The 83,691-nt window shown below is 63.3% G+C and carries 80 protein-coding genes and 2 pseudogenes (1 of these 82 only partly in view); 29 read left to right on the forward strand and 53 right to left on the reverse strand.

Features of this window, described 5'->3' with window-relative positions:
- Positions 1–339 carry the 5' portion of a glutathione S-transferase gene (locus tag AU465_RS06695; protein WP_192245150.1) on the reverse strand. It extends 273 nt beyond the left edge of the window, so only the first 339 of its 612 coding nucleotides appear in the window; it begins with the start codon at positions 337–339; the stop codon falls past the left edge of the window.
- A gap of 38 nt (positions 340–377) precedes the next feature.
- Complete coding sequence (locus AU465_RS06700; RefSeq protein WP_246505900.1) at positions 378–1,076, reverse strand: thermonuclease family protein; 699 nt, start codon at positions 1,074–1,076, stop codon at positions 378–380.
- A 75-nt stretch (positions 1,077–1,151) separates the two neighbouring features.
- Here AU465_RS06700 and AU465_RS06705 point away from each other — a divergent pair, with 75 nt between their 5' ends.
- Positions 1,152–2,672 carry a sensor histidine kinase gene (locus AU465_RS06705; protein ID WP_192245152.1) on the forward strand — a complete coding sequence of 507 codons (1,521 nt, stop codon included), beginning with the start codon at positions 1,152–1,154 and terminating at the stop codon, positions 2,670–2,672.
- 30 nt (positions 2,673–2,702) lie between these two features.
- Here AU465_RS06705 and AU465_RS06710 read toward each other — a convergent pair whose 3' ends face one another.
- Positions 2,703–3,698: a nicotinate-nucleotide--dimethylbenzimidazole phosphoribosyltransferase gene (locus tag AU465_RS06710; protein WP_192245154.1), complete on the reverse strand. Its 996-nt coding sequence runs from the start codon at positions 3,696–3,698 to the stop codon at positions 2,703–2,705.
- Between the two features lie 162 nt (positions 3,699–3,860).
- Between AU465_RS06710 and AU465_RS06715 the strand changes: the two genes are divergently transcribed.
- The gene (locus tag AU465_RS06715) at positions 3,861–4,091 is read left to right on the forward strand and encodes a DUF1289 domain-containing protein (RefSeq protein ID WP_192245156.1); all 231 of its coding nucleotides are present in this window, start codon (positions 3,861–3,863) and stop codon (positions 4,089–4,091) included.
- A 30-nt stretch (positions 4,092–4,121) separates the two neighbouring features.
- A complete protein-coding gene (locus AU465_RS06720; RefSeq protein ID WP_192245158.1) occupies positions 4,122–4,826 on the forward strand; it encodes a TIGR02281 family clan AA aspartic protease in 705 nt (234 codons plus the stop codon).
- Between the two features lie 15 nt (positions 4,827–4,841).
- Here AU465_RS06720 and dusA read toward each other — a convergent pair whose 3' ends face one another.
- Positions 4,842–5,903 carry a tRNA dihydrouridine(20/20a) synthase DusA gene (gene dusA, locus AU465_RS06725; protein WP_192245160.1) on the reverse strand — a complete coding sequence of 354 codons (1,062 nt, stop codon included), beginning with the start codon at positions 5,901–5,903 and terminating at the stop codon, positions 4,842–4,844.
- A gap of 455 nt (positions 5,904–6,358) precedes the next feature.
- Here dusA and AU465_RS06730 point away from each other — a divergent pair, with 455 nt between their 5' ends.
- From AU465_RS06730 to AU465_RS06740, 3 genes are all read left to right on the forward strand, one after another.
- Positions 6,359–8,611, forward strand: coding sequence for an autotransporter outer membrane beta-barrel domain-containing protein (locus AU465_RS06730; RefSeq protein ID WP_192245162.1), 2,253 nt, complete (start codon positions 6,359–6,361; stop codon positions 8,609–8,611).
- A gap of 75 nt (positions 8,612–8,686) precedes the next feature.
- Entirely contained in the window at positions 8,687–10,450 is a 1,764-nt protein-coding gene (locus AU465_RS06735) for a type I secretion system permease/ATPase (RefSeq protein ID WP_192245165.1), read from the forward strand.
- 3 nt (positions 10,451–10,453) lie between these two features.
- Entirely contained in the window at positions 10,454–11,992 is a 1,539-nt protein-coding gene (locus AU465_RS06740) for an HlyD family type I secretion periplasmic adaptor subunit (protein ID WP_192245167.1), read from the forward strand.
- A gap of 185 nt (positions 11,993–12,177) precedes the next feature.
- Here AU465_RS06740 and AU465_RS06745 read toward each other — a convergent pair whose 3' ends face one another.
- Positions 12,178–12,480, reverse strand: a complete 303-nt coding sequence (locus AU465_RS06745) for a DUF982 domain-containing protein (protein ID WP_192245169.1) — start codon at positions 12,478–12,480, stop codon at positions 12,178–12,180.
- 308 nt (positions 12,481–12,788) lie between these two features.
- Between AU465_RS06745 and AU465_RS06750 the strand changes: the two genes are divergently transcribed.
- On the forward strand, positions 12,789–14,246 hold the full coding sequence (locus AU465_RS06750) for an NCS1 family nucleobase:cation symporter-1 (protein ID WP_192245171.1): 1,458 nt from the start codon (positions 12,789–12,791) through the stop codon (positions 14,244–14,246).
- A gap of 60 nt (positions 14,247–14,306) precedes the next feature.
- Here the strand turns inward: AU465_RS06750 and AU465_RS06755 are convergent, their stop codons facing one another.
- From AU465_RS06755 to tpiA, 5 genes are all read right to left on the reverse strand, one after another.
- Positions 14,307–14,852 (reverse strand): DUF1697 domain-containing protein, encoded by a 546-nt coding sequence (locus tag AU465_RS06755; RefSeq protein WP_192245173.1) that lies wholly within the window; start codon positions 14,850–14,852, stop codon positions 14,307–14,309.
- Between the two features lie 21 nt (positions 14,853–14,873).
- The gene (pyrG, locus tag AU465_RS06760; RefSeq protein WP_281396699.1) at positions 14,874–16,511 is read right to left on the reverse strand and encodes a CTP synthase; all 1,638 of its coding nucleotides are present in this window, start codon (positions 16,509–16,511) and stop codon (positions 14,874–14,876) included.
- 204 nt (positions 16,512–16,715) lie between these two features.
- Entirely contained in the window at positions 16,716–17,840 is a 1,125-nt protein-coding gene (locus tag AU465_RS06765) for a L,D-transpeptidase (RefSeq protein WP_192245297.1), read from the reverse strand.
- A gap of 213 nt (positions 17,841–18,053) precedes the next feature.
- Positions 18,054–18,551 (reverse strand): preprotein translocase subunit SecG, encoded by a 498-nt coding sequence (gene secG / locus AU465_RS06770; protein ID WP_192245175.1) that lies wholly within the window; start codon positions 18,549–18,551, stop codon positions 18,054–18,056.
- Between the two features lie 172 nt (positions 18,552–18,723).
- Positions 18,724–19,491 (reverse strand): triose-phosphate isomerase, encoded by a 768-nt coding sequence (tpiA, locus tag AU465_RS06775; protein ID WP_192245176.1) that lies wholly within the window; start codon positions 19,489–19,491, stop codon positions 18,724–18,726.
- Positions 19,492–19,635: 144 nt separating this feature from the next.
- Here tpiA and AU465_RS06780 point away from each other — a divergent pair, with 144 nt between their 5' ends.
- The 6 genes from AU465_RS06780 to lexA all read left to right on the forward strand — a co-directional run bounded on the left by AU465_RS06780 (position 19,636) and on the right by lexA (position 25,905).
- Positions 19,636–21,528 (forward strand): SurA N-terminal domain-containing protein, encoded by a 1,893-nt coding sequence (locus tag AU465_RS06780; RefSeq protein WP_192245177.1) that lies wholly within the window; start codon positions 19,636–19,638, stop codon positions 21,526–21,528.
- Complete coding sequence (gene trpD, locus AU465_RS06785) at positions 21,525–22,535, forward strand: anthranilate phosphoribosyltransferase (RefSeq protein ID WP_192245178.1); 1,011 nt, start codon at positions 21,525–21,527, stop codon at positions 22,533–22,535. Before AU465_RS06780 ends, trpD begins: the two co-directional genes overlap by 4 nt.
- A gap of 4 nt (positions 22,536–22,539) precedes the next feature.
- Positions 22,540–23,352 (forward strand): indole-3-glycerol phosphate synthase TrpC, encoded by an 813-nt coding sequence (gene trpC / locus AU465_RS06790; RefSeq protein WP_192245179.1) that lies wholly within the window; start codon positions 22,540–22,542, stop codon positions 23,350–23,352.
- Positions 23,353–23,354: 2 nt separating this feature from the next.
- The gene (moaC, locus tag AU465_RS06795; protein WP_192245181.1) at positions 23,355–23,849 is read left to right on the forward strand and encodes a cyclic pyranopterin monophosphate synthase MoaC; all 495 of its coding nucleotides are present in this window, start codon (positions 23,355–23,357) and stop codon (positions 23,847–23,849) included.
- 1 nt (position 23,850) lies between these two features.
- Positions 23,851–25,056 (forward strand): molybdopterin molybdotransferase MoeA, encoded by a 1,206-nt coding sequence (locus AU465_RS06800; protein WP_192245299.1) that lies wholly within the window; start codon positions 23,851–23,853, stop codon positions 25,054–25,056.
- Positions 25,057–25,170: 114 nt separating this feature from the next.
- Positions 25,171–25,905, forward strand: a complete 735-nt coding sequence (lexA, locus tag AU465_RS06805) for a transcriptional repressor LexA (protein WP_192245184.1) — start codon at positions 25,171–25,173, stop codon at positions 25,903–25,905.
- On the opposite strand, the pseudogene AU465_RS06810 reads toward lexA, so the two are convergent.
- Positions 25,899–28,353: pseudogene (locus AU465_RS06810) on the reverse strand (ComEC/Rec2 family competence protein). The gene lexA and the pseudogene AU465_RS06810 sit on opposite strands and share 7 nt — an antisense overlap.
- A 101-nt stretch (positions 28,354–28,454) precedes the next feature.
- Between AU465_RS06810 and gltX the strand changes: the two are divergent.
- Positions 28,455–29,879, forward strand: coding sequence for a glutamate--tRNA ligase (gltX, locus tag AU465_RS06815; protein WP_192245186.1), 1,425 nt, complete (start codon positions 28,455–28,457; stop codon positions 29,877–29,879).
- Between the two features lie 181 nt (positions 29,880–30,060).
- Positions 30,061–31,389 (forward strand): citrate synthase, encoded by a 1,329-nt coding sequence (gltA, locus tag AU465_RS06820; protein WP_095777720.1) that lies wholly within the window; start codon positions 30,061–30,063, stop codon positions 31,387–31,389.
- Between the two features lie 32 nt (positions 31,390–31,421).
- Here gltA and lpxB read toward each other — a convergent pair whose 3' ends face one another.
- The 13 genes and pseudogenes from lpxB to AU465_RS06885 form a co-directional block, all read right to left on the reverse strand.
- On the reverse strand, positions 31,422–32,609 hold the full coding sequence (gene lpxB, locus AU465_RS06825) for a lipid-A-disaccharide synthase (RefSeq protein WP_192245188.1): 1,188 nt from the start codon (positions 32,607–32,609) through the stop codon (positions 31,422–31,424).
- Positions 32,599–33,513, reverse strand: coding sequence for an LpxI family protein (locus AU465_RS06830; RefSeq protein WP_192245190.1), 915 nt, complete (start codon positions 33,511–33,513; stop codon positions 32,599–32,601). The genes lpxB and AU465_RS06830 overlap by 11 nt, the downstream gene beginning before the upstream one ends.
- Positions 33,488–34,324, reverse strand: coding sequence for an acyl-ACP--UDP-N-acetylglucosamine O-acyltransferase (gene lpxA, locus AU465_RS06835; protein ID WP_192245192.1), 837 nt, complete (start codon positions 34,322–34,324; stop codon positions 33,488–33,490). The genes AU465_RS06830 and lpxA overlap by 26 nt, the downstream gene beginning before the upstream one ends.
- A gap of 15 nt (positions 34,325–34,339) precedes the next feature.
- The gene (gene fabZ / locus AU465_RS06840) at positions 34,340–34,801 is read right to left on the reverse strand and encodes a 3-hydroxyacyl-ACP dehydratase FabZ (protein WP_192245194.1); all 462 of its coding nucleotides are present in this window, start codon (positions 34,799–34,801) and stop codon (positions 34,340–34,342) included.
- Positions 34,794–35,849, reverse strand: a complete 1,056-nt coding sequence (gene lpxD / locus AU465_RS06845; RefSeq protein ID WP_192245196.1) for a UDP-3-O-(3-hydroxymyristoyl)glucosamine N-acyltransferase — start codon at positions 35,847–35,849, stop codon at positions 34,794–34,796. The genes fabZ and lpxD overlap by 8 nt, the downstream gene beginning before the upstream one ends.
- Positions 35,850–35,927: 78 nt before the next feature.
- Complete coding sequence (bamA, locus tag AU465_RS06850; RefSeq protein WP_192245199.1) at positions 35,928–38,300, reverse strand: outer membrane protein assembly factor BamA; 2,373 nt, start codon at positions 38,298–38,300, stop codon at positions 35,928–35,930.
- A 218-nt stretch (positions 38,301–38,518) separates the two neighbouring features.
- Positions 38,519–39,661, reverse strand: coding sequence for an RIP metalloprotease RseP (gene rseP, locus AU465_RS06855; RefSeq protein ID WP_192245201.1), 1,143 nt, complete (start codon positions 39,659–39,661; stop codon positions 38,519–38,521).
- A gap of 103 nt (positions 39,662–39,764) precedes the next feature.
- Positions 39,765–40,580 (reverse strand): phosphatidate cytidylyltransferase, encoded by an 816-nt coding sequence (locus tag AU465_RS06860; RefSeq protein ID WP_192245203.1) that lies wholly within the window; start codon positions 40,578–40,580, stop codon positions 39,765–39,767.
- An 11-nt stretch (positions 40,581–40,591) separates the two neighbouring features.
- Positions 40,592–41,323 (reverse strand): annotated as a pseudogene (locus AU465_RS06865) (isoprenyl transferase); the annotation flags it as partial.
- Between the two features lie 20 nt (positions 41,324–41,343).
- The gene (gene frr, locus AU465_RS06870) at positions 41,344–41,898 is read right to left on the reverse strand and encodes a ribosome recycling factor (protein ID WP_192245207.1); all 555 of its coding nucleotides are present in this window, start codon (positions 41,896–41,898) and stop codon (positions 41,344–41,346) included.
- Between the two features lie 90 nt (positions 41,899–41,988).
- The gene (gene pyrH, locus AU465_RS06875; protein ID WP_059188649.1) at positions 41,989–42,711 is read right to left on the reverse strand and encodes a UMP kinase; all 723 of its coding nucleotides are present in this window, start codon (positions 42,709–42,711) and stop codon (positions 41,989–41,991) included.
- A 150-nt stretch (positions 42,712–42,861) separates the two neighbouring features.
- Positions 42,862–43,971 carry an aldo/keto reductase gene (locus AU465_RS06880; protein ID WP_192245209.1) on the reverse strand — a complete coding sequence of 370 codons (1,110 nt, stop codon included), beginning with the start codon at positions 43,969–43,971 and terminating at the stop codon, positions 42,862–42,864.
- A 29-nt stretch (positions 43,972–44,000) separates the two neighbouring features.
- On the reverse strand, positions 44,001–44,528 hold the full coding sequence (locus AU465_RS06885; protein WP_192245211.1) for a nuclear transport factor 2 family protein: 528 nt from the start codon (positions 44,526–44,528) through the stop codon (positions 44,001–44,003).
- 114 nt (positions 44,529–44,642) lie between these two features.
- Between AU465_RS06885 and AU465_RS06890 the strand changes: the two genes are divergently transcribed.
- Positions 44,643–45,569 carry a LysR family transcriptional regulator gene (locus tag AU465_RS06890; protein ID WP_192245213.1) on the forward strand — a complete coding sequence of 309 codons (927 nt, stop codon included), beginning with the start codon at positions 44,643–44,645 and terminating at the stop codon, positions 45,567–45,569.
- 27 nt (positions 45,570–45,596) lie between these two features.
- Here the strand turns inward: AU465_RS06890 and tsf are convergent, their stop codons facing one another.
- The 6 genes from tsf to AU465_RS06920 all read right to left on the reverse strand — a co-directional run bounded on the left by tsf (position 45,597) and on the right by AU465_RS06920 (position 50,757).
- Positions 45,597–46,517, reverse strand: a complete 921-nt coding sequence (gene tsf, locus AU465_RS06895; protein ID WP_127423994.1) for a translation elongation factor Ts — start codon at positions 46,515–46,517, stop codon at positions 45,597–45,599.
- Positions 46,518–46,636: 119 nt separating this feature from the next.
- On the reverse strand, positions 46,637–47,416 hold the full coding sequence (gene rpsB, locus AU465_RS06900) for a 30S ribosomal protein S2 (protein WP_192245215.1): 780 nt from the start codon (positions 47,414–47,416) through the stop codon (positions 46,637–46,639).
- A gap of 175 nt (positions 47,417–47,591) precedes the next feature.
- Positions 47,592–48,203 carry a LysE family translocator gene (locus AU465_RS06905; RefSeq protein ID WP_192245217.1) on the reverse strand — a complete coding sequence of 204 codons (612 nt, stop codon included), beginning with the start codon at positions 48,201–48,203 and terminating at the stop codon, positions 47,592–47,594.
- A complete protein-coding gene (locus AU465_RS06910) occupies positions 48,200–48,478 on the reverse strand; it encodes a DUF4031 domain-containing protein (protein ID WP_192245301.1) in 279 nt (92 codons plus the stop codon). Before AU465_RS06910 ends, AU465_RS06905 begins: the two co-directional genes overlap by 4 nt.
- Positions 48,479–48,534: 56 nt before the next feature.
- Positions 48,535–49,830: a hypothetical protein gene (locus AU465_RS06915; protein ID WP_192245219.1), complete on the reverse strand. Its 1,296-nt coding sequence runs from the start codon at positions 49,828–49,830 to the stop codon at positions 48,535–48,537.
- Between the two features lie 96 nt (positions 49,831–49,926).
- Positions 49,927–50,757 carry a cell envelope integrity EipB family protein gene (locus tag AU465_RS06920; protein WP_192245221.1) on the reverse strand — a complete coding sequence of 277 codons (831 nt, stop codon included), beginning with the start codon at positions 50,755–50,757 and terminating at the stop codon, positions 49,927–49,929.
- A gap of 138 nt (positions 50,758–50,895) precedes the next feature.
- Between AU465_RS06920 and AU465_RS06925 the strand changes: the two genes are divergently transcribed.
- From AU465_RS06925 to AU465_RS06935, 3 genes are read left to right on the forward strand one after another with little or no spacing between them, the layout of a single operon-like run.
- On the forward strand, positions 50,896–51,360 hold the full coding sequence (locus AU465_RS06925) for a RidA family protein (RefSeq protein WP_192245223.1): 465 nt from the start codon (positions 50,896–50,898) through the stop codon (positions 51,358–51,360).
- 12 nt (positions 51,361–51,372) lie between these two features.
- A complete protein-coding gene (locus AU465_RS06930) occupies positions 51,373–52,101 on the forward strand; it encodes a glycerophosphodiester phosphodiesterase (protein WP_192245225.1) in 729 nt (242 codons plus the stop codon).
- Positions 52,102–52,155: 54 nt separating this feature from the next.
- Positions 52,156–53,370 (forward strand): GNAT family N-acetyltransferase, encoded by a 1,215-nt coding sequence (locus tag AU465_RS06935; protein ID WP_192245227.1) that lies wholly within the window; start codon positions 52,156–52,158, stop codon positions 53,368–53,370.
- A gap of 24 nt (positions 53,371–53,394) precedes the next feature.
- On the opposite strand, the gene AU465_RS06940 is transcribed toward AU465_RS06935, so the two are convergent.
- Positions 53,395–53,559, reverse strand: a complete 165-nt coding sequence (locus AU465_RS06940; protein ID WP_095780537.1) for a cytochrome oxidase subunit III — start codon at positions 53,557–53,559, stop codon at positions 53,395–53,397.
- Between the two features lie 327 nt (positions 53,560–53,886).
- On the opposite strand from AU465_RS06940, the gene AU465_RS06945 reads away from it, so the two are divergent.
- Both AU465_RS06945 and AU465_RS06950 read left to right on the forward strand, forming a co-directional pair.
- Positions 53,887–54,309, forward strand: a complete 423-nt coding sequence (locus AU465_RS06945) for an HIT family protein (RefSeq protein ID WP_192245229.1) — start codon at positions 53,887–53,889, stop codon at positions 54,307–54,309.
- Positions 54,310–54,506: 197 nt separating this feature from the next.
- Positions 54,507–55,601 carry a phosphatase PAP2 family protein gene (locus AU465_RS06950; protein WP_246505902.1) on the forward strand — a complete coding sequence of 365 codons (1,095 nt, stop codon included), beginning with the start codon at positions 54,507–54,509 and terminating at the stop codon, positions 55,599–55,601.
- An 81-nt stretch (positions 55,602–55,682) separates the two neighbouring features.
- Here the strand turns inward: AU465_RS06950 and AU465_RS06955 are convergent, their stop codons facing one another.
- The 4 genes from AU465_RS06955 to AU465_RS06970 form a co-directional block, all read right to left on the reverse strand.
- A complete protein-coding gene (locus tag AU465_RS06955; RefSeq protein WP_192245231.1) occupies positions 55,683–56,357 on the reverse strand; it encodes a chloramphenicol phosphotransferase CPT family protein in 675 nt (224 codons plus the stop codon).
- 165 nt (positions 56,358–56,522) lie between these two features.
- Positions 56,523–58,988, reverse strand: coding sequence for an ATP-dependent Clp protease ATP-binding subunit ClpA (gene clpA / locus AU465_RS06960; protein WP_192245233.1), 2,466 nt, complete (start codon positions 58,986–58,988; stop codon positions 56,523–56,525).
- A gap of 6 nt (positions 58,989–58,994) precedes the next feature.
- Positions 58,995–59,321, reverse strand: coding sequence for an ATP-dependent Clp protease adapter ClpS (clpS, locus tag AU465_RS06965; RefSeq protein WP_192245305.1), 327 nt, complete (start codon positions 59,319–59,321; stop codon positions 58,995–58,997).
- Positions 59,322–59,598: 277 nt separating this feature from the next.
- Positions 59,599–59,928 carry a phasin family protein gene (locus AU465_RS06970; RefSeq protein WP_059185707.1) on the reverse strand — a complete coding sequence of 110 codons (330 nt, stop codon included), beginning with the start codon at positions 59,926–59,928 and terminating at the stop codon, positions 59,599–59,601.
- 287 nt (positions 59,929–60,215) lie between these two features.
- On the opposite strand from AU465_RS06970, the gene AU465_RS06975 reads away from it, so the two are divergent.
- The gene (locus AU465_RS06975) at positions 60,216–61,634 is read left to right on the forward strand and encodes a D-alanyl-D-alanine carboxypeptidase (RefSeq protein ID WP_192245235.1); all 1,419 of its coding nucleotides are present in this window, start codon (positions 60,216–60,218) and stop codon (positions 61,632–61,634) included.
- A 41-nt stretch (positions 61,635–61,675) separates the two neighbouring features.
- Here AU465_RS06975 and AU465_RS06980 read toward each other — a convergent pair whose 3' ends face one another.
- From AU465_RS06980 to AU465_RS07000, 5 genes are all read right to left on the reverse strand, one after another.
- Positions 61,676–62,374 (reverse strand): J domain-containing protein, encoded by a 699-nt coding sequence (locus tag AU465_RS06980; protein WP_192245236.1) that lies wholly within the window; start codon positions 62,372–62,374, stop codon positions 61,676–61,678.
- 120 nt (positions 62,375–62,494) lie between these two features.
- Complete coding sequence (locus AU465_RS06985; RefSeq protein ID WP_192245237.1) at positions 62,495–62,932, reverse strand: DUF1489 family protein; 438 nt, start codon at positions 62,930–62,932, stop codon at positions 62,495–62,497.
- Positions 62,933–63,005: 73 nt separating this feature from the next.
- Positions 63,006–63,344, reverse strand: a complete 339-nt coding sequence (locus AU465_RS36330; RefSeq protein ID WP_192245238.1) for a type II toxin-antitoxin system HicB family antitoxin — start codon at positions 63,342–63,344, stop codon at positions 63,006–63,008.
- Positions 63,341–63,517, reverse strand: a complete 177-nt coding sequence (locus AU465_RS06995; RefSeq protein WP_312891221.1) for a type II toxin-antitoxin system HicA family toxin — start codon at positions 63,515–63,517, stop codon at positions 63,341–63,343. The genes AU465_RS36330 and AU465_RS06995 overlap by 4 nt, the downstream gene beginning before the upstream one ends.
- A gap of 130 nt (positions 63,518–63,647) precedes the next feature.
- Positions 63,648–65,051 (reverse strand): L-serine ammonia-lyase, encoded by a 1,404-nt coding sequence (locus tag AU465_RS07000; RefSeq protein WP_192245239.1) that lies wholly within the window; start codon positions 65,049–65,051, stop codon positions 63,648–63,650.
- A 176-nt stretch (positions 65,052–65,227) separates the two neighbouring features.
- Here AU465_RS07000 and AU465_RS07005 point away from each other — a divergent pair, with 176 nt between their 5' ends.
- Positions 65,228–65,971 (forward strand): DUF599 domain-containing protein, encoded by a 744-nt coding sequence (locus AU465_RS07005; RefSeq protein ID WP_192245241.1) that lies wholly within the window; start codon positions 65,228–65,230, stop codon positions 65,969–65,971.
- Here the strand turns inward: AU465_RS07005 and AU465_RS07010 are convergent.
- The 5 genes from AU465_RS07010 to AU465_RS07030 all read right to left on the reverse strand — a co-directional run bounded on the left by AU465_RS07010 (position 65,920) and on the right by AU465_RS07030 (position 69,890).
- On the reverse strand, positions 65,920–66,717 hold the full coding sequence (locus AU465_RS07010) for a YdcF family protein (protein ID WP_192245243.1): 798 nt from the start codon (positions 66,715–66,717) through the stop codon (positions 65,920–65,922). The two genes, AU465_RS07005 and AU465_RS07010, sit on opposite strands and share 52 nt — an antisense overlap.
- 29 nt (positions 66,718–66,746) lie before the next feature.
- Positions 66,747–68,312 (reverse strand): amidase, encoded by a 1,566-nt coding sequence (locus AU465_RS07015; protein WP_192245245.1) that lies wholly within the window; start codon positions 68,310–68,312, stop codon positions 66,747–66,749.
- Positions 68,312–68,770: a GNAT family N-acetyltransferase gene (locus AU465_RS07020; RefSeq protein WP_192245247.1), complete on the reverse strand. Its 459-nt coding sequence runs from the start codon at positions 68,768–68,770 to the stop codon at positions 68,312–68,314. Before AU465_RS07020 ends, AU465_RS07015 begins: the two co-directional genes overlap by 1 nt.
- A 6-nt stretch (positions 68,771–68,776) precedes the next feature.
- Positions 68,777–69,064 carry an Asp-tRNA(Asn)/Glu-tRNA(Gln) amidotransferase subunit GatC gene (gene gatC / locus AU465_RS07025; protein WP_192245249.1) on the reverse strand — a complete coding sequence of 96 codons (288 nt, stop codon included), beginning with the start codon at positions 69,062–69,064 and terminating at the stop codon, positions 68,777–68,779.
- Positions 69,065–69,182: 118 nt separating this feature from the next.
- Entirely contained in the window at positions 69,183–69,890 is a 708-nt protein-coding gene (locus AU465_RS07030; protein WP_192245251.1) for a metal-dependent hydrolase, read from the reverse strand.
- A gap of 106 nt (positions 69,891–69,996) precedes the next feature.
- Between AU465_RS07030 and ruvX the strand changes: the two genes are divergently transcribed.
- Positions 69,997–70,479, forward strand: a complete 483-nt coding sequence (gene ruvX, locus AU465_RS07035; protein WP_192245253.1) for a Holliday junction resolvase RuvX — start codon at positions 69,997–69,999, stop codon at positions 70,477–70,479.
- Here ruvX and AU465_RS07040 read toward each other — a convergent pair.
- From AU465_RS07040 to AU465_RS07050, 3 genes are all read right to left on the reverse strand, one after another.
- Positions 70,421–70,762, reverse strand: a complete 342-nt coding sequence (locus tag AU465_RS07040; RefSeq protein WP_192245255.1) for a DUF6105 family protein — start codon at positions 70,760–70,762, stop codon at positions 70,421–70,423. The two genes, ruvX and AU465_RS07040, sit on opposite strands and share 59 nt — an antisense overlap.
- Positions 70,762–71,322 (reverse strand): hypothetical protein, encoded by a 561-nt coding sequence (locus tag AU465_RS07045; protein WP_192245257.1) that lies wholly within the window; start codon positions 71,320–71,322, stop codon positions 70,762–70,764. Before AU465_RS07045 ends, AU465_RS07040 begins: the two co-directional genes overlap by 1 nt.
- A 155-nt stretch (positions 71,323–71,477) precedes the next feature.
- Positions 71,478–73,106 carry a DNA alkylation response protein gene (locus AU465_RS07050; protein ID WP_192245259.1) on the reverse strand — a complete coding sequence of 543 codons (1,629 nt, stop codon included), beginning with the start codon at positions 73,104–73,106 and terminating at the stop codon, positions 71,478–71,480.
- Between the two features lie 182 nt (positions 73,107–73,288).
- Here AU465_RS07050 and AU465_RS07055 point away from each other — a divergent pair, with 182 nt between their 5' ends.
- The 4 genes from AU465_RS07055 to dprA are packed head-to-tail and all read left to right on the forward strand — an operon-like array spanning position 73,289 to position 77,325.
- Positions 73,289–74,269 (forward strand): aspartate carbamoyltransferase catalytic subunit, encoded by a 981-nt coding sequence (locus AU465_RS07055; RefSeq protein ID WP_192245261.1) that lies wholly within the window; start codon positions 73,289–73,291, stop codon positions 74,267–74,269.
- Complete coding sequence (locus AU465_RS07060; protein WP_192245263.1) at positions 74,266–75,552, forward strand: dihydroorotase; 1,287 nt, start codon at positions 74,266–74,268, stop codon at positions 75,550–75,552. The genes AU465_RS07055 and AU465_RS07060 overlap by 4 nt, the downstream gene beginning before the upstream one ends.
- A 58-nt stretch (positions 75,553–75,610) precedes the next feature.
- Entirely contained in the window at positions 75,611–76,192 is a 582-nt protein-coding gene (gene plsY, locus AU465_RS07065; RefSeq protein WP_192245265.1) for a glycerol-3-phosphate 1-O-acyltransferase PlsY, read from the forward strand.
- Positions 76,189–77,325: a DNA-processing protein DprA gene (dprA, locus tag AU465_RS07070; protein ID WP_192245267.1), complete on the forward strand. Its 1,137-nt coding sequence runs from the start codon at positions 76,189–76,191 to the stop codon at positions 77,323–77,325. Before plsY ends, dprA begins: the two co-directional genes overlap by 4 nt.
- 6 nt (positions 77,326–77,331) lie before the next feature.
- Here the strand turns inward: dprA and AU465_RS07075 are convergent, their stop codons facing one another.
- The 4 genes from AU465_RS07075 to AU465_RS07090 form a co-directional block, all read right to left on the reverse strand.
- The gene (locus tag AU465_RS07075) at positions 77,332–78,387 is read right to left on the reverse strand and encodes a hypothetical protein (RefSeq protein WP_246505903.1); all 1,056 of its coding nucleotides are present in this window, start codon (positions 78,385–78,387) and stop codon (positions 77,332–77,334) included.
- Positions 78,388–78,572: 185 nt separating this feature from the next.
- Positions 78,573–78,782, reverse strand: coding sequence for a hypothetical protein (locus tag AU465_RS07080; RefSeq protein ID WP_192245271.1), 210 nt, complete (start codon positions 78,780–78,782; stop codon positions 78,573–78,575).
- Positions 78,783–78,938: 156 nt separating this feature from the next.
- A complete protein-coding gene (locus tag AU465_RS07085) occupies positions 78,939–79,478 on the reverse strand; it encodes a DnaJ domain-containing protein (RefSeq protein WP_192245307.1) in 540 nt (179 codons plus the stop codon).
- A gap of 350 nt (positions 79,479–79,828) precedes the next feature.
- On the reverse strand, positions 79,829–80,041 hold the full coding sequence (locus AU465_RS07090; protein WP_192245273.1) for an ATP-binding protein: 213 nt from the start codon (positions 80,039–80,041) through the stop codon (positions 79,829–79,831).
- A 1,295-nt stretch (positions 80,042–81,336) separates the two neighbouring features.
- Between AU465_RS07090 and AU465_RS07100 the strand changes: the two genes are divergently transcribed.
- Entirely contained in the window at positions 81,337–81,618 is a 282-nt protein-coding gene (locus tag AU465_RS07100) for a hypothetical protein (protein ID WP_192245275.1), read from the forward strand.
- Positions 81,619–82,707: 1,089 nt separating this feature from the next.
- Here AU465_RS07100 and AU465_RS07105 read toward each other — a convergent pair.
- Positions 82,708–83,691, reverse strand: a 984-nt coding sequence (locus tag AU465_RS07105) for a tyrosine-type recombinase/integrase (protein ID WP_192245277.1), incomplete at its 5' end; no start/stop codon positions are given.

Below are 83,691 nucleotides of genomic sequence, written 5' to 3' on the forward strand. Positions count from 1 at the left end.
ACGGAAGGCAGCGGCCACGCAGCTTAGGAGATTGAACTCCATGCGTCTTTGCCACATCTCGACCATGGCCTTGCCGAGCGCGCCTTTTCCGAACAGGGCGGGCTCCGGATGCAACTCCTCGAAATAGCGGCAGATGGCGATGGATTCGGTGATGATGGTGCCGTCGTCGAGCTCCAGCACCGGCAGCCGGCGCAGCGGATTGCGCGTCGCCACCGGCTCCTCGCGATGCTCCAGCGCGCCCATGTCAACGGGCACCAAGGGAACGGTCAGTCCCTTTTCCGCCAGGAAAACCCGGACCCGCCTGGGGTTCGGCGCGCGCCCGCCATCGAACAGCTTCATTCCATTCTCCGATCTTTCACCCGATCTTAGGGCGCACTTCAATGCATGTCGCCCAAAAGTGCGCAGCGGTTTTGGGAACGACATGCATCAAACAGAGCATCGCCAGAAGCGACATCCTCAGAAGCGAAAGAACTCGCGCAGCGCATCGCCAAGCGAAGCCAACGTGCCGTGCTTCTCTCGACCGGCTGATCGTGATGGCTGTCGCGCCAGTCCTGCGGCTCGTCGAAGGAGCCGGCCCAGATGCCGGCCTTGGCGACCCGCGCAACAGTCTCCTCGGTTTCGAAGTCGCCGAAGGCGACCGCCCATCCGGCCTGAACTTGCGCACGGTTGAGGTCCGTGTCGCCCGCCTTGCAGTCGCAGAGCAGCCGGCCGTACCGGTCGCGCTGCCAGCCGCTGCAGGAAACCGGCCTGCTGGCGATCAGCCGCACCAGCGACTGCCGCGCGAGCTTGCCGCAAGGGTAGTCGGCCCCATCCTTGCGGCCTGTCTGCATGTATTCCGGAGCGTCGATGCCGCGCATGCGGATGCGTTCGGCGCCGAGCGTGATCGAATCGCCATCATTGACGATGGCCGTGCCTTGCTCGTTGCGCGTCTCGAACCGGTCGAGCCGCGCCGCCACCAGGATGAACAGCCCAAGCAGAACCGCGGTCAGCGCGTAGTCCAGCAGCCTGCGCCAAAGGCTTCGCGGAGGCCGCGGAACATATCGCCGGCGCGGTCCTCGCGGCCAGGAACGGCTCATATGGCAAACAGTCTCTTAATCATTCGAACGTAGCTTAACGAACTGAAATCGCTGCGCGCAGAAATTGAACTTGGCATGCCTTTGCTACGCTCGGACACAGCGGACAAATTCATTGTGGACCGCAGGAAACCGCATCGCAACAGCGATGTGGCGCGCGCAGTGCGCCGGACGCGCGACCGCCTCTCGCAGCAGGCCGGCAATCTTGATTTCGACCGCGAGCTGCTCAAGCTCCATGCGCGCGCCATGGTGGTCAGCGCTGCGGCGATTCCTCTGCTTGTGCTTGCGGTGGCAGCCGTCGGCCGCTTCGCGGGCCTGGGTAACCAGGTCGCCATCTGGGCTCTCTTCACGCTGCTTTGCTACACAATCGTCACCTTCATGGCGCGGCGTGTCGAGCGTACGGAAGCGGCCGAGCTCGACCCGGTGCAAACGCGCCGCGATTTCCTGATCGGCCATGCGCTTTGCGGCCTCGGCTGGGCCTGGTTCGCATGGCTGGGCTGCGAAACATGCCAGGTCGACCAGTTCCATGTCGTCAAGGCCATGGTGCTTCTGGTCGCCATGGCGACGACCGCGGTCATGGCATCGTCGCTGGGCGGCGCCCTGCTCGCGACCTTCGCCGTTCCGGTCGCGGTCTATGCCTGTGCCGTCGCACGTGTTTGGACGCCGATCGAAGGGATCATGGCTGCACTTCTGGTCGCCGCCCTGCCCTTTTTCGGCTACGTCGCGCGCCATCTCAACCAGGCTTCATGGATGATTCTCTCCTTCCGCTCCGAAAAGGACGCGCTGATCGCCGAGGTTGAGACGGCGAAATCGATGTCCGACGAGGCACGACGGCGCGCCGAGGACGCCAATCTGGCGAAGTCGCGCTTCCTCGCCTCAATGAGCCATGAGCTTCGGACGCCGCTCAACGCCATCCTCGGCTTCTCCGAAGTGATGGCCAACGAGGTGCTCGGGCCGATGAGCAACCCGACCTATCGCGACTATGCGCACGACGTGCACGAATCCGGCCAGCACCTGCTCGACCTGATCAACGAGATCCTCGACCTGTCGCGCATCGAGGCCGGCCGCTACCAGCTCAACGAGGAGCCGGTAGTGCTGCTGACAATCGTCGAGGACTGTTGCCACATGATGGAGCTGAGAGCCCGCAACAAGGACATCCGCGTCATTCAGGAGTTCGAGACCACCTTGCCGCGCCTGTTCGGCGACGAGCGCGCCATCCGGCAGATCACGCTCAACCTGTTGTCCAATGCGATCAAGTTCACGCCGTCGGGCGGCGAAGTGCGCGTGCGCGTCGGCTGGACGGCCGGCGGCGGCCAGTACATCTCCGTCAAGGACAACGGCCCCGGCATTCCAGACGACGAAATCCCGGTGGTGCTTTCCGCCTTCGGCCAGGGCTCGATCGCCATCAAGAGCGCTGAACAGGGAACCGGCCTCGGCCTGCCGATCGTGCAGGGCCTGCTCGATATGCATGGCGGCGAGTTCGAGCTTCACTCCAAGCTGCGCGAAGGCACCGAGGCGATCGCCATCTTCCCGTTGAGCCGGGTGATGGAAGAACTGCCCGCGCTGCCGACCAAGGCCGTCGCCGCGCGCCGGCGCTAGGGCAATTTCAGAACCAGCGTAGCGGTTCTCCTAAAGCCGAACGGCTGCCGCCATGCCCGAGCTGGTGAGCGCTGTCGCCTTGACGAGACCGGCGGCAAGCCCAGCCCCCACTCCTTCGCCCTGATTGAGGCCGAGATCGAGCAAGGGCCGCAGGCCGAGCCGTTCGGCAACCTTGGCGTGGCCGGGCTCCGGCGACAGGCTTGCAAGCAGGCAATGGTCGATCGCGGAAGGATTGGCTTTGTGCAGAACCGCGGCGGCAGCCGTCGCGACGAACCCGTCGAGAAGCACAGGAATCTTCTGCATGCGGGCGGCGAGAATGGCACCGCAGATCGCCGCGAACTCGCGGCCGCCGACCCGGCGCAACGCTTCGAGCGGATCGCCGAGGCTGGCGCCGTGGAAGGCCAGCGCCCGATCGACCGCTTCCGCCTTGCGCGCCGTCATCGCCGCATCGGCGCCCGATCCCGGCCCGACCCAGCCGGCGCCCTTGCCGCCGAACAGCGCCGCGCTGAGAACGGCCGCGATGGTCGAATTGCCGACACCGAGATCGCCCAGGCAAAGAAGGTCGGCGCCGCCCGCGACCGCTTCCATGCCGAAGGCCATCGTGGCGGCGCAGCCGCGCTCGTCGAGCGCCGCTTCTTCCGTGACGTCGCCGGTCGGAATGTCCAGCGCCAGGTCGAAGACCTTCAGGCCGAGATCGTTGGCGATGCAGATCTGGTTGATCGCCGCACCTCCGGCAGCGCAGAGTTCAACGGCATTGGCGGTCGCCGAAACCGGCCGCGGCGAGATGCCATGCCTCACAGCGCCGTGATTGCCGGCGAAGATCGCCACAAGCGGCCGGTTGACGGCCGGCGGCGCGCGCCCGCTCCAGGCGGCGAGCCAGGCCGCGATGTCCTCGATCCGGCCCAGCGAGGCTTTCGGCTTGTCGGCCCGCGCGAACAGCGCGCGGACGCGGGTTTCGGCGGTTGCGTCCGCCGGCGGCAGTGTGGCCAGCAGAGTGCGGAAATCATCGAAAGGCTTTGCGGTCATGTCGGATGCGGTCTCTTTGCAGGAATAGGCAGCGGCATAGCCGCCTTGACCGCCCGGCACAACCGCCCGGCAATGCCGCGAAAGCGCCGATCGGCGGCGCATTGCGAAGGGCTTGCATTGGCTTTGCGGTTGCACCATGTGGAGTGAAGGCAAGAGAACAGCATGACCGCCATCGAGTCTCCCTGCATACTCGTCTGCTCGATCGACATGAAAACCGGCTTCTGTTTCGGCTGCGGCCGCACGCGCGATGAGATCGCCGGCTGGATCGCGATGACGCCGGTAATCCGGCGTGCGGTCATGGCCGAATTGCCGGCGCGGCTGGAGACGGTCGAACGCCGGCCCCGCCGCGAGACGCGGCGCGCCCGCATGGCGCGCGAGCGCGATATACTGTGAGAAAGGGCTGGCCGTGAGAAAGGGTTGGCCATGAACCGCCTGTTCTGGATCGTCATGCTGGTGATCGGCGCCGGGCTGATCCTGCTGATGATGAACGATTCCGCCGGCCGCACCTTCGGCATCGAGAACCACGATTTCAGCCGGCTGATCTGGGTTGGTGTCCTGGTAGCGGTGATCGGCGCCAGCCTCGTCCGCTCGGGCCGGCCACTCGGAGACATGGCGCGCAATTTCGGCGTCTGGGCGGCAATAGTGCTGGCGCTGATCGCCGGCTACCAATATCGCTACGAGCTTCAGGACGTTGCCAGCCGCGTCACGGCCGGCCTTGTTCCGGGAAGTCCGCTGGCGCTCGGGGTGGACAATGGCCGCGCCACCGTGACGCTCGACAAGGCCGACAATGGCCATTTCGAGGCCCGAATTCTCGTCAACGGCAGGCCGGTGCGCACGGTGGTCGACACCGGCGCGACCAGCACGGTGCTGACGGCGGAGGACGCCCAGGCGGCCGGCTTCAACCCGGCGACGCTGAGCTACACCGTGGACGTTTCGACCGCCAACGGCATGGCGCGCGCCGCTACGGCCAGGACCAACGAGATGGCGATCGGCGGGATCGTGCGCAAGGATATGCCGGTGATGATCGCAGCGCCGGGCATGCTCGAGCAAAGCCTGCTCGGCATGAACTTCATCAGCTCGCTGTCGGGCTTCGACGTGCGCGGCGACCGCATGATCCTTAGGGACTAGCTGCTCGACAAGGCGTCAGGCTGCTTCGGCCTCCGCCGTGAAATCTATTGCCGCGAACGCCGTTTCCAGCACTTCCGGCCCGGCGCCGGGCTTGTTGGCATCGGTGGACAGAATCTGCCGGTATCGGCGCGCGCCGGGAAGGCCATGGAACAGCCCGACCATATGGCGCGTGACATGACCGAGCCGCCCGCCCTTGTCGATGTGACGCGCGGCATAGCCGGCCATTGCATCCATGAGCGCCGCGTAGTCGAAAGCGACCCGCGCCTCGCCGTAAAATGCGGCATCGATGCCGGTGAGAATGCCAGGCGTATGATAGGCAGCGCGGCCGAGCATGGCGCCGTCGACATGGCCGAGATGGTCCGAAGCCTCGTCGAGCGATTGAATGCCGCCATTGATGCCGATGAATTGGTTCGGCTCCCTGGCCTTGAGCCGGTAGACGCGCGGATAATCGAGCGGCGGGATTTCGCGATTTTCCTTGGGGCTCAGCCCCTCCAGCCACGCCTTGCGGGCGTGCACCCAGAGCGCGTCGGCGCCCGACGCCAATACTCCGTCGGCCATCGTGTCGAGCGCAGGCTCAGGGTCCTGGTCATCGACGCCGATACGGCATTTGACCGTGACGGGGATCTTCACCGCCGCTTTCATCGCCGCGACGCAGTCCGCGACCAGCATCGGCGCCTTCATCAGGCAGGCCCCGAACGTGCCCGACTGGACGCGGTCGGACGGGCAGCCGACATTGAGGTTGATCTCGTCGTAGCCGAACGCCTCGCCGATCACCGCCGCTTCGGCAAGCTTTCGCGGATCCGAGCCGCCAAGCTGTAGCGCAACCGGATGCTCGGCATCGTCGAATCCAAGCAGCCGATCGCGTGCGCCATGGATGACGGCGTCGGCCACAACCATCTCGGTGTAGAGCAGCGACCTACCTGTCAACTGACGGTGAAAGAACCGGCAATGCCGGTCCGTCCAATCCATCATTGGTGCTATAGCAAGCAGTGGTTGCATCGCCTTTTGAGTTCTTTCCGCCACACTATCATCCACATTTGGTAGATGCGGGACCGTAATATTCTCTTTTAGTTTCATATAGTTCGAATGAACAGGGACAAAGGTCCCAGGATCGATTGGACCATTTCCTCTTCACATTTTTTGCAATAAAGCAACGGTCCGATTTTAACTTTCCACAAATAAGAGTAAACTTTTCGTACTCATGTTCTGAGCGGGAGGCGTACAGGCAGTTATGCCTGTTGGGAAGAGGGGCGGGGTTGAGTATGCCCTCATCATTGATCCTTGGTGCCCGCCGTTGGTGGGTTACCGATGCGCGCAGGACGCATCCCCCTAGAAATGCCTGACGGGGCACGGAGCGGGGGAGCGGCGGCCCCTTCAACACCCTCTACCCCCTTAGCCAACTTACTCAAACTTTGTTTTAACGGAAATGCGTGGCGTTGACGCGAGTCAGCGGATGCGCGTTCGCGCGGCCAGGAACCTAGCAGCGTTGGGGCTGCATTGCGCCTGTCGCATTCAAGCGGAGGATAATTATCATGGCTGTCACTATCAACGTGGTCGGCACGACCTCAATCGACGAAACACCTGACTTGCAGCAGGACGATATCAGCCTCAGCTATTTCCAGACAAATCATGCCAGTGCTCTTGCGGCGATCAACGCGGCTCTGGCTGCCGACACTCTAACGGTAGCCGACGCGATCGAAATCGCCGGCGACGAGAATGTCGATATCACGCTGACCAATGCGACGAGTCCGGTTCAAGGTCTCGGCTTCGTCGCGCTCGATTCGAACGGCCAGAATCCGGCCCCAGTCGACGGGCTGGACAGCGGCCAGCAAACGCTCGACGGCAATGAGATCTTTCTCTACACCGACCCGAACAATGACAACGTGCTCCTCGGCCGCGAGGGCTCGGGGACGACGGCGGACTCCGGCGGCCAGATCGTTTTCGCGGTCTATCTCGAAGAAGTTACCGACCAGAACAACGTGATCACCGGCGGCCAGCTTTGGACCGTGCTGTTCGAGCCACTGGCGCATCCGGTCGACACCGATCCCGATGATGTCGTGACGCTACCTGACACTCTGGGCGTTGCCGCCACAGGCGAGCAGAGCTTCAGCTTTGCGGGCGCTCCGGCCGGCAACAACCTTTTCATGGCGTTCGGAAGCTCCGCCGACGCATTGCTGGTGAGCGGCACCTCAGCCAGCCACACCGTCAACAGCAGCAAGGGCGGCGGCGCCACGACGCTCGGCACCGACTCGCAGGACGTGCGCGCCGGCAAAGGTCTGTACTTCACCTACGTTACCGGCATGGACCCGAGTTTCATCGCTCCGAACCTGTCGCACCAGGAGGCGACCACTATCAATGACATCGCCTTCACGGGCCTGCAGGATTCGGATGCGGCATCGCTCACCATCGTCAAGCTGACCGGCGGCACCAGCGTCTCGGTGAAGCTGACGGCGCTTACAACGGATGTCGAAAGCAAGGGAGACTACTTCCCAGGGCTCGCCGACGACACGGCCGTCACGATCACCCATGTCTATATCAACGGCACCGAGGTTTCGTTCACGACCAGTGGCGACGGCGTGATCGTGTCGGGCGTGCATGACAAGGACGTGATCAAATTCGAGACCGATGGTGATCACAACCGCGTCCTGGTAGAGAATGCTGAGGCGGCCGGATCGAACATCCACTTCAGCATCGGCGGATTCACAGTCGACAATGCGGTAACGGCGGCGGTGCCAGTCGGCGACCACCTCGAGTTCTACGATGACGGGCCGGCGAACGCGATCGCGGACACAGACGGTGACTATACGAACGGCGCCCAGGGGGTTTGGACGACCCACGATCCAGGCGCCGACGGGTTCGGCTCGTTGAGCATGACCTTCGACAGCTTCCAGATCGATAGCCATGGTACCGTCCAGACTACGGACGCCAACAGCGATTTCACGCAGACGGGCGATTTTACCTTCGACGGTTCGATCACCGCAGATTTCAACGGCGACGGCACCAACGAAATTGTCGATTTTACACTCACGCTTGATCCGAACAACGACAGTTACGCCATCACCGTCACGACACCTCCAGAGACCGTGACCACCTTCTCGACGGACCAGGGAAGTCTCGATGCGGGCGGACCGGATCCGGTGCGGACCTTGACCATCGGCAGCGAGGACGTCGTGTTCTCGGCGGTCAAGGCCGGGACCGATCCAGCTGACATAAAGGTGTTCCTCAATGCCAGCGAGGCTACCATCCAAGGCACGGCAACCTACCTCAGCCCAAATCAGATGAACGTCAGTACCGCGGGCATCGGGCTTGGTGACAACCTGTTCGAAGGCAACTCCATCGCCGGGATCGATGGCGCCACGACCTCTGGGGGCAAGATCGACGAAAGCTTCGTGGTCGACCCGGAAGGCACGGTGAGCAGCATGACCGTGTCCATCAACAACAAGACGAACGGCGGCTACACACCGAGCAATGAAGATCTCTTCTATCGCATCTACTACAGTGACGGCACAGTGAGCGCGGATCACAAGGTTGTCGCGGGCGATCTCACCGTTACCAGCTCAACGGCCAGCTTCACGATCGGCGATCCCAGCGGGTCGAACGATATCGACGCGGTCCAGCTTATCATGGGCAGGGGCACCATCAAGGTTCCCACCATCACCTTCACCGTGTCGACCGAGTTCTCGCCGCAACCTCTCGACCTGAACTTCACGGCCGATCTCTTCGATGGCGATCATGACAGCAGCACGGATCCATTCTCCGTCCATCTGGATCCCGCCACTGTTTGAACGTCTGAGAGCCCGCCCCACCAGGGCGGGCTCTCGCCCTTCAGGATCAAGCTTCGGGGCCGGAGCCCATAGCCGATGCTCAAGCAAACCACCAACTCTCGCCTTGCGCAGGTGATGAAGGCCGTCCGCAGGGAGTTCCCGCTGCTGATAATCCTGAGCTGCCTACTCAACCTGCTGCTTCTTGTTTCGACCATATACATGCTCCAGGTTTATGACCGTGTGCTTTCGACCGGATCCCTGGACACACTGTTGTGGCTGACCGCGATCGCTCTGTTCGCCATTGCTATTTATGGCGTGCTCGAACAGTCGCGGCGCATGGTTCTGGGCCGCGTCGCGGCCTGGGTGGACTGCGAGTTGAACGCTCCCGTACTCAAGCGCGCGATGGAGGCCCGCCTTGAAGGCGAAAACCTGCAGGGCGGAATCCGGGACGTTGGCAATCTCCGGAACTTCTATGGAAGCGACGCCGCGCAGGCTTTTCTCGATATGCCCTGGAGCGTCATCTTCCTCGTTTTCATGTGGGCGCTGCATCCGGCGATTGGCATTGTCGGCACGCTCGGCGCGGCTCTGCTCTTCGGGCTGGCTATCACCAACGATCTGTTGACAAGGGAGCGCCAGAAACGCTCCGCGGCCGACGCGCGCGCCAGCCAGGACAACGCCATCAAGTTCGTCGACGCCGGCGAGACGATCGGCCCACTCGGCATGGCGCGGCAGGTATTCGAGAACTGGCGTCTCCGCCATGCCGAGATCGCCGCGGAGCAGCAGTCGCTCCAAGACAAGACGACCGTGATCCTTTCCCTTTCCCGCAGCGTCCGCATCGCGCTGCAGGTGGCGATCCTGGGCGTCGGCGCCTACTACGTTCTTGCCGGCGCGATCACCGCCGGCGCGATGATCGCGGGTTCGATCACCATGGGGCGTGCGCTCGCGCCGATCGAACGCGCCACCGCTGCCTGGCGCGCCTTTGTGGCCGCGAGAGGAGCGCATGCTAACTTGCTACAGCTGTTCGAGCGCGTCGATCGCGACAGCAGCGAGCGCGTTGCGCTTCCCCGGCCGAAGGCCAGACTGTCCTTCGATGATATTTTCTATGTGCCTCCGGGCAGCACGGAGCCGTTGCTGCACGGCATCCGCTTCGCCCTGGAGCCCGGCGAGAATTGCGCGGTGGTGGGACCGTCCGGTTCCGGCAAGTCGACACTATGCCGCCTGGCCGTCGGCGCCTGGAAACCGGCAAAGGGTCATGTCCGGCTCGATGGAGCGGACGTGTTCGACTGGCACCCCGAGGATCTTGGTCCGTATATAGGCTACCTGCCGCAGCAGGTTGAGTTCCTTCCGGGCACCGTTGCGCAAAACATTGCCCGTTTCCGTGAAATCGACAGCAGCGCGCTGGTCCGTGCGGCCCAGATGGCAGGCGTGCATGAATTGATTCTCGCTTTGCCTGCCGGCTACGAGACCGACATAGCGCTGCACTCGCGGCGCATCTCGCAGGGTCAGCGGCAGCGGCTGGGCCTTGCGCGCGCTTTGTATGGCGCTCCGGCGCTTGTGGTGTTGGACGAACCCAACGCGAATCTGGACGAGGCGGGCGATAGAGCGCTCATCGAGACCTTGGCAACTCTCAAGCAGCTCCAGGTTACGGTCCTGATCGTCACCCATCGCGCCTCCGTGTTGAAATCCGCCGACAAGATCGCGGCGCTGGACCACGGTGCACTGGCGGGGTTCGGTCCGCGCGATCAAATGATTAGGCCAGTGCCGTCTTTGGTGCCTGCAAAGTTGCCAGTGCAGGCGGTTCCGTCTCAGGGGCAGCCTTCGCCCGCTGCCTCGGAACATACAATCTCCGCAGCGGAGTGAACCATGCAGGACTACCATGAAGCCGTACGTGCGATGATCACCTGGTTGGAAACCCTGCTGTCCGACATAAGCAAAGTTCTTCAATCGGCGTTCACCTCGCTTATTGCTGTCGTACATCGCCAGTTGGCTGTCTACGGCATCGAACTGAGTGACACTGCCATTATGCTAGCGATCGGCGGCGCGATACTTTTGGCGATCGCGATGCTTATCCGGCTGTTTGGTTCGGGATCTGCATCCGGGAGAACAGGTCAAGCCAGGTCTCTTGGGGACATCACGCGTTTCCCACGCCGGCTTGGCGTCGTGGCGACTGCTCTCTTTGTGCTGGCCCTGGGAGGCTGGAGTGTTTTGGCCCCTCTGGCCAGCGCGGCGCTGGCTCCCGGCATCATTAGCCCCGACGGCCACCGACAAACCGTCCAGCATCTCGAGGGCGGGATCATACGAACCATTCACGTTCGAGAGGGTGACGTCGTCAAAGCCGGGACGCCGCTTATCACACTCGACGATACGAGGGCCAAAGCGCTCGATGCGGAGTTCCGCGAGAGATCCTTGTATCTGCTGGCAAGCCAAGCCCGACTTGAGGCGGAGCAAACCGGTGCGCTTGACATAAGCTTCCCGGAGCAACTTCTCCTGGACTCGAACGAAATGAGGAAGATCGTCGATGGGCAACGGCAGTTGTTTCTCAGCCGACGCGCCGCGCATCAGGGGCGGTTGCAGATACTCGACGCACGCATTCGACAGCTGCAGGAGCAGAACGTCGGACTTCGGGAGATGATTGCAGCGGAAGACGAGCAGATCGCCCTGATCGATGAAGAAATACAGGGTATCCAGACACTTATCGACAAGGGGCTCGAACGCAAGCCAAGAGTGCTGGCGCTCCAGCGCGGGAGCGCCGAGGTTGCTGCCACAAAGGCGTCAAATCATGCCAAGATCGCCGAGAATGAACAACAGATCGGAGAAACGCGTCTGCAATTGGTCACGGTTGGCGAGGAACGCCAAGAGAAGATCGGTTCGGAACTCGCCGAAGTTCGCCGGGTTTTGGCGGAAGTCAAAGGCCAGCTGCCATCGCGCGAGGACATGCTCGTTCGAACTGTCATTCGCGCGCCGATCGATGGCACGGTGATGAACCTGAGAATCAACACTGAGACGGGCGTCGTCGCACCCGGGCAGCCGCTGCTCGATATCGTTCCCGACGGCAACCATTTGGTGATCGACGCCCGGGTGCGCCCCACAGACATCGAGCGCATTAGACCCGGAATGTCGGCACGAGTTGTCCTGACCGCATACAGGCAACGGAGTCTGCCCCTAATTCATGGCAAGCTACGCTCTATTTCCGCCGACGCCATGTCGGATGAGCGAACGGGACAGCCATATTTTCTCGCGAAAGTAGATGTCGTTCCTGAAGACTTGGCAGCCTTGCAGCAGGTGAAGCTCATCCCCGGGATGCCTGCCGAAATAATGCTGATGGATGGCGAACAGAGCGTATTCGCCTATCTACTTGGCCCTATCCTCGACAGCGCGGGGCGGAGTCTTCGTGAGAATTGAGATGCTTTGCTTACCCAATGCTGGCCCCGGTGCAGGCCTCCCTCACGCGCTCTTTCAGGGAGAATTGAAACAACAGGGTGCCAATGAAGACAAAACGCTACGTGGCGTTGGCCTTTAAGCCAACGCCTCGCAACATCGTGCGACCAGCAGCCAGGAGCTGCCACCAGACCGGCGGTCCTATCGCCTCATCGCCTCAGGGCGTAGACATTCTCCATGGACGCACCGCCCAGAGGCAGCGCCATGTCGTCGTCGAGAATCCGGGTGATGCGGGCAAAGCCGACAAAGGCTTTTCTCGCTTCCTCGGCCGACATCTTGCCAGCCATCGCCGCCGAGCAGCAATTCACGGCGCACTGATAAACCGGGCCGCGTCTTCCCGTAGGCCACTTCCGCAGGAATACCATCGCTTCGGAGACGCTGTCGACTTCCTCCAAGGGGTATCCCTGCCCACGCGCGATCCGCACTGGGGTAAAGAAATGCAAGCGATCCATCGTTATCCTCCCGGTCGACCGCAACGCGGCCGAACCGCATTAAACGCATGTCCAGGGGTTTGGTTCCAAACGAATTTGGTTGCTGGTCGAAAAAGTCTGGAACCGACGGCCCGCTGTGCGGACTCTGCAGCAAAAGGTCCGCCGACTCAAGCTACGATGCCGACTCGGAGCCGGCGACAACGAGGATTCTCATTGAATGTCTTTAAGGCGAAAGCCGGCAAATGGGTTGCTTGCCGGTTCCCCTGCGTCAGGCTTAACCTCGACGGTTAACGCGTGAGGGCGCGTTTTGCAAAAGGGGAACACTTGCAATGATCATACAAGGCGCATCGCCCGGCCTCTACAACGAGGATCTGGCTCCGGCAACGGTCAGGAACTGGGGACCGTTTTCGATCTTCAACGTCTGGACCTCCGACGTCCACAGTCTCTGGGGCTATTATCTCGCCGCCAGTCTGTTCCTGTTCTGCGGCGGCTTCGTCAACTTCATCATCGCCATCGGCATCGGCTCGCTGATCATCTACGCGTTGATGAACCTGGTCGGCTATGCCGGCGTGAAGACCGGCGTGCCCTACCCCGTGCTTGCGCGCGCCTCCTTCGGCATCTGGGGCGCCAACATCCCGGCGCTGGTGCGCGCCGTCGTCGCCTGCTTCTGGTACGGCGCGCAGACAGCCGCCGCATCGGGCGCGATCGTGGCGCTGCTGACCCGGCTGCAGTGGTTCGACGAGTTCAACAAGAGCTCGCATCTTCTCGGCCATTCCACCCTGGAAGTGATCTGCTTCGTCGTCATCTGGGCGCTGCAGCTTTTGATCATCCAGAAAGGCATGGAAACGGTGCGCCGCTTCCAGGATTGGGCCGGCCCCGCCGTGTGGGTGATGATGCTCATCCTGGCGATCTATCTCTGCGTGAAGTCGGGCACCTTCGCCTTCACCAGCGACATCCCGATGGACGTGCTGCTCGACAAGACCAAGGATGCCGGCGTGCCGGGTCAACCGGGATCGTGGACGGCCCTGTTCGCGGTGGCGGCGATCTGGGTGACCTATTTCTCGGCTCTCTACCTCAACTTCTGCGACTTCGCCCGCTACGCGCCGGACAATGCGGCGCTGCGCAAGGGCAACATCTGGGGCCTGCCCGTCAACCTCATCCTGTTCTCGCTGGTCGCCGGCGTCACCACGATCGCCGCCTACGACGTCTATCACGAGGTGCTGCTGCATCCCGACCAGATCTCGGCCAAGTTCGACAGCTGGTTCCTGGCGGCTCTCGCAGCGCTGACCTTCGCTGTGGCGACGCTCGGCATCAACGTCGTGGCGAACTTCGTCTCGCCGGCCTTCGACTTCTCCAACGTCTTCCCGCGCCAGATCGACTTCAAGAAGGGCGGCTATATCGCAGCGTTGATTGCACTCGTGCTGTATCCCTTCGCGCCCTGGGAAGGCAGCGCAGCCTCCTTCGTCAACATCATCGGCGCGACGATGGGGCCGATCTTCGGCGTGATGATGGTCGACTACTATCTCATCCGGAAGGGCGAGGTCGACGTCAACGCGCTCTACCTTGAGGACGGCGAGTTCCGCTTCCAGGGCGGCTGGCACGTCAACGCCTTCATCGCCGCCGGCATCGGCGCGATCTTCTCCTCGATCCTGCCCAACTTCACCAACTGGCTGCCGTCCTGGTGGGGCGTCTATGGCTGGTTCTTCGGCGTAGCGATCGCGGGTGCCGTCTATTACGTGCTGCGCACCATGGCGCTGGGCGCAGACGTCCGGACGGCAAAGGCTTGAAAATGAGGCAGTAGGCGTTAGGCAATAGGGAACGCACCCCTACTGCCTACTGCCTACTGCCTACTGCCTACTGCCTACCATCTCGGCCAGGCGACGCACCGTGTTCCAGTTGCGCGACGTGCCGACGCCCAAGCGCTTGTGATTGGCGGCCGCAAGCAGCCGCGAACTTGGCCGCTCGCGCGAAAAGACAAGCCAGATATCGCCGTCGACCGAAGCCACCTTTTCATCCTCGGCGGCATAGGAATGCAGCGCCTCAACAGCCTCGACCGGCGCCGAGCGGCGCATGACACGTACTGCCACCTGATCGGCGGTGTCCACGGATTCGGCGGGGAACGGATTGCCGGCTGCGAGCTTCAGCCAGTCTTCGGCGCCGCGCACGATGATGTCGACATGACGGCCGAAAGTCTCTTCGAAGGCCATCTCCAGCCGTCGCTCGAGATCGGGAATTTTGACCGTCCGCGCCTCGAAGACCAGATTGCCCGTCGCCACCAGCGTGCGGACATTCTTGAGGCCGATGCCTTCGGCCATCGCCTTGAGGTCGGCCATGACGACCCGCCGCCGCTCGCCCAGGATGATGCTGTAGAGCAGCGCGACATAGGTTTTCATGACCGGCCCAAGCCCGATCGCTCACACAAGCCGCGACTGTTCCACCGCCGCCGAAATGAAGCTTGCGAACAGCGGATGCGGCTCGAGCGGCCGGCTCTTCAGTTCCGGGTGGTACTGCACGCCGATGAACCAGGGATGGTCGGGATATTCCACCGTCTCCGGCAGCACTCCGTCCGGCGACATGCCGGCAAACACCAGCCCGCAATCCTCCAGCCGCTGCTTGTAGTCGATATTGACCTCGTAGCGATGCCGGTGGCGCTCGGAGATCTGCGTATCGCCGTAGATCTCGGCGATCTTCGAACCCTTGGCGAGATCGGCCTGGTAGGCGCCGAGCCGCATCGTGCCGCCGAGGTCGCCGCTCGCTCTGCGCTTCTCCAGCATGTTGCCCTTCAGCCACTCGGTCATCAGGCCGACGACGGGCTCCTCGGTCGGGCCGAACTCGGTCGACGACGCATGCTCGACGCCGGCGAGCGACCGCGCCGCCTCGATGCAGGCCATCTGCATGCCGAAGCAGATGCCGAAATAAGGCACCTTGCGCTCGCGCGCGAATTTCGCGGCCAGGATCTTGCCTTCCGAACCGCGCTCGCCAAAACCGCCGGGAACGAGGATGCCGTGCACCTTTTCCAGCCAGGGTGCGGGATCTTCCTTCTCGAAGATCTCGCTCTCGATCCAGTCGAGCTTCACCTTGACGCGGTTGGCGAGGCCGCCATGCGAGAGCGCCTCGATCAACGATTTATAAGCATCCTTGAGGCCGGTGTATTTGCCCACGACGGCAATCGTCACCTCGCCTTCCGGATTGTGGATACGGCTGGAGAGCGCCTGCCAGGGCTCCATGCGCGGCTTCGGCGCCGGGTCGATGCCGAAGGCGGCGAGCACTTCCGAATCTAGCCCCTCCTTGTGGTAGGCCATCGGCACGTCATAGATGTGCGGCACGTCGAGTGCCTGGATGACAGCGCTTTCGCGCACGTTGCAGAACAGCGAGAGCTTTCGACGCTCTTCCTTGGGGATCGGCCGATCGGCGCGCACCAGAAGAATGTCGGGCGCAATGCCGATGCCGCGCAATTCCTTGACCGAATGCTGGGTCGGCTTGGTCTTCAACTCGCCGGCGGTCGGAATGTAGGGCATCAGCGTCAGATGCACATAGACGGCGTTGTTGCGCGGCAGGTCGTTGCCGAGCTGGCGAATCGCTTCCAGGAACGGCATCGCTTCGATGTCGCCGACCGTGCCGCCGATCTCGCACAGGACAAAATCGTAGTCGTCATTGCCGTCGAGGACGAAATGCTTGATCTCGTCGGTGACGTGCGGGATCACCTGCACGGTGGCGCCGAGGTAATCGCCGCGCCGCTCGCGCTCGATGATGTTCTTGTAGATGCGGCCGGTGGTGATGTTGTCCTGCTGGTTGGCCGAGCGGCCGGTGAAGCGCTCATAGTGGCCGAGATCGAGATCAGTCTCGGCCCCGTCATCGGTCACGAACACTTCGCCATGCTGGTAGGGCGACATCGTTCCGGGGTCGACATTGAGATAGGGATCGAGCTTTTTGATTCGCGCGCGATAGCCTCGCGCCTGCAGGAGAGCCCCAAGAGCTGCTGCGGCGATGCCTTTTCCGAGTGAGGAAACCACGCCGCCTGTGATGAATACATATCGCGCCATGGGAGTCATCGCTTAACGCGGCCTGATTGATTCCGCCAGAGAAAAAACCGCCGCGAAGGCTTTTTCCCAAAATGGCCTCGGTACCCGTGACGGGCATTTCACTGACGCAAGTCGCCCAAAATGCGCAGCGGTCTTGGGCGATAAGCTTCAAAACAAAGACTCAAAACAAAAGGGCCGGCGGTGCCGGCCCTTTCGGCAGTTTATCTCAACGCGTCAGATGATCACGACCTTGGTGCCGATCTTGACGCGGCTGTAGAGGTCCATGACGTGCTCGTTGATCATGCGGAAGCAGCCGTTGGAGGCGCTGGTTCCGATAGACTGCGGCGCGATCGTGCCGTGGATGCGCAGATGCGTGTCCTTCTTGCCGTCATAGAGGTAGATGGCGCGCGCACCGAGCGGGTTCTCGCCGCCGCCCGGCATGCCGTCCTTGTATTGGCCATAGTGCTTCGGCTCGCGCTTCTGCATGTCGAGCGTCGGGATCCAGCGCGGCCATTCCTGCTTGTCGCCGACGGCCACCGTGCCCTTGAACTGCAGGCCTTCGCGGCCGACCGCGATGGCATAGCGGCGTGCAGTGGAAAATGACTCGACGAGGTAGAGGCGGCGGGCACTGGTATCGATCACAATGGTGCCCGGCTCATAGCCGGTGAACGTGACGTCCTGCGGAACGAATTCCGGCTTCACCTTGAACGGCCGCTTGGCATCCTTCTTGGCGAGCGCCGAATCGAGCGCACGGGTCTCGGGAAGATAGCTGATCGAGGACACGGACTGCCCGCCGAACAGGCCAGCGAACAGGCCGCCGCTGCTCGTCTGCCTCTGGCCCGGCTGCTCGCTGCGCAGCTCACCATTGTTGCCCGTGGCCGTGACGTTCATCGCCTCGGCCGGGATCGGTTCGTCGGCTTGGATCGGTGCGATCGGCGCCAAGGGCTCGAGCGGTGCGATGATCCGCACGGTCTTCTTCACCGGCATGGCATCGGCCACTTCCATTGATGCTGCCGACCCTTTCTTGGCAAGCCATTCCTGACGCGCCGCATCCGCCTTGGCCTTGGCCGCCTCGCGCATCGCCAGCTTGCGGGCTTCGAGCGCCTTGGCCTTGGCGGCTTCCTTGTCGGCCGCGATCTTGGCCTCGAGCTTGCTGATCTGCGCGAGGTCCTCTGAAGTCGGGTTTTTCTTCTTCTTGAGAAGCCTTAGCTGCGATGCGTCGCTCTTGGCGGCGACGGGGATGGCGTCGGTCTTTTCTACCGACGGCGAAGCGGCCAGGTTTGCCGGCGAGGCAAGGGCCGCGGAACCCATGCCGAATACGGCACAGAATCCCAAAAGGATGAAGCTGCGAAGCTGCATGGCGAAGATCCGATCGTTCAATGCTTGTTGCCCACGGCGTCGCCCGGCGTCCCCCAAGGACGCCGAAAAGTGCCGCGCGCAATCTATAGTCGATTAGCCAGCGCGCCCTCAAGCTGAGCGACGCGCTACGCTTGGTTGAATCTTCGTGATCAAGCAGCATTTGCCGCGACTGTGTTCAAAGAACAACAGATCGCGGCAGCAATGCTTGCCCGGCTACTGGTTCGGAACCTGCGGAGTGACCGGCAAGGTAACGCCGTTCGTGGCCGGCGGCGTGGTCGGATTCGCCGGCGCCGGCGTGGCGGGAGCAGTGGCCGGAGCCGTAGTGGTGCCGCCATTCGACAGCGGCGTCGTGGTCGTCGTGCCGCCTGACGGGGCCGCCGGCTGCGAGCTGCCCACCGGACCGTTCGAGCCCGGCAGTTGGTTGAGCACACCCTTGCCGGCATTGTTGGTGGTCGAGGCCGGCGTGCGATCGAGAATGTCGATCGGCTTCTCGCCGTATCGGGCGATGATGGACAGGGCGAGCGAAGTCACGAAGAACGCCGCGGCCAGGATTGCCGTTGCGCGGGTAAGCGCATTGGCGGCACCCCGCGCCGTCATGAAACCGGAACCGCCGCCGATGCCGAGACCACCGCCTTCGGAGCGCTGCAGCAGCACCACGCCGACAAGGGCGAGCACGACCATGAGGTGAACGACGATCAGTACGGTTTCCATAATTTATCCTGGCGAGGCCGTGCTCGGCCGCGCATACGACCGGTGATTTGGAGGCGGCTCCTTACAATGCTTTGACGGCATTTCCAAGCCCGTGGCCGGGAATATGGGGAGCAATCCGGCCATTGCAACGATTTGGGCCCGCGTCCCCTGCCTCTCTGGCGCGTGCTTGCGGCTAGGAGATGTTCATATAGGCTTCCGCAATGGCGAGGAAGTCGGCCGCCTTCAGGCTTGCGCCGCCGACCAGCGCGCCGTCGACATTCTCGACGCCAAGCAGTTCCACCGCATTGGACGGCTTGACCGAACCGCCATAGAGAATGCGCATCTTGGCCGCGGCATCGCCGAGCAGCGCGATGAGCTTGCCGCGGATATGCGCGTGGGCCTCGGCGACGTCGGCGGCGGTCGGCGTCAGGCCGGTGCCGATCGCCCAGACGGGCTCATAGGCGATGATGGTGTTGGCGGCGGTGGCGCTCGGAGGCACGGAACCGTTGAGCTGGCGCGACAGGACATCGAGCGTCGCGCCCGCCTCGCGTTCGGCGCGCGTCTCGCCGATGCAGATGATCGCCACCAGCCCTGCCCGCCAGGCCGCCGACGCCTTGGCGTTGACGATCGCGTCGTCGTCGCCGCATTGCTCGCGGCGCTCGGAATGGCCGACGATGACGTGGCTGGCGCCGGCATCCTTCAGCATCTCGGCCGAAATCTCACCCGTATAGGCGCCGCTCTCCTTGGGATGGCAATCCTCGCCGCCGGCGCGAACCGGCGTGCGCGAAAGGATCTCGGCGGCTTGGTGAAGCAAGGTCGCGGGCACGCAGACCAATGCTTCCGTCTCCGCATCGAGCCCGCTCATGAAGCCGTTGCCGATCATCCTCAGCTCGTTGAGCGAGGCGCTGGTACCGTTCATTTTCCAGTTGCCGGCGACGAGCGGACGGATTCCAGGGGTCATGGGGTCGGTTTCTCCAGGCGACATAAGGCAGCGCCCTCACTACCAAAATCAGGCCACAAAGCAATCGACAGTGAGCCGGAAGGACGCTATTGCGCTTGTTTCAGACTCGGCGCATGCGAAAATGCGCAAAAATCGGAAGTTAGCATGCTTGGTTTATTGAGAAGCGCGGCGAGCACCTGGATCGCGAAGGCGTTGCTGTCGTTGCTGGTGGTGAGCTTTGCCGTCTGGGGTATTTCCGGGCGCCTGTCGGGAACCTTGGCCGGCCATCATTCCGTGATCACCGCCGGCGGCACAACGGTGTCGATCAATGAGTACCGCCTCGCCTACGATCGCCAGATCAATCTGTTGTCGCAGCAATACGGCCAGCGCATCACGCGGGAGCAGGCGAAGCTCCTCGGCATCGACAACCAGGTTCTGGCGCAACTCGTTTCGGGCGCCGTGCTTGACGAGCAGGCGCGCAAGCTGGGGCTTGGCCTTTCCAAGGATCGGCTGGCCGAGTTGACGCGCGAGGATCCGGCCTTCAAGGGCCCGAGCGGCCAGTTCGACCGCAGGACCTTCGAATATCTGCTTCGCCAGGTCGGCATGCGGCCCGAGGACTATCTGAAGAACCGCTCGCAGGTGGCAGTGCGCCAGCAGATCGTCGAGGCGATTTCCGACGGTCTCAAGGCGCCGCAGACCTTCCTGAAGGCTGTCGCGCTCTATCGCGGCGAGGACCGCACGATCGATTATCTCGTTTTGCCGAAGACGCTTGTGCAGCCGATCGAGGCGCCGGCTGACAGCGCGCTGAAAACCTATTTCGAAGCCAACAAGAAGAACTACGCCGCGCCGGAATACCGCAAGTTCTCCTATATCCGGCTGGAGCCGCAGGACATCATGGACCCCACGGCGGTGACCGACAGCCAAGTCGCCGACGACTACAACAAGAACAAAGCGCGATACACCACGCCTGAAATGCGCACCATCGAACAGCTGGTGTTCAAGACGCCGGATGCGGCCAAGGCGGCATATGACTCTCTGAAGACCGGCGCTACCTTCGACAAGATCGTCACCGCCGAAGGCAAGACCCAGGCCGACACGCTGCTCGGCATGCTGGCCAAGGATAAGATCGCCGACAAGGCGGTCGCCGACGCTGCCTTCTCGCTCAACGCCAACGAGGTCAGCCCCGTGGTCCAGGGCGCCTTCGGCCCGGTGCTGCTGCGCGTCACTGAGATCAAGCCGCAGGTGGTGAAGCCCCTCTCCGAAGTGTCCGACCAGATCCGCAAGGACCTGGCGCTCGGCGAGGCGAGCCGCATCCTGCTCGACGTCCACGACAGCTACGAGGACACCCGCGCCTCGGGCGCCTCGCTTGCCCAGGCGGCAGAAAAGCTGAAGCTCAAGGTCGTCACTATCGACGCCATCGACCGCACCGGCCAGCGGCCGGACGGCACGGTCGTCAACGACCTGCCGCAATCGGCGGATCTCATCAAGGCGGTCTTCGAGGCCGAGCCGAACACGGAGAATGAAGGCCTGACCACCGCCGACAACGGCTTCGTTTTCTACGAAGTCCAGTCGATCACGCCGGCGCGTGACCGCGCGCTGGACGAAGTCCGCCAGAAGGTGGCTGCCGACTGGACGGCCGCCGAGACCGACAAGCGGCTCGACGCGAAGGCTGAGGAGTTGGAAAAGCGCCTCAAGGCCGGTACGACGCTCGACGTGATCGCGGGCGAGCTGAAACTCGAGAAACAGACCAAGCGCGGCCTGAAGCGCGAAGCCGACGATGCCGATTTCGGCAAGGAAGGTGCTGCGGCCATGTTCGGCGTCGGCGAAGGCGGTACGGGTCTGATCCCCTCGCCCACGGGCGACGGCCAGATCCTGTTCAAGGTCGCCGAGGTCTTTGAACCGGCCGGCGCCGATGGCAGCTCCGTCCCGGACGATGCGCAGAAATCCTTCAGCGCCGGCATATCCGACGATCTGCTCGACCAGCTGGTGGCGCAGCTGCAGTCGCAGTATGACGTTCGCATCGATCCGGCCGCCGTTTCCCAAGCACAGACACGATGAGCGCTCTCAAGACACACATAGCCAAGGTCGCCACCGGCACCGCGCTCTCCTTCGAGGAGGCGCGCGAGGCCTTCGACATCATCATGTCTGGCGATGCGACGCCGGGCCAGATCGGCGGTTTCCTGATGGCGTTGCGCGTGCGCGGCGAAGCCGTAAGCGAGATTTCCGGCGCCGTGGCCACCATGCGCGCCAAGATGCTGCGCGTCGAAGCTCCGCATGGCGCCATCGACATCGTCGGCACCGGCGGTGACAATTCGCACAGCGTCAACATCTCGACCGCCTCGGCCTTCGTCATCGCGGCGGCGGGCGTTCCGGTCGCCAAGCACGGCAATCGCGGCCTGTCCTCACTGACCGGTTCCGCCGACGTGCTGACGGCGCTCGGCGTCAAGATCGACATTCCGCCGGAGACGATCAGCCGCTGCATCCACGAGGCCGGCGTCGGCTTCATGTTCGCGCCGGCGCATCATCCGGCAATGAAGCATGTAGGCCCGATCCGGGGTGAACTCGGCACTCGCACGATCTTCAACCTGCTTGGTCCGCTGTCCAATCCGGCCGGCGTCAGCCGCCAGATGGTCGGCGTCTTCCTGCCGGAATGGATCACGCCGGTGGCCGAGACGCTGAAGGCGCTTGGGGCCGATCACGCCTGGGTCGTGCACGGCGACGGCTACGACGAGATCACCACCACCGGCGAGACGCAGGTGGCCGAGCTCGCCGGCGGCGAAATCCGCGGCTTCACGCTCACCCCGGAAGCGGTGGGACTGAAGCGGCACAGCAAGGAAGAGCTGCGCGGTGGCGATGCGGCCTATAATGCCACGGCATTGCGCGATATGCTGGGCGGCGATCCCGGCGCCTATCGCGACACGGTGCTGATGAATGCCGGCGCCGGGCTGGTGGTGGCCGGCAAGGCGACGACGTTTGCCGACGGTATTGAGGCCGCCGCGCAAGCCATCGACAGCGGCCGGGCGCTCGCGGTGCTCGACAAGCTCATCGAGATTTCGAACGGTTAGAACCTTGTCCGACATACTGCGCAAGATCGAAGCCTATAAGCGTGAAGAGATCGCCGCGGCGAAGCTCAGCGCGCCGCTTGCCGGTATCAAGGCCAAGGCCAAGGATACGGAGCCGCCGCGCGGCTTCCTCGCGGCGCTCGAGACCAAGCGGAAGGCTGGCGGCTTCGCGCTGATCGCCGAGATCAAGAAGGCCAGTCCCTCCAAGGGCTTGATCCGCGCCGACTTCGATCCGCCGGCGCTCGCCAGGGCATATCAGCAGGGGGGTGCTGCCTGCCTTTCGGTCCTGACCGACGCTCCGTCCTTCCAGGGCGCGCCGGGCTTTCTGACCGCGGCGCGCGCCGCCGTCGGCCTGCCCGCCCTGCGGAAGGATTTCCTCTTCGATCCATACCAGGTCTATGAAGCCAGGGCCTGGGGCGCGGACGCGATCCTCATCATCATGGCAAGCGTCGACGACGCTTTGGCCAGCGAGCTCGAAGCGACGGCCTGCGAACTCGGCATGGACGCGCTGGTCGAGGTGCATGACGAGAAGGAAACGGAGCGCGCGCTTCGCCTCTCGTCACGGCTGATCGGCATCAACAATCGCGATTTGAGGACGTTCGAGACCAGCCTCGACGTTTCCGAGCGGCTTGCCGCCATGGTGCCGGCCGACCGGCTGCTGGTCAGCGAGAGCGGCATCTTCACCCATCAGGATTGCCGCCGGCTGGAAAAGAGCAAGATCGGCACCTTCCTCGTCGGCGAGAGCCTGATGCGGCAGGCCGACGTGGCAGCCGCGACCTCGCTTCTGCTGACGGGCAAGGCGCCGGCCGAGGCCGTTTGAGGATGCCTGAGCTTACCCATCTCGGCGCCAAGGGCGAAGCCAACATGGTCGATGTCGGCGACAAGGCCGAGACGACACGCACGGCAATTGCCGAAGGTTTTGTTTCCATGCGGCCGGAAACACTGGAGATGATCCTCGCAGGCGACGCCAAGAAAGGCGACGTTCTGGGCACGGCGCGCATCGCCGGCATCATGGCGGCCAAGAAGACGCATGAGCTGATCCCGCTCTGCCATCCATTGCTTCTGACCAAGGTCGCCGTCGATATCGAGCCCGACCGCACGCTCCCCGGCCTAAGGGTGACCGCGCTTGCCCGCGTCACCGCCAAGACTGGGGTGGAGATGGAGGCGCTGACCGCGGCGTCGGTCGCCTGCCTCACCATCTACGACATGGCCAAGGCGGTGGACCGCGCCATGGTGATTTCCGGCATCAGGCTGGTCGAGAAGACCGGCGGCAAGTCGGGCGACTACAAAGCCGCCAAACATGGGGCAGGTTCTTAAGATGGCGCTGGTTCCGGTCGCCGAGGCGCTCGAGCGCCTGTTGGACGGCGCAACCGCGTTGCCTGGCGAAAGCGTTCCAATCGCCGAGGCGGCCGGTCGGGTGCTGGCCGAACCGGTGGTGGCGCTGCGCACGCAGCCACCGTTCAATGCGTCAGCGATGGACGGTTATGCCGCACGCTTTGCGGACGTGGCCTCGGCTCCGGCGCGACTCTCCGTGATCGGCATGGCGCCCGCCGGAAGCGGCTTTGCCGGCTCCGTCGGCAAGGGCGAGGCCGTGCGCATCTTCACCGGCGCGCCGCTCCCCGAAGGCGCCGACACCGTCGTCATCCAGGAGAATATCCGCGACCTCGGCGGCGGCGGCATCGAAGTGACCGAGCCGACCGCGCAAGGACGCAATGTCCGTCGCCGTGGGCTCGACTTTGGCCAGGGCGACCTGCTGCTCGAAAAAGGTCGCCAGCTCGATCCCGCGGCGCTTTCGCTGGCGGCGTCCGCCAACCATCCAAGCCTCAATGTGGTGCGTCGGCCGCTGGTTGCCATCATCGCCACGGGCGACGAGTTGCTGCCTCCCGGCAGCGCGCTCGGCCCCGACCAGATCATCTCGTCCAATGCCTATGGCGTCACAGCCACGGCCCAGTCGGTTGGAGCGCGCGCGCTCGACCTCGGCATCGCCGCCGACCGGCAGCACGCGATCGCGGCTTTGGTCAAGAAAGCGGTCTCAGCAGGCGCCGATATCATCGTCACTCTCGGCGGCGCCTCGGTCGGCGACCACGACCTGATCCACGACGTGCTCACCGGCGAAGGCATGCAGCTCGATTTCTGGAAGATCGCCATGCGTCCCGGCAAACCGTTGATGTTTGGCCGGCTTGGTAACATCCGCTGCCTTGGCCTGCCTGGCAATCCGGTGGCGAGCCTTGTCTGCTCGCAATTGTTCCTGAAGCCGCTTCTGGCGCGGCTGGGCGGCCGCAATTACCGACAGGACATCCGCACCGCGCGGTTGGCTGCCGCGATGCACGCCAACGATCTCAGGCAGGACTATGTGCGGGCCGTCGTGCGCGAGGAGGCCGGACAGTTGGTCGCGACACCGTTTGGCATCCAGGATTCCTCGATGCTGAGAATGCTTGCCGAGGCTAATGGCCTGATCGTGCGTGAGCCCTTCGCCCCGGCGGCGGAAGCCGGCGCCGAATGCAGCGTTCTGATGTTACGCTGAACAAAACGTCAACACATTCACTAAACTTTAAACGGTTGCGGAACACAACTGGAACAGATAGTGTTTGTTCTGGGTTTGTTTTCTGATTCTGGTTTCAGAACCCATGGGGTCGCCATGCTGACGCGCAAACAACATGAACTGCTGATGTTCATCCATGAACGGCTCAAGGAAAGCGGCATTCCGCCGTCTTTCGACGAGATGAAGGAAGCGCTCGACCTTGCCTCGAAGTCCGGCATCCATCGCCTGATCACGGCGCTGGAAGAGCGCGGTTTCATTCGCCGGCTGCCGAACCGGGCGCGCGCTCTTGAAGTCCTGAGGCTGCCCGATTCGATCGCGCCCGGCCTCAATGCGGCGAAGAAATTCTCGCCGAGCGTCATCCAGGGCGGCCAAGGCAATCTCGGCCGGCAGATCAAGCCTGCGGCGCCCTCGCGCACGCCTACGCCCAGCAATGACGACGACGCCGTTTCGGCCGTGTCCATTCCGGTTATGGGCCGCATCGCAGCGGGTGTGCCGATCGATGCCATCCAGCACCAGACGCATTCGATCACGGTGCCGCCGGACATGATCGCGGGCGGCGAGCACTACGCCCTGGAGGTCAAGGGCGACTCGATGATCGAGGCGGGCATCTTCGACGGCGATACGGTGATCATCCGCAACGCCAACACGGCTAGCCCCGGCGAGATCGTGGTGGCCCTTGTCGACGACGAGGAAGCGACGCTGAAGCGCTTCCGCCGCAAGGGTGCCTCGATCGCGCTCGAGGCCGCCAACCCGGCCTATGAGACCCGCATCTTCGGTCCCGATCGCGTCAAGGTGCAGGGCAAGCTCGTCGGGCTCATCCGCCGCTACTGAGTGGCTGGCTGCGTGGTCTGTGGCTTCTCAGGCTTCTTGTAAGGCGCTAACCCTCTCGCCTCGCGCGAGTAGCGCCGCTGTTCGTGCCAGGGGCGGTACGGTTTTTCGACGGCATATTGAATAGTTGGTCGCGCCGTCGCCGATTGCGGGTCGAAGAAGACGGCAGCACTGCCGTCACGCGCAAGCTGGCGCTTGGTGACGACGAGAATGCGCGGATCGCGGCAAGGATTGTAGGCCGTTGCGTCATTGATGACGATGAGGTCGGCGAAGCCGCAGGCCGGGCGAGCGCTGTTGCGATTTTCCGCCAACGCGACGATCGCGCCGGATGGGTGCCGGCCAATGCAGAGATCGCTCGTGCAGTAAAAGGGCGATCCCGGCGGCAGGTCGACGGGGTCGGCAATATCCAGCGCGCCTTTCGCAAATGTCTCCGGCGGCACGATTGTTTCGGCCTTGAGCGCGCGTTTCCAGTTCTCGGTGGTGAACTCGTTGGAGCGGGCACGGTTGACGGCGAGCTCGCCGCCGCCGATCGGCATGGCCACCAGATGCGCATCCTCCGAGATCAGCAGGTCCGGCGTGCGCACCTGCGGGATGGTCAGCAAGGCCGCGACTGCGAAAGGAATTGCGGCCAGCCTGAGCCAGGTGGTCGCCATAGTGCCGATGACGAGCGCGATCGTCGCCAACAGCACCGAGTGGATCGAGATCAGCCCCACGGCATCGACCGGCGACCATTCCGAAATGCACGCCGAGATCGCGATCATCGCCGTCAGGCCCTTGCCCATCACGTAGAGGAAAGGCCCGTCGAAGCCGAAGGGCATCATGACCGCGCTGGCGACAGCGAGGAACATCACGACCGTGACGATCGGCATGATCGCCAGATTGGCCAATAGGCTGAGTGGCGAGACGCGCTGGAAGTGCCAGATGGCAAACAGCGCCGTGGCACTTCCGGCGATGATCGACGTCAAAGCAGCGCCACCCGCTCCGGCTGCGAGCTTTCTGGACAGGAAGCCGACGAACGAGCGCTTGATCGGCGGCGCTCTCACTTTGTCGGCGCGGTAGTCGGCCCAGCCGGCGTAAGCGCCGACAAGGGCGGCCGTGGCTGCAAACGACATCTGGAAGCTCGGCCCAACCACTTCATGCGGCGACACCAGGATGACGGCAATGGCCGAGATCGCCAGGTTGCGCATCGTCAGCGCCGCGCGGTCGAACAGCACGGCGACCAGCATCACCGCCAGCATGATGAAGCTTCGCTCGGCCGGCGACCACCACGCCGGAGATGACGAGATAAGCGGCGATCGACACCAGCGCGATTGCCGCTGCGTATTTCTTCACCGGGCGCCGTGACGAAAAATCCGGAAACAGCGCGAACGCACCGCGCAGCAGAAGCATGACCGTGCCGGCGACCAGCGCCATGTGCAGGCCGGAAATCGAGATGATGTGATAGATGCCCGTCCGCCGCATCGCTTCGTTGATGTCCTCGGGAATGCCGGCGCGAACGCCGACGATCAGCGCCGCGGCGATCTCGCCTTCAGGACCGCCGACGGTGCTTCTGATATGATCGGCAATGTTTTCGCGCGCGTTCTCAATCGTCGAGGCGATGTTCGTCTCGGCGGGCGGGTCGGTTGTCGGAACGACTTTGGGATCGTCGAGGAAAAACCCGCTGCCTCCGATGCCGGAAAAATAGCTGTCGAAGGAAAAGTCATAGCTTTCGGGGCGGACCGGTCCGGTCGGCGGCAAAAGCCGTGCATAGCCCGTCACCAGCGATCCTGCCTTCATGTCGGGCGGGATCCTGCGCGCCGAAAGCCTGACGCGGTCCGGAGCGTAGCGCAGCTTCGGGTGCGCGGTCGAGACGAGGTCGATCGTCAACCTGACGCGGCCATTGGCCATCTCCTCGGCAACGACGACGCGCCCCGTCAGCCGCGTCTGGATCTCGGAACCGAGCATCGGTGTTGCGACCCGCCATGTCTCGACCTTCGCGGCGACAAAGCCCAAGGCGCAAAACAGCGCCGCCATGAAGACGAGATGCGTCTTCTACCAGGAGCGGGATACCGCTGCGCAGACAGCCATCAGCGCCACCGCCGCCAGCGGCCTGTAGAGATCCGGCTCGGCATTCAGGGAAAAATAGAGGATCACGCCGGCGGCCAGGAACACCGGCACCAGCAGGAAGCCGACGCCGCGGTCGAGTTCGGTGGCGGCCGCGACGGCGGCGCTCCGGCGAAACGCGAAAAACGAGGCGCCGCGGAACTGCCGGCGGATCCGGTCGATGGCTGCCGGCGGAGACGTCGGGCGGGCGGGGGCGCCGTCGGGCGACGGAACCTCCGCAGGCGGGTGTCGCTCGGGGAGCAAAACCGGTGCTGCTTCAGCAGGCATTGTGCCGGCAAACAGCAGGCGCTCGCTGACGCCAGCCGTCGTCCCCTCGCCCTCCTCCGCACCCCGGCCACGTCCAGCCATCGGGTCTGCCCCTTGCGCCCCAGACCTCCTATGCTACATCAACGCCGACCGCGCGAAAGTCCGCGCAATCACGCCCGCTTCAGTGCTTCCTCGAGAGTTCCATGTCCGACAAGGTCGTCACCCGCTTTGCCCCCTCGCCAACTGGCTACCTGCATATCGGCGGGGCGCGCACGGCGCTGTTCAACTGGCTTTACTCCAAGCACACCGGCGGCACGATGCTGCTGCGCATCGAGGACACCGATCGCGAACGCTCCACCGACGCTGCGACGGCTGCCATCCTGGACGGACTGACCTGGCTCGGCCTCTCATGGGACGGCGAGGCCGTGTCGCAGTTCGAGCGCGCGCCACGCCACCGCGAGGTGGCCGAGGAGCTCGTGCGCCTGGGCAAGGCTTATTACAGCTATGAGACGCCCGCCGAGTTGGAGGCGATGCGCGAGGCGGCGCGGGCCAAGGGCCTGCCGCCGCGCTACAACGGCCAGTGGCGCGACCGCGACCCGTCCGAGGCGCCCCCCGGCGTCAAGGGCGCCATCCGCATCAAGGCCCCGAAAGAGGGCGAGACGATCGTGCACGACCGCGTGCAGGGCGAGGTGCGCTTTCCGAACAAGGACCTCGACGACTTCATCATCCTGCGTTCGGACGGCAATCCGACCTACATGCACGCCGTCGTCGTCGACGATCACGACATGGGCGTCACCCACATCATCCGCGGCGACGACCACCTGACCAATGCCGCGCGCCAGACCGTGATCTACAACGCCATGGGCTGGACCGTGCCGTCGATGTCGCACATCCCGCTGATCCACGGCGCTGACGGCGCCAAGCTGTCGAAGCGCCACGGCGCGCTCGGCGTCGAAGCCTATCGCGCGATGGGCTATCTGCCGGAGGCCCTGCTCAACTATCTGGCGAGGCTCGGCTGGAGCCACGGCGACGACGAGGTGATGTCGATCAAGGACATGATCTCCTGGTTCGATATCGGCGACGTCAACAAGGGCGCCGCACGCTTCGACTTCGCCAAGCTCGAGGCGCTGAACGGCGTGCATATGCGCAAGATGGACGACAGCGCTCTCTTCGACGTCTTCGTCGCCACCCTGCCCTATCTCGAAGGCGGCCCGGCGCTCGCGGCCAAGCTCGATGACAGGCGCAAGGCACAACTGCTTGCCGCCATGCCTGGTCTCAAGGAGCGCGCGAAGACGCTGGTCGAGCTCGTGGACGGAGCCGCCTTTCTGTTCGCCGAGCGGCCGCTGCAGCTTGAGGAGAAGGCCGCCGGATTGCTCGGCATTGATGCGCGAGCCATTCTGCGCGGCGCCTATGCCGCGCTCGCCGCGATCTCCGGCGAATGGAGCGCCGCAGCCGCGGAAGCCGCAATTCGCGACTTTGCCCAGGCCGGCGGCCACAAGCTCGGCGCCGTGGCCCAACCGCTGAGAGCCGCGCTCACCGGCCGCAGCACCTCGCCCGGCGTGTTCGACGTGCTTGCCGTGCTGGGGCGCGAGGAAAGCCTGGCGCGGATTGGAGATCAAATCGATTAGGAGCGAACTGGCCCAAAAAGATTGGCATTGAAAGGTGTGTTTCGCAGTGCAACATTAGGCCCTGGCCCAATCTGGCACGCACCTCCTAAAATGCGGTGGCAAGTTCGCGCATTCCGGTGATTTCGACGTGTCGTTTGCAGGAATTGCCTTGCCGGCATGAGGAAACATAAAGGAGTTTGCAATGAGCGAAGCTGCGACAAAACTGGAATCGGGCGGCAAGGCGCGTGAGTCGACCGCAAGGCTCGAACTCGCCGGCAAGACCCACGAATTCAAGGTGCGAAGCGGCTCTACCGGGCCTGACGTCATCGATATCGGCGCGCTCTACAGCACCACCGGCGCCTTCACCTACGATCCCGGTTTCACCTCCACGGCGAGCTGCGAGTCGGCGATCACTTTCATCGACGGCGATGCCGGCATTCTCTTGCATCGCGGCTATCCGATCGACCAGCTTGCCGAGCATGGCGACTTCCTCGAGGTCTGCTACCTCCTGCTTTATGGCGAATTGCCGACCAAGGCGCAGAAGGACGACTTCGACTACCGCGTGACGCGCCACACCATGGTGCATGAACAGATGTCGCGCTTCTTCACCGGCTTCCGCCGCGACGCGCATCCGATGGCGGTGATGTGCGGCGTGGTCGGCGCGCTGTCGGCCTTCTATCACGACTCCACCGATATCTCGGATCCGTATCAGCGCATGGTCGCCTCGATGCGGCTGATCGCCAAGATGCCGACGATCGCGGCGATGGCCTATAAATACCATATCGGCCAACCCTTTATTTACCCGAAGAACGAGCTGAACTTCGCCGCCAACTTCCTGCACATGTGCTTTGCCGTGCCGTGCGAGGAGTACAAGATCAATCCGGTGCTGGCGCGCGCCATGGAGCGCATCTTCATCCTGCACGCCGACCACGAGCAGAACGCCTCGACCTCGACGGTGCGCCTTGCCGGTTCTTCGGGCGCCAACCCGTTCGCCTGCATCGCCGCCGGCATCGCCTGCCTCTGGGGTCCGGCGCATGGCGGCGCCAACGAGGCTGCCCTCAACATGCTGGGCGAGATCGGCCATGTCGACCACATCCCCGAGTTCATTGCCCGCGCCAAGGACAAGAACGATCCGTTCCGCCTGATGGGCTTCGGCCATCGCGTCTATAAGAACTACGATCCGCGCGCCAAGATCATGCAGAAGACGGCGCATGAGGTGCTGGGCGAGCTCGGCATCAAGGACGATCCGCTGCTCGACATCGCGATGGAGCTGGAAAAGATCGCGCTCACCGACGAATATTTCATCGAGAAGAAGCTCTATCCCAACGTCGACTTCTACTCGGGCATCACGCTGAAGGCGCTGGGCTTCCCCACCACCATGTTCACCGTGCTGTTTGCGGTTGCCCGCACCGTCGGCTGGATCGCGCAGTGGAAGGAAATGATCGAAGACCCGCACCAGAAGATCGGCCGCCCGCGCCAGCTCTACACCGGCGCCACGGAACGCGACTACGTGCCGATTGCGAAGAGGTAGGAATAGGGAATGGGCAGTAGGGAATAAGATGCCTACTGCCCACTGCCTACTGCCTTCTTCATGCATCCCAACACCACCTCGGCCGCGATCTCCCCCGATGGCCTCTCCGTTGCCATGCGCCTGGCGATCTCGGCGAAACCTGCCTTCTGCCAGGCGCGCACGCCGGTATCGGCAAACAGGGCTTCCAGCTGACGCGCCAGGTTCTCCGGCCTGACATACTGATCGTAGAACTCCGGCACCAGCGCGCGATCGGCGATCAGATTGGGCAGCAGCGCCGACCACGTCGTCACCAGGTGCTGCAGCAATTGCCGCGCTATCGGGTCGAGCTTGTAGCTGGAGACCATCGGAACACCGGATAGCGCCAGCTCCAGCGAAACCGTTCCGGACGCGATCAGAGCCGCGTCGGCCTTGCCGAAAGCCTGCCATTTGCGCTCCGGGTCGGTGATGATCTCGGGCTTCTCGTCCCAACTCGCGACCGACGTTTTCACCAAGTCAGCGACATGCGGCACCGTCGGCAGCAGCAGGCGCAACCGGTGGCCGCGCTGGCGCAGGACCGACATTGCCTTGCCGAACGGCTCGATCAGCCGACGCACCTCGCCGCGGCGTGAGCCCGGCAGCACCAGCAGCGTCTTGACGCGATCCTCCGACAGGTCGCGCGGCAAGCTCTGCGCCTTGACGGCGCTGAGTACGCCAGGATCCTGCGTCAGCCGGTGGCCGACATAGGTGCCGGGTGGCCCGCCGAGCCGGGCAAGCCCCTTCACTTCGAAAGGCAGAATGCAAAGGATGTGATCGACATAGGGTTTCATTGCCGCCGCCCTGCCCGGTCGCCACGCCCAAACGCTCGGGCAGACATAGTGGACGATCGGGATAGTTGGCGCGGCGGCACGGACCTTTTTGGCGACGCGCAACGAAAAGTCAGGGCTGTCGATGGTGATCAGGCAATCCGGCCGCTCCGCCGCAATGGTGGCTGCCGTCTGGCTGATCCGGCGCATCAGCCGCGGCAGGTCGCGCAAGACGGCGCTGAAGCCCATCAGCGCGATCTCGCTGCCGTCGAAGAGCGGTGTCAGCCCCAGTTCCTGCAGATGCCGGCCGCCAATGCCGACGAGCTGGATCTTACGGCCGGTGGTCTTCTCGAGCGCGCGCACGATGTCAGCGCCGAGCAGGTCGCCGGATTCCTCGCCGGCGACGATGGCGATCCTGAGCGGCTTCTCACCTACCATCAGCCGGCTCCGTCGCGGGAAGCCCGACGATGAACAAGCCAAGCGCATTGGCTCGCGCCAATGTTGTCGGGCCTTCGAGAATGAGCGAGCGGCTCGCCTCGACTGCGATGCCGGCCAACCCGGCGGCATGTGCCGCCTCGACCGTCTGCGGGCCGATCGAGGGAAGGTCGGCGCGCAGTTCCTGACCCGGCTTGGCGCATTTGACGAGCACGCCGCGCGTCTTTCCGGCGAGCCGGCCGTGCCCGCGCAATTCGCGTGTCCTTTCGAGCAGGCCCTTGGTGCCCTCGATGCCTTCCAGCGCAATCACCCTTCCTCCGACCGCAACCGCCGCCTGGCCGATGTCCAGCGCGCCGATCGCCTTGGCCGCCGCACGGCCTGCCTCGATATCGCGCCAATCCGATTGCTTAGGTCCTGTGGCGGTGAGTGTGCCCTCGCCGGCGGTAAGCTCCGCGACGATCTCATGTGCGCCGACAACCGTGATGCCGCGCTTTTCCAGCCCGCGGGTAAGAACCTTCAAAAGTCCGTCGTCGCCGCGCGCCAGCGCAATGATCACCGAGGGAATTATCGCCAGCAGACCGGGAGTCGGGCGTATCTTGGTGAGCCGTGGCCTGCGCCTGATCTCGCCGGCCAGAACCAGGTGGCTGATGCCTTGGCGTTTCAGCAAGGGAAGCAAGGAGCCGATGTCTTCCAGCGCGAGCGTCGCCTGCTCATAGGCGGCGAAGTCCGCTTCGCGATCCACCTCGCCCTTGGCCAGGATGATGAAAGGCGGATGTCCTTGCTTGGCCAGGCCTTCCGCCACTTCGACCGGCAGGCTGCCGCCACCGGCAATGATGCCGACCCTGGAGCCCGGCGCGAGAGCAAGCCTTGCTTCGGCGGGCTCAGCCCTCGTCATCGCCGTCGTCATTGCCGCCGCCACCCTTGAGCGACGGGACGGCATAGTGCCGCTTGCCACGGCTGGTGATGAAGTCGATGATCTTCATGGCCGCTGGCGACGAGGCGAATTCGGCCTTGGCGATTTCCACATTCTCGCCAACGGTCCGGGAGCGGTCGAAAATCGTCCTATAGGCCTTGCGCAGCAGGTAGATCTCAGAGCGCGGCAGGCCGGAGCGCTTCAAGCCGATGATGTTGAGGCCACGCAGGCTGGCGCGATTGCCGACGGCAATGGCATAGGGGATGACGTCGCCGACAAAGGCCGAGCACCCACCGAGAAAGGCGTTGTCGCCGACACGCACGAATTGATGAACGGCGCTGAGGCCGCCGATATAGACGTTGTCGCCGATCTCGCAATGCCCGCCGAGCGTTGCCCCATTGGCGAAGGTGGCGTTCTTGCCGACGACGCAATCGTGGGCGATGTGGGCATAGGCCAGGAAATTGCCGTTGTCGCCCACGGTCGTCTCACCCCGGCTGGAATCCGTGCCGAGATGCATGGTGACGCCTTCGCGGATCGTGCAGTTCTCGCCGATGACCAGCGTGGTGCGGCCGCCCTTGTGCTTTGTGTTCTGCGGCGGGCCACCCAGGATCGCCATCGGATAGACCTTGGTCGCGGCGCCGATGGTGGTCGCGCCCATCACCGCGACGTGGCTGACCAGCTCGACACGGTCACCGATCACCGCGTCGGCGCTGACATGGCAGAATGGCCCGATGCGGACGCCCTCGCCGATCTGGGCCCCTTCTTCGACGACCGAGGAAGGATGGATTGATGTCGCAACTTTCATGAGCATTTCGAACCGTCAGCCGGTGACCATCATAGCCGAAACTTCGGCTTCGGCGGCTTTTGCGCCATCCACTATCGCCTCGCAGGCGAATTTCAGCAGGTTGCCGCGCTTCTTGATTTTCTTGACGTGAATCCTGAGCTGATCGCCCGGAACGACCGGCTTGCGGAACTTCGCGTTGTCGATGGTCATGAAATAAACCAGCGACGGCTTTTCCGTGTTGAGGCTGCGGATGCAGATCGCGCCCGCGGTCTGCGCCATAGCCTCGATGATGAGCACGCCCGGCATCACCGGCTGCTGCGGAAAATGACCCTGGAAATGCGGCTCGTTGATGGTCACGTTCTTGATGCCGACCGCGGACTCGTCGCCGTCGATATCGACGATGCGGTCGATCAGCAGGAACGGATAGCGGTGCGGCAGGAGCTTCATGAGCCCCATTATGTCGACCGCCTCGAGTGTCGTTGCCACCATGTCAGCCATTTCCGTCGCCCTGCTTGCGCGTCCTGGCCAGCCTGCGCAGCATCGCGATCTCGCGCATGGCTTCCGCCATCGGCTGCGCCGGATAGCCTCCCCAGACCTCGCCCGCCGGCACGTTGCTCATGAATCCACTTCTCGCAGCAAGCTTGGCTCCCGGACCGATGGTCAAATGGTCGGCAAGGCCGACACCGCCACCCATGGTGACGTTGTCGCCCACGACGACGGAACCGGAAATACCCGAAAGCCCGGCTATAATGCAATTGCGACCGATGCGAACATTGTGGGCGATCTGCACCAGATTGTCGATCTTGGTGCCTTGTCCGATGACGGTGTCGGACATCGCGCCGCGGTCGACGGTCGAGTTGGAGCCGATCTCGACGTCGTCCTGGATAATGACGCGACCGATCTGCGGCACGCGCTCAGGGCCCTTGGCACCGGCCACGAAGCCGAACCCGTCCTGGCCGATCCTTGCGCCGCCATGAATGATGACGCGGTTGCCGATCAGCGCATATTGGATGCTGGCGCCCGGGCCGACGTAACCGTCGCGCCCTATCTTGCAGGAGCGGCCAATGACGGCGTGGGGCGCGATGACCGTGCCGGCGCCAACGGAAGCGTCGGGACCGATCACGGCGCCTGCCTCTACGATCGCACCGGCTTCGACATGCGCGGACGGATCGATATGCGCCTGCGGCGAAATGCCGGTTTCGCCGGTCATCGGCCCTGGAGTGGCGGCTTGCGGAAAGAGGAGCCGCCCGACCATGGCGAAGGCCTGCTGCGGGCGCGGATGCACCAGCACCGCGATCCCTTGCGGGGCTCTGGTGGCGAAGTCGGCGGGACAGAGAACGGCAGCCGCCTTGAGCGCCTGCATCAAAGCGAAATTGCGCTTGCCGTCGACAAAGACGAGCGCACCATCGCCGCCCTCATTGGCGGGCGCCAGCGCTTCGATGGCGATATCGGCCTGCGAGGCATCAACGAGATTGGCGCCGGTCAGATTCGCGACCTCGCCAGCCGTATACCGGCGTGAAGGCGCGAAGAACACCGGATCGGTCATTCCACAAACATTATCCAGCTCGGTCGGATCAGTGTCTTCCGGGCCGTCAAGCGACCCGGAAACATCGTAACCCGCGGATTAGAAACGGGTCGCTATGCCGAAGTTGAATTCCTGCACGTCGTCGGTCGCTTCCTTCTTGACCGGGACCGCATAGTCGATGCGGATCGGGCCGAACGGCGAAGCCCACATCAGGCCGATACCGACCGAGGCACGCAACTTCATGCCGGTTGAGGAAGGATCAACCAACGCATCGCCCAGTTTGTTACCGTACAGGGTCGCCGCATCCGCGAACACAGCACCGCGCAGGCCGAAGCTTTCCGGGATGACTGGCAGCGGGAACTGGGCTTCCGCAGAGGCATTGAAGTAAGTCGTGCCGCCGAGATGGTCACCGCTCGTTCCAGCAGCTACCGGGCCAATACCGCCATATTCGAAACCGCGGATCATGCGGTCGTTGCTTTGGAAGTAGTCAAAGATACGCAGATCGTTGCTGCCATAGCCGGCGATATAGCCCGCGCCACCCGAAACCAAGCCGACAAGGTCTAGTTGCTCCGACAACGTCTGATACACGCTTGCGCGCCCGGTCAGCTTCACCCACTTCGCATCGCCGCCGAGACCGGCGAACTCGGTCGTGCCGGTGATGTAGAGACCCTCATGCGGGTTCTTCATGTCGTCGATGGTGTTGTAGACCATGCCCAAGCTGACCGAAGACTTCAGCCAAGGGCTCTCGTCAATACCGTTGAGAATGGCCTGCGAGATGTCACAGCCGGCGTCAGGAACGCCGTCACCATTGGCATCGCAGCCGTCGGAAAGCTTATATTTCTCTTGCGAGATATTGTACGCCAGTTGCGTCGAGATGCTGTCGGTGATCGGCAGGCCGAACCGTATGGTCGCGCCTGTAACGTCGGTGTCATAGTGGCTGTACTCGCGGGTCGACTTGTAGATATCGAAGCCCGCCGCAATGCGCCGGCCGAGGAAATACGGCTCGGTGAAGGAGATCGCGTAGTCGCGCGAGTGCTTGCCGCCGCCGGCCGACAGCTTGATGTACTGGCCGCGGCCGAGGAAGTTGCGCTCGGTGATCGAACCTTCGACGGATGGGCCCGGCGTGTCGCCACCGGTCGAATAGCCGGCGCCGACCGAGAACTCGCCGGTCGACTTCTCGACCACGTCAACGACCAGGACGACCTGGTCGGGAGCCGATCCGGGAACAGTCGAGATGTCGACTTTTTCAAAGTAATCCAGTGCTTCCAGCCGCTTCTTCGCGCGCTGGATGAGAACCTGGTTGAACGCGTCGCCTTCGCTGACGTCGAATTCGCGGCGGATGACATAGTCGCGCGTGCGGTCGTTGCCGCGGATTTCGATGCGCTCGACATAGGCCTTGGTGCCCTGGTCGATGGTGTAGACGACCGAGATCGTATGATTCTCGAAATTGCGGTCGCCGCGCGGCGTCACCTGGGCAAAGGCGTAGCCCGAACCGGCGACCTTCTCGGTCAGCGCGACAATCGAATCCTCGACGTCCTTGGCGTTGTAGACATCGCCCTTGTGGGTCTCGACCACCGATTCCAGCGACTTGGAGTCGACCTCGGGAATGGTGCTCTCGACGCTGATGTCGCCGAAGGTGTAGCGCTCGCCTTCCTGCACGGTGATGGTGACCGTGTATTTGTTAGTGGTGTCGTCGAGCTCGCCGACAGCGGAAACGACCTGGAAGTCGGCATAGCCGTGGTTGTAGTAGAAGCGACGCAGCAGCTCCTGGTCGGCGCGCAGCTTGTCCTCGTCATAGACGTCGTCGCGCAGCACGAACGAAAGCCAGGACGAACGTTTGGTGTTGATCACGTCCGAAAGGCGGCGGCTGGAAAACGCGCTGTTGCCAACGAAGTTGATGGCCGCGATCTGGGTACGGCCGCCTTCGTTGATGTTGAAGACCACGTTCACGCGATTGTCGCCGAGATCCATGATCTGGGTGGTCACGGCAGCGTCGTCGCGGCCGATGCGCCGATAGGCGGCCTTGACCGCCTCGACGTCGGCATCGAGCGCCTGCTGCGAGAAGGTCGCGCGTGGCTTCAGCTGGATGGCAGCCTGGAGCGCGTTGTCCTTGAGCTTCTTGTTGCCCTGGAACAGGACCTGGTTGACGACCTTGTATTCGGAAACCTTGACGACCAGGGTCGAGCCGACCTGATTGATCTGGACGTCCGAGAACAGCCCGGTGCCGAACAGCGCCTTCACGGCGCTATCGATATCGGCGCTTGAAAACGCCTTGCCGGGCTTGATCGAGATGTAGTTGCGGATGGTTTCGGCATCGACACGCTGGTTGCCGCTGACCTCTACCCTGCTGACCACCGCTGCTTCGGCTACCGATGTGGCAACGAACTGCACTGCGAGCGCGCCTGGCAAAACCAGGGCGGCGGACAAAGCCGCCGCGGACGCGGCGCTCAGAAACTTGGATGCTGCCTTCATCGGGCTTTTGTACCTTTTTCTCGTAGTCCCCACGGCGAGAAAACCGGACGTGCGGTATTTTCCCTTACCGTATTAACCGGATTTTCCCTACACGCAAGGCTCCCGGTTAATTTGTATTTACTTAACCCTGATGCGTGGCTTTCGCGTCACGCATATCCCCACGCATGGTAAACGGCGTCTCAATATGGCCGGGCCCGAAGCCAAATTTCTTCATGATTTCAGCACCCAAACAGATCATTCCAAAAAACGAAGCCCATGAATCCGAGCACCAGAAAGAGACCCGCCCGGTAGGCTATCTCCATCATCCGCTCCGACACAGGCCGCCTTATGACGGCCTCCACGCCGTAGAACAAGAGGTGGCCGCCGTCGAGAGGAGGAATCGGCAGAAGATTGAGAATCCCTATCCCGACTGACAAGAATGCAACAAGCTGCACCAGCCACTCGAAGCCGAGCTTGGCTGCCTGACCCGACATTTTTGCGATCTTGATCGGTCCGCCGAGCTGACACTTGTCCTCGCGCCCGATGACAAACCGCTTCAGGAACTGGCCGGTGCGCTCGATGACATGCCCGGTTTCCTCGAAAGCCGCCGCCAGCGCGCCCGCGGGCGTGTAGGAGACCAATCGCGGCTGCCCGAGCTCGGCGTTGTTGGCGACGCCGATGATCGCCACCTTGACCTTGTTGCCCAGCGCATCCTGCTGCTCCATCGGCTCCGGCGTCGCCGTGACGGTGATTTCGGTGCCGTCGCGCAACATGGTGAAAGTGATGGCGTCGCCGGCGCGGCCCGAGACCAGGCGCTGAACGTCGGCGAAGGTCTCCACCTTGCTGCCGTCGACTTTGACGAATCGGTCACCGGGCTGGATGCCTGCCCGCGCCGCCGGGCTGCCGGCGGTGACTTCGGCCACGGTCGGCTCCATGACCGGGCGGCCGTATAGCGAGAACAGCACCGCGAAGACGGCGATCGTCAGCAGGAAATTGAACAGCGGTCCGGCGACGACGGTCGCCGCGCGTTTCCAGATCGGCTGGGTATGGAAGGCGACCTTGCGCTCGGCCTCGGTCAGCGATTCGAGGTCTTCGGCGCTCAGCTGGCTCGATGACGCATTCATGTCGCCGACGAATTTGACGTAGCCGCCGAGCGGGATGGCGCAAAGCTTCCAGCGGGTGCCGTGGCGGTCGTTGAAACCAAAGAGTTCCGGGCCGAAGCCGATGGCAAAAGCCTTCACTCCGATGCCGCACCAGCGGCCGACAAGGTAGTGGCCCATCTCATGGACGAACACCACGACGGTAAGCACGAACAGGAACGGCACCAGGGTGCCGAGGACAAAGCCTTGCGTGCTGAAGAGCGCGTGAAGAATCTCGTTCAAGTCATGCCCTCAAATTCGCCCAGCGCGACCGTCCGCCGCGACTGTGGCATCAATCCGGGCGAATCCGTGGCACGCGTCGTTTTTCGCCCAGCGGCGACGCCATTCAGTTTGGAAACAGCCCCGTTGCCGGATGATCGGCGCCCGCCGCAATCCAACCGATGACGTACAGGGCAAAAGCCGCCGCGACAAGCCCATCGACCCTGTCCATGACACCGCCATGCCCAGGAATCAGATTGCTCGAATCCTTGCAGCCGTGCCGACGCTTGACCCAGGATTCGAAGAGGTCGCCGACCTGCGAGACGATCGAGAGCACCAGCGCCACGAGACCGAGCATGACGAGATTGTCCGCTCTGGCCGCGATTGCCAGCAGCAGTCCGGCGACAACACCGCCGACGGCGCCGCCAAGCGCGCCGCTTTGCGTCTTGCCGGGCGAGATCGACGGCGCCAGCTTCGGGCCGCCGACCGCGCGGCCGACGAAATAGGCCGCTATGTCGGTCGCCCAGACCACCGCGAACAGAAAGAGAATGGCGATCAAGCCGGCATGGTCGCTACCACGCAGCAGCGCCAGCGACAGGCTGGAGAGAGACGCATAGGCCAGGCCGGCTGCGTCCCAATGCGTCGTTCCGCGCATCTGAGCGCCGGCGACGGTGATGACGACCAGCGCCACCACAAGGATCAGAAGCCAGGCCGCCGGCACGCCGGCAATCAGGGTGCCGACAAAAGCCAGCAACAGCGCCTCCGGCAAAAAGCCCAGGCTCCCGCCGGTAGCAGGGCGCGACATGCGCGACCATTCGTAGAATATGATGGAGGCAAGGAAGCTGCAGAACAGCCGGAACGGCAGCCCCCCGAGCCAGGTGAGCGCAAGCGTGACCGCCGCCATCACGATGGCCGAGATGACGCGCTGCTGGAGATTGCTCATCGATGCCGGCGCTACAAGGCGACGTCGCGGGCGGCGAGCCCGCCGAAACGGCGCTCCCGGCCGGCAAAGTCGCGCAGGGCGTCGGCGAGATGCTCCCGGCTGAAGTCCGGCCAGTAACAGGGCAGGAAGACGAGCTCACTGTAGGCGGCCTGCCACAAGAGGAAGTTCGACAGCCTGAGCTCGCCGCTGGTGCGGACCACCAGGTCGGGATCGGGAATGCCTTCGGTGTCGAGCGAACCGGCAAAGCTCTCCATCGTGATCGCGTCGCTTGTCATCTCGCCGCGCGCCACGGCGGCGGCAAGCTTGCGCGCGGTGCGCACGATCTCGTCGCGGCCGCCATAGTTGAAGGCGATGACCAGCGTCAGCGCCTCGTTGGCCGCGGTCAGCGATTCGGCTTCCTGCAGCAGGCCCCTGATGTCCGGCTGCAGCCCTTCCCTGTCGCCAATCACCCGCACCCGCACGCCGTTCTGGTGCAGTTCGGCGAGATCGCGGCGGATGAAGAGCTTCAAGAGACCCATCAGGTCGCTGACTTCGGATTTCGGCCGCGACCAGTTTTCCGAAGAGAACGCGTAGACCGTCAGGTAGGAGATGCCGAGCTCAGGCGCGGCGCGCACCGTCTTGCGCAAGGCCTCGACGCCGGCGCGATGGCCGGCAAGCCTCGGCATGCCGCGCGCCTTGGCCCAGCGTCCATTTCCGTCCATGATGATCGCGACATGCGCGGGCGTTGCCATGGTCTCGCTTTCGAGCCGGTGAGAAACCGACCCTAAACCTGCATGATTTCAGCTTCCTTATCGGAAAGCAGGTGATCGATGGTGCTGATCATCTCGTCGGTCAGCTTCTGTACCTGGTCGGAGCGCTTGCGATGATCGTCCTCGCTGATCGTGCCGTCCTTTTCGGCCTTCTTGAGGAAATCCATGCCGTCGCGACGGACATGGCGAACCGCGACGCGGGCGTTCTCGGCATAGCCATGCGAGATCTTGACCAGTTCCTTGCGGCGCTGCTCGTTGAGCTCGGGCAAAGGAATCCTCAGATTGGTGCCGTCGACGATCGGATTGAAACCGAGATTGGCTTCGCGGATAGCCCGGTCGACGGCGCTGACCATCGACTTGTCCCAGACCGAGACCGAAATCATGCGCGGCTCCGGCACCGTGACGTTGGCCACCTGGTTGATCGGCATCGTCGTGCCATAGGCCTGCACCTGGACGGCGTCGAGCAGGTTGCTGGAGGCGCGACCGGTGCGCAGCGAAGCGAGATCGTGCTTGAAGGCCGCGACCGCCCCGTCCATGCGCCGCTTGAGATCGTCATACTCGCCACTCATGATCATCTCCTCGACCCGTTCGCCGGGTTCACTGCTTGTCTTCTAGTCTCGTCCGGAAACCGGCAATTATTTAGCCGACCCCGGCCCCGGTCAATTGTCCGCGACGATCGTGCAACGGCCGCCGCCCCTCAGAATTTCGCCGAAACCACCTTTTTCGTGGATCGAATAGACGATTATCGGAATGTTGTTTTCGCGCGCAAGTGCAATCGCGGCCGTATCCATGATCGTAAGCCCGCGTTTTATGACTTCGGCATGACTTATGCGGTCGAAGCGCACCGCGTTCGGATCCTTTTTCGGGTCGGCCGAATAGACGCCATCGACCTGCGTGCCCTTGAACAGCGCGTCGGCGCCGATCTCGGCGGCGCGCAGCGCCGCGGCCGAATCGGTGGTGAAGAACGGATTGCCGGTGCCGCCGGCGAAGATCACCACCTTGCCCTGGTTCATATAGGCGGTCGCCTGGCGCTGCGAGAAGCTTTCGCAGAGCTCCGGCATGGCGATGGCCGAAAGCACCACGGCATCGACGCCGATCTTGTTCAGCGAGGTGCGCAGCGCCAGCGAGTTGATGACGGTGGCGAGCATTCCCATGTGGTCGCCGGTGACGCGGTCGCCGCCCTTGGAGGCGACGGCCACGCCGCGGAAGATGTTGCCGCCGCCGATGACGACGCCGACTTCGATGCCGAGCGCCCGCGCTTCGGCAATGTCGGCCGCGATGCGATCGACGACCGAAACGTCGATGCCGAAATGCTGTTCTCCCATCAACGCTTCGCCCGAAGCTTTCAGCAAGACACGTCGATAGAGGGGCTTCACCGTCATCTGGTTCCTCGAAAATCTCGGCGCGGGCAAATCTGGAGGCGAAAGCTGCCCCGCTTCGCCTGGCGGCGCTGGCACGACGGTTCGACCCGATACACGAAGGGCGCGGCGATGTCACGCCGCGCCCTTGCGCAAAATCCCAGGCTTTTTCGATCAGTTGCTGCTGACGCTGACCGCCTCGCCTTCGATCAGGACCGGCAGAGAATAGCCGGACGGTTTGTCGCCGGTCGCGGCGCCGCCGGTCACCCTCCCCTGGATCTCGGGCCCGAAATAGGAATGTGGGAACGGTGCCGGCATGTTGCTCGCCGAACCGAGCCGCTTGCGGAGCTCTGGAGCAATCGAAAAATCGAGCGCCGCGAGATTGTCCTGCAATTGGGCAAGCTTCGTCGCGCCAAGGATGACTGTGGCGATGCCGGGCTGCGTCGCCGCCCAGTTGAGCGCTACCTGCGCCATGCTGCGGCCGAGTTCGGAAGCCACCTTCTCGAGCTCGGCCACGATTGCCCAGTTGCGGTCGCTGAATTTCTGGAAACCCGGATGCGTGGTGTTGCGAAAACCATCGAGCCGCCCGGCGTTCCCGGCCTGCGTCGGGCGGTATTTGCCGCTGAGCAGCCCGCTGGCCAGCGGGCTCCAGACCATGATGCCGGCGCCGTGACGTGTCGCGAAAGGCACGAATTCATGCTCGATCGTGCGCTCGGTCAGCGAATATTCGAGCTGCAGGGCCGAGATCGGCTCATAGCCGCGCAGTTCGGCGATCGCCTGTGCCCGGCCCGCATACCAGGCCGGCACGTCGGAAAGGCCGACATGGCGTATCTTGCCCGCGCGAACGAGGTCGTCTAGCGTCCGCAACACCTCCTCGGCCGGCGTCAGCCTGTCCCAGACATGCATGAGATAGAGGTCGATATAGTCGGTTCCGAGGCGCTTCAGCGAAGCGTCCACGGCGCGCATGATGTTCTTGCGGCCGTTGCCGCCGGCATTCGGATTGCCGGGATCCATGTTCATCGTGAATTTGGTGGAGATCACCGCCTTGTCGCGCAAGCCGCGCTCGGCGACGAATTCGCCGAGCCAGGTCTCGGCGGTACCGCCCGTGTAGAGATCGGCGGTGTCGAAGAAATTTCCGCCTGCCTCGACATAGGCATCGAACATGGCGCGGGCGGTTTCCCTGTCAGCGCCCCAGCCCCATTCTGTGCCGAAGGTCATGGTGCCCAGTGCCAGCCGGCTGACGCGCAGGCCGCTGTTGCCAAGCGTGTAATAGGTCATGCTCATGATGTGTTCCGATCGTGCTTGATGTCTGACTATTGGCCGGGGGTCGACTTGACCCAGGGATTGCCGCGCTCATGCGTCATGCGGAAGGTGAAGCCGTCGACCTTCCAGCCGGCGCCGGAGCGGATAAGGTGGTGCTCGTAGGTGCCCCAGACTTCCCATAGCGGGTCGCCATTTCCTTCCATCCGGTTCCAGGCATAGCCGTTGGAACGGACGGTCGCCGTATCGGCCTTTATGTCGATCTGATGGTTGGTTCGCAGATGCAGGCTGGTCTTGCTGCCCTTGAGGTTAGCCGCCCAGGTGCCGATCAGGTCGTCGGAGGCGATGGTGGCCGGCGGCTGCCCGGAAAGGCTGCTGAAATCGACCGTGACGCGATCGGCGAAGTAGCTGCGCGCAAGATTCCAGTCCTGCGCATCGACGGCGCGGTCGATGGCATCCGCGATGCGGATGACCGCGCGCTCGTCGGCAAGCGCCTGCCAGCCAGCCGGTTCGGCTCCACCGGCATCGACCGGCGCCAGCGCCAGTCCTGCCACGAAAGTCACATGTCTCAACGCATTCATGTCTCTTCTCCTCGAGCATCAGCCCGCCGCCGATGTGCTGGTGACAATATGGGCCGACGCGCCGGCATCGATAAGATTGCATTGTTTGCAAAGACTGTGCGATATCATTCATGAATGGACAGAGACTTGCTCACACATCTGCCTGTTGTCGTCGCCGTGGCGCGACGCGGCGGCTTCGCGCTTGCCGCGGCCGAGCTCGGCATGAGCCCGTCGGCGGTCAGCCATGCCGTGCGGCTGGTGGAGGAGCGCATCGGGCAGCCGCTGTTCGCGCGTACCACGCGCAGCGTTTCACTGACCGAAGCCGGCAAGGCATTGGTCGAGACGGCGGCCCCTGCCCTTCAGGACATAGCCGAACGGATGGACCACATCCGCGGCACCAAGGGCCGCCCCTCCGGCCTGCTCAGGATCAACGCCTCCAACATCGCGATCCCCTTGGCTGTGACGCCGGTGGTCGCGGCCATGGCTGAGCGCTATCCGGACGTGACGGTCGAGGTTTTCGCCGACCAGGCTCTGGTCGATATCGTGGGTGAAGGTTTCGATGCCGGCATCAGGCTCGGCGAGATGATCGCGCAGGACATGGTCACCGTGCGGCTCACGCCGCCCTTCAGGGCCGTGGTCGTCGCTTCGCCTGCCTATATCGGAAAGTACGGCCGCCCGCGCGACGTGGCCGACCTCGCGAAGCACAATTGCATCGGCTACCGGCTTGTCCGCTCCGGCGGGCTCTATCACTGGGATTTGAACGAGAACGGCAAGGATGTCGTGGTCGAGACCCGCGGCACGGCTGTCGTCACCGATTCGCTCGCGGCTATCGATCTCGCGCTTGCGGGCGTCGGGCTCGCCTATGTGTTCGAGCCGCTGGTGCGCGCCGATCTCGCCGCCGGGCGCCTGGTCCAGATCCTGCCGAAGACGGCGATCGAGGAGCCCGGCCTTTTCCTCTATTTCCCGCGCCGGGCGTCGATGGCGCCGAAGCTCAGAGCCTTTATCGACACCGCTCAAGAGATCGGCCGGGCATCCATGCGGACACCCGGCCGAGTTGCCTGAGCTCTGTAGCCTTACTTTTGCTTCGGGCTATTTCTTGACCGCGGCCGCGACTTCCGCCGCGAAATCGGTCGTTTCCTTCTCGATGCCTTCGCCGAGGGCGAAACGCAGGTAAGCGCTGATCTTGGCCGGAGCCCCGATCTCCTTCTCGGCGTCCTTCAGCGCCTTCTCGACGGTGATGTCGGGGTTGAGCACGAAGGCCTGCTTCAAAAGCACCACCTCTTCGTAGAACTTGCGCAGGCGGCCCTCGACCATCTTCTCGATGATCGCCTCCGGCTTGCCGGTCTGGCGCGCCTGGTCGGCGAATATCGCCTTCTCGCGCTCGACCGCGGCCGGATCGAGTTCCTCCGTGGTCAGCGCCATCGGGTTGGTGGCGGCGACATGCATGGCGACCTGACGGCCGAAGGCGTTCGCCGCATGCTCATTGCCGGTGGTCTCGATCGCGACCAGCACGCCGAGCTTGCCGAGGCCATCGGCAACGGCATTGTGCACATAGGTCGCGACAGCGCCGTGCGGGACGGTGAGCTTGGCCGAGCGGCGGAAGCCCATATTCTCGCCGATGGTGCCGACCGCGTCCTTGATGGTTTCGGTAACCGACTTGTCGGAACCCGGATACTTGGCCGCGGCCACCGCCTCGGTCGTGCCGTAGGCGAGCGCGACCTTGGCGACGTTGGCGACGATTTCCTGGAAGGCGGCGTTGCGCGCGACGAAGTCGGTCTCGGAATTGACCTCGACGATGGCGGCTTCACGCACGCCGGAATCGACGCCGATCAGGCCCTCCGCCGCGGTGCGGCCGGCCTTCTTGTCGGCCTTGGAGATGCCCTTCTTGCGCAGCCAGTCGACCGCCTCTTCCATGTTGCCGTTGGTTTCGTTCAACGCCGCCTTGCAGTCCATCATGCCCGCGCCGGTCAAGTCGCGGAGTTCTTTGACCTGTGCAGCCGAAATGCTCATTATCGCCTCTTTGTTTCAAATGCGCCGACGCACCATCGAGTCCCGATGATGCGCCCGGCAAAAGCGCTTTAGCGCGCCAACTTATTGGAAAGATGAAGGCCGGAACCGGCCTTCGCTTTTCAAGCTTCCGGAGCCTCGGCGGCCGGGGCGTCGAGCGCCGGCTCGACTGGAGCCTCGGCCGACGCGCCGATATCCATGCCGAGCGCGCCCTGCTGACGGGCGATGCCGTCGATGGCAGCCTTGGCGATCAGGTCGCAGTAGAGCTGGATGGCGCGCGCCGCGTCGTCATTGCCGGGGATCGGGAAGTCGATCTTGTCCGGATCGCAGTTCGAATCGATGATGGCGACGACCGGGATGCCGAGGCGCTTGGCCTCGAGGATGGCGATCGCCTCCTTGTTGGTGTCGATGACGAACATCAGGTCCGGCGTCGAGCCCATGTCCTTGATGCCGCCCAGCGCCTTGTTGAGCTTCTCGCGCTCGCGGTCGAGGTTGAGGCGCTCCTTCTTGGTGAGGCCCTGGGCCTCGCCGGCCAGCAACTCGTCGAGCTTGCGCAGGCGCTGGATCGAGTTCGAGATCGTCTTCCAGTTGGTCAGCATGCCGCCCAGCCAACGCGAGTTGACATAGTACTGGGCCGAACGCTGCGCGGCATCGGCGACGATGTCCGAAGCCTGGCGCTTGGTGCCGACGAACAGCACGCGGCCGCCCTTGGCGACGGTGTCGGAAACCTGCTTCAAGGCTTGGTGCAGCAGCGGCACCGTCTGCGACAGGTCGATGATGTGGATGTTGTTGCGGGCGCCATAGATGTAAGGCGCCATCTTCGGGTTCCAGCGGTGGGTCTGGTGGCCGAAGTGAGCACCAGCTTCCAAAAGCTGACGCATGCTGAAATCAGGCAGAGCCATTCTTTAGTTCCTTTCCGGTTGGCCTCCACGGACACAGGCATTTCGGACCTATGTCCTGATGCCACCGGAGGTTTCAGCCGGATTTCTCCCGGGCAGACACCAAAGTCCGTGTGTGGAATGAGCGCGCATATAGAGGGGAAGTGCGACAAACGCAAGCGCTGCCGCGTCTCCCAGTTCAGCGTGCGGCGATCAGCGCACCGGTGCCGATCATAGCGCCGCCGGCGAACTTGTTCATCAGTCGCATGCGCCTCGGTGTTCTGAACCAGACCGAGGCCCGCCCGGCAAGCGACGCATAGACGCCCATTGTGGCGATATTGACGCTGATGACGATAGCGACGACGAGCAGCCCGCCGGCGAAGGTCATGGTATCGAGGTCAAGGATCAGCGGCATGATCGATGCGTGGAACAGGATTGCCTTGGGGTTGCCAAGTGCGATGGAGGCGCCGAGGAAAAACGACCGGGACAGCCTCGCCTGAGGCGCCTGCGACTCAACTGCCTGGGTAGCAGCCGACCGCCACATCCTGATACCGAGAAACACGAGATAGGCCGCACCTGCATATTTCAAGGCGAGAAACACCCATTCGAAGGTCTGTGCCAGCGCCACAAGACCGAGCAATGCCAAGATCACCAGCACGGCGTCACCGGCGGCGATGCCGACACCGGCCATGAATGCCCTGACAAAGCCGCGCGAGACACCGTTGGTGATGACGGTGAACATCGATGGGCCGGGCGTGGCGGCGGCAAGTGTGATCGCCGCGCAGTAGGCCAGAAATGCCGTAAACGTCATGGTCGTATCTTCCCGTTCGGCACCCGCACACGGCGGAAGATCGCAACGATTTCCTCGCGGCTGCACTCGATCGCGCCCAGCCGCACCGCGCGGTCGCGCTCGAAGCCGGTTATGTCATAGTGCGGCGCCGATGTCTTGGGCGGCCCCTGATAGGACGAGCGCTTGAGGCCGAGTTCCGCCGCGAAGCGATGCAGTTCGTCGGTGTCGTCGGCCATCAGGTGGCACCAGCGGTGGCCGGCCCATTTCCAGATTGCCGCGTCGACATAGATCGCCATGAGGCTTGCCGCGTCCTCTTTCACGCCAATAGCCCGCAATCAGCCGAGCCCCGGCGTCAGCGATGATAGAAGGGATTCGGATAAGAAATGAAGCCGCCGGCGACGGCGAGCTCGGTGACGATCCGCGTCACGGCCTCCTGCATGCGCGAGCGCAGTTCGGCGAGCGCCTCGTCGACCGAACCGTCGTAGTCGTGCAATCCCAAAGGCTCGGGCACGCGAATGTGGACGCAGCGCGGTCCCGCGGGCTGCGGCACGAAGCGGTTGATCGTGTCGCGCAACGTGTCTTTGCAATAATCGTTGCGGATGCGCTTCAGATGCTCGGCGATCTCTTCTTGCGTGATCGTTTGATTGGCGAAGGCCCATGGGCCGACGCGCTGGATGCGCTGGATCGTTTCCGCCAATTTTCGCACGCGCTTCTGCTCTTCGGCGTCTGCCTTGCCCTCGCGCAGCCAGCGGCGCGAGCGCCGTAGCAGCTCGGCCAAGTCGAGGCCGGCGTCGGCAGCCGTGCCTTCGGCGAGCTGCAGGCCAAGCGTGGCCAGCACGCTTTGCTGGCGGGTGGCATAAGAAGCGCCCTCCTCCGCCGTCAGTCCGCAGGCTCGCTCGTCCCGGGTCAGCAGCGTTGAATAGATGCGATAGACGCGTTCCGGCAACGAGCCGCCTCCGGCCCCTTCGATTTTCAGGCTCTTCTCGACATAGGCGCATTCCCTGGCGAGCGCCCGCTCGACATTGCCGGTGAAGGCGAGCTTCCAGACCACCGGAGCGACCCAGGCCCTGAAATCCTTGTTCGTTTCGCGACCGCGCTGCAGCGCCTCAAGCCCCATTTCCACCGCGCCGGGAAGCAGTGGCCCGACACAGCCGCCATGCCAGCCGACGCCGCCTTCCGGATGAAGCAGCACGCCATGGCCCTTGAGCGCCCAGTCGACCGAATGCGCCTTGGCGGCTTCGTTGTTGCCGGGGATCTGCGCGATCAGATTGTTGGCCAGCCAGAATTTCTGCATCAGCCGGCCGAGCCCGTTCACCACGCCATGCGTTGCCCAGGACGCGGCAAGCGGGCTGACGCGCGAGACGATCTCCTTGTCGATCATCCAGTCGGTGAAGAATTCGGGATGGTTGGGCGTGATGAATGTTGCCTGCCCCGCGCCGCAGCAGGCCTTCAGACTTTGCTCGTCGGCGGCGGGGAAATCGATGTGGCGGACATTGGCGACACCGCGCAAGCCGGCCAGCCGGTTGAACGGTAACAAGTCGCGAAAGCCCGGAACCCCACGCAGCATGACGATGCGATTGACGATCGTCATTATTTTGATCAGCGCCGGATTGGGTCGCGGCGCCACGAACACGTCGATCCTGCCCAAGCCTCTCCCCCGAAATGCCTTCAGGAAAGCTGGGACAGGATTGCGGCGCCTTCAAGTCAGGCCGCCTCGGCAGGCCGCTTCGTGGTTAACCCGCTGCTATTTCGAGGCCGGGCAAGGCTTGGTCTGATCGAACAGCGACAGGTTCACCAATTTGCCGGTCATCGAGAAGTCGCCATAGTCCATGACAAGATCGCGCGTGATGCCGTTCTCATGCAGCTTGAAGCTGATCCGGTATTCCGGCACCTCTTCGCCGCTTTTGTCGGTGTCGTCGAAATAGGCGATGTTGACCGGCCAGTATTTGTCGGTGGCGAGCTTGGCGAGCGCCGGCGCTTCCGGGTCCGACTTGTCGGCGTCGGTTTTCTTGCCGACGACGATGGTGGTCGTCATCACCTTGTTGCCATCCTCGGAGCCGTCGAACAGATTGGTCTGATAGAAGTTCTCTCCGCTCTCGGCCTTGCCGATCAGCTCGACGAGATGCTGGGTGGGGAACTGCGTGGCGGCCAGCTCGAGCGTGTTCTTCTCGGGCTTGTCGATGTCGACCTTGAGACCTTTCGGCTCCCTGGTCGCCATGCCCTTGACCTCCTTGTCCAAATTCTGGTCGACGAAGGACTTCGTCACGAAGGAGAACGTCTTGCCTTCGGCGTCCTCGAACGTCGTCGTCTGCTGGTCGGTCAGCCTGGTGTTGTCGCTGGTGACGATCTGGGTGACGAAGCGGAACTTCACCGTGTAGCCTTCGCAGGGAGAGCCGTTGAATTCATACACCATGCGCCCGGAGATGCCGGTAATGCCCGAGCGGTCGGACGCCTTATTGAGAGTAAGGTCGTAGACGGCGCGGTGCGCCTGCAGCGCGGGCACGGCAAAGGCCGGAGCCATCGGGATGGCCGCCGACAGGAGGGCGGCGGAAAGGAAAAGGCGCGTCACGCGCATGAAGTGCTCCGATCGTCGCGACCGATGGCAGGCCGCAGGGAAAGATGGTCCAGCTTAAAAAAAGTCGTGGCGGAAGCGAGGCAAAAATAGCAATTTCGGCCCGGCCAACGCGGCGCCTTCCAGCAATAGGGAAAACCAATGAGCGAAACAATCGAAAAGCGGCTAAGCGATCTCGGCGTAACCATCCCGGCCGCCGCCGCGCCCGCCGCAAATTACGTGCCCTACTGCCGGACAGGCAACACGCTCTTCACCGCCGGCCAACTGCCGCTGAAGGACGGCAAGCTGCAGGCAAGCGGATTGCTCGGCCGCGACATCGATACTGCCGCCGGCAGGGAGGGCGCGAAATTCTGCGCCATCAACGTCCTGGCGCAGGCCAAAGCAGCCCTCGGCGATCTCGAAAAAATCCGCCGGCTGGTCAAGATCACGGTCTTCGTCGCCTCGGCGCCGGACTTCGTCGAACAGCATCTGGTCGCCAACGGCGCCTCCGACTTCCTGGTCGCGGCCCTCGGCGAACGCGGCAAGCATGCCCGCTCCGCCGTCGGCACCGCCTCGCTGCCGCTCAATGCCGCGGTCGAGATCGAAGCGATCTTCGAAGTCGAGTAAGAAGAGCCTGACATGACCGACCTTTCCTGGCTGATTGCCCGCCCGGTGGCGCATCGCGGCTTTCACGACATGAACAAGACGCGCTGGGAAAACACGCTGTCGGCCTTCGCCGCAGCCGTCGAGCGCGGCTATGCGATCGAATGCGACGTGCATATCTCCTCCGACGGCGTGCCGGTCATCATCCACGACGGCGACCTCAAGCGCCTGACCGGCGAGGACGGCTTCGTCTGGCAACGCACCGCGGCCGAACTCACGACGCTCAAGGTGGGGGGCACGAAAGACCATGTGCCGGCATTGCAGGAGGCGCTCGACCTGATCGGCGGCCAGGTGCCGCTGGTGGTTGAGCTGAAAGGCGTATCGGGCCACGACGCCGGGCTGGTGGCGAGCGTAGGCAGGCTGCTCAAGCGCTACAAGGGCAAGGTGGCGATTATGTCGTTCGACCACTGGCTGATCCGCGATTTTGCAAAAGATGCGCCGGGCATTCCGGGCGGGTTGACTGCCTATGGCAAGGACAACCAGCTGATCGAGGCGCATTTCGCCATGCTGGCGCACAACCTCGCCTTCACCTCTTACGCCGCCGGCGACCTGCCGAACCCATTCGTCAGCTTCGTGCGCGAAAAGCTCGGGATGCCGGTCATCACCTGGACGGTGCACGACCAGCCGGCGGTCGATCTCACCTTCAAATATGCCGACCAGATGACCTTCGAAGGTTTTGAGCCCGATCTGGTCAAGGTCGCCTGAGGCGGTGCCTGAAACGTGACTTGTAGCTGCCCTGAGGACGCTTAAATAAGCCGCATGGATCAGGGTGACGACGACGATGGACGGACAGCGAATGCGGACTATGCGATCCGCGTCGCGGCGGGCATCGGCGCGTTCACCTGCGAGGAATGGAACGGCTTTGCGGGAACCACGCGCGGCGACAAGGAAAACAGCTACAACCCGCTCGTTTCATTCGCCTTCCTGAGCGCGCTTGAAGATTCCGGCTGTGCCGTGCGGCGCACCGGCTGGCAGGGTCATCACCTCAGGCTCGAGACGGCGCAAGGCAAGCTGCTGGGCGCCGTGCCCTGCTATCTCAAATCGCACAGCCAGGGCGAATATGTCTTCGACCATGGCTGGTCCGACGCCTTCGAGCGCGCCGGCGGGCGCTATTACCCCAAGCTGCAATGTTCGGTGCCCTTCACGCCTGTCACCGGCCCTCGCCTGCTGGTCGGCAAAGGCGAGGACGAAGGCGCGGTAAAGGCTGGCCTCGCCGCCGGCCTAAAATTGGTGACCGATAAGCTCGGCGTGTCCTCCGCGCATGTCACCTTCGCGACAGAGTCCGACACAGCAACGCTGGAAGCGGCCGGTTTCCTGCACCGGACCGACCAGCAGTTCCATTTCTTCAACGAAGGCTTTTCCAGCTATGACGACTTCCTCGCCACGCTTGCCTCGCGCAAGCGCAAGGCGATGAAAAAGGAGCGCCGCGAAGCGCTTGCCGATGGCATCTCGATCGACTGGCTGACCGGCAAGGACATCACCGAGCGCGCCTGGGACGATTTCTTTGCCTTCTACATGGATACCGGCGGCAGGAAATGGGGCCGGCCCTATCTCAACCGCGAGTTCTTCTCGCTGATCGGCGAGCGCATGGCCGAGGACATTCTCCTGGTGATGGCCAAGCGCAACGGCCGCTATATCGCGGGCGCCATCAACTTCATCGGCTCCGACGCGCTCTACGGCCGCAACTGGGGCTGCGTCGAGGATCACCCCTTCCTGCATTTTGAGGTCTGCTACCACCAGGCGATCGACTTCGCGATCGAGCGCAAGCTGAAGGTGGTGGAGGCGGGCGCGCAAGGCGAGCATAAGCTGGCGCGCGGCTACCAGCCGGTGACCATGCATTCGGCGCACTACATTGCCCACCCCGGCCTGCGCAACGCGGTCGCCGATTACCTTCGCCGCGAGCGGCGCGAGGTCGAGCGGATGGGCGAATATCTCGAAGAGCACACGCCGTTCCGCAAGAACCTCAACGAATAGGTCCGCGCGGCGTTACCCGAGGAATCATTGCGGCTTTCTGGCCGCAATGGGAACGAGGAACGAAAAACACGCGACCAGGAAAAAGATGCCACCGCCAAGCGCCAGCAGATCGCCCGCACGCCATGCGGCGGCAATGAAGAACAGCGCCGACACAATGAACAAAAGCCAACCGGCGACAATCCACTTCATGGCCTCTCCATTCTGTTAGGCAACAGCCAGCGAGCCTCCACTCTTGCGACACAAACAACATTTTCGCGGGAAGAAGTCCTAGGCTGCACGTTTACCGCGCAAACGGCATCCGCTAAGTCCCGCCAGAGAACACATCCGGGGTTTGGCATCAATGAATGCCGGGCAATGGCTCGGTGTGGCGGGTCTTTTGATTATCCTGCCGCTGGTCGCCTGGTTCGAGCGCAAGCCGGCGACGTGGCATCTCGGCTGGCAGACCGGCCTAATCGGCTTGCCGCTCGGAAGCGGCTTCGCTACACCGGACGAGGACTGCAATCCGGAGTGCCCACCATGGCCGAAGCCTATGATCCCGGCAACATCTTTGCAAAAATCCTGCGCGGAGAGATTCCGTCGCATCGCGTCTATGAGGACGACGCAGTCGTTGCCTTCATGGATGTGATGCCGCAAGGGGTCGGCCACACGCTGGTGCTGCCGAAGGCCCCGTCGCGCAATATCCTCGACGCCGATCCGGCGACGTTCGGTCCGCTGTTTGCCGTGGTGCAGAAAGTGGCGGTGGCCGTGAAGAAGGCCTTCAACGCCGACGGCGTGACGCTCCTGCAGTTCAACGAGCCGGCCTCCGGGCAGACCGTCTACCACCTCCATGTCCACGTCATCCCGCGCTTCGAGGGCGTGCCGTTGAAGCCGCATTCCGGGCAGATGGAAAAGCCGGAGGTGCTGGCCGAGAACGCCGGCAAGATCCGCGCGGCACTGTGAAGCTCGCGGGTCCGCCTACATTGCCGATAGCCTCGGACTGACGAGCCCGATTTCGGTTTGCCGCGAGATTTTTCGAGTCTAGCCGGCCGCGTGCAGCGCCGGATGAGACCGTTTGCACTCGAATAGTTTGGTTAGGAAATATCGAACCATCTCGCTGTAGAACGCTGAGGCAGTGGCGAGCTTTTGGGTTTCGAACCATGGAAAATTCGGTTGCGGCGTCGACGCCCCTAGCGAGGACGGCTGTCGGACGTGCTTTTCTGATTGCCCTGGCGGACGCCTTTCGACGGCACCGGTTGCTGCACGCCATGGCCGTCGGTGCCCTGCTGCTGGCAACAGTGATCGGCATGCATACCGGAAACATGCCAGATTTCGGCGTACTGAAGGAATACATTCAGTACCTTTCCATCGCTTTCTGGATCTGCGGCTGCGTCTTTGCACTTGGGATCTTTCTCCACCTTGCGCTGGTCAAGCGGGATACCGCACCGCTCGGCACCTTCCTGAAATCGCTGGGCAGCTTTTTCGGCGACGCCGAACGCACTGCCAATAGCCTGAATGGCCTGACCGCGAGCATCGCCTTCGTATCCGCCGTCGGTGTGCTGAAAGGAGCCATCGCAATCCTTTCCCCATTTGCATGGGACAAGGCGCTGGCCCACACCGATCGGATCCTGCATTTCGGTAGAGCACCAGACGAATGGCTATGGTTTGTCGTCCAGTCGCCATTTGCGTTGAGGATGCTCAATATCGCGTACAATTTCTGGTTCATCGTGCTCATCGCCACGGTTTTCACTGCCTGCATCACACGCAACGATACGAAGCTGCGTCATCAGTTCCTGATGAGCTTCATGCTGATATGGACGCTCGGCGGCTTCTTCCTGGCGATGGGGCTGTCGTCGGCAGGGCCGTGCTTTTACGAGCGGCTGGGACTCGGCGATGACTTTCGCCCCCTCATGCAAGCACTTGCTGCCGCCGATCGCATCTATCCGATCTGGGCGCTCAGCACGCAGGACATGCTATGGAGCGGCTATACCGGCGCGACCGACGGCAGTATCGGAATATCCGCTTTCCCATCCATGCACGTGGCGATGGCGGTGCTTTTCTCTCTTTACGCAGCACGGCGCTCCCGGCTGGCCGGTATCCTGATGTGGGCATTCGCCAGTATGATAATGGTCGGCTCGGTCGTGCTTGGCTGGCACTATGCCATCGACGGCTACGCGGGTGCGCTCTTATCGATCATGATCTGGAAGGCATGCGGATACTCCCTGGCACGCTTCGCACCGGACGGCGTTGCTTGACTTCCGCAACCGGCAAAGCATGAAACGAAAAGTTCCGTCCTTTCATTTCATGCCTTGGGAGCTTTTTGATCCTCAGGCCTTTCAGCCCTTGCGCGGCAGTCGCGGCACCGGGCTGCGCTGGTCGCCGTCCTTGCCCTTTGCTCGCATTTGCGCCAGCCTCCGGAAGGCCAGCGGCTCCGGTCCGGCGAGAAGCCGCTGCCGAATTACCTCGGCGCACGCCTGCGGGCCCAGCCGCGACGTATCGACTTCCAGGTCGTAGATACCGGGCTTGTGCACCTCTTCCTGCCACAGGCGCACGGGCCGCGGTATCGGATCCTCGTCCGATCCGGTCACATAAGTTCCGTCCGCCGCGCTTGCGGCGCGCCGCTGCAGGATCACTTCGATCGGGCAGCGGACGCCGACGAACAGCACCGGCAGGCCGGCCAGGCGCCGGGCGCAATCGGGAAGAATGTCGAGCGGCCTCGAATGGGCTTCGTGGTGGCCGACATCGGTGACGACATTCAGCCCCAGCCGGCTGTGTGCGGCGATGGAGTCATAAAGCGCGGCGTAAAGGCGCGGCACGAAAGCCTCGAGGTCGGGTCGTTCGCCGCCGGGGCGCAGGCCAATGCCCCGACGCAGTCGCGGCGGTGTGACTTGCGCATAGACGTCGACGCCGAGATTGATCCACACGCCATCGAACGTCTCTTGAACCGCGGCGGCAATGCTCGACTTTCCGGAGCGCGGCGCGCCGTTCAGAATGATGATTTGCCCATGCATCACGTGGGTTCCTCCAACGAAGAAAAGCCCCGTTGCCGGGGCTTTTCTTGACTTCAATGCATGTCGCTCAAAGCGCGCAGCTGATTTGGGAGAACGACATGCATCAAAACCAACACGTGAAGCGCGTCGCCTGAATCTGTTTCAGCGCGACGCGTTTCAGGCCGATCAGCCCTTGCGGGGCAGTTGCGGCACCAGGCTGCGCTTGCCGCCGTCCTTGCCCTTCGGCTCCGGCTTCTGGGCCACCGCCTTCTTGGCGGCGGGCTTCTTCGCCGTTGCCTTCCTCGGCTTCGGCGCGTCCTCCGGCTCTTCCTTCTTCGGCTTCACCGGGGCTTCGTCGGCGAGCGATTCGAGCTTCAGGCCGGTCTCGCCGGTCTCCTTCTTCTCGACGGTGACACGCACCGTGCCGCCCTTCTTCAGCTTGCCGAACAGCACCTCGTCCGCCAGCGGCTTCTTGATGTGCTCCTGGATGACGCGACCGAGCGGACGCGCGCCCATGCGCTCGTCATAGCCCTTGTCGGCCAGCCAGGCGATCGCGTCCGGCGACAGGTCGAAGGTGACGCCCCGCTCGGAGAGCTGAGCTTCAAGCTGCATGACGAACTTCTGCACCACCTGGTGGATCACCGGCACCGGCAGCGAGCCGAACGGGATGATCGCATCTAGGCGGTTGCGGAACTCCGGCGTGAACAGCCGGTTGATCGCCTCGATGTCGTCGCCCTCGCGCTTGGTCGAGCCGAAGCCGATCGCCGCGCGCTGAGCGTCCGACGCGCCCGCATTGGTCGTCATGATCAGAATGACGTTGCGGAAGTCGATCTGCTTGCCGTTGTGGTCGGTCAGCTTGCCGTGGTCCATCACCTGCAACAGGATGTTGAACAGGTCCGGATGCGCCTTCTCCACCTCGTCGAGCAGCAGCACGCAATGCGGATGCTGGTCGACGCCGTCGGTAAGCAAGCCACCCTGGTCGAAGCCGACATAGCCGGGAGGCGCGCCGATCAGCCGCGAGACGGTGTGGCGTTCCATGTATTCCGACATGTCGAAGCGGATGAGCTCGACACCGAGCGAGGCCGCGAGTTGCTTGGCCACTTCCGTCTTGCCGACGCCGGTCGGCCCTGAGAACAGGTAGGAACCGATCGGCTTCTCCGGCTCACGCAGGCCGGCGCGCGCCAGCTTGATTGCCGACGTCAGCGCGGTGATCGCGGTATCCTGACCGTAGACGACGCGCTTCAGCTCGATATCGAGACCCTGCAGCACCTTCTCGTCGTCGGCCGAAACCGTCTTCGGCGGGATGCGCGCCATAGTGGCGATCGTCGCCTCGATTTCCTTGATGCCGATCGTCTTCTTGCGCTTGGCCTCCGGCACCAGCATCTGCGAGGCGCCGGTCTCGTCGATCACGTCGATCGCCTTGTCCGGCAGCTTGCGGTCGTTGATGTAGCGGGCCGAAAGCTCGACCGAGGCCTTGATCGCCTCGCTCGTGTAGCGGACCTTGTGGAACTCCTCGAAATAGGGCTTCAGGCCCTTCATGATCTCGATGGCGTCCTCGATGGTCGGCTCGTTGACGTCGATCTTCTGGAAGCGCCGCACCAGCGCGCGGTCCTTCTCGAAGAACTGGCGAAACTCCTTGTAGGTAGTCGAGCCGATGCAGCGGATCGCGCCTGACGAGAGCGCCGGCTTCAAGAGGTTCGACGCATCCATGGCGCCGCCGGACGTGGCTCCCGCCCCGATCACGGTGTGGATCTCGTCGATGAACAGCACCGCGCCGGGATAGTCCTCGAGTTCCTTGACGACCTGCTTCAGCCGCTCCTCGAAGTCGCCGCGATAGCGGGTGCCGGCCAAGAGCGTGCCCATGTCGAGCGCGAAGATGGTGGCGTCCTGCAGCACCTCGGGCACGTCGCCTTCGACGATGCGCTTGGCCAGGCCCTCGGCGATCGCCGTCTTGCCGACGCCGGGGTCGCCGACATAGAGCGGGTTGTTCTTGGAGCGGCGGCACAGCACCTGGATGGTGCGGTTGATCTCGCTCTCGCGGCCGATCAGCGGATCAATCTTGCCGGCCTTGGCCTTGTTGTTGAGGTTGATGCAGTAGGCCGTCAGCGCGTCCTGCGGCTTCTTCTTGCCGCCGTCCTCCTGCGGCTCGGCGCCGTTCTGGCCGCCCTGCTCGTCCTCGGCGCCGCGCGGCGTGCGCGACTCCGAAGCGCCGGGGCGCTTGGCGATGCCGTGCGAGATGTAGTTGACCGCATCGTAGCGGGTCATCTGCTGTTCCTGCAGGAAATAGGCGGCGTGGCTCTCGCGCTCGGCAAAGATTGCGACGAGCACATTGGCGCCGGACACTTCCTCGCGGCCGGACGACTGCACATGGATGACGGCGCGCTGGATGACGCGCTGGAACCCGGCGGTCGGCTTGGAATCCTCGTCGTAACCGGTGACGAGGTTGTCGAGCTCGGTGTCGATATAGGTGAGAACGGTGTGCTTGAGCTCGTCGAGATCGACGTTGCAGGCGCGCATCACGGCGGCCGCCTCGGTGTCGTCGATGAGCGCGAGCAGCAGGTGTTCGAGCGTCGCATATTCATGATGCCGCTCGTTGGCGAATGTCAGCGCCTGATGTAGCGCCTTTTCCAGGCCTTGGGAGAAAGCCGGCATGTTACCTCACTTCTTCTCCATCACGCATTGCAGCGGATGCTGATTCTGTCGGGCGAAATCCATGACCTGAGACACTTTGGTCTCGGCCACCTCGAATGTGTAGACCCCGCACTCGCCCACTCCATGATTATGAACATGCAGCATGATGCGTGTGGCGGCCTCGCGGTCCTTCTGGAAAAAACGCTCCAGGACGTGGACCACGAACTCCATGGGAGTGTAGTCGTCGTTGAGAATGAGGACCCTGTAGAGGCTGGGCTTCTTGGTCTTGGTTTTGGTGCGCGTGATGACCGCCGTGCCGCGGCCGGGATCGTTTCGGTCGTCGTCACTTTGCATTCGCACCACGCCTGCCGTGGCAGTCAAACCGATCGTCACGTAGTCCTGCCTTTTCGAATCCTCATGCGAGTTCAACATGTAGGTCTTCGATGGCCGATTTTAAGCCCTTCTGTTTAGCTGACAATATGGCTAGGTGGGCAAACTTCAGCGAATTTCTCAATCGTGAATGCGGCAAGGGCGCGGGCGCTGCGATCGCGCATGAAAAAACCCGGCCGCGTTTCCGCGACCGGGTCCTTCCTGCAGGCACGCAGGCCGTGTCAGATGGGATCGGACGAAATTACTTCGCCTTGGCGACGACCGATTCGAACGGCTTGTAGGCTTCCTTGGCGAGCTCGGCATAGAGATTGCCGATCTTGCTGGCCTCCGCCACGAAGCTCTCGTAGCTCTGCTTGGCGTAGTCGGTCTGGATCTCGATGGCCTTCTCGATCGACTTGGCCGAGAACAGCTTCTCGACGGCAGCGCTGCCGGCCTCGAAGCTCTTCTTGGTATATTCGCCGGCTTCGGTGGCGATCGCCTGCGCGCCCTTGGTGAGCGAGGCGAAGCTCTTCAGCCCGGTGTCGGCAAATTCCTTGCCGTATTTCGTGAAGTCCTCATAGGTCTGGGTCATTTCATTCTTCCCTTGGTTGAAACGCCCATTAGCCCCGGGCGCCCTTGTGCAATGCACCTCAATATATTGTGCATTGCACAAAAGTCAAGAATCCCTAGGGCCGCAAGGGAGCTGGGCAGCAGCAACGGCTAAAATTCGAATAAACAGAGGCTCAAATCGCCAGAAATTGGTGAACGCGGCAGTTACCATAAACGGATTGGTAACGCTGACCGCGATAGCTTGGCCGGAAGCGAGGCAGGCACTCCCTCTGCCGCCTCCGGGGCAACGAAAATTCAGGGTAAGTAGCGGTGCGTCAGGCGTTGTCGGGCTTCGTCTCCAAATCTTCATTTTCCTTCAAGGCGATCATGGTCGCCGCGCTCGCGGTGACGATTGTCGCCGCCGATGTCGCATCGGCTCTTGCCGCCAAGTCAGCGGCCATTGTCGTCGATGCCAAGACCGGCAAGGTGCTCTATTCGGCCGACGCCAACGGCCGGCGCTATCCGGCCTCGCTTACCAAGATGATGACGCTCTACCTCACCTTCGAGGCGCTGGCGAAGGGCAGAATCAGCAAGAACACGCCAGTGCCGTATTCGGCGCATGCGGCGTCCGAGCCGCCGACCAAGCTCGGTGTGCGCGCCGGCGGCTCGGTGCCGGTCGAGACCGCGATCCTGTCGATGGTGACGAAGTCGGCGAACGACTCGGCGACCGCGCTGGGCGAGATGTTGGGCGGCAGCGAAGACAATTTTGCCCGTATGATGACGGCCAAGGCCCGCCAGCTCGGCATGAACGGCACCGTCTTCCGCAACGCCAATGGCCTGCCCGATCCTGGCCAATTCACGACGGCGCACGACATGGCCATGCTGGGCATCGCGCTCCGCGAGCACTTCCCGCAATATTACGGCTATTTCTCGCAGCGCTCGTTCCTATACGGCCGCCAGCGCATCAACGGTCACAACCGCCTGCTCGGCCGCATCAAGGGCGTCGACGGGATCAAGACCGGCTACACGCGCGCTTCCGGCTACAACCTGGTTTCCTCCGTCGCCGATGGTGATCGCCGCCTCGTTGCCGTGGTGATGGGCGGTACTTCCGGCCGCAGCCGCGACAACCAGATGGCCACCCTGATCAACACCTACCTGCCGCGCGCCTCGACCCGCGGCGGCGGCGATCTGATCGCCAAGGCGGGCGGCGACAATCCGATCAAGGCTTTGGCAAAGGTCTTCCTGCCGAAGCACGACGCGCCGACTCCGGATGAAAAGCCGGCCGTCGACGACACCGAAGTCGCGTCAGCTGATGACAGCGTTCCGGTGGCCGACGAGACCAAGCCGGTCATCCAGGTCAGGAAGGTGAAGACGGTGGCCGTGGCCGCCATGGCTCCCGCACCCGCGACACAGGAAACAGCTTCGCAAACTGTTGCCGCATACGCCGAGCCGGCGCCGGCGGCCCCGCCGGCCGTCGATCCGGTCAAGACGTCGTCGCTGCCGTCGGGATGGGTGGTGCAGGTTGCGTCCTCGCCGACGCAATCCGGTGCCCAGGCCCTTCTCGACAAGACGAGCAAGCAGGCGCCGAAGGTGTTGGCGGATGCGTCGGGCTTCACGGTCGCGTTCGACAAGGACGGCGTCACCTACTACCGTGCCCGCTTCGGCGGCTTTGGCTCCAAGGACGCAGCCTGGAAGGCCTGCGATGCCCTGAAGCGAAAGAAAATCTCGTGCTACGCCGTCCAGCAATAGGCGGCCTTTGAAACTCCGGGAAAGTTCCGCGTCGAAGGAGACTAGTCGTGATTGGAGAGCAAGACGTCCTTGGCTTCATTGATCCGCGCCGCCAGGACAGACGTGCCGCCGACATCGGCATTCAGGCGCTGCATCAGGCGGCGGTGCGCCTTGCGGATATCCGCCGCGGCAGCCCCCGCTTCAAGACCAAGGATCTTGTAGGCCTCCTCCTTAGTCATGGCGCCCGCACCTGGCGCAACACCCAGCCCTTCGCCACTGTCCGGCTGCGCGTCCTTGCGCCAGACGGGAAAACGGCCGTCAAGATACGTCTCTAGCAGCTGGCGGCTCTCCGGGTCCGGCCGCAGCTCGACGTGGAGTTGCTGCAGGTCCGCGAGCCCCATGGCGCCCAGCATTTTACCCTCATAGTGGCCAGCGAGAACAAGGCCCTCGAGCTTGCCGCTGTCGTGGTCGAGGTCCATTTCGAGAGCCGCGGTGCGCACGGTCGAGCGTTTGGCCGCGACAGCCTTCGCCGGCGGCCGTCTCGCCCGCATCCAGGCATACCAGCCTGCCGCCGCAATCATCAGCAGGCCGCCAATACTGCTGCGGCCGACCACGAGCATCGTCGCGCCGAACAGGCCCAGCAGCGCGGGCCCAAGCGTTCTAAGATTGTCCGCCATCCTGGTGGCGTCGGCGCGTACAAAGACTGTCGCGACGCCGAAAAGCACCAGAAGCAAGGCCGCCAATGCGATGATCACGCCCATCGGTTTGCATCATCCAGATGATTGCGCCTGCAAATCAGGATGGGGTGTGGGTCGAATGCTTGCAAGTCCCACATCGGACGAGCCGAAGGGCCAGCAACCGGAAGATGAGGCCGTGCGGCCTTACAGCAGGCCGAGTTCGGCAAGCTCCATGCGCAGTTTCGGCGGCATCTCGGCCAATGCGGCCCTGCCGTTGCCGAGATCGGCGGGGGCGTCGGACGGCTTGAGATAACGCCAGCCCTGGAAGGCACGGCGCGGCTGCCAGTCGGTGCGCACCACTTCGGGATCGAGCACCAGATGGCAGCGGCCGATGCCTTCGCCGTCGACGAAGGGCCGGATCTGGGTGATGAGTTGCCGGCACTGCACGTTGCCCTTGATCACCCAGTAGAGCGAGCCGCCGTCGGTGATCTCGTCGCCGCGCGTCGGCACCATACGCGTGGTGTGCCAGTGCTCGGCCGGGTCGCCGGCGCGGCGCCGCTCGTCGAGCCGGAAGGCAATCCACTCTTCCAGATCCTCGACGCTGTCGCAGCCGACGCAGAGCTTGATGAGATTGAGAGACATGACCGCAATCTAGCGACTGCCCCCAAGGCGTTCAACGCCGGGCGACGTTATACACAGGCCGATGCCTGCCCGATTATTCGGCCAGGGCAGCCGTCGAGATTGCTTCGGCAACCCACTCATTGAGGCTCTTGTTCTCGGCCGCGGCAGCGATGACAGCAGCTTCGTGAGTGGCCGGATCAAGCCGAACGTTGAAGCGGCCAGAAAATTCTCGAAAAGGCTTGATGCCCTTCTCGCGGCACAGGTCAAGAAAAACTTTCAACGACGTTGCACCCTCGGCGTAGAGTTGGTCGACATTCGCGGCGTAAAAATCCGCGCCGCCGGCCAGTCCCAGGAATTCGCCCCTCAGCATTCCAAGCTCCGGGTCGAAAGACACCGATGCCTTGTGGCCGTCGATCTCAATGATATTCTTCATGGTCTCACTCCATGGCTCTCCAGCCATTTCCTGATGCTGGCAACCGCGCCCTTGTCAGTGTCCGGTGTCGGATGCGGCCGATGGAAAACCCGGACCTCGCCGAACAGAAACACACCGACACGCGACCCTTCGCGTTCACTGACTTCGGCACCTAAGGCTCGATATCCGACCATCGAATTGTGCCGCTTACCGGCCGCGCGAAAATCTGCGCGAGCGTTGCCTGATGCTCCGCTTCATGCAGTTCAGTACCATAAAATGGTATCATAAGGCAAGAAATGCAATGGCGAAGACGGCTTGCCGTCTTCAGCACTCGACTACATTGACGGCCAGCCCGCCGAGGCTTGTTTCCTTGTACTTCTCGTTCATGTCGAGGCCGGTCTGGCGCATGGTTTCGATCGCAGCATCCAGTGGCACGAAATGGGTGCCGTCGCCCTTGATGGCTAGCGAGGCGGCGGTGACCGCCTTGACCGCGCCGAGCGCATTGCGCTCGATGCAGGGCACTTGCACAAGACCGCCGACCGGATCGCAGGTCATGCCGAGATGATGCTCGAGCGCGATCTCGGCGGCGTTCTCGACCTGCTCCGGCGTGCCGCCCATGACCGCGCAAAGGCCGGCGGCCGCCATCGCCGAAGCGGAACCCACCTCGCCCTGGCAGCCGACTTCGGCGCCGGAAATCGAGGCGTTGGACTTGATGATGCCGCCGACGGCGGCAGCCGTCAGCAGGAAGTCGCGGATGCTCGGCTGGTCGGCTTCTGGGTGGAAATGCAGCCAGTAGCGGAGCACCGCCGGCAGCGTGCCGGCCGCGCCATTGGTCGGCGCAGTCACCACGCGCCCACCGGCCGCGTTCTCCTCGTTGACCGCCATGGCGTAGATCGACAGCCAATCATTGGCGAGCAACGGATTGGGCCGGTTCTGCTGCCACTGCTCCTTCAGCTTGTCGTGCAGCTGGCGCGCGCGGCGGCGCACCTTCAATCCGCCCGGCATGACGCCGTCCTGCGACAGGCCGCGGTCGATGCAGCCCTTCATGGCGCTCCAGATCGCGTCGAGGCCGGCATCGAGCTCCTCGCGCGACATGTGCCTTTCCTCGTTGACGCGCTTCATCTCGGCGATGGAAAGCCCGCTCTTGGCCGCCATTGCCAGCATCTCGACGGCGTTCTCGAACGGATACGGCACTTTCTTGCCTTCAGTCGTCACCGAGCCCTTGGCCTTCATGCGCTGCAATTCTTCCTCGGAGACGACGAAGCCGCCGCCGATCGAATAATAGATGCGCTTGAGCAGCAGCCGGTCGGATGCGTCATAGGCGTAGAACGCCATGCCGTTGGCGTGGCCGGTCAGCGGCGTCTTGCGGTCGAGCACAAGGTCCTTGGCGGGGTCGAAGCGATAGGACGGATGCCCGGGCGGCGAAATCCGCTTTTCGCTGTTTATGCGGGCGACGATGCCATCCGCCTCGTCAGGATCGACCGTCTGCGGCGTCTGGCCGGCAAGGCCGAGGATGACGGCGCGGTCCGAGCCATGGCCAATGCCGGTATAGGCAAGCGAGCCGTGCAGGCTGGCGCCGATGCGATCGACCTTGACGCCGGCGGGACGCGGCCAGTCGCCGGCGATAATTTCGTCGAGGAAGCGGCGCGCCGCCGTCATCGGTCCCATCGTGTGCGAGCTCGATGGACCAATGCCGATCTTGAACAGGTCGAATACCGAAAGGAACACGCGCCGTTGTCTCCTGAGGGCCGCTCAAACCTTACATATAGGAATTCCCGTGATGTTTCCGCTGTTTTGCGTGTGGCGGCGCGGCGTCAGCCGACCTTGTTTGCTCCGGCAGCGACATCATCAGGTGCTTGCCTCGGCTGTCGAAGCACCCGCCGGGCCTGTGGTAAAAGGCATGCATGGGCGATTCCCTCCATCTTTCAGCGGCAGACCTGGCGGCGCTGGCCTTCTTCCTGGTTGTCTGGGTGCTGCATACTCTTGCCTCGGACGGCAAGCTCGTCAGCCGCGTGTCGTTGACGACAGCGATGAACGCCCAGCGCGAGGCCTGGATGCGCAACATGGCCGAGCGCGAGGTGCGCATCGTCGACACCGCCATCATGAACGGCCTGCAGCAAGGCACCGCCTTCTTCGCTTCGAGCTCGCTGATCGCGCTGGGCGGCTGCTTCGCCCTGCTCGGCGCATCCGACCGGGTTCTAACCGTGCTGGCCGACCTGCCGTTAGCCGCCGCATCCTCCCGCGAGGCCTTTCAGGCCAAGATGTTCGGCCTGGTGCTGATCCTCGCCTTCGCCTTCTTCAAGTTCGGCTGGGCCTACCGGCTGTTCAATTATTGCTCGATCCTGATCGGCGCCGTGCCGGTCCCGCATGGCGAGGCCTCGCGCAATCCGGTCAGCGAGACGGCAGTGTGGCGGGCCACACGCATGAACGTGCTTGCCGGCAAGCATTTCAATTCCGGCCTGCGCGCCGTCTTTTTCTCGATCGGCTATCTCGGCTGGTTCGTCGGCCCGACAGTGTTCGTGCTGTCAACGCTGGTGCTGCTGGCGGTGCTGGTGCGGCGCCAGTTCTTCTCGGCCGCGCGCCAGGCAGTGCTCGGTCAACCGCCCGGTGCAGGAAAGGGCCGATCGATGCGGCCCGACAGCCAGTAAGCGAAGAGCCCGATCCATTCGCGGATTGCCGTCGTGGTCGCCTGCAGCGCGTCAGACGGGTTGTCGCGGTAGAGGCCGATGCCTTCGCGCCCCGATGTTCGGTAGTCGACCGGCCAGGCAACGGTTGGAAAAGCCGCCTTGTCGAACAGCGCCTTGGCGCGGGGCATGTGGAAGGCGGACGTCACCAGCAGCCATGTCTCGCCGGGCTTCGGCTCGACCAGCCTGCGGGTGAAGACGGCATTCTCGTAGGTGTTGCGCGACTTGTTCTCTAGAATCAGCCGATCGGACGCAACACCCAGGGCGCCGAGCAGGCGCGGCGCGGTGTCGGCATCGCCCTCGCCGTTGAGGAAAAGCTCGCCAATGCCGCCCGAGACGACCACTTTCGCTTGCGGAAAGCGCCGGGCGAGTATCGCCGTCTCGACCATGCGGTCGCCGCCGCTGTTCAGCTCATAGCCGCCGCGCGCCAGGTTGATGGCGCCCTCGAAGCCGCCGCCGAGCACGACGATGCCGTCGACCTTTTCCGGCAGCGGCGGCTTCGGAAAGCGTTCCTCCAGCGGGGTAAGCATCGTCGCGCCAATAGAGGTCCAGGCTGAAAGAGCAAGGATCAGAAAGGCGAGCACGCTACCGGTGGCGGCCAGCCGCCGGCGACCGAACAGCGCCGCCAGCAAGCCGGCAAGCAGCAGGAAAATCGCCAGGTTGAGCGGCTGGACGAAGAACCAGAGGATCTTGGAAAGATAATAAAACATCCCTCACCCCTTTCAGATGAGGGACGACGCTACCACCACTTTTCCGGCTGAAATTTGCCCGCCGCCTGTTCGATGACATGCGCGGTCTGGAACAGCGTTTCCTCGTCGAACGGCCGGCCGATGAGCTGCAGGCCAAGCGGCAGACCCTTGCCGTCGAGGCCGGCAGGCACCGAGATGCCCGGCAGGCCAGCCATGTTCACCGTCACGGTGAAGATGTCGTTGAGATACATTTTCACCGGATCGGAATTCATGTCCTCGTCGGCGACGCCGAAAGCGGCCGACGGCGTTGCCGGGGTCAGGATGACGTCGACACCGGCGGCAAAGACGTTCTCGAAATCGCGCCTGATCAAGGTGCGCACCTTCTGCGCCTGCAGGTAGTAGGCGTCGTAATAGCCAGCCGAAAGCACGTAGGTGCCGATCATGATGCGGCGCTTGACTTCGCGGCCGAAGCCGGCGGCGCGCGTCTTCTCATACATGTCGACAATGTCCTTGCCGGGCACGCGCAATCCGTAGCGCACGCCATCATAGCGGGCGAGGTTGGACGAGGCTTCGGCAGGCGCCACGATGTAGTAGGCAGGCAGCGCGTATTTGGTATGCGGCAGCGAGATGTCGACGATCTCGGCGCCGGCGTCCTTCAGCCAGGCGATGCCCTGCTGCCAGAGCGCCTCGATGTCTTCCGGCATGCCGTCGACGCGGTATTCCTTCGGGATGCCGACCATCATGCCCTTGATCGGCTTGCCGATCACTGCTTCGTAGTCCGGCACCGGCCGGTCGACCGACGTCGTGTCCTTCGGGTCGGACGAGGCCATCGACTTCAACAGGATCGCGGCGTCGCGCACGTCGCGCGCGATCGGTCCGGCCTGGTCGAGCGACGAGGCGAAGGCAACCACGCCCCAGCGCGAGCAGCGGCCATAGGTCGGCTTGATGCCAACGGTGCCGGTGAAGGCCGCGGGCTGGCGGATCGAGCCGCCGGTGTCGGTCGCGGTGGCGCCGGCACAGAGGAAGGCAGCAACAGCCGAAGCCGAGCCACCGGAGGAACCGCCTGGCACAAGCTGGGCGTTGTCGAGCGTGCGCTCCGTCTTCGTGCCGCCAGCGGAGACAAAGCCGCCGTCGCCCTGGTGCGTCGTCGGCATGACAACCGTGTCAAGCCGCGAGCGCCGCCACGGGTTGATCACCGGGCCGTAGTAGGAGGTCTCGTTGGAGGAGCCCATGGCGAACTCGTCCATGTTGAGCTTGCCGAGCATGACGGCACCGTCGGCCCATAGATTGCTGGTGACGGTCGATTCGTAGTGCGGCTTGAAGCCGTCCAGCACATGGCTGCAGGCCTGGGTGTGGACGCCTTCGGTGGCGAACAGGTCCTTGATGCCGAGCGGAATGCCTTCGAGCGCCCCGCCCTCGCCCTTGCCCAGCTTCGCATCGGAGGTCTTGGCCATGGCGCGCGCCCTGTCGGCGGTCACCGCGATGTAGGCATTGAGCACCGGATTGGCGCGCTCGATCGCCGAGAGATAGGCTTCCGTGATCTCGGCGGCGGAGATCTCCTTGCCGCGCAGCTTGGCGCGGGCCTCGGAAATGGTGAGATGTGTGAGGTCGCTCATCAGGCAAGGCTCTTTTCGTAAAACACCGACCACTTGGAGTCGGGATAATCCAGCACCGGACCGCAACGCGAAAACCCGGCACGCTCGTAGACGGTCCAGGCGGCCGGGTGGCGATCGCCGGTTTCGAGAACCAGACGTTGCAGCCCTTCCTGCCGCGCCAGCGCCTCGACCCGCTCGACGATTTGCGCACCGATCTTCTGGCCGCGATGCGAGGGCCGCGTGTACATGCGCTTGACCTCGCCAGTCACCTCGTCATGCCGCTTCAGCGCGCCGCAGCCGACGGCAAGGCCACCGTCGCGGGCAATGAACACCGTCGTGTCGTGGCCAGCCATCTGCTCGACGGTCAGGTGGTAGCAATGCTCCGGCGGCGTCAGTTCGAGCAGCGCGGCATTGAGCTCCGCGACCAGCGCCCGCACGTCGTCCTGCAAGGGCGTCTCGACGGCGATCTCGACGGCCATCCTGCCCTACTCCACGACCTTGGGAACGAGGAAGAAGTTTTCTTCGGTGGCGGGCGCGTTGGCGACGATGTCGGCCGCCTTGTCGCCGTCGGTGACGACATCCTGCCGCTTCTTCATCTCCATGGGGGTGACCGAGGTCATCGGCTCGACGCCGGACACATCGACCTCGTTCAACTGCTCGACGAAGCCGAGGATGGCGTTCAGCTCGCCGGTCATGCGCTCGGCGTCCTCCTCGCTCACCGCAATGCGAGCAAGGTGAGCGACGCGCTTCACGGTCTGAAGATCAACGGACATGTCTATTTGCCTCGGAAAAACCAGTGCGGGCTATAGCGGCGCAACGCTTGCGGTGCAACATCGATCATGTTGAACCGAACAGACTGCGGATAGCTCCGGCGCGCCTAGGGAGTGCTGCTCAGATCGTAATCGCCTTTCCGATCTCGGGCAGCGCTACCTTGACCCCGGACCCTTCCATGCCGGCCACGAATTTGTCGGCGGTCTGATCGATGATCGGGAAGGTGCCGAAATGGCAGGGAACGACCGTATCGAAGCTGAAAAAGCGGCGGCAGGCAAGGGCCGCCACCGCCCCGCCCATGGTGAAGCGGTCGCCGATCGGCACGATGCCGATCTTCGGTTCATGCAATTCGTTGATCAGCCCCATGTCGGAAAAGATGTCGGTGTCGCCCATGTGGTAAAGCGTCTTGTCCTGCGGGAAATGCAGCACGAGCCCGCCCGGGTTGCCGAGATAGGTGTTGGTGCCGCCCTGGCCGCCGAACGAGGAGGAGTGCAGCGCCTGGACGAAGGTGGTGGTGAAGGGGCCGCAATCGACGGTGCCGCCGATGTTGCCGGGGTTGATCTTCTTGTCGCTGACGCCCTGCCCGACGAGATACATGCAGACCTCGAAATTGGCGACCAGCATGGCGCCGCTCTTCTTCAGCACCTCGATCGAACCGCTGACATGGTCGTTGTGGCCATGGGTCAGGAGAACATGCGTCACCCCTTCCGCCGGCCCTTCCCAGCCGCCCGTCCAGGACGGATTGCCGACCAGATACGGGTCGATGAGGATGGTGGCGTCCTTTGTCTCGATGCGGAATGCCGAATGGCCGTACCAGGTCAGTTTCATGATTGGGTTCCTCGATTTTCTCGTTGTCAAAGGATAGAACGCCGGGGGCAAATTGAAAGTCCCGCGGTCTATCAAAAGGCCGCGCGGCGAAGACCGGGGAGAGTTGTTGAGCATCATCGGCATTGAAGAATTGCCGGCACGGCTTGCCGGCGGCCGGACGCTCGCCGGCCTCGACCTGGGCGACAAGACGATCGGCGTGGCGGTGTCGGACCGTGGCTTGTCCTTTGCCCATCCGCGCCCGGTCATCCTGCGCAGGAAGTTTTCGCTCGATGCCGCCCAGTTGCTGGCACAGCTCGAGAAGGACAATGTCGGGGCGATCGTGCTTGGCCTTCCCGTCAACATGGACGGATCGGAAGGCCCGCGCGCGCAGAAATCCCGCGCCTTCGCGCGCAACATGGCTGCCCTGTCCGATCTGCCCATTGTGCTGTGGGACGAGCGGCTGTCGACGGTCGCCGCGGAACGGACGCTGATCGAGATGGATTTCTCGCGCAAGAAGCGCGCCGGCAAGATCGATTCGGCGGCGGCGGCCTTTATTCTGCAGGGAGCCCTGGACCGGCTTCAGTCGCTCGGCCGAGCCGATCCGGACTGACCGGACCTTCCCGGCGCCGCCTGATCCATTCGCCGATCTGGCGCCGGCGGCGGAATGCCACCAGTCCGAGCAGCAGGAAACTGTCGAACACGCAGGCCCGCGCGACCATGCCCGGGATGATCCCCGGATCGACGCCGAGTATCTGGCCGTAAAGCTGGAACACCAGGTCGTGCAGCTGGCGGCTGAGCATCACATAGCCGAAATTGATGTCGTTGAGCGACAGGAAGAACCAGCCCCAGAACAGGACCAGCGGAGCTGCCCAGAATGCGAACAAGGCGCGCATCAGTGGCGACCTCCGGGTCTGGTTTCCGGACGGCCGGAGATGCGGGACAGCAGGGAGCTGTGCGCGGCGCTCGTTGCCATGCGCTGAGCAGTCAAGCGAGCATCGCCGTGATGCAAAGTCGCGGCGGCCACGGTCGAGCGCCGCTCGGCGAGCACCGCGACATAGGAGGCAAGCAGCGCCGTCATCTGGATGGCGATCACCATGAACAGCCCGTTGATCCCTTGCGCGGCGCCGCCGACGAGAATGATCGACAGCAGGAAAGAGGCGGAGATGAAGGCGATCCGCACCACTGCGTCGCCGGCATCGGGCCTAGTCGCGATGTTGAGCAGCGTTTCGACGAAAGCCCAGCAGAAGAGCAGCGCGACGATCAGCAGCGCGACCGAGAGCGGCGCCACGATGACGGCGTGTTCGAGCCCCGGAAAGCCGGCGCTTTGCACCGATACGCCAAGCACGCCAAGCGCGGACGCGATGCCGCGGTTCCCGTCCATGCAGATGTAGGCCAGCAGGGCGAAAACGACCGCCCAGTGCAAGGCCAGAAATGATGTCAAAACGTGCCGCATGCGCTCCCTGCCTCGCGGAGCAGGGGATGCTCATGGTTAACACTTCCCTACTCCGGTGGACAGAGTGGGCCCTGCGAAGGCCGCCCGCAATTGAAACCATCTGTTAAGGTTAACGGCCGTCCACAGCCGGCGATGGAAGCGCGTTTCAGGCTTGTTCAAGTCAGCGGCGGATAGAGCGTGTCGATGATCATGCGCGCGTCATGGCGCGAATCGAGCATGCCGTAGGTGGTGCGCCATTGGCCGCCGAGCCTTGTTTCGACGAAGGCGTCGGCAATCCGCCCTGCCCCCAACCGGCGCAGTTCCGCCGCCGCCGCCGACAGCGCGAGTTGCTCGGTCAGCAGGCGCGCCGAGCCCTCGTCGGTCGAAGCCACCTGCATGGCCGCCTTGAGCACGCCGATGGTGCCGCGGCCGCCGGCGCCGAGGTCGCGGTCGATGCCGGCCAGCACCTCCTCGAACAGGCCGGGCGCGCGGCCGAGCACGCGCAGCACGTCCAGCGCCATGACATTGCCCGAACCTTCCCAGATCGCGTTGACCGGAGCCTCGCGATAGTAACGGGCAAGCGGCGCTTCCTCGACATAGCCGTTGCCGCCGAGGCACTCCATCGCCTCGTAAAGCAGCTGCGGTGCGATCTTGCACACCCAGTATTTGACCACCGGCGTCATGGCGCGGGCAAAGGCCGCCTCGCCGCGATCGCTCGCCGCCTCGTCGAAGGAGCGCGCCAGCCGAAACGACAGCGCCGTCGCGGCAGCGACGTCGAGCGCCATGTCGGCGAGCACCCGCTGCATCAGCGGCTGGTCGACCAGATTGGCGCCGAACACCTGGCGGTGGCGCGTGTGGTGGACGGCCTCGGCCAGCCCTGCCCGCATGATCGCCGAGGAGGCGACGGCGCAGTCGAGCCGGGTCAGCGTGACCATGTCCATCATCGTCTTGATGCCGGCGCCCGGCTCGCCGACCATCTCGCCGATGGCGTTAACGAACTCGACTTCCGACGAGGCGTTGGAGCGGTTGCCGAGCTTGTCCTTCAGGCGCTGGAAGCGGAAGCCATTGCCCGAGCCGTCGCCGAGGATGCGCGGGACGAGGAAGCAGGAAAGCCCCTCCGGTGCCTGCGCAAGCACCAGGAAGGCGTCCGACATCGGCGCCGACATGAACCATTTGTGCCCGGTCAGCCGGTAGAAGCCGCTTCCCGTGCGCTCCGCCCTTGTGATGTTGGCGCGCACGTCGGTGCCGCCCTGTTTCTCGGTCATGCCCATACCGAGGGTGAGCCCGGTCTTTTGCACCGGCGGCTTCTGGCTCTGGTCGTATTTGCGCGTCGTCACGCGCGGCGCCCATTCGCGGAACAGTTTTGGGCTTGCCATCAGCGCCGCCAGCGAAGCGCTGGTCATGGTGATGGGGCAAAGATGCCCGGTCTCGAGCTCGGCGGTCAGATAGAACCGCGCCGCCCTCACCTGGTGCCGGCGGCCTATCTCGGCATCGCCGTTTTCCCAGACAGAGGAATGCAAGCCGCCGGCAATCGAGCGTCGCATGAGCGCATGATAGGCGGGATGAAACTCGACCAGATCGATGCGCCGGCCCTGGCGGTCATGTGTCCTGAGCTTCGGCGTGTCGGTATTGGCGAGGCGGGCAAGCTCCTGCGCCTCTTGGGTCATGGCGAACCGGCCAAGAGCGTCGAGGTCCTTGCGCACCGGATCGGAAAAACGCTCGGCAAGCTGGATGAGCAACGGATCGCCCCGCCATGCGTTGCCGCCCGTCAATGGCGGCGGCTGGTTGATCACGTCGTCGGTCACGCCCAATCCTTCTACAGTAGGAAGGCCCTTACCATCTGAAGGCCGCGGTCGCGAATCCGAAGCCACGGGGCCTTATAGCCCAAGCAACATAAGGCGCGCGACGAAAATACCGGGGAGAACGCCCGCAATCCAAAGCTGGCGCTTGCGGCTGGCCGGACCTCACCCTATAGCAGCGCCTTGAGATGACCGACGCTTCGTCCCTGCCGATTTTCCCTCACCGCCACCTTCTGGGCATCCGCGATCTTTCCCCGGCCGATATCGAGCTGCTGCTCGATCGCGCCGACCAGGCCGTGGCGATCTCGCGGCAATCGGAAAAGAAGACCTCGACGCTGCGTGGCCGAACACAAATCAACCTCTTCTACGAGGCGTCGACCCGCACGCAATCGTCCTTCGAGCTCGCGGGCAAACGGCTCGGCGCCGACGTGATGAACATGTCGGTGGCGAGTTCTTCGGTGAAGAAGGGCGAGACGTTGATCGACACCGCCATGACGCTCAACGCCATGCGTCCGGACATCCTGATCATCCGCCACCAGTCGGCGGGGGCGGCAGCGCTTCTGGCGCAAAAAGTCGGCTGCTCGGTGGTCAACGCCGGCGACGGCGCGCATGAGCATCCGACGCAGGCGCTGCTCGACGCCCTGACCATCCGCCGCGCCAAGGGACCGCTGTCGAAACTGATCGTGGCGATCTGCGGCGATATCCTGCATTCGCGCGTCGCCCGCTCCAACATCATGCTCTTGAACGCGCTCGGCGCGCAGGTGCGCGTCGTCGCGCCTTCGACGCTGCTGCCGGCCGGCATCGACAGAATGGGCGTGATCGTCTCGCGCTCGATGGCCGAAGGCCTCAAGGACGCCGACGTCGTGATGATGCTGCGCCTGCAGCGCGAGCGCATGGAAGGCGCCTTCGTGCCGTCGATCCGCGAATATTTCCGCTATTTCGGCCTCGACGCGGAAAAGCTGAAAGCGGCCAAGGAGGATGCGCTGGTCATGCATCCGGGACCGATGAACCGCGGCGTGGAAATCGCCTCGGAAATCGCCGACGGGCCGCAAAGCGTCATTCAGGAACAGGTCGAGATGGGCGTTGCCGTGCGCATGGCTGTCATGGAAGCGCTGCTCGACCCTCGCCGCAATTCTGAGGGCCGCAACCATGAAGGGCGCGGCGCATGAGCGTGACGGTCTTCAGCAGGGCCCACATCGTCGACCCCTCACGCGGCGTCGACGAGGTCGGCACCGTCATTGTCGATGGCCGCAAGATCGCCGCGGCCGGCAAGGCGGCGCTGAACCAGGGCGCCCCCGAAGGCGCTGTTGTCATCGACTGTGCCGGCAAGACGGTCATTCCGGGCCTTGTCGATGCCCGTGTGTTCATCGGCGAACCCGGCGGCGAACATCGCGAGACGATTGCGTCGGCGAGCGTCGCGGCGGCAGCCGGCGGCGTTACCTCCATTGTCATGATGCCCGACACTGACCCGGTGATCGACAACGTGGCACTCGTCGAGTTCGTGCTGCGCACGGCAAAAGACACGGCAAGCGTCAACATCTTCCCGGCGGCGGCGATCACCAAGGGCCTCGAAGGCCGCGAGATGACCGAGTTCGGCCTGCTGCGCGAGGCCGGCGCCGTCGCCTTCACCGACGGTCGCCACACGATCGCCAATGCGCTGGTCATGCGCCGCGCGCTGACCTACGCCCGCGATTTCGGCGGCGTGATCGCGCATGAAACCCAGGACGCAGACCTCGCCTCGGCCGGCGTGATGAACGAAGGCCTCTATGCGAGCTGGCTCGGCCTTTCCGGCATCCCGCGCGAGGCCGAGCTCATCCCGCTCGAGCGGGACTTGGCGCTGGCGCGGCTGACGGGCGGCGCCTATCACGCCGCCAAGATTTCATCCGCGATGGCGGCCGGCGCGGTGAGCCGGGCAAAGGCGGACGCCGCTAACGTCACGGCCGGAGTCGCCATCCACAATCTGTCGCTCAACGAGAACGATGTCGGCGAATATCGCACCTTCTTCCGGCTGACCCCGCCCTTGCGCGCCGAGGACGACCGGTTGGCGATGATCGAGGCGATCAAGGACGGCACGATCGACATCATCGTCTCTTCGCACGACCCGCAAGATGTCGACACCAAGCGCCTGCCCTTCGCCGATGCTGCCGCCGGCGCGATCGGGCTGGAGACGCTGCTTGGCGCGGCGCTTCGGCTCTACCATAATGGCGACGTGCCTCTCCTCAGGCTGATCGAGACGCTTTCGACCGCGCCGGCAAAGCTTTTCGGCCTGCCAGGCGGCACGCTGAAGTCCGGCGCGCTGGCGGACCTCGCCGTGGTCGATCTCGACGAGCCCTGGATCGTCAGCGAGAGCGGCCTGCGCTCACGCTCGAAGAACACCTGCTTCGAGGGCGCGCGCCTGCAGGGCAAGGTCTTGCAAACCATGGTGGCGGGCCGCACAGTGTTTTCGACCTGAGCATCTGTCGACGAGCCGGACAGTACCGGCTCGACTGACATAAATAAGCGGGGGAACAATGGGTTACGGGCTCGCACTGATCTTCGGCTACCTGCTCGGCTCGATCCCGTTCGGGCTCTTGATCACCCGCGCGGCCGGTCTCGGCGACGTGCGCCAGATCGGCTCCGGCAACATCGGTGCAACCAATGTTTTGCGCACCGGCAACAAGGGCCTTGCCGCGGCCACGCTGTTGCTCGATGCGCTGAAGGGCACGGCGGCGGCGCTCATCGCCGGCCGCTTCGCGCCGGAACTGGCGCTCGCGGCCGGCTTCGGTGCCTTCCTTGGCCATCTCTTTCCGGTCTGGCTCGGCTTCAAAGGCGGCAAGGGTGTCGCCACCTATCTCGGCGTGCTGCTCGGTCTTGCCTGGCAAGGCATGCTGGTCTTCGCTGTCGTCTGGCTCGCCATGGCGTTCCTGTTCCGCTATTCATCGCTGGCGGCGCTGACAGCGGCGGTCGTGGTGCCGATCGCGCTTTACTTTATCAGCACGCCTCAAATCGCGGGGCTGTTCGTGGTGATGAGTCTGATCGTCTTCCTCAAGCATCGCGCCAACATCTCACGGCTTCTTGCCGGCACCGAGGGCAAGATCGGGGCGAAAGGATGAGCGGGCCCGCCGCCGGCCCGCGCCTCAGCGACCGGCAGCGGCTTGCCTGGCTCCGCCTGATCCGCACGCCGAATGTCGGCCCGGCTTCCTTCCGCGAATTGATCAACCGCTTCGGCTCGGCAGAGGCCGCGCTCGAAATGCTGCCTGAGTTGATGATTTCGGGAGGCGCCAGCCGCATCGTCCGCATTCCGACGGTCGCTGAAGCCGAAGCCGAATTGGAAGCGGCCCGCCGCGCCGGAGCCCGCTTCGTCGGCATCGGCGAGGCCGACTATCCGTCCATGCTGAAGACCATGGATAACCCGCCGCCGCTGCTGGCGGTAAAAGGCGAAGGCGCGGTGTTTCGCCTGCCGGCGGTGGCGATTGTCGGCGCCCGCAACGCCTCGCTCGCCGGCATCAAGATGGCGCGCATGCTGGCGGCGGATCTCGGCAGCGAGGGTTATGGCATCGTCTCCGGCTTGGCGCGCGGTATCGACACGGCGGCACATCAGGGCAGTCTCTCGACCGGCACCGTGGGCGTGCTGGCCGGCGGCCTCGATGTCCCCTATCCGCCGGAAAATGCCGGCCTGTGCGACGACATCGCCGGGCGCGGCGGCGCTATCGTCTCGGAGATGCCGTTCGGCTGGCAACCACGCGCGCAGGATTTCCCGCGCCGCAACCGCCTGGTTGCCGGCATGGCGCTGGGGCTGGTCGTGGTTGAGGCGGCGCAACGCTCCGGCTCGCTGATCAGCGCGCGGCTCGCTAACGAGATGGGCCGGCTGGTTTTCGCCGTGCCGGGTTCGCCGCTCGATCCGCGCGCCGGCGGCTGCAACGCCTTGCTCAAGGACGGCGCTACGCTCGTCACCGAAGCAGCCGATATCTTGGGCGCGCTGGCGCCTCTCGCTGGTGTTCGCGCTCCTCGCAGCACACCGCTCGCCGAGGCGCCCGACCTGTCGGCACTGCCGCCGCCGGGCGAAAACGAGCGCGCCAATGTGCTGGAAGCGCTCGGCCCAACGCCGGTCGGGGTGGACGAGATCATCCGCCATACAGGCTTGAGCGCCGCGCAAATAGCGATGGTGCTATTGGAACTGGACCTTGCCGGTAGGTTGGAACGCCACGCCGGCGGGAATGTGTCATTGGTTTTCGGGGGCCCCTGAAACCTGCTACCGGAACAGGTACTTGGACACTTCCGGGTTGCCGCGGCGCCACATCACGTTGTCCAGGAAATAGTGGTGCACGTTGATGAAGATCAGCACGATGAAGAAAAACAGCGAGGACCCGAGAACTTGCCTGTCGTAAGGGATCAAGGCCGTCATCGCCATCGGGATAAGCCAGAAGCCGAGATATCCAAGCGCACCGCCCCCGACGATGAATCCCAGGACCCGCAGCCTGTAGAGAGGTCCGAGAAAGGACAGCATCTTCGGCCGCGGATTTCTCGCGGCATCCGCGATGTCGCGTTCGACGTTCGTCTGATAACGCCAGACCACGGCCAGATATTGCAGCGAGTGGAGCGCAGGCACCACAAGCAGCCAAAGCGGATTTATTCTCGCAATCAGGATCCACAGATAGAGCGACGCGACATAGGCCACGATGCCGTTATACGGCAGGGCGCGGCCGTTCCTTCGCCAGCGATTGATCAGCATCAGGACTGTGACCGCCGTCGAGGCAACGGCCGCCAGCAGAGCAATGTTGGCGATCCAGGAAGGGGCCGCGAATGTGTAATATTCCAGGCCGTAATATTTCCCTTGCGTCACTGCCGTGTTCGTCTGCAGCCATGCCAGGATCCACACGGCATAGCTGTTGACCAGCAGCACCTTCTTGTCCCGATCGTCGAAGAATTTGCGCTTCAGCACGGCGTCCACCATCAGCATCCCGTAACCTTGCTTGACGTAGTGCCAGCCCACGAAGAAGAACATCGCATTGGCCGCATATCCGAGCAGGCGCGTATTCGCCGTTGCCGCTCCGTACGCAAAGAACGCGCCCATGATCACGGGAACGACGATGCCCGCGAAAATGTAGCGAAGCTGCAGGCTCCTGTCGTACCCCTTCCCGCTCAGCTTGCGCCCGAAATTGCGGTAGAAAATCTGATACGAGTGGGCGAAATGGGGATAGTTCACAAGGTAGGCCACGACCACCATCGTTGCTGCGACGAGACCCTCGTATTCGAGCGGCACCAAAAGCAGAATTGGCAGGATCAGAAATGCGCCGCCGCCGAGCATGAGGAAGTCGGCGACCGGACCGAAGAGATATTTGCCAGACGTCGCCACTTTAGCGGCTGAAGCATCTACCGAAAGGTCAAGTGCCATGTTCGAGCTCTCCTTCGGAAAGGTCGACTTTAACATCGCCCAGTCAGGTCACAAGGTTGGGTTACCGCTCCGGCTTGTGCCGACGCCCTCAATCCCCGTCAGATGGGCAGCTGCGCGCGTTTCGGCGACTGCAGTTCGCGCCCCATCTTTGCCGCCTGAAAGATGGTCATCAAGACTAGGACCGGCTCGCCGTCGGTAGGGTTGATCATAAGGGCCACGCGGCCAAGCTCGTCGCTCATCGCGCAGGTCCAGTCCTTGACTGCGATCACCTTTTTCTCGGGCAATTTGTCCTCCCTTTGGATGCCCATGCCCGCCTCCAGCGGACATTATGCGGCCGCCGGTTATGCCGGGCCGTCGGATCGACCTGCCATGAGCAACCGTGGGCCCCGGTTCGATCTAAGCGTAAGCGATTGCTAATGTAAGACCCAACCGGCCGGCGGCCGAGGAGCTTTCGCGAGCACCCCTCAGTTCGTATGGTCCAGCAGCCTCGTCACGGCAACATCACGCCGATGTTCGGAATTCGCGCGATCGATGCCGTCCACGGTGATGGCGAACATTCCGTTTTCGATCCTTGCTATCCAGCCCTTTGCCTTCAGATACCACAGGTGAAATTCCAGATGCTCTCGCGGGCAGCCTGACAGGCGCTCGAGCTCTTCATCACCGATGCCGGGATTATTGACGTCCTGTCGACGTTTTACATAAAGAAGCGACAGCAGCTTGGCCTGAATGACGACGTCCCGTTCAAGCCCTTTGGCGTTGCTTGCTTCCTCGCTCAGCTCGCGGCGAAGGCTCAAATGGTCTCTATACTGAACATCATATTGGGCGCGTTTGACCGGATCTTTGAGCGTATTATGGGCTTCCACGATTTCGCTGAAGCGTGATTCATTGCCGGTGTCCCGATTGTCGGGATGGTAGCGCATGGCAAAATAACGAAATATCCGTTCAATCGTTTCCGAGTTCGCGTTCGGGCTGATTTCGAGAAGTTCGTAATAGTCAATGAACATAGTGGTGCTTCCACAGAATCGATATTGCGAACACCACTCCCCAAGAGCAGCATCGCGCAACCGCTCTGCCCATGCAAGCCGGCGTTCCTGCAAAAGAGCGCTTGACGATTCAGCGAACAGGACGTCGCGCCAGGCCGAGCGTGGCGATTTCCTCTGCCAATCGGGCTCGCCATAAGGCTGGCCCGCTCGAGTGCTCATCTCCGCAAATCTGATCGGAGCCCGTTCAACCTAAGCCGAAGCGTTCGTTTGCTCAGTCTGTTGGAGCACCTTCAATTGCAGCACTGCAAGCCGAGCGGCGCAATATGCCTCACTATGCTTCGCGGTCTCGATGCCGAAATCGGGTGAGCTCCTCAGGAGTGCACAGTGGGATTAATCTTCAGGAGGCGCGATCTGGCGTCGATCACTCGCGTCTGCTCGGAACGGATCCGGCAGCAGAGGGCAAGATTGAGGGCAACGCCACCGCTATCGTCGTCCAGCAATTCGTTCGCCCGGTTAAGAGAGCGCTCGGCTCGCTTCACGCGCTGGCGAGCCTTCGCCAGTTCAAAGCTAAAGATTTCGACCATTTTTCCGGTTCCATGGGTCAGCGGTCCCTTCAAGACCGAAACCTTGCACCGATCGCATTGGTTCCGACACGGCGCGCGACAGGCTGTCGCATTGGGTGCTGCCTGTGCTTGGTCCAACCCCGACAGCCTCACCCGCAAGAGCACTGTGCTCGACAGGGCTTCGGCGTTGTAGAACAAACGGTCGGCACGATCGAGCGGCGCAGCCGCCGCGTCAGCGCTTCCAGAAATCGCGGTGCAGTGCGATCAGCTCGTGCGCGATTTCGGAGAAGGGGCCAAAGACCTCGATCTTTTTCTGGCCGAAGCCGTGGGAGCGATCTATATCGGTTACTATTGATCTGTCGCCTGACGTTAGCGGTCATTAGGTGGGCACGTACGCGTCCAGCAGCATGCTGGACCGGCGCCGGAGGACATGAAGCGACCGGCGACGCAATGGGTGAAGCCAAGGCCGATCGGCAGGGTCGAGTGAAGCATCTTCGCGGCGAGGACTATCTGCGCCATGTCTCGCTGCAGGATTTTCGGGAGGAGGATTAGTCTCTGCCCTGCCGGGATCCGTCCGCCACATCGTCAAGCTACATGCAATTCTCCTGTGGCGAGTGCCCGCCGCGTTCGATGGCAACGGACACCCGCAAACCGCCGATGAAGGGACTCGCTCGTCGGCGGCAACCAATGTGTTGCCGAGGTGTTGGTTGCGCCTCTCAGCCCATTGCCTTGGGTGCCGGGACTTCGGTCGTATCAGGCCCTCGACTGCAGTCTCGCGGCTGGAACGAATGCATTGAGGGTTCGTTTGCCTAGTGCCAGCCGCTCCCGCCAACGGCGGTTGAGCGAAGCAGAGGCTCCGGCGCGCGCCCCGGCGGGAGGGTACGTTCGCGCTGGAGCCTTTTGGTGAACGATACGGAGCGAAGGATATGGATGATCGTCACAACAGTGTTTTGGAAGCCCGGTGGCTCCTTGCTGTGCCCGCGTCGCTTATCCTTACCGTCCTGTTCGCCGGGTTCTGGCTTACATGAAGCAGCCGCCGTCTGTGGCTATACGGCGGTCGAGCTTGAATCCGAGCGCCGCCTGATTTCGTCAGGCGCAACGCCTTCGTTGAATAATGCCAGGATGCAGCTCGGCCAAGCGGTCGCGCGCTTCCTCATCGCCAGAGATACCATCTCTTTCGCGTATTCTTCTAGAAGTAGGGCGAGCGCAGCCATCAGGCCGCCGCATATGCAGATTCGCGTAAGACCTTGGCAAGCGATCGGAGATCAGGAATATAATCCTCTCCGCTGCGGCGACCTCAATCACCGGAGATCGCCATGACGATGAAGTTTCCATTCACAGAAGACACGCTCGGTAAAAAGCTCGAGGCAGGCACGGGCATGTCCGTTTACTGCCTCACCTGCAAGCGCAACGCGGTCCTGAACGTGGCCGATCTTGCACTGGGATTTGATCAAGGTGATCTATTGCCACGAGTGCCGCGGCGCCGGCCGGGACGATTGCAACCTGCATTTCACGAACCATGCGGCGACGCCGGACAAGCGCAAGGGCTGGACGCCTTGTCCCTAACACGGGAGCGGCCCGGCACTCTGGCGGGGTAGGCCAGTGGACGCCGGGCCTAACCGGCGGGGGCTCGGAATCGGAACACGGCACCGGCTGACGATGAACATACGTCCCTGCCGAAATGATCGGCATCATCCATAAGGACGAAGCGGGAGGTAGGTGCCTAGCTCAGCACCAAGCCGGCGATGAGCAGGCATGCCGCCATGCGGACGCATAAAGAACCGTAGGGCCAAATTCCCAATGGTTGGCAATTTGGATGAAGAAGCGCGCCAGACGCTTCAGCGGCCAGCCAGAACGCGCGCTGGTGGGCTTCTGTGTGGGCGCGTCAAGCGTTAGTAATATAGCTGAACCCGCGTCATCCAATCGATGGTGACCGCCCTTCACGGGGCTCGTGCTAGTCTTGTGGTTGGCGCAACTCCTCCTGCGCCATTGAGCGCCGGTTGAAGGAAGTCCCTCCCGGTCGCCAGTCTGCCGGCGCTCTTCCTCTATCCGCCAGGGAGATCGAACAATGCCTACATCCCGCCGTGCATTGCTTTTCATCCTGAGTGCAACCGTCGCGTTCGCCGCCATTATTGGCATCGCGTCTGCCAAAGGCGGTGGCGGCGGCGGCAGTGGTGGCAAACATAATAGCACCTTAAGCAGCGTAACCAGCCTCCCAGTGACCGGAACCCGCCCAAAGGTAAAATCTTTCTCAAGCAAGGCATGCCCCATTGGCTACAATTGCCCAGTGACACCGATCGACAAATGCGATCTTCAAGGCAACATCGAGCAGTCAGTTGCCTGCAAAGTTAGAGCCTCCAGTTCCCTCACGAATCCGTAAGTCGCCGATCCAAGGTAGAGAGTTCTCACTCTAATCCAGCTACCAATTGCCCTTAGGACACTTGATCGGCCCGCTGCTTCGGTGGCGGGCTTTTCATTTTCCGGACATAGTGCGGACACGAAATTCTGCGGACACAGAAACCCGCCCTCACCTCTCGCAAAGCCTTGATTTTGTGGGGTTTTTGGTGAGCGCGATGGGATTCGAACCAATGACCTACTGATTAAAAGGCCGTAAGAAAACCGCACAAAATAAGGCGTTTCGCATCATATGCGCCATTTGTGCGCCATGGAACATGCGGCAAGGCTTGTCAATTCGCGTAAAGTTGGTCCGCAATCTTATCCATTGCCTCGGCATGGCTTTCGCTGGGGAACATGTGTCCGTATCTGGTCATTGTGATCTGAAAAGTCGCATGACCGGCAAGGGTCTGCACCGCTTTTGGCTGTAGCCCTGCCTCGATCCACGTTGAAATCGCGAAGTGGCGCAACGCATGCCAGCCGAAATCTTTGACCTCGGCCTTCGCAACCAGCGGTCCCCAGCGGCGCTTGTCGAAATTGGTGTGACGAGTGAAACTCCCCGAGGAATCGGGGAATACGAAGTCGTCATCGCCGGCCTTCGTCTTTTTGCGGCGGGCAGCAAGGTCGTTGGTTAGTGCCTTCGATAGCGGGATGGTGCGTTTTCCTGCGTCCGATTTCGTGGTGTCGAAATCGCCGTAGGCATCAACTCTCTCCTCGACGGTAACAGTGCGCTTTTTGAGATCCAGATGACGGTAGCGCAGCGCCCATTGTTCGCTAGCGCGCAAGCCGGTAGCGGCGGCGAACTTGATACGAAGCTCAAGGTCGTTCAACTCAGCCGCGCGCGCCTTGAACTTTGCATCGGCCTCCGGTCCGAAGCCTTTGGGTGCCTCAGGTTCCCATTCCTTGGCAGCCTTTAGAATCTTCGCAAGATCGGCCTTGGATGGAGGCACGACCTTCTCGCTGCCCTCCCCGCGCTTGCCGCCAACGCTGACGCCCTTTGCGACGTTAACGGTTATCCAGTCTTGGCTGATCGCATATTTGAGCGTGCGGGCGAGCGCGCCTACGGTGCGGCGAATGGTAGGCAAACCGACGCCATCGTCTTTCAACTTTTCGACCAGCTGGGAAATCCTGCCCGCCGTTAGTTCGACAAGCTTTGTGTCGCCTAGCTCTGGCTGAACATGGGTACGCAGTTGATTGCCGGTGTTCTTGAGATACATAGTCGTCACCTGACGTTGCCCCCAGTTTCTATCCAGCTTTGAGTTCGTTTCCGGCGTGGG

Source organism: Mesorhizobium silamurunense, assembly GCF_014843905.1.
In the GTDB taxonomy this organism is placed as follows: Bacteria; Pseudomonadota; Alphaproteobacteria; order Rhizobiales; family Rhizobiaceae; genus Mesorhizobium; species Mesorhizobium silamurunense.

Bases quoted from the DNA above. Each gene is read 5' to 3' on its own strand.
- AU465_RS06700 (WP_246505900.1), bottom strand. From the start codon at position 1,076: ATGAGCCGTTCCTGGCCGCGAGGACCGCGCCGGCGATATGTTCCGCGG.
- AU465_RS06705 (WP_192245152.1), top strand. From the start codon at position 1,152: ATGCCTTTGCTACGCTCGGACACAGCGGACAAATTCATTGTGGACCGC.
- AU465_RS06710 (WP_192245154.1), bottom strand. From the start codon at position 3,698: ATGACCGCAAAGCCTTTCGATGATTTCCGCACTCTGCTGGCCACACTG.
- AU465_RS06715 (WP_192245156.1), top strand. From the start codon at position 3,861: ATGACCGCCATCGAGTCTCCCTGCATACTCGTCTGCTCGATCGACATG.
- AU465_RS06720 (WP_192245158.1), top strand. From the start codon at position 4,122: ATGAACCGCCTGTTCTGGATCGTCATGCTGGTGATCGGCGCCGGGCTG.
- dusA (WP_192245160.1), bottom strand. From the start codon at position 5,903: ATGAAACTAAAAGAGAATATTACGGTCCCGCATCTACCAAATGTGGAT.
- AU465_RS06730 (WP_192245162.1), top strand. From the start codon at position 6,359: ATGGCTGTCACTATCAACGTGGTCGGCACGACCTCAATCGACGAAACA.
- AU465_RS06735 (WP_192245165.1), top strand. From the start codon at position 8,687: ATGCTCAAGCAAACCACCAACTCTCGCCTTGCGCAGGTGATGAAGGCC.
- AU465_RS06740 (WP_192245167.1), top strand. From the start codon at position 10,454: ATGCAGGACTACCATGAAGCCGTACGTGCGATGATCACCTGGTTGGAA.
- AU465_RS06745 (WP_192245169.1), bottom strand. From the start codon at position 12,480: ATGGATCGCTTGCATTTCTTTACCCCAGTGCGGATCGCGCGTGGGCAG.
- AU465_RS06750 (WP_192245171.1), top strand. From the start codon at position 12,789: ATGATCATACAAGGCGCATCGCCCGGCCTCTACAACGAGGATCTGGCT.
- AU465_RS06755 (WP_192245173.1), bottom strand. From the start codon at position 14,852: ATGAAAACCTATGTCGCGCTGCTCTACAGCATCATCCTGGGCGAGCGG.
- pyrG (WP_281396699.1), bottom strand. From the start codon at position 16,511: ATGACTCCCATGGCGCGATATGTATTCATCACAGGCGGCGTGGTTTCC.
- AU465_RS06765 (WP_192245297.1), bottom strand. From the start codon at position 17,840: ATGCAGCTTCGCAGCTTCATCCTTTTGGGATTCTGTGCCGTATTCGGC.
- secG (WP_192245175.1), bottom strand. From the start codon at position 18,551: ATGGAAACCGTACTGATCGTCGTTCACCTCATGGTCGTGCTCGCCCTT.
- tpiA (WP_192245176.1), bottom strand. From the start codon at position 19,491: ATGACCCCTGGAATCCGTCCGCTCGTCGCCGGCAACTGGAAAATGAAC.
- AU465_RS06780 (WP_192245177.1), top strand. From the start codon at position 19,636: ATGCTTGGTTTATTGAGAAGCGCGGCGAGCACCTGGATCGCGAAGGCG.
- trpD (WP_192245178.1), top strand. From the start codon at position 21,525: ATGAGCGCTCTCAAGACACACATAGCCAAGGTCGCCACCGGCACCGCG.
- moaC (WP_192245181.1), top strand. From the start codon at position 23,355: ATGCCTGAGCTTACCCATCTCGGCGCCAAGGGCGAAGCCAACATGGTC.
- AU465_RS06800 (WP_192245299.1), top strand. From the start codon at position 23,851: ATGGCGCTGGTTCCGGTCGCCGAGGCGCTCGAGCGCCTGTTGGACGGC.
- lexA (WP_192245184.1), top strand. From the start codon at position 25,171: ATGCTGACGCGCAAACAACATGAACTGCTGATGTTCATCCATGAACGG.
- gltX (WP_192245186.1), top strand. From the start codon at position 28,455: ATGTCCGACAAGGTCGTCACCCGCTTTGCCCCCTCGCCAACTGGCTAC.
- gltA (WP_095777720.1), top strand. From the start codon at position 30,061: ATGAGCGAAGCTGCGACAAAACTGGAATCGGGCGGCAAGGCGCGTGAG.
- lpxB (WP_192245188.1), bottom strand. From the start codon at position 32,609: ATGGTAGGTGAGAAGCCGCTCAGGATCGCCATCGTCGCCGGCGAGGAA.
- AU465_RS06830 (WP_192245190.1), bottom strand. From the start codon at position 33,513: ATGACGACGGCGATGACGAGGGCTGAGCCCGCCGAAGCAAGGCTTGCT.
- lpxA (WP_192245192.1), bottom strand. From the start codon at position 34,324: ATGAAAGTTGCGACATCAATCCATCCTTCCTCGGTCGTCGAAGAAGGG.
- fabZ (WP_192245194.1), bottom strand. From the start codon at position 34,801: ATGGCTGACATGGTGGCAACGACACTCGAGGCGGTCGACATAATGGGG.
- lpxD (WP_192245196.1), bottom strand. From the start codon at position 35,849: ATGACCGATCCGGTGTTCTTCGCGCCTTCACGCCGGTATACGGCTGGC.
- bamA (WP_192245199.1), bottom strand. From the start codon at position 38,300: ATGAAGGCAGCATCCAAGTTTCTGAGCGCCGCGTCCGCGGCGGCTTTG.
- AU465_RS06860 (WP_192245203.1), bottom strand. From the start codon at position 40,580: ATGAGCAATCTCCAGCAGCGCGTCATCTCGGCCATCGTGATGGCGGCG.
- frr (WP_192245207.1), bottom strand. From the start codon at position 41,898: ATGAGTGGCGAGTATGACGATCTCAAGCGGCGCATGGACGGGGCGGTC.
- pyrH (WP_059188649.1), bottom strand. From the start codon at position 42,711: ATGACGGTGAAGCCCCTCTATCGACGTGTCTTGCTGAAAGCTTCGGGC.
- AU465_RS06880 (WP_192245209.1), bottom strand. From the start codon at position 43,971: ATGAGCATGACCTATTACACGCTTGGCAACAGCGGCCTGCGCGTCAGC.
- AU465_RS06885 (WP_192245211.1), bottom strand. From the start codon at position 44,528: ATGAATGCGTTGAGACATGTGACTTTCGTGGCAGGACTGGCGCTGGCG.
- AU465_RS06890 (WP_192245213.1), top strand. From the start codon at position 44,643: ATGGACAGAGACTTGCTCACACATCTGCCTGTTGTCGTCGCCGTGGCG.
- tsf (WP_127423994.1), bottom strand. From the start codon at position 46,517: ATGAGCATTTCGGCTGCACAGGTCAAAGAACTCCGCGACTTGACCGGC.
- rpsB (WP_192245215.1), bottom strand. From the start codon at position 47,416: ATGGCTCTGCCTGATTTCAGCATGCGTCAGCTTTTGGAAGCTGGTGCT.
- AU465_RS06905 (WP_192245217.1), bottom strand. From the start codon at position 48,203: ATGACGTTTACGGCATTTCTGGCCTACTGCGCGGCGATCACACTTGCC.
- AU465_RS06910 (WP_192245301.1), bottom strand. From the start codon at position 48,478: ATGGCGATCTATGTCGACGCGGCAATCTGGAAATGGGCCGGCCACCGC.
- AU465_RS06920 (WP_192245221.1), bottom strand. From the start codon at position 50,757: ATGCGCGTGACGCGCCTTTTCCTTTCCGCCGCCCTCCTGTCGGCGGCC.
- AU465_RS06925 (WP_192245223.1), top strand. From the start codon at position 50,896: ATGAGCGAAACAATCGAAAAGCGGCTAAGCGATCTCGGCGTAACCATC.
- AU465_RS06930 (WP_192245225.1), top strand. From the start codon at position 51,373: ATGACCGACCTTTCCTGGCTGATTGCCCGCCCGGTGGCGCATCGCGGC.
- AU465_RS06935 (WP_192245227.1), top strand. From the start codon at position 52,156: ATGGATCAGGGTGACGACGACGATGGACGGACAGCGAATGCGGACTAT.
- AU465_RS06940 (WP_095780537.1), bottom strand. From the start codon at position 53,559: ATGAAGTGGATTGTCGCCGGTTGGCTTTTGTTCATTGTGTCGGCGCTG.
- AU465_RS06945 (WP_192245229.1), top strand. From the start codon at position 53,887: ATGGCCGAAGCCTATGATCCCGGCAACATCTTTGCAAAAATCCTGCGC.
- AU465_RS06950 (WP_246505902.1), top strand. From the start codon at position 54,507: ATGGAAAATTCGGTTGCGGCGTCGACGCCCCTAGCGAGGACGGCTGTC.
- AU465_RS06955 (WP_192245231.1), bottom strand. From the start codon at position 56,357: ATGCATGGGCAAATCATCATTCTGAACGGCGCGCCGCGCTCCGGAAAG.
- clpA (WP_192245233.1), bottom strand. From the start codon at position 58,988: ATGCCGGCTTTCTCCCAAGGCCTGGAAAAGGCGCTACATCAGGCGCTG.
- clpS (WP_192245305.1), bottom strand. From the start codon at position 59,321: ATGCAAAGTGACGACGACCGAAACGATCCCGGCCGCGGCACGGCGGTC.
- AU465_RS06970 (WP_059185707.1), bottom strand. From the start codon at position 59,928: ATGACCCAGACCTATGAGGACTTCACGAAATACGGCAAGGAATTTGCC.
- AU465_RS06980 (WP_192245236.1), bottom strand. From the start codon at position 62,374: ATGGGCGTGATCATCGCATTGGCGGCCTTGCTTCTGGTGCTTTTCGGC.
- AU465_RS06985 (WP_192245237.1), bottom strand. From the start codon at position 62,932: ATGTCTCTCAATCTCATCAAGCTCTGCGTCGGCTGCGACAGCGTCGAG.
- AU465_RS36330 (WP_192245238.1), bottom strand. From the start codon at position 63,344: ATGAAGAATATCATTGAGATCGACGGCCACAAGGCATCGGTGTCTTTC.
- AU465_RS06995 (WP_312891221.1), bottom strand. From the start codon at position 63,517: ATGGTCGGATATCGAGCCTTAGGTGCCGAAGTCAGTGAACGCGAAGGG.
- AU465_RS07005 (WP_192245241.1), top strand. From the start codon at position 65,228: ATGGGCGATTCCCTCCATCTTTCAGCGGCAGACCTGGCGGCGCTGGCC.
- AU465_RS07010 (WP_192245243.1), bottom strand. From the start codon at position 66,717: ATGTTTTATTATCTTTCCAAGATCCTCTGGTTCTTCGTCCAGCCGCTC.
- AU465_RS07015 (WP_192245245.1), bottom strand. From the start codon at position 68,312: ATGAGCGACCTCACACATCTCACCATTTCCGAGGCCCGCGCCAAGCTG.
- AU465_RS07020 (WP_192245247.1), bottom strand. From the start codon at position 68,770: ATGGCCGTCGAGATCGCCGTCGAGACGCCCTTGCAGGACGACGTGCGG.
- gatC (WP_192245249.1), bottom strand. From the start codon at position 69,064: ATGTCCGTTGATCTTCAGACCGTGAAGCGCGTCGCTCACCTTGCTCGC.
- AU465_RS07030 (WP_192245251.1), bottom strand. From the start codon at position 69,890: ATGAAACTGACCTGGTACGGCCATTCGGCATTCCGCATCGAGACAAAG.
- AU465_RS07040 (WP_192245255.1), bottom strand. From the start codon at position 70,762: ATGCGCGCCTTGTTCGCATTCTGGGCAGCTCCGCTGGTCCTGTTCTGG.
- AU465_RS07045 (WP_192245257.1), bottom strand. From the start codon at position 71,322: ATGCGGCACGTTTTGACATCATTTCTGGCCTTGCACTGGGCGGTCGTT.
- AU465_RS07055 (WP_192245261.1), top strand. From the start codon at position 73,289: ATGACCGACGCTTCGTCCCTGCCGATTTTCCCTCACCGCCACCTTCTG.
- AU465_RS07060 (WP_192245263.1), top strand. From the start codon at position 74,266: ATGAGCGTGACGGTCTTCAGCAGGGCCCACATCGTCGACCCCTCACGC.
- plsY (WP_192245265.1), top strand. From the start codon at position 75,611: ATGGGTTACGGGCTCGCACTGATCTTCGGCTACCTGCTCGGCTCGATC.
- dprA (WP_192245267.1), top strand. From the start codon at position 76,189: ATGAGCGGGCCCGCCGCCGGCCCGCGCCTCAGCGACCGGCAGCGGCTT.
- AU465_RS07075 (WP_246505903.1), bottom strand. From the start codon at position 78,387: ATGCTCGGCGGCGGCGCATTTCTGATCCTGCCAATTCTGCTTTTGGTG.
- AU465_RS07080 (WP_192245271.1), bottom strand. From the start codon at position 78,782: ATGGGCATCCAAAGGGAGGACAAATTGCCCGAGAAAAAGGTGATCGCA.
- AU465_RS07085 (WP_192245307.1), bottom strand. From the start codon at position 79,478: ATGTTCATTGACTATTACGAACTTCTCGAAATCAGCCCGAACGCGAAC.
- AU465_RS07090 (WP_192245273.1), bottom strand. From the start codon at position 80,041: ATGGTCGAAATCTTTAGCTTTGAACTGGCGAAGGCTCGCCAGCGCGTG.
- AU465_RS07100 (WP_192245275.1), top strand. From the start codon at position 81,337: ATGACGATGAAGTTTCCATTCACAGAAGACACGCTCGGTAAAAAGCTC.